The 115,343-nt window shown below is 52.3% G+C and carries 71 protein-coding genes and 1 tRNA gene (1 of these 72 cut by a window edge); 46 read left to right on the forward strand and 26 right to left on the reverse strand.

The annotated features are described in order from the left end of the window. Nucleotides 1-59 precede the first annotated feature (59 nt). Complete coding sequence (locus SH449x_RS25005) at nt 60-1,481, forward strand: GIY-YIG nuclease family protein (RefSeq protein WP_482378803.1); 1,422 nt, start codon at nt 60-62, stop codon at nt 1,479-1,481. Here SH449x_RS25005 and SH449x_RS25010 read toward each other — a convergent pair. Continuing rightward, nucleotides 1,425-2,381, reverse strand: a complete 957-nt coding sequence (locus SH449x_RS25010) for an aminotransferase class IV (protein WP_482378804.1) — start codon at nt 2,379-2,381, stop codon at nt 1,425-1,427. The genes SH449x_RS25005 and SH449x_RS25010 overlap by 57 nt on opposite strands. 4 nt (nt 2,382-2,385) lie before the next feature. Then, nucleotides 2,386-3,546 carry a lipase family protein gene (locus SH449x_RS25015; RefSeq protein WP_482378805.1) on the reverse strand — a complete coding sequence of 387 codons (1,161 nt, stop codon included), beginning with the start codon at nt 3,544-3,546 and terminating at the stop codon, nt 2,386-2,388. A gap of 247 nt (nt 3,547-3,793) precedes the next feature. Between SH449x_RS25015 and SH449x_RS25020 the strand changes: the two genes are divergently transcribed. The 6 genes from SH449x_RS25020 (at nt 3,794) to SH449x_RS25045 (ending at nt 14,123) form a co-directional block, all read left to right on the forward strand. Further along, entirely contained in the window at nt 3,794-4,147 is a 354-nt protein-coding gene (locus SH449x_RS25020) for a hypothetical protein (protein WP_482378806.1), read from the forward strand. 148 nt (nt 4,148-4,295) lie between these two features. Further along, nucleotides 4,296-7,070: a RecQ family ATP-dependent DNA helicase gene (locus SH449x_RS25025; RefSeq protein WP_482378807.1), complete on the forward strand. Its 2,775-nt coding sequence runs from the start codon at nt 4,296-4,298 to the stop codon at nt 7,068-7,070. Between the two features lie 96 nt (nt 7,071-7,166). Beyond that, nucleotides 7,167-9,686, forward strand: a complete 2,520-nt coding sequence (locus SH449x_RS25030) for a hypothetical protein (RefSeq protein ID WP_482378808.1) — start codon at nt 7,167-7,169, stop codon at nt 9,684-9,686. Continuing rightward, nucleotides 9,683-10,654 carry an ABC transporter ATP-binding protein gene (locus SH449x_RS25035; protein WP_482378809.1) on the forward strand — a complete coding sequence of 324 codons (972 nt, stop codon included), beginning with the start codon at nt 9,683-9,685 and terminating at the stop codon, nt 10,652-10,654. The genes SH449x_RS25030 and SH449x_RS25035 overlap by 4 nt, the downstream gene beginning before the upstream one ends. A 13-nt stretch (nt 10,655-10,667) precedes the next feature. Continuing rightward, nucleotides 10,668-12,341, forward strand: coding sequence for an ABC transporter permease (locus SH449x_RS25040; RefSeq protein WP_482378810.1), 1,674 nt, complete (start codon nt 10,668-10,670; stop codon nt 12,339-12,341). A 54-nt stretch (nt 12,342-12,395) separates the two neighbouring features. Next, the gene (locus SH449x_RS25045) at nt 12,396-14,123 is read left to right on the forward strand and encodes a HEAT repeat domain-containing protein (protein WP_482378811.1); all 1,728 of its coding nucleotides are present in this window, start codon (nt 12,396-12,398) and stop codon (nt 14,121-14,123) included. A gap of 43 nt (nt 14,124-14,166) precedes the next feature. On the opposite strand, the gene SH449x_RS25050 is transcribed toward SH449x_RS25045, so the two are convergent. Together SH449x_RS25050 and SH449x_RS25055 are read right to left on the reverse strand one after the other, a co-directional pair. Beyond that, nucleotides 14,167-14,418, reverse strand: coding sequence for an acyl carrier protein (locus SH449x_RS25050; RefSeq protein ID WP_482378812.1), 252 nt, complete (start codon nt 14,416-14,418; stop codon nt 14,167-14,169). A gap of 19 nt (nt 14,419-14,437) precedes the next feature. Continuing rightward, nucleotides 14,438-16,846 (reverse strand): protein-disulfide reductase DsbD family protein, encoded by a 2,409-nt coding sequence (locus SH449x_RS25055; protein ID WP_482378813.1) that lies wholly within the window; start codon nt 16,844-16,846, stop codon nt 14,438-14,440. Between the two features lie 387 nt (nt 16,847-17,233). On the opposite strand from SH449x_RS25055, the gene SH449x_RS25060 reads away from it, so the two are divergent. Further along, the gene (locus SH449x_RS25060) at nt 17,234-18,769 is read left to right on the forward strand and encodes a PP2C family protein-serine/threonine phosphatase (RefSeq protein WP_482378814.1); all 1,536 of its coding nucleotides are present in this window, start codon (nt 17,234-17,236) and stop codon (nt 18,767-18,769) included. Here SH449x_RS25060 and SH449x_RS25065 read toward each other — a convergent pair. Then, nucleotides 18,766-19,644 (reverse strand): NAD(P)H-hydrate dehydratase, encoded by an 879-nt coding sequence (locus tag SH449x_RS25065; RefSeq protein WP_482378815.1) that lies wholly within the window; start codon nt 19,642-19,644, stop codon nt 18,766-18,768. The genes SH449x_RS25060 and SH449x_RS25065 overlap by 4 nt on opposite strands. After that, complete coding sequence (gene tatC, locus SH449x_RS25070) at nt 19,645-20,817, reverse strand: twin-arginine translocase subunit TatC (protein ID WP_482378816.1); 1,173 nt, start codon at nt 20,815-20,817, stop codon at nt 19,645-19,647. A 65-nt stretch (nt 20,818-20,882) separates the two neighbouring features. Here tatC and SH449x_RS25075 point away from each other — a divergent pair, with 65 nt between their 5' ends. The 7 genes from SH449x_RS25075 to SH449x_RS25105 all read left to right on the forward strand — a co-directional run bounded on the left by SH449x_RS25075 (nt 20,883) and on the right by SH449x_RS25105 (nt 54,378). After that, nucleotides 20,883-21,875: a type I phosphomannose isomerase catalytic subunit gene (locus SH449x_RS25075; protein WP_482378817.1), complete on the forward strand. Its 993-nt coding sequence runs from the start codon at nt 20,883-20,885 to the stop codon at nt 21,873-21,875. A gap of 25 nt (nt 21,876-21,900) precedes the next feature. Then, nucleotides 21,901-22,443, forward strand: a complete 543-nt coding sequence (locus tag SH449x_RS25080; RefSeq protein WP_482378818.1) for a hypothetical protein — start codon at nt 21,901-21,903, stop codon at nt 22,441-22,443. A 3-nt stretch (nt 22,444-22,446) separates the two neighbouring features. Continuing rightward, nucleotides 22,447-23,460 (forward strand): NAD-dependent epimerase, encoded by a 1,014-nt coding sequence (locus SH449x_RS25085; RefSeq protein WP_482378819.1) that lies wholly within the window; start codon nt 22,447-22,449, stop codon nt 23,458-23,460. Between the two features lie 419 nt (nt 23,461-23,879). Continuing rightward, entirely contained in the window at nt 23,880-24,791 is a 912-nt protein-coding gene (cysD, locus tag SH449x_RS25090; protein WP_482378820.1) for a sulfate adenylyltransferase subunit CysD, read from the forward strand. Between the two features lie 2 nt (nt 24,792-24,793). After that, on the forward strand, nt 24,794-26,734 hold the full coding sequence (gene cysN, locus SH449x_RS25095; protein ID WP_482378821.1) for a sulfate adenylyltransferase subunit CysN: 1,941 nt from the start codon (nt 24,794-24,796) through the stop codon (nt 26,732-26,734). A 308-nt stretch (nt 26,735-27,042) separates the two neighbouring features. Continuing rightward, complete coding sequence (locus SH449x_RS25100) at nt 27,043-48,342, forward strand: VCBS domain-containing protein (RefSeq protein WP_482378822.1); 21,300 nt, start codon at nt 27,043-27,045, stop codon at nt 48,340-48,342. Between the two features lie 60 nt (nt 48,343-48,402). After that, the gene (locus SH449x_RS25105) at nt 48,403-54,378 is read left to right on the forward strand and encodes a VCBS domain-containing protein (RefSeq protein WP_482378823.1); all 5,976 of its coding nucleotides are present in this window, start codon (nt 48,403-48,405) and stop codon (nt 54,376-54,378) included. A 34-nt stretch (nt 54,379-54,412) separates the two neighbouring features. Here the strand turns inward: SH449x_RS25105 and SH449x_RS25110 are convergent, their stop codons facing one another. Continuing rightward, complete coding sequence (locus tag SH449x_RS25110) at nt 54,413-55,633, reverse strand: tetratricopeptide repeat protein (RefSeq protein WP_482378824.1); 1,221 nt, start codon at nt 55,631-55,633, stop codon at nt 54,413-54,415. 25 nt (nt 55,634-55,658) lie between these two features. Further along, on the reverse strand, nt 55,659-56,432 hold the full coding sequence (gene surE, locus SH449x_RS25115) for a 5'/3'-nucleotidase SurE (RefSeq protein ID WP_482378825.1): 774 nt from the start codon (nt 56,430-56,432) through the stop codon (nt 55,659-55,661). Between the two features lie 440 nt (nt 56,433-56,872). Between surE and SH449x_RS25120 the strand changes: the two genes are divergently transcribed. Next, on the forward strand, nt 56,873-57,547 hold the full coding sequence (locus tag SH449x_RS25120) for a bifunctional 4-hydroxy-2-oxoglutarate aldolase/2-dehydro-3-deoxy-phosphogluconate aldolase (protein ID WP_482378826.1): 675 nt from the start codon (nt 56,873-56,875) through the stop codon (nt 57,545-57,547). Between the two features lie 102 nt (nt 57,548-57,649). Continuing rightward, complete coding sequence (locus SH449x_RS25125) at nt 57,650-60,025, forward strand: phosphocholine-specific phospholipase C (protein WP_482378827.1); 2,376 nt, start codon at nt 57,650-57,652, stop codon at nt 60,023-60,025. Nucleotides 60,026-60,057: 32 nt separating this feature from the next. Here the strand turns inward: SH449x_RS25125 and dctA are convergent, their stop codons facing one another. Further along, nucleotides 60,058-61,410, reverse strand: coding sequence for a C4-dicarboxylate transporter DctA (gene dctA / locus SH449x_RS25130; protein ID WP_482378828.1), 1,353 nt, complete (start codon nt 61,408-61,410; stop codon nt 60,058-60,060). A 92-nt stretch (nt 61,411-61,502) separates the two neighbouring features. Then, on the reverse strand, nt 61,503-62,102 hold the full coding sequence (locus SH449x_RS25135; protein ID WP_482378829.1) for a YqgE/AlgH family protein: 600 nt from the start codon (nt 62,100-62,102) through the stop codon (nt 61,503-61,505). Between the two features lie 277 nt (nt 62,103-62,379). Between SH449x_RS25135 and pdxH the strand changes: the two genes are divergently transcribed. From pdxH to SH449x_RS25150, 3 genes are all read left to right on the forward strand, one after another. Continuing rightward, the gene (gene pdxH / locus SH449x_RS25140; RefSeq protein ID WP_482378830.1) at nt 62,380-63,048 is read left to right on the forward strand and encodes a pyridoxamine 5'-phosphate oxidase; all 669 of its coding nucleotides are present in this window, start codon (nt 62,380-62,382) and stop codon (nt 63,046-63,048) included. A 109-nt stretch (nt 63,049-63,157) separates the two neighbouring features. Continuing rightward, a tRNA-Arg gene (locus SH449x_RS25145) sits at nt 63,158-63,231 on the forward strand. A 153-nt stretch (nt 63,232-63,384) separates the two neighbouring features. Next, entirely contained in the window at nt 63,385-63,579 is a 195-nt protein-coding gene (locus SH449x_RS25150; protein WP_482378831.1) for a hypothetical protein, read from the forward strand. Between the two features lie 209 nt (nt 63,580-63,788). Here the strand turns inward: SH449x_RS25150 and SH449x_RS25155 are convergent, their stop codons facing one another. The 3 genes from SH449x_RS25155 to SH449x_RS25165 are packed head-to-tail and all read right to left on the reverse strand — an operon-like array spanning nt 63,789 to nt 66,468. After that, a complete protein-coding gene (locus SH449x_RS25155) occupies nt 63,789-64,490 on the reverse strand; it encodes a hypothetical protein (RefSeq protein ID WP_482378832.1) in 702 nt (233 codons plus the stop codon). Continuing rightward, the gene (locus SH449x_RS25160; RefSeq protein WP_482378833.1) at nt 64,487-65,593 is read right to left on the reverse strand and encodes an agmatine deiminase family protein; all 1,107 of its coding nucleotides are present in this window, start codon (nt 65,591-65,593) and stop codon (nt 64,487-64,489) included. The genes SH449x_RS25155 and SH449x_RS25160 overlap by 4 nt, the downstream gene beginning before the upstream one ends. After that, entirely contained in the window at nt 65,590-66,468 is an 879-nt protein-coding gene (locus SH449x_RS25165; RefSeq protein WP_482378834.1) for a carbon-nitrogen hydrolase, read from the reverse strand. Before SH449x_RS25165 ends, SH449x_RS25160 begins: the two co-directional genes overlap by 4 nt. Before the next feature lie 195 nt (nt 66,469-66,663). On the opposite strand from SH449x_RS25165, the gene SH449x_RS25170 reads away from it, so the two are divergent. The 5 genes from SH449x_RS25170 (at nt 66,664) to SH449x_RS25190 (ending at nt 74,319) form a co-directional block, all read left to right on the forward strand. After that, nucleotides 66,664-67,983, forward strand: coding sequence for a DUF3592 domain-containing protein (locus tag SH449x_RS25170; RefSeq protein WP_482378835.1), 1,320 nt, complete (start codon nt 66,664-66,666; stop codon nt 67,981-67,983). After that, entirely contained in the window at nt 67,980-68,411 is a 432-nt protein-coding gene (locus SH449x_RS25175) for a hypothetical protein (protein ID WP_482378836.1), read from the forward strand. Before SH449x_RS25170 ends, SH449x_RS25175 begins: the two co-directional genes overlap by 4 nt. Before the next feature lie 102 nt (nt 68,412-68,513). Next, on the forward strand, nt 68,514-69,953 hold the full coding sequence (locus SH449x_RS25180) for an efflux RND transporter periplasmic adaptor subunit (RefSeq protein ID WP_482378837.1): 1,440 nt from the start codon (nt 68,514-68,516) through the stop codon (nt 69,951-69,953). Between the two features lie 56 nt (nt 69,954-70,009). Then, a complete protein-coding gene (locus tag SH449x_RS25185; protein ID WP_482378838.1) occupies nt 70,010-73,138 on the forward strand; it encodes an efflux RND transporter permease subunit in 3,129 nt (1,042 codons plus the stop codon). A gap of 359 nt (nt 73,139-73,497) precedes the next feature. Next, complete coding sequence (locus SH449x_RS25190) at nt 73,498-74,319, forward strand: DUF6733 family protein (RefSeq protein ID WP_482378839.1); 822 nt, start codon at nt 73,498-73,500, stop codon at nt 74,317-74,319. An 80-nt stretch (nt 74,320-74,399) separates the two neighbouring features. On the opposite strand, the gene SH449x_RS25195 is transcribed toward SH449x_RS25190, so the two are convergent. Further along, nucleotides 74,400-75,929 carry an arylsulfatase gene (locus SH449x_RS25195; protein ID WP_482378840.1) on the reverse strand — a complete coding sequence of 510 codons (1,530 nt, stop codon included), beginning with the start codon at nt 75,927-75,929 and terminating at the stop codon, nt 74,400-74,402. 455 nt (nt 75,930-76,384) lie between these two features. Here SH449x_RS25195 and SH449x_RS25200 point away from each other — a divergent pair, with 455 nt between their 5' ends. Further along, complete coding sequence (locus tag SH449x_RS25200) at nt 76,385-77,953, forward strand: DnaA/Hda family protein (protein WP_482378841.1); 1,569 nt, start codon at nt 76,385-76,387, stop codon at nt 77,951-77,953. A gap of 4 nt (nt 77,954-77,957) precedes the next feature. On the opposite strand, the gene SH449x_RS25205 is transcribed toward SH449x_RS25200, so the two are convergent. Both SH449x_RS25205 and SH449x_RS25210 read right to left on the reverse strand, forming a co-directional pair. Further along, on the reverse strand, nt 77,958-78,833 hold the full coding sequence (locus SH449x_RS25205) for a glycosyltransferase family 2 protein (RefSeq protein WP_482378842.1): 876 nt from the start codon (nt 78,831-78,833) through the stop codon (nt 77,958-77,960). Between the two features lie 581 nt (nt 78,834-79,414). Beyond that, nucleotides 79,415-80,455 (reverse strand): Gfo/Idh/MocA family protein, encoded by a 1,041-nt coding sequence (locus SH449x_RS25210; RefSeq protein WP_482378843.1) that lies wholly within the window; start codon nt 80,453-80,455, stop codon nt 79,415-79,417. Between the two features lie 204 nt (nt 80,456-80,659). Here SH449x_RS25210 and SH449x_RS25215 point away from each other — a divergent pair, with 204 nt between their 5' ends. From SH449x_RS25215 to SH449x_RS25225, 3 genes are all read left to right on the forward strand, one after another. Next, nucleotides 80,660-81,478 carry an EF-hand domain-containing protein gene (locus SH449x_RS25215; protein WP_482378844.1) on the forward strand — a complete coding sequence of 273 codons (819 nt, stop codon included), beginning with the start codon at nt 80,660-80,662 and terminating at the stop codon, nt 81,476-81,478. Nucleotides 81,479-81,587: 109 nt separating this feature from the next. After that, on the forward strand, nt 81,588-84,143 hold the full coding sequence (locus tag SH449x_RS25220) for a PSD1 and planctomycete cytochrome C domain-containing protein (RefSeq protein WP_482378845.1): 2,556 nt from the start codon (nt 81,588-81,590) through the stop codon (nt 84,141-84,143). Nucleotides 84,144-84,191: 48 nt separating this feature from the next. Continuing rightward, nucleotides 84,192-85,604 (forward strand): DUF1501 domain-containing protein, encoded by a 1,413-nt coding sequence (locus SH449x_RS25225; protein WP_482378846.1) that lies wholly within the window; start codon nt 84,192-84,194, stop codon nt 85,602-85,604. Nucleotides 85,605-86,076: 472 nt separating this feature from the next. Here the strand turns inward: SH449x_RS25225 and SH449x_RS25230 are convergent, their stop codons facing one another. Continuing rightward, nucleotides 86,077-87,711 carry a hypothetical protein gene (locus SH449x_RS25230; RefSeq protein ID WP_482376664.1) on the reverse strand — a complete coding sequence of 545 codons (1,635 nt, stop codon included), beginning with the start codon at nt 87,709-87,711 and terminating at the stop codon, nt 86,077-86,079. 112 nt (nt 87,712-87,823) lie between these two features. Between SH449x_RS25230 and SH449x_RS25235 the strand changes: the two genes are divergently transcribed. The 4 genes from SH449x_RS25235 (at nt 87,824) to SH449x_RS25250 (ending at nt 91,103) form a co-directional block, all read left to right on the forward strand. After that, nucleotides 87,824-89,038, forward strand: a complete 1,215-nt coding sequence (locus tag SH449x_RS25235; protein WP_482378847.1) for a methyl-accepting chemotaxis protein — start codon at nt 87,824-87,826, stop codon at nt 89,036-89,038. Nucleotides 89,039-89,637: 599 nt separating this feature from the next. Beyond that, complete coding sequence (locus SH449x_RS25240) at nt 89,638-90,009, forward strand: BON domain-containing protein (protein WP_482378848.1); 372 nt, start codon at nt 89,638-89,640, stop codon at nt 90,007-90,009. A gap of 31 nt (nt 90,010-90,040) precedes the next feature. After that, on the forward strand, nt 90,041-90,568 hold the full coding sequence (locus SH449x_RS25245; RefSeq protein ID WP_482378849.1) for a hypothetical protein: 528 nt from the start codon (nt 90,041-90,043) through the stop codon (nt 90,566-90,568). After that, nucleotides 90,552-91,103, forward strand: a complete 552-nt coding sequence (locus tag SH449x_RS25250; protein WP_482378850.1) for a ferritin-like domain-containing protein — start codon at nt 90,552-90,554, stop codon at nt 91,101-91,103. Before SH449x_RS25245 ends, SH449x_RS25250 begins: the two co-directional genes overlap by 17 nt. Before the next feature lie 311 nt (nt 91,104-91,414). Here the strand turns inward: SH449x_RS25250 and SH449x_RS25255 are convergent, their stop codons facing one another. The 4 genes from SH449x_RS25255 to aroC all read right to left on the reverse strand — a co-directional run bounded on the left by SH449x_RS25255 (nt 91,415) and on the right by aroC (nt 96,662). After that, the gene (locus SH449x_RS25255) at nt 91,415-93,694 is read right to left on the reverse strand and encodes a DUF4190 domain-containing protein (RefSeq protein ID WP_482378851.1); all 2,280 of its coding nucleotides are present in this window, start codon (nt 93,692-93,694) and stop codon (nt 91,415-91,417) included. Nucleotides 93,695-93,799: 105 nt separating this feature from the next. Continuing rightward, on the reverse strand, nt 93,800-94,840 hold the full coding sequence (locus SH449x_RS25260) for an FAD:protein FMN transferase (protein WP_482378852.1): 1,041 nt from the start codon (nt 94,838-94,840) through the stop codon (nt 93,800-93,802). Nucleotides 94,841-94,912: 72 nt separating this feature from the next. Next, nucleotides 94,913-95,374 carry a hypothetical protein gene (locus SH449x_RS25265; RefSeq protein WP_482378853.1) on the reverse strand — a complete coding sequence of 154 codons (462 nt, stop codon included), beginning with the start codon at nt 95,372-95,374 and terminating at the stop codon, nt 94,913-94,915. A gap of 139 nt (nt 95,375-95,513) precedes the next feature. Further along, entirely contained in the window at nt 95,514-96,662 is a 1,149-nt protein-coding gene (aroC, locus tag SH449x_RS25270; protein ID WP_482378854.1) for a chorismate synthase, read from the reverse strand. Between the two features lie 166 nt (nt 96,663-96,828). Here aroC and eboE point away from each other — a divergent pair, with 166 nt between their 5' ends. Next, nucleotides 96,829-98,091, forward strand: a complete 1,263-nt coding sequence (gene eboE / locus SH449x_RS25275; protein ID WP_482378855.1) for a metabolite traffic protein EboE — start codon at nt 96,829-96,831, stop codon at nt 98,089-98,091. Here eboE and SH449x_RS25280 read toward each other — a convergent pair. The 3 genes from SH449x_RS25280 to SH449x_RS25290 form a co-directional block, all read right to left on the reverse strand. Next, nucleotides 98,060-100,072, reverse strand: coding sequence for an NAD(+) synthase (locus SH449x_RS25280; protein WP_482378856.1), 2,013 nt, complete (start codon nt 100,070-100,072; stop codon nt 98,060-98,062). The two genes, eboE and SH449x_RS25280, sit on opposite strands and share 32 nt — an antisense overlap. A 39-nt stretch (nt 100,073-100,111) precedes the next feature. Beyond that, nucleotides 100,112-100,501: a DUF4440 domain-containing protein gene (locus tag SH449x_RS25285; RefSeq protein WP_482378857.1), complete on the reverse strand. Its 390-nt coding sequence runs from the start codon at nt 100,499-100,501 to the stop codon at nt 100,112-100,114. 186 nt (nt 100,502-100,687) lie between these two features. Next, nucleotides 100,688-101,464: a 3-keto-disaccharide hydrolase gene (locus SH449x_RS25290; RefSeq protein ID WP_482378858.1), complete on the reverse strand. Its 777-nt coding sequence runs from the start codon at nt 101,462-101,464 to the stop codon at nt 100,688-100,690. A 215-nt stretch (nt 101,465-101,679) separates the two neighbouring features. On the opposite strand from SH449x_RS25290, the gene SH449x_RS25295 reads away from it, so the two are divergent. The 4 genes from SH449x_RS25295 to SH449x_RS25310 all read left to right on the forward strand — a co-directional run bounded on the left by SH449x_RS25295 (nt 101,680) and on the right by SH449x_RS25310 (nt 105,526). Continuing rightward, complete coding sequence (locus SH449x_RS25295; RefSeq protein WP_482378859.1) at nt 101,680-101,904, forward strand: BON domain-containing protein; 225 nt, start codon at nt 101,680-101,682, stop codon at nt 101,902-101,904. 102 nt (nt 101,905-102,006) lie between these two features. Next, entirely contained in the window at nt 102,007-103,407 is a 1,401-nt protein-coding gene (locus SH449x_RS25300; RefSeq protein ID WP_482378860.1) for a vWA domain-containing protein, read from the forward strand. Nucleotides 103,408-103,439: 32 nt separating this feature from the next. Next, nucleotides 103,440-104,435 carry a vWA domain-containing protein gene (locus SH449x_RS25305; RefSeq protein ID WP_482378861.1) on the forward strand — a complete coding sequence of 332 codons (996 nt, stop codon included), beginning with the start codon at nt 103,440-103,442 and terminating at the stop codon, nt 104,433-104,435. Beyond that, nucleotides 104,435-105,526 (forward strand): prenyltransferase/squalene oxidase repeat-containing protein, encoded by a 1,092-nt coding sequence (locus SH449x_RS25310; protein ID WP_482378862.1) that lies wholly within the window; start codon nt 104,435-104,437, stop codon nt 105,524-105,526. Before SH449x_RS25305 ends, SH449x_RS25310 begins: the two co-directional genes overlap by 1 nt. A gap of 24 nt (nt 105,527-105,550) precedes the next feature. Here SH449x_RS25310 and SH449x_RS25315 read toward each other — a convergent pair whose 3' ends face one another. Then, nucleotides 105,551-106,279: a class I SAM-dependent methyltransferase gene (locus SH449x_RS25315; protein WP_482378863.1), complete on the reverse strand. Its 729-nt coding sequence runs from the start codon at nt 106,277-106,279 to the stop codon at nt 105,551-105,553. A 49-nt stretch (nt 106,280-106,328) separates the two neighbouring features. Then, a complete protein-coding gene (locus SH449x_RS25320; protein WP_482378864.1) occupies nt 106,329-107,186 on the reverse strand; it encodes a c-type cytochrome in 858 nt (285 codons plus the stop codon). Nucleotides 107,187-107,542: 356 nt separating this feature from the next. Between SH449x_RS25320 and SH449x_RS25325 the strand changes: the two genes are divergently transcribed. From SH449x_RS25325 to kdsA, 8 genes are all read left to right on the forward strand, one after another. Continuing rightward, the gene (locus tag SH449x_RS25325; RefSeq protein ID WP_482378865.1) at nt 107,543-108,139 is read left to right on the forward strand and encodes a c-type heme family protein; all 597 of its coding nucleotides are present in this window, start codon (nt 107,543-107,545) and stop codon (nt 108,137-108,139) included. 30 nt (nt 108,140-108,169) lie between these two features. Continuing rightward, nucleotides 108,170-109,360, forward strand: a complete 1,191-nt coding sequence (locus tag SH449x_RS25330; RefSeq protein WP_482378866.1) for an NAD(P)/FAD-dependent oxidoreductase — start codon at nt 108,170-108,172, stop codon at nt 109,358-109,360. Nucleotides 109,361-109,779: 419 nt separating this feature from the next. Further along, nucleotides 109,780-110,112 (forward strand): ribosome hibernation-promoting factor, HPF/YfiA family, encoded by a 333-nt coding sequence (hpf, locus tag SH449x_RS25335; RefSeq protein WP_482378867.1) that lies wholly within the window; start codon nt 109,780-109,782, stop codon nt 110,110-110,112. 103 nt (nt 110,113-110,215) lie between these two features. Next, a complete protein-coding gene (locus SH449x_RS25340; RefSeq protein ID WP_482378868.1) occupies nt 110,216-110,692 on the forward strand; it encodes a PTS sugar transporter subunit IIA in 477 nt (158 codons plus the stop codon). Between the two features lie 20 nt (nt 110,693-110,712). Further along, nucleotides 110,713-110,994 carry an HPr family phosphocarrier protein gene (locus SH449x_RS25345; protein WP_482381854.1) on the forward strand — a complete coding sequence of 94 codons (282 nt, stop codon included), beginning with the start codon at nt 110,713-110,715 and terminating at the stop codon, nt 110,992-110,994. A gap of 101 nt (nt 110,995-111,095) precedes the next feature. Continuing rightward, nucleotides 111,096-112,844, forward strand: coding sequence for a phosphoenolpyruvate--protein phosphotransferase (ptsP, locus tag SH449x_RS25350; protein ID WP_482378869.1), 1,749 nt, complete (start codon nt 111,096-111,098; stop codon nt 112,842-112,844). Nucleotides 112,845-113,028: 184 nt separating this feature from the next. Beyond that, entirely contained in the window at nt 113,029-114,684 is a 1,656-nt protein-coding gene (locus SH449x_RS25355; protein ID WP_482378870.1) for an Rne/Rng family ribonuclease, read from the forward strand. Nucleotides 114,685-114,691: 7 nt separating this feature from the next. Continuing rightward, nucleotides 114,692-115,343: the 5' portion of a 3-deoxy-8-phosphooctulonate synthase gene (gene kdsA / locus SH449x_RS25360; RefSeq protein ID WP_482378871.1), read on the forward strand. 176 nt of this gene lie beyond the right edge of the window; only the first 652 of its 828 coding nucleotides appear in the window; it begins with the start codon at nt 114,692-114,694; its stop codon lies off the right edge, out of view.

Genomic DNA, 115,343 nt, shown 5'->3' on the forward strand with positions numbered 1-115,343 from the left:
TTGTTGCTTTCAATGCAGTGGATTGCCATAATGTTCGTCTGTAAACACGGAGGAGCAAGATGGCAATGGTTGGCAAATGGACGGAACAGTTTGAAGAATTCGGAGCAGATCCATACGGTCCACTGGGCCAGGCAAAGCTATTTAGAACCAGTTGTAATGACTCCTTATCCCACTCCGATCGCCTCGCCGCACTAAAAAGTGAAGTGTTGGGAGAGGTAGAGCGGGAACCTGGCGTATACGGAATGCTGGACGATATCGGTCGTCTCATCTATGTCGGTAAGTCCAAGGCTTTGCGAAATCGACTCATTAGCTACTTTCTTCCCAACAATGAAGAGGAAAAGGCCGGTCGTATCATCCAATCGGCAAAGGCAATCGTCTGGGAATATCATCCTAATGAGCTTAACGCGTTGCTGCGAGAACAGTGGTTGATAAGGACTTGGATGCCACGCATGAATGTCGTTGGGATGCCCAATCGGCAGCAGCAAGCATACCTTTGCTTAGGCAAAGGCCCCGGCGAGCAATTTTATGTGAGTCGTTTTCATGATCCCGAAGCTCGCTGTAGCGTTGGGCCTCTGGCAGGTGTCTCGGCCATTTTTCGAGCTGTTGAGATTTTGACCCGTTATTTCAAATTGCGAGACTGTAGCCAAAAGACTCCGATGTTTTTGACCGACCAGCTTTCTTTGTTTGACATGGAAGAACGAGCGGGGTGCATCCGTCACGAGTTGCAAAACTGTTTAGCCCCTTGTATGACCAATTGCAATCGCGCGGTTTACCAAGCTCAAGTGTCCGAGGCGTGTCGTTTCCTCATGGGCGAGGAGTTCGATATCGCAACCGGCATTGAAACAGAAATGTTACGGGCAGCCGAGCGACACCACTTCGAGTACGCGCAACGGCTCAAGGAGGATTTACGCATTATTCGCTGGCTTTCCAAACGTCTTCAGCAATATCGCAAGTCAAGAAGCGATGGTCCCGTTCTCTACTGTCTCGCGAATCGTACCTTAGCCAATCCAGAAAACCGACCTGTGTGGTACCTGTTGCGAAAGGGAGGAATCCTACACGTATGCTACCAACCTAGAACCCAAAAAGAATGGAATGCACTTCAAAAGATCCTTAGTGGTTGGCGTTCCACTGAAGAGACGGTTGGATTAGGGACACTTGATCCAGAGGACACTTTAGGGCTCATGACAGCCTGGCGTCAGAACGGAGCAAAGAAGCTGATCAAATCGGCACCTGACAGTAGCTACCATTGGTCCATCCAAGCGGAAGGCTTGCCTGAGGATTGGCGAGACGTCAAAGTCATCCTAAGCCAATTGGAACACTCGGCAAGCGGCACGGCGACTCCACTGTCGCCATCTCGTTGCGAAGAACACGATGCGTCCATTGAACCAACAATACAACAACGTGATGCCAATGATGCTACGAATTCAAAGGTCGTTAGCAAATACTCCAGACGCATGATTCGCAATAAAATCGAAGCCTAGATAGTTCTTCCATAATGACTGCAACAAGTGGCAATTCGGCCTATTCTGTGGTAGTTCGACTTCGTTCCAGGAATTTGCAGACCAAGCGACTCCGGTCGAACCAACCAGAATGATTTCTCGACATGCACTCGCTTCACAGAGTTTAACCGTGCGAGGTGTCACGGTGATTCTAGAGTTCCGAAGCAATTCGATGGATTGCTTCAATGTTGTGCCGTGGTGCGACCACTCTTCGCTTGGTGTAGACCAATTGTTGTTTTGATCAATTAGCAACAAGTTTGCAACGGAAGAGTCACCGAGTCGTTCCTCTTGATCTATGAGTACTGCGGTGGCGTTGGGATTAACCTCACGGGCTCGCCTGTCAGCTAGCCAATAATGAATGCGACTACGATGCTTGATGGAGGTCGGAAATAATTGGTCAGGGAACATACCAATTGCAGTGGTTCGTAGGTCGCAGCCTTTTTGATACCAACGATTCAAGCGTGATTTGGGCAGCGGAGCCAGATAACCGATGGATTGCCACGAGAGGGAATCTCCTGACTCGAGAGGCGAAAAAAGTACTACCACCGAGACATCTTGCTCACCCAATAGATCACGGTTGACGTCTAAGAGTAGCTGGCAAACATTGCGGTACCAAGCTGTCACGCAACCCATCGCGTCAGGTGCATCGGTGAATCCTATCGTTTGAGCTCCGAGGCGGAGCCGTTCCACATTCCACCGAAGGTCAATGAGCTTACCGCCAAAGGTACGCGCTCTTTCCACAAGAATGGCTCCATGGATTGGACCTGGAGCATCGAGATTCCAGCCTACATTCGTCCAGTCGGAGATGACTGGTTCAGGCTGGCTCTCAAACCTCAAGATCGCTTTGCTCCGAGGCAGTATCGTCTGGCTATTCTGAGACACTGGTTCACTTTACGGTGCAGGAGGAGCAGCCTACTTCGAGTGACGGGCTATTCCAGAGGACGTTGTCGAGAAGGCCACGAAAGTAGGGGCATTTACTGAAATAGCTAACTTCTGAATGCGTAGTGCCAATGATAGCGCCACAATCGTATTGCCTTACGTTTGCCGAATCTCCACTTGCTAGGGGTGTGAGGCTTCGCGGATCAGATAACCCTTCGAATCCGTTCAAGCCGCCTGCGATGGGACGGGATGCGTTATCGACAAATCGGAATCGACGGAGTACGGGGTCTCTAGAATTGTAAAGGTTTACGAAGCCGTCGACCTGGCTCAGAGCGCAGCAGTATCTCCCGTAGGGTGTCAACCAATTCTTATCCACCGCAGGTGCGATGAGCCCCAGCCTATAGGGATTCTCGCGAGGCTCGGCGGGGGAGTAGAGAGTAAGTCCCGGGATCGTGCCCATAGCATCCAGGTGCAGAGCGCCGGTGACTGTTCGTGCCCCGTAGGAGAATCCTAGTAGCGAGACTCTACTCTGAGACCTTAATTGCTTGAGGATCCAGGCTAGATAGAGCGATTCTCGTTCCGCCACTTTGGCATTCTCGGCCGCGTCTCGAAGAACTGGGCGTTGCTTCTCACTAGGCCAAGATAGAAGTATTAATCTGTAGTTCTCATTTGCTTGCCGCTTGAGATAGGAGTCAATAATGCGAACGCGATCCCGAGTGTTGTTACGTTCCATGAAATTGCCGTGGACGTAAATAATCGTAAGCTTGTCTTCACCATTAAGTGCATCTTGAATCGTTGAAGGATTCCAGCGGCAGAACTCCCATTTGCAGACTTGAAAGTTGGGAGCGTTTTCGTCGATCGAGCAAAAGCGATCACTGAGGTGTCGTGTCGAAACCTCAAAAATTTCGGATTCCGCACATCGAGGAAGGCTCTCGGAAGTGGTAAGCTCATCCGATGTGTCAGCTTGATCGTCACCTAAAAAGGCGACTTGATGTTCCAAGACAATCCGGTCCGAGGGGCTTGGTTGGTGCTGGGCGTTGCCGACTAACGCCCAAAGTAATGCGACGCAAACCGGCATTGCGATTTTCAGTGGACGGCCTAGCAGCGACAATCGACCAGCCTTCAAGCTGACCGGGTCGGTAAGATTGTCGCGAGGTTCGCAGTTCATGGCTTCTACTTCGGTGCGAGGGGAGTTCGTCTGGTTGGTTTCGTAATTTGGAATAGAAAAGATTGCGAGCATTTCCGAGGTTTAGAGAATTCCCTGTTTTTCCGTCGCAAGAAGTGAGGTTTGTAGGTTTTGTAAGATTTTTCGAAAAAGGCTAAAGTTGATTTGCAAAGCTCTAACGGTGACGTAGAGTTTCCTGTTAATTTGTGGACCGAACAAGGTCGCAAAATCCAATATGGGGGGAAACAAAATGAAAAAGACAATCAACAACAGGCTTGCGATCTTCTGCGCCACCATGGTGATGGCGTTTTCCGGATGCTCATGCGGTCAAGGATGGAGACCCAACATCCTGCCGAATCTATTTAATAGATTTCATGGTCCATCCAATGTAGGCGCTCCGTGTGATGCACAATGTGTACCACCGCCGGCCTGCGCATCGTGTGGCGATGGTTACACCAGTCAGTACGGTGGAATTGACGGTGAAGTGATCAGCAACTATCCCAGTTCTTACGAGATCGGTGCGCCTGTTAGCTATTCTGCACCACAGACCTATCGAAACGCCCCTGCACCAGAAACCGTGCGATCGGTCCCAGCATCGAGATAAGGGCAAGGCACTCGTGTCCTTGTGTGGAGTCGAGTGATCAGTCGAGTGATCACTCGAGTCCTATTCTTGGTCTCGACTGTCAGTTGCGGAAAAAGTCGGTAAACTGTGGGGAGCTAGTCTCCTCGCAAAGCCGAATAACTTCCTCCGCATGTCAACGACCTCAACTCCAGATCTCAAAAACGCATTAGCGAAGTTCGGACTTTCCGATTTTCGCCGAGGCCAGCGAGAGGTCATTGACCATATTCTAGCAGGCAATGACTGTTTGTGCGTGATGCCGACTGGGGGGGGGAAAAGCCTATGTTATCAACTGCCGAGTGTTGTTCGCAGTGGATTGACGATCGTCGTTTCTCCGTTGATCGCACTGATGAAGGATCAGGTAGACGCTTTGACCCGTCGCGGGATTTCCGCAACTCTCATCAATAGCACATTGTCACCAGCCGAGCAAAACCAGCGACTCGACAGGGTGGCCCGTGGTAAATATTCTCTGCTCTACGTAGCGCCGGAACGTTTGCGGAACCAGAATTTCGTAGACGCGATCCGGTCCACTCCCATTCAGCTCTTGGCCATCGATGAAGCCCACTGCATCAGCGAGTGGGGACATGATTTTCGCCCTGACTATCAACGTGTTGGCCGTTTCCGCGATGCTTTGGGTGGCGTGCAAACGGTTGCGTTAACCGCAACTGCAACCCCACGGGTCCGACAGGACATCGTCGACTCGTTACAGCTCCGAGTTGCGAAGCACTTTATCACCGGATTCGCTCGAGACAATCTCTATTTTGGAGTCGTGCAATGTCGTAGCGATCGCGAACGCGAGCAGAAGCTTGTCGAGTTTCTCCAAACGAAACCTGGTAGCGGCATTATTTACGCGGCAACGCGTAAGCGTTGCGAAGCGTTAGTGGAGTTGCTTGCGAAGGAAGCTCGTCTTTCTGTCGGAGTTTATCACGCGGGCTTAGCACCTGATCAACGCAAATTTATTCAGGAGCAGTTCATGCGTGGCGAACTAGACGCGATCGTCGCTACCAACGCATTCGGCATGGGCATCGATAAATCCGATCTAAGGTACGTTGTTCACTTTAACATGCCAGGAACCATAGAGGCTTACTACCAAGAGGCGGGCCGCGCGGGGCGGGACGGGCTCCCTTCGCAGTGCGTGCTTCTGTATTCTCAACAAGATCGTTACATCCAAGAGTTCTTTATCGAGAACGCTAATCCTTCCAAGGGAATCATCGAGAGCGTTTACAAGTTTCTAGTCAGTTATCCAACCGATCCGATCGAGCTGACCGCTGAAGAAATCAAGGAGCGAATCAATGCGCCGGTATCATCCGAGGCCATTAACTCTTGTTTGCAGCTTTTGGGGCGTACCGAGGTCGTAGAACGATTAGAGGTAGCCGGTGGTTTGGCGATGGTCCGTATCGACTCTAAATTACCAACTCTCGTTGATCTTCTACCCAGGGAAGCAACGGTCAAGCGCGCCGTGTTAAAAACGGTTGAAAAAGCGGTCGGCGATCGAAGGGAAGAGGCCGTTTACGTCAATCCTAGATGGTTGATGCAGCAATTGCAGATGGAACGTGATATTTTATCGAGGCACCTAAGAGAGTTGTGCAATCTGCCCGGTTTTGATTATGTGCCACCGTTTCGGGGGCGCGCGATTCATATTCGCAAGAAAGATGTCCCCTTTGAAAACCTAGGTATAGATCATAAGCATCTCGCCGAGCGTAAAAAAGCAGACTATGAGAAACTAGATCGCATGGCAGCCTACTGCCAGACGCGAACCTGTCGCCAGAAGGATATCCTGGAATACTTTGGGGATGGTTCTGCCAGCGATTGCCGTTTGTGTGACCGTTGTCATGGCAAGACTGGTTGGGTGCCTCTACCTGAATTGCCAGAGTCTGCCAAGCAAAAAATGGCACCCGAAAAAGAGAAACAGCAGTCGAGTCCCGCTATGGACCAAGGCGATGGGGAGGCGACGACTGAGTCTAACGAGGCAACCGGTACAAAGAAAAAATCAGAGAAGATTTCTAAGAGTAAGCAAGCTGCTGAGCGTGGTGCTGCCGAGGTTTTGCTCCCAGCCGAGCAGGAACTCGCCAGAACGATTGCGAATCAGGTTTTAGCCGCAATCGATCGAACTCACGGTTATTTGAGCAAGACCATTCTGTCGCAGTTTTTTGCAGGAACCGATAACAAGGCCATCCAGGGGCTGCGGCTGTCGAGGTTGAGTGAATTCGGTCTACTTCAGAATTGGAAGCGCACCCATGTCTCCGCCTTGCTCGACTTGATGTTAGACACGAGCTTATTGCTTTTGACGGAATTGAGGCAGGGAAAGGTTACGGTATCCGTCGGGCCAACAGGGTTGGCTTGTCTCAACGGTGAGCAAGCGTACCCGGACGAAGTGATCGGATGGATTCATAGATCCAGTGCTTCCGTATTGGAAAAGCCCCAGTCGCAGCCGGTTCCGGTGAAGACTCCTGCCTTGGAGCAGCCTCAGCGAACCAAAGAGGAAGTGAAGTCCGATGCGCCCCCCTCAAAGAGCATGGCAAAGCTTGAGCCAGAGGAATCCCATTGGGCAGAAGTTCGATCGACTACTAATTTGGATCCAACGCATCAGAGCGATGCCAGTGCCGTGCGAGACCCAATGTCACCGACTGTTGAGGATTGGCATTGGACGGCTAGATTGGTTCAGCATGGCTATCGGCTCGGCGAAATCGCGTTGATACGCGGTAAGCAGCCTGATCAGATTCTAGGTGATCTGTGCAAAGCGTTGGATGCCAAGGTGAAGGTGCCGATCGATCAGTTATTTGATCGAAGAACTCAGTTGGCGATGCGGGAATTGCAGAGTTCCGGTAAGTCGAGCGACGACACGCCGGCTGCCTTTGCATCGTTCCCTAGACTTTGGGAATTTGCTCAGCGATGGGCGAACCTCTAGCTGTAAACGTTTTTAAAGACGTTATACTGGCCGTTCCCAGAAACATTACTGTCGTCCCTCCACTCGCCTCACCACGAGTTACACCATCGCGGTCTTATGATACCAGCAACCTCTCTTCAATCCTTTCTCTCGCACGTTATAGCTCTATCAATTGTTTGCATCTCTCTAGAACTAGGAGTCGGAGCCGACCCTCCACTCGAGCTTAGATCGGTGACACGCACGCCGTTGACGAGAGCAGTTTCAGGCGGCTTGGTCACTGTGCGAGCCATGGTCCTGAACCGAGCGGATTCGGCGGCTAAGTTAAGGCTCAGTGGAAAGATCGACGGCTTTCCCAGTCAGGAGCACGCACGCGATGTGGAAATCGCACCTCGTTCTGAGTGCCATTACGATCTTCTCATCAGGGTTCCTGAAGAAACACGAGGTACTGAGAGGATCGAGGTTATCGTCGATGCTATGCAGGAGCGAGGCGGCAGCTTCTATCAGCTGGAGATCGATGGAAAACCGATGAGTCAGAGCTTACCTCTATCGCTAGACAACAGTCCGGTTTTCCCAGCGATGATAATAGATCTCTTTCCGCCCAATCAGCCATTTTGGCATTGGCCTCCGGCGGAATCGTTTTACCCCTACGAACATATCAAGGCGACGTGTGTTGATTCGGGGCTTTCCATTCGCACGGCAAACTTTGATGTTTATCCCTTGCCAACAAGCTATCTCGGGTGGGATGCCATCGACTGGTTGGTAATTGGGGAAGTAGAAACGTTACAGGATGCCTCGACGGTCGAAACGATCAAACGATTTGTCCAGTCGGGAGGTACTTTGTGGATCATGCTCGATCATGTGCCCGTGGAACAAGTTCGCCCGCTGCTGAGTGGACGTCAGTTGGTGGAAGAGGTTGACGAAACCGAGCTGACAGAATTCGTCGTGGAATTGATTTCCCCAACAGCAGTAATCTCGGAGGTTGATCGAACTGTCAGTGTAAAGTCGCCGGTCAAGATGAAGCGGGTTGCCGTCGAAGGGGCCGATGTGACGCACAAAATCGGGGATTGGCCTGCTGCATTTCAAATGCAGTCAGGGTATGGCAAGATGTATTTTACTACTGTGGGAAGTCAAGCATGGATCAAGGGTAGAACCGGTACTCGTCCATACGACTTGGCCATGACCTCGGACTTTCAAAGTCAACTATGGTCGACGAATTGGGTGCGAGAGGTGTCTAACACAAGATCATTTCAACCTTTCTCAAGAATTGAGTCGAACTATGCAGTCGAGTTGATTGGGTCGCCTGTACCATCTCGCACCCTCATGATTGGGCTTCTGTCCAGCTTTTGTTTCGTTATCGTAGCTGTCGGGTTTTGGCGATATTCCGTGGGGGATTTAAGTCAGATAGGATTTTTGGCCCCAGCGATTTCTGTTGTTGTTGCGGTTGGGATTCTGATTGGTTCGGCATGGGTAAGACGGGAGATCAAGCAAACGGATGCCAGGCTGCAAATCGTTGAAGCTAGCGAAGATGGGAACAATGCTTACGTTCGGGAGCATGGAGCCATCTTTCAGAACAGTGCTTCCGACATGAAGCTAGTCGGAAAAATCTCCGGCAGTGCAGCGTCTGACCCTTCGGTTACTTCTGGCATAAAGACTTTAGTCGCTGACGATATGCTCAGCTGGTCGATGCAAAACACGGCGTGGCCTCCTGGGATTTGGCGGTACTCTACCGCAGGCTTGGTTGAGGTGCAGTCCATGCGGGCCTCCGGCAGGCTTACGGACAAGGGGCTTGAGATCGAGCCCCCAACGGGATTGGAGCTCGCCGATGTGGTGATCAATTTTGTTCCAGGCAATCGGATGATTTGTAGCCAGAATGGTGATACGTTTTTCACCGATGGAGCTTTGAAGGCTGCGGGGGATCGATGGTTCGTTGACACATTGGTTTCTAACGAACAAACGCGACGTGCCGAAGTATACAGGGACTATTTTCTAGTTAGAGAGCGGGAGACGCGAATGCCTCGCCGGTTGCTAGGATGGAGTAAACGATGGAAAGAGTTACCGCGATGGAATCGGGACGATCTCGAACTTGCAGGCGCGGCATTGGTAAGCATTCCGATTCAACTGATTCCACCAGCCCCGAACCAGTCGATTTTAGTTCCGCATGGACTTATTTCTATTCGTAATGCCAGGGATTCGATATCGTTGTCGACCGCGTTCGATTCGTTGCGAGGAGAATGGGTTGCGGAATCTACGTATGCGACCGAGATTGATTTGGAGTTCGTGTTGCCCCAAGAAGTATTGCCATTTGTTGCAGACCAAATCGATGTCGAACTCGACATCCGGGCGCCACGCCGAACCGCTACCGTGTTACACATTTTAGGTGATAACGCAAAGGAGCTCGGAAAAGTGGACAGCCCATCTGTACCGTGGCGATTTACGATTAAGGACGAGCAAGTGTTACAGGATTGCTCAGATGGGGTGCTTAGATTGAAGCTGGTGGTTAGCGATAGAAAAGATGCAGGTAGCGATACTGGATCAGTATCGTTAGTGAGTTGGCAAGTCAGTCATTTTCATTTGAGTTTCCGAGGAAGCGTCGGTGCCGATTCGGTTTTATCGTCGGAGATAGTGGGAGCCCCATGAGTCAATCAGAATCGTACGTTGTAGAGACGAGGAATTTAACGAAGCGTTATGGTGACTTTGTTGCCTTGGACGATCTTTCGATCTACGTCAAAAAGGGGCAAATCCTTGGTTTTATTGGGCCAAACGGCGCTGGTAAAACCACGACCATCAAAATTTTGGTTGGACTGTCTCGTCCCACATCAGGTTCCGCCTTTATTGCGGGAGTGAATTGTTCCGAGAATGCGGGGCGGATCAAGCATTTGGTCGGCTACATGCCAGATAAATTCGGTTCGTATGACAACATGCGAGTTCGTGAGTATCTAGATTTCTTCGGTGCAGTGTTTGGCTTAAACGGTGCAGACCGCTCCAAGCGGATTGATGAGGTGCTCGAAGTTACGAATTCCCGCTACATGCAAGATAAGTTCGTCGAAAGCTTAAGTCATGGTATGCAGCAACGCGTTGGCATTGCACGCACTCTGTTGCATAACCCGCAGGTTTTAATATTGGATGAGCCCGCCAACGGTTTGGATCCAAAGGCTCGAATCGAGATGCGGGAAATTTTGTTGCGATTGGCGGCAGAAGGAAAAACGTTGATCGTGACCAGTCACATTCTTCCTGAATTGGCGCGTATATGCGACACCGTTGCGATTATCACGGGAGGCAAGCTTCGAGCTTTCGGAGCATTGGATGACGTCATGCGAGACTTGTGTCCTACGCGGAGCTACGAGGTTCAAGTTCTCTCGGAGTCCGATGTGTCCAAAGCCGATGCAATTGTTCGCGAGCAGCTCGGGCCGAATGTCGATTTGCAGCTTAGCAAACAGGAACGCGTGATTCGTTTTCCGACATCGGAGTCCGAGCAATCACTTTCCGAGTTGTTGAGAAAGCTCTTGCAGCAAGGAGTGATGGTCTCGCAGTTCCGGGAGGTTGTGGGGGATCTCGAGGATGCTTTCTTGTCCGTAGCCGCCAACTCCCCGAGCGAATCCAAGTAGGATCTATCAAACGATGAAAGATGCATTGCTATTTTGGTCCAACCCCATTTTTCGCCGAGAGCTACTGGATCGACTACGATCATGGAAAACGTTGGCTGCTATAGCAAGCGTCGCGATTGTCAGTTCCGGTCTGGTTATGTTGCGTTGGCCGACCGACTCTACCATAGACATTGTGAGTCAAGGCGCGGTTCTCATTTTTCGTCCACTTGCCTTTGCAGTAACACTGGCTGTTATGATGTTGGTTCCTGCTTTCCCTGCAACGTCGCTGGTGAGTGAACGCAAAAGGGGGACGTTGGCTATTTTGTTGAATTCGCCCATGACACCTCTGCAGATTTATCTTGGCAAGCTAGCGAGCAACGTCACTCTCGGTGCTATTCTGATGTCGGCAAGCTTGCCCGCCTTTGCGGCTTGCGTTGCCATGGGCGGGGTGTCGATTCTTGATCACTTAGGTCCGATGATTATCGTTTTTCTTGCCATGTCGTTGCAATACACCGCCGTGGGGTTGTGGATCAGCCAGCGATCGCAATCGACTGATGCGAGTTTGCGCTGGACCTACATTGCAGTCTTGTTTCTGGTTTTGTTTTCGATTGCACCGATGGTTTTTGTCGGCAAGTTAGCGGGGCCGAATGCGTTAATTGCACAAGCATTGACAGCGATTTCTCCAGCATCGGCGCTGCAACAAATCACTAGTTCGCAGGGGGCTGCATCCGTGCTCGGGATTCAAACCGGCTGGGGGGCTTTCTTGGTCGCTAGTGTTATCATCACTGTTATATTAGCCGTAGTAACCTTGCGATCGCTGGATCCGGTCAAGCTGGATAAAGCTCGCCCGACAGGCAGAATCATCGCTCGCGATGCCAATAAAGCGGGGGTTCTGCGGAGCGTGAACTACATTGTCGATCCCAATAAACGCAAGTCGGGAATTCCATGGTGGCTCAATCCGATCATGGTCAAGGAGTTCCGTACACGGAAATTTGGGCGTCTGCACTGGCTCATTCGACTCATCTTTCTTTGCGGGATCGTATCTCTCGGGTTAACAGTGGTGGCAGCTACAGGAACTGTAAGCTGGGGCGTTACGAGAATTGCGAGTTCGATGGTTCTGATGCAGCTCGGGCTTTTGTTATTAGTTGGGCCTAGTTTGGGGGCAAACCTTTTTGCATCTGAGCTCGAAAGTGGTGGTTGGCCCATTTTGAGAACGAGTCCGATTTCCTCTCTGCGTATTGTGTCAGGCAAACTTATGAGCGTCGTTTGGACGTTGCTGCTAGTGTTGATGGCGAGTCTGCCAGGTTATGCGGTGATGAGCTACATTCAGCCCGATATGAGTGGGCAAGTTGGAAATGTCATGATCTCCATGCTCGTAGCCATCGCACTGGTGGTTTGCATTAGTGCATGCGTAAGTACGTTTGCGAAATCGACAGCGGCAGCCACGGCTATGAGTTATGGCGTGCTCTTGTCTTTGTTCGCAGGAACACTTTTAGTTTGGCTTGCGCAGGGTCGACCCTTCGGTGCCCTATTCGTCGAACGAGTTTTGATGTTTAACCCAGCGGCTGCGGCTTTGAGCGAGATGAAGGCTCCAGGGTTCGAAGCGTATCGCCTCGCTCCCATGTGTTGGTGGATTGGGATCGGTATATCGATCGGATGTGCGTTGCTCATGTCGGTTCGCGTTTGGAAGATGACACGGCCAGATTAAATCGATGGAAAAGCTATGAACGGGACAATGGGAAATCGAATACGGAAACATCGAATGTGGAAACTCAGACGTCTAGGTGTGATTGCTCTGACCATGGCAGGCTTAGGGGCAAGTGCATCGCAGGTTTGGGGTCAAAGCAACCACCGCACTACTAACCGGTATGAACTCGATCCGGAACTGAACGGTATGTGGTTTGTTTCTGAACCGGACAATCCCGTCCAAGTCTCATTCAGCAAGCTAGAGGCTGACGATTTAGAGATACAACTGGACGAACTGAAGCGGATCATCAAATTCTCTTCCCTAGTGCCAGTCGGACAGAGAGATAGGTTGGTGACTTGGGTCCTGGACAAATTGGATGCGATGCAAGCTGCATCGGATAGTCAGAAAGCGCCCAGCACTCGTCTTTTGACGCAGGCGCTAGTGACGGCGATTGGCAAGTTAGGTGGGAAAGAACATGGTGATCTACTATGGCGTATCGCTCAAACCTCGCCTGATCTTGCAATGCAGGTCGAATCGGTGCTTATGCAATGGAATCATCCAGCCCCACTTAATGTTTGGCGAGAGCGCATCAAGAATTTAGATGGGGATTGGCAAGCTATTAGTTTAGCTATTCAAGGAATCGAGACCTACGCGGACGAAGGTTCCATTGACAGTCTGCTTGCGTTGTTGAGCAAACCGAATCTACCGTTGCCGATCAAGATTGCGAGTTCGAGAGTCCTCGGACGTTTGAAGAAAAGTGGCTTGGAACCGATGGCGCGCGAGTTTTTCGAATCCACTTTCCCTGCAAAGGAATTGTTCGCCGCCCAATTGATTGCCGAGCATGACAGCCAGGATGCCATGTCGTTGCAACAAGAGTTGGTTCGATCGAGTCAACCGGTAGCGGTAAGCATAGCCTATAGCTCCTTGAGTCAATTTCATGAATCATTAGCCAGTGAACTGGCTCCAGCGTTGTTTTCGCATTCAGAGTTTCTTGTGCGGAAGCTGGCGATTGAAAATTTAAGCAACAATCCAGACGAGGCGAATCTGCGACAATTAGCGAGCGCCTTGAACGATACACATGTCGACCTTCGTGACTTAGCCAGGGAAGCTTTGTTCCAGCACTCTTTTGCACCTGAGTGGCGGTTGATAGTAGATAGAATCGTCGATCAGCAGATAGCCGATGGAAGCGAGCTTGCGGTCGAACAAGCCTTAATACTCGCTGTTCAATTAGATCGAAAAGATCTGTGTCAACGAATGCTGGTTCTGCTAGATCATCCCAAAGAGATTCTGCGTATTCGTGCGGCTTGGGGACTGCAGGAGATAGCTGCTGGGGAGGAAACGATTCTCCAAGTCTTAGGGATTGTCACTCGGTTCACAGAACAGCTTCGGAACGGCCCTGGTATTGATGAGACTGAAAGAGTGCAACTCGCCTATTTGCTCCACGTGTTCGGAACGAATTATTACGGTCCCGCCGAGAGTTTGTTGCGAGAGTACGTCCCAAAAGGTGGGCAAAAGATGACACCTCACGCGAGAGGCCCTGCGATTTGGTCCTTAGGAAAGATTCTGCAGGGCTCTGGGGATAGGCAATTGTCTGCGCAGCTGCAAGAGCGATTCTTTGATCAAGGACCGGATGGAGAAATAGAGAATGTACGCTTCGCTAGTGCGATCTCCTTGGGCAGAATCGGTGGCATGGATGATCCTACGGTTCTCCGATCCGCTGGAGGTACGCCACCTTACATGATGGGGGCCGCAGTTGAATGGGCCATCGAGAATCACGGCAAACTTGAGAAGCCTCAGCCGTAGAATTTGGTGACGATCACAGGCCTGAAGTTGGTAAAGGTCGATTTTATGCAGGCATCCGAGAGATCACATAGTGTGTAAGCTCGCGGATGGTATCGACGTCGAGGACATCGTCGTCGATTTGAATCGAGAACCGCTTTTCCAGTTCGAAGGTCAGCTCCGCCATCGCAACCGAATCGACTCCGATGAGGGCTAGAGAATCGTCGGGAGTGGGAGTGTTTCCGAGCATGTTCGCTAGATACGAGATGATCTGCCCCTCGGTAGCTTCCAGTTTTGCAACCTGGGATGATTTTTCCATGGAACCCTCTAGCAGGTAATTAGTCGATCGATTGGGATGGTTCACTCTGAACCGAAGTTGGAAGAGATGTCTTGTTAACGCTTGGCCCGGCTTGAGTCAATGCTTCAAGAACCTGATACTCTTGCAATACGTCCCGCAGTACTATAGGGTTTTCCGTATCTCCCGGCTTGTAGATTGCCAAAACGGGAATGGAAATACTTTCTAATTTGATCAGTTTTTCTTTGATGTGAGGCGGATAGTCGGTCATATCCGCCTCCATGGCGATAACCTGGTTTTGCTCGACGAGCGATTTCACTTTGCGTGTTTGGATAGCCGTGTTCAAATTCAATTTGCAATTCAGGCACCATTCTGCGGTGAAGTCGATCAATACGGTCTTCCCACTCGCAACAGCCTCCATTAGCTCTTTTTCGTCGTACGGCTTCCAAGCAAGTCGATAAGGATTTGGCTGCATAAAGTAGAACGAGCCCCAGGCCCCTGCAATTGCCACAACGGTCGCGAATGCCCATGTTCGGATCTTTGCCCCAAACTCGGCCCAGATCGGCATTCTGCCAATCAGCCAGCACGCAAACCAAACGAAGATCAGAGCTGCCATCATGGCGATTTTGTCATCACTAGAAAATCCATTCACGAACATAACCACGGCCAACAACATCGGGAACGCAAGAAACTCCTTAAAGGTCACCATCCAATCCCCGGGCTTGGGAATGAAGCTAAGCAATTGTGGTTGGGCTGCAATGATTAAATAAGGTAGTGCCATCCCTAGCCCCACGCCAAAGAAAATCAATAGAACGAGCCATGATGGCTGGCTGAGAGCGACCAAGAAGACGCCACCTAAGAAAGGGGCGCTACATGGTGTCGCGAGAATCGTTGTTATCAACCCTTTGTTGAACGCTCCTACATAGCCTGCTCGGCTGGAGAGTTCCGTGCTCTTCGCGTTCATCGCAAAACCAGGGATAGGAATCTCCCAAACACCCAGGAAGCTCAAAGCTAAAGCAAACATGAACGACGTGATAATGATTCGAAACGTTAAAGAACCAAATTGTTGCCCCCATCCGTAGGCCTCACCCGTTACGCCACGAACGACAACCGAGAGAATCCCGAGCCCCAGGATCAAGGCAATGATTCCGGAGGCATAAACCAGGGTCAATTTGGAGGCGGTACGTCGATCTCCGGCAGCTTCGTTCACGAAACCCAAAATCTTAAGTCCGATCACTGGCAGAACGCATGGCATGAAGTTGAGAATCAAACCACCCAGCATGGCCAAGCAGAATTTCGTCAATATTTCTGCGGCGCTGAGAGTGAGAGCCCTCTCCCGTACGATATCTATCCAACCACTCCGGTTGGAGAGATTCGCGATCGAGCCATAGCTAACCGGCTTGAGAACAGCAATGCTGGGCTCATTGTTGGATTCGGTCTCGCTGATGGTTAGCTCGGCCCGAAACTCAAGTCCACGCGGTTGATCACAAAGGTTTTCGTTGCAAGCTTGGTAACCGACTAGCCCCACAATTGGATAGGTATTCGGAATAACTTCCTGTCCGATCGTCAATGGGATGCGCCACTCGACCTCTCCTTCGTAATAATCGATCTTGTCACCTGCCAGAACCTTTGACCTGAGTTTCTTGTTGGCGACAGGCGAGCCCGCTTTCAAGCCACCTTTTTGACGAAGGACGATAAGGGTTCGATTTAGGGTTTCTGAATCGTTCGGATCGTATTTGTAAAAGTAGAAGGACTCGTTCGGCTTTCCGGTGATCACGATATCGAGCTTGTCGCCAGCCTTTGCGACACTCTTGGACAGCGAGACTTTCCACTCAGATAGTGAATCCACTTCGCGAAGCGTGGTGATCGCTCCTTCTGCGGTCGGGCGAGCCGGTTCGTAGAAGCCCGCAAACTTGGCCTTGATCAACTCACCTTGGACGGGAATGCACTGTCCGGCTTCGTTGGTGCACACCTGCCCATTGAGAGTCACCTCTAAGTCAGCCGGCTCTTCTCCGTGCGGTTCGGCGAGTTCGATTAGGGCTGTCCACGTAACGGGCATCTCGTGCGACTCGACGCGGATCCCTTCAAAGCCTTCTTCGTTTTCAGAAACGTGCGGTTGGCTGTCTGCTTCGAACTCACCGATAATCTTGTAGGCAGTCCCCTTTGCCTTGATGGTGGTTTTGAGGGGGCCACCCTTTGGTTGCGTGATCGAGAAGATGTGATAGCCATCGTCGGGCATGGCAGTGACTCGCAAGGTGCCACGCTGGGAACCTCGTTCGATTTCGTAGTTTGCCGAAAATTGGCACGGCAATTGGCTACCGCCCCCGAGCGACGGAAGTCCGAACTGTGGCAAGCCATCGAGACCGGATCGCTGAGCAAAGCACGCGGGGTGATTTGCGGCGAAGCCTGCTGTTAGGGCCAACAATAACGCGATCAATTTGAGTCGGAACATAGGATCTCCAGTGGTACGGCGTATGCTGGATTTTACCTGCCGAGGCCACTTGAGGTCAACGCGGGGCTAGCAGCGACCCGAATTCGCCGAAATCGAGCCTTTCCCGCATCAAAATCCCGATAATCGGCAATCTCCACGGGATTTGCAAGCATTTCGTAGCCGTCAGACTCTCTGCATCACTTCTCCAGGGAAGTTCTCCGATAGAGGTTTAAGTATTCGCATCGGCTACCGCTCCAACGATTCGGCCCGCGTCTACAGTGTTTTTACTCCCATCCATTTACAGCGACGCTAATCATCGTGAAAAGACGGTACCCCTCACATTTACGGCTCCACTCCGAAGACCGCGAGACCACCGCCGAGCAGTCAAAGCGGAGGAATGTCGGGTTGGTGCAAGACGAAGTCCAAGAGCTGTTAACTTGTTTTGCGGAAGCCACCAGTTGGGGCATTTCCCAGCGGTTGAACTCGGAGAGTGGACTAGGTATTCCACAACCGCACGTCATGACCGGGCTCAAACCACGGCGTTGGCGATTGATCGAAAGCTCTATCCAAGACGGCAATTTGGATGGTGATCTCCTCGATTTGCCTTCCGTTTCCATGGAGAAAGCACAAAAGCTGCTCAATGCATTGGAGCGATTGGTGGACCGGCTGGAAGGGGCCGAGGATACCCTCAGGAGGCAGGAGGCGGAACTGGCAACTGCCGTCGGCTTGTCGAGTCGCAAGGACCGAGATCGCGAGATTGCAGATCGGCTCGAGTCGATATTGGATAGTACGTCGCGGACGATCGGCTCCTGCGCTGCGGCCATCTATCTGCTAGACGAAGAGACCACGAGCTTAAAATTGAGATCTTGCATTGGACTGCCTGCCAGTCGACTTTCGATACCGGCTCGCCCGCTAAAAGGATCGTTGGCAGATCTCGAGGCACTGCTCGGCAACGCGGTCCTTCTCAGCGACATCGAAATGATGCCGGAATGGCCGAGCCCTGAAGACTTTGGTTCTGCGATTGTGGTTCCGATCGGCTCTCCCTCGATGCCCTACGGGACACTTTGGTTTTGGTCGGAAGAAAGTCGCGGGTATTCTGCGACCCAAATCGAAGTAGCCAATCTCGCGGCAGGTCGCGTGATGAACGAAATCGAGCAATCGATTTTGGGAGAGGAGCTAACCGAGTCGAGAGAGATTCGCCAACAGCTCGAGACGGCCAGCATGACCCAAGCTAGTCTGCTCCCCGATTCGCAGCGACTGCATGAATCATTCGACGTGCATGGTTGGACCTATCAGAACGCAGGGCTCGGCGGAGGATTCCACCATTGGGACCTAACTCCGAACAACATGATCAGTCTGCTGGTTGGCAACTCTTCACAAGATGGGCCAGAGGGAGCGTTGGTGGCGACCAGCATCCAATCGATTACTCGGGTGCAGTGGCGTGCTCAAGCGTCCATTGCAAACACGATGAGAGCGATCAACGACATTCATTGGTCCATGCCCGATGCGAACTGGAAAGCTTCAGCCGGGTTAATCCAAATCAATCCGAAAACGAATCATGGTTCTATTTGTTGTGCGGGCAAGATCCAGGCGTTTATCGTATCCGAGCGTGGATTCAGGCCGATCGGTTCGCAGGTACTAGAGGTTGGCAGTGAGCCAGACACGGAGTTTGTTCCTAAGCGGTTTGTGCTACAAAAGGGTGAGATCCTGGTAGCCTATACATCAGACATTCTCGTTCCGAATTTGATGAATCATTCGAATCGGAGAAAGAATGTTCCGTACACCGCACTGGATCAAAATACGTTTCTGAGGGTCATCATGGACATGATCAATCAGAAATGCTCCGACATCGCAGGCTTTCTGGCGAGAACGCTGCCAACCTTTGAACGTGGCATGGGATCGGGGCTCGATCGGTCGTTGGTCCTGATTAAGAACTTGGGCTAAGTCGCCGCAAGACTTTTCATGACTGCTGGCAGAAAGTGGAGTAGATCCGTGGCTAAAGTACTCGGGGTACCTAGTTCTCCATGAGCAAGATCAGCAGCCAATCCGTGTAGATGAACTCCAAGTATGGCAGCGTCCATCGCCGCGAGCCCCTGGCACACGAGCCCCGTTATCATACCGGTCAAGCAGTCTCCGCTGCCTCCGACCGCCAAGCTGGAATTGCCGGTTTGGTTCACATAGTCGGTGCATCCATCGGTTATAAACGTTTTCGCACCTTTCAAAACGATGATGCATTGATGCCGTTTAGCGAAATCTCTTGCAGCAGCGATCTGCGATTCTCGTTGCGAGGCAGGCACGTGACAGACGCGGCTCCACTCGCCAGGATGCGGGGTTAGAATCCGAGCCGCAGCGCGCGCGGGGGCGTCTTTTCGCGATTGCTGGTCGAAAGCGGTCAAATTCTCTGCCAAGACGTTGAGAGCGTCGGCGTCCAGGATCATCGGGTTCTTCCAGTTTTGGAACAGGTCTACCACCAATTCGTCGATGTTGGGTCGCCGCCCCAATCCAGGACCAACCGCCAGAACGCACTTGCGATGCCGACCTTCGAAAAGCTTATGCCTCAGCCGAGATACGTTCTGCTTCCATGGTAGACCGATGGTCATCGCAACCGGACAAGCTGCGGCGGCAATTGGTTGGCATTTCTTGGGAGTCGCGATGGTGACGAGTCCCGCACCGATGCGCAGAGCGGATTGCCCGGCTAGTATGGCAGCCCCTGTCATGCCTCGTCTGCCACCCAGAATCAAGGCATGACCGAAATCACCTTTGTGGCAATCTTCAGTGCGTACGGGCAGTTTCGGAATTAGCAAGGAATTCTGGTCCATTTAGCGTGGGTCTGCTGCACTTCCCGTTTGCATGGTTGAACGAGGAAGGTACTTGCAAAGCAAGATCCCTAAGAAATAAAGAAACGTCAGCGGCACTGCCATGGCAACCATACTGGTCCAGTCAGCCGGGGTGAGCAGCATGGAAATCAGCATGATCACGAAGACCGCACCACGCCATTGCTCGAGGTAGAACTTGTACGTGACAAGCCCCAAACGTTCCACAATGAGCATGACCAATGGCAACTGAAACGAGATACCAAATCCCAGTGGCAGCATCAGAGCGAACGACATATAGTCATTGAGTCGAGGTGTCATGCCTACCCCCATGTAGCTGTTGAATGTAAGCAGGAACCCGATCACCAGCTTGAAAATGATGAAGAATGCGAAGGCGGCCCCCGTCAAAAACAATCCGATACTGGATGGCAAAAAGAGGTAGACGTAGCGTCGTTCATGCGGATACAGACCTGAGGAGACAAATTCCCATATAAAATAAAAGATACCGGGACTGGCGATGATCACCGCGACCAACAGAGCCGCTTTGAACCAGATGAAGATCGGCTCCTGAAGACTCAATGCTTCCGATTGCGCTTGAATACCGCGAAAGATCCGGAAGGCGACCAAGTTTTCCGGGTTCGGCAATCCAGTCGAGTCTGGGTTGACGAACAGATTAACGCGTTCGATGGCTTTGGATTTTTCTATAGCAATTGCTTCTTCGTCCGAAGAAATCTCCGATACGATTTGGCTCTTGTCACGCATGGCACCTGACCCAACGGGCCGAAAACTATCCGAATCCGGAGCGGAGTCATCTGCGAGGCCGGCTATTTGCTTGGCTAGAGACTCTACACGCTTTACGTCGAGAAAAATCACCTCGCTCTGCTTTTTGTTATCGACGATCCACTGCTTAAGTCCGGGGGACAAGGGAGTATTTGCGGACTTGGCCATTTCCGCCATACTCTTTTCTTCGTAGAAAGTCTCCAGAGCCTCCCGCAGCGGAGTTTGGAGGTAATCGACCACGAAGTTCGCGGATGGGACGCCAATTAACAGCCCACCGAGCAAGCACATCGACGCCTTGATAAGCGATTTTCTCAGCTCATCCAGGTGTTCGCCAAAGCTCATGGAGCTCTTCTCGAACAGGTCGTCAGATTTTTTCAAGGCGTTTACGCTCTTCAGCATCGATGGTTTCTCCGTTAGGATGGGCTATTATCTAGCTTTGTTCGCTTGCTCGATTTTGGCAATCCATGTTTACTCCAGATCATCCACTTCGTTTCCAGCCGGTGTTCCGTTCGTACATTTGGGGAGGAACGAGGCTGGCGAGCGAACTGGGAAAAAAAACGCCAGATGGCGGGATTTGGGCGGAGAGCTGGGAAATTGTAGATCATCGCGAGGCGGAATCGGTGGTCGCCGATGGAGAATTTCAAGGGAAAACCATCCGCGAGCTGATTTTTTCCTTTCCCAACGAAATTTTGGGACGGAACACTCCCGACGAGCGTCTCCCGCTCCTCTTAAAGTACCTAGACTGCGAGCGTGTACTCAGCGTTCAAGTGCACCCGGACGACGCTTACGGAGCCAAAATGACCATCCCCGATCGGGGCAAAACCGAAGCTTGGTACGTCATTGACGCTGCCCCCGGGGCTAAGCTCTATGCCGGGCTAAAAAAAGGAGTCGATCGGCAGACACTCGAGCAGGCTATCGCCGACGGAAAAACCGAGGATTGCCTCCACGTTCTTCACCCTCAAGCGGGCGACTGCGTTTTCATTCCTGCGGGCACGGTTCACGCTCTAGGGGCCGGGCTGCTGGTTGCCGAGATTCAGCAAGCGTCCGATTGTACCTTTCGACTCTTCGATTGGAACCGATTCGACAAGGATGGCAAGGCTCGCGAGCTACATATTGAGCAAGCCATGGAGGTCATCGACTTCGCGAGCGGGCCACGAGTGTTTTGTCAGCGAGCCTCAGTGCCCGCTGCAAGCGACTCGTCCGACGATACGGCGAGCGGTTGGCAACGATTGGTCGATTGCGACAAGTTTACTCTCGACGAAGGGATTGGGCCTCAAAGTTTACCCATTGAGTCGAAAGGTTTTGCCATCCTAACTGTCCCCAAAGGCACGGCTCGCTTGATAGTCGGAGAAAAGTCCTGGGAGCTAAAACGCGGTGACAGTTTACTCATTCCAGCAGCTTGCCCATCGGCAACGCTGGACATCGACGTTGATTCAGTGGCTTTGTTGGCAAGGTAACTCTAGAGGTAAGTTGGACCAAACCATGCGAACCAGCCTCGCTCCCTCTCCCACGCAAAAGTGGCGCTGCATCGGTTTGAGCCGCTGGCACCAATCGATCGCCAGACGTGAAGCTGACCGTATCGCGTTATTGACGAGAGACGTTGTCATCCAATGGACGATTAATGAACCCTCAATAGGCGATTTCCAACAGAAATTACCTGCTTTCGCGGACGCAGCCATTTCGAATAACCTCGAGCCAGCTCAGGTGACGCTGGTCGATCGCAGAATCGTCGAACAAGCGATCGAGCAAGCCAGGAATGATGCAAAATCGTCGTTCGCAGCGTCAGACATCTTTTGCCAAAGGGGCCATTCCAATGGTATTTACTTAGTATGGGACTGGGGGGATAAAGGCCAGTCGAGCCTAGAATGGGCCACCGCGCTCGGATTCGCGGGGGTGATCTTTGACTTTTCCACCTTGAGGAGCTGGACTAGGGTTGCAGTCGAGCGATTGCCTACCACACTAAAGGAGCTTCATCCCCTCATTGCTTCGCTTCCTCAAACTGTGCCCTTTCAGCGGCTCAAATAGACTATGGCATTACGAGTGCTTGTAACCGGTGCGGCTGGTTTCATTGGTTTTCATACGTGCAAGGTTCTGCTGGAACGGGGGGACCAGGTGGTCGGCCTTGATAACGTCAACGACTATTACGATGTCACGCTAAAGGAGGCCCGGTTAAAAGAACTCGAACCGTATCCTTCGTTTGTGTTTCATCGGATCGATCTAGCCGATCGAGAGAAAATGGTTGGCTTGTTTGCTAGTCAGTCTTTCGATCGAGTCATTCACCTCGGGGCTCAAGCGGGCGTCCGGTATTCGCTGGAAAATCCGTTCGCTTACATCGATTCCAACATTTCCGGGACTCTGACCATTTTAGAAGGATGCCGGCATCACAAGGTGCCGCACCTCGTTTACGCGAGTAGCTCGAGTGTTTACGGTAACAATGTGAAGCTGCCGTTTGCTGAGCACGATTCCGTCGATCATCCCATCAGCCTGTATGCAGCCACCAAGAAGTCGAATGAGTTGATGGCGCACACTTACTCGCACCTATACGGGTTGCCGACGACTGGACTGCGCTTCTTTACAGTCTATGGTCCATGGGGGCGGCCCGACATGGCGTTGTTCAAGTTCACTAAAGCGATTTTGGAAGGCAAACCGATCGATGTCTACAACCAAGGCATCATGAAACGGGACTTTACCTACGTGGATGATATCGTCAGCGCCATTGTAGCTGTTTCAGATTGTATTCCCGCACCGAATCCAGAATGGGATTCGACAGATCCAGATCCCGCCAGCAGCACCGCACCTTACCGCGTGTTCAATATCGGCAATCACCAATCGGTAGACCTGTTGCACTTCATCGCCGTATTGGAGCAGGCAATCGGCAAGAAAGCCCAAATCAATCTAATGCCCATGCAAGCGGGAGATGTCCCGAATACTTACGCAGACATTGACGCATTGCATCAAGCGGTGAATTACGTCCCAAAGACCTCCATCGAGGTCGGAGTCCCGCGTTTCGTAGAGTGGTATCGCGAGTTCTACCGCGTGTAATCTTGGGGTACCCCCCTCGTTCCCAGGCAGAGCCTGGGAACGAGGAAACCGGGTTGTCGGCGCGTCCTCCAGCCAGCGAGTCATACGCTCCATTGAGGCAAGCTCAATGGGGGCGAAGAACGCGGGAGGCGTTGTCGCAGCACTAGCCGGTTAGTCATCGGTCCACTGACGCTAGGTCAGTGGAGCCGTGAACGGCTACGTCGTGTTTTGACATGCGGGCTGTTTGGTTTTTTCAAAGTATTTGGCGTTTGCTATCGGCAGATTCCTGAAACTTCCGATCGGCACCCTAACTTTTCAATGGAATTTTACTGAATTAAGCTTGCTCATGTTGATCGCTGTCGGCATTCCTGCCTTGACGTGGCATGCAAAATTTCGACACTCCAGCGGAATCGATTTGCCGTAAAAGGATTAAGAATACCATGAATTCATACCAGTTAACCCATTTGAAACAACTGGAGTCGGAAAGCATTCACATCATCCGTGAAGTAGCTGCCGAATTCAAAAAACCGGTCATGCTCTATTCCGTTGGGAAAGACTCGGCCGTGATGACCCATCTGGCTCTCAAAGCATTCTACCCCGACAAGCCTCCCTTTCCCTTCCTGCACGTCGATACGACTTGGAAGTTCAAGGAAATGATCGCATTCCGCGATAGCTATGTGAAGAACGAGTTGGGAATCGAGCTTCTGGTGCACATCAATCACGAAGGGCTGAAGCTGAACATCAGCCCCTTCGAAAACAGCGAAAAGCACACCGAAGTGATGAAGACCGATTCCTTGAAACAAGCCTTGAACAAATACGGTTTCGACGCGGCGTTCGGCGGTGCTAGACGGGACGAGGAAAAATCTCGGGCCAAAGAACGAGTCTTTTCCTTCCGCGATAAATTCCACCGTTGGGACCCGAAAAATCAACGTCCCGAATTGTGGAATCTCTACAACGCCAAGGTCAATCCAGGGGAAAGCATCCGCGTTTTCCCACTCTCCAACTGGACCGAACTCGATGTTTGGCAGTACATCTACCTAGAAAAAATTCCTCTGCCGGATTTGTATTTCGCAGCTCCTCGCAAGTGCGTGAACCGCAACGGGATTTGGATTCAAGTAAACGATGATCGGATGACCTTTGAGCCAGGAGAGGTCGTTGAAGAGCGAATGATTCGGTTCCGAACGCTGGGCTGCTACCCACTGACCGGAGGCGTGGAGTCTACGGCGGCTACCTTGCCCGAAATTATCCAGGAAATGCTGCTCACGAAAACTTCCGAGCGACAAGGCCGCGTGATTGACAAAGATGGCGGCGGTGCAGGTATGGAACTCAAGAAAATCCAAGGGTACTTCTAATCATGTCTCATCAAAGCGAATTAATTGCCCAAGATATCCTTGCCTACCTGGAGCAGCATGAGCGCAAGGAGTTGCTCCGCTTCATCACGTGCGGCAGTGTCGATGATGGCAAGAGTACTCTCATCGGTCGTTTGCTCTACGACAGCAAAATGCTCTACGAAGATCAGTTGTCGCAACTTGAGTCAGAAAGCAAAACGCATGGCACGACCGGCGGCGGGTTCGATCCTGCCCTCGTGACCGACGGCTTGAGAGCCGAGCGGGAGCAGGGGATCACGATCGATGTGGCCTATCGCTATTTTTCGACCGCCAAGCGAAAGTTCATCATCGCCGACACTCCTGGGCACGAGCAGTACACCCGCAATATGGTGACGGGGGCCTCGACCGCCGACCTAGCGATCATTCTCATCGATGCTCGCCAAGGCGTTCTGACTCAGACCAAACGGCATAGTTTTATTGTCTCCTTGCTCGGTATCCGTCACGTGGTCGTCACGATCAACAAGATGGATTTGGTCGGTTTTAGCCAACAGCGATTCGACCAAATCTGCGAGGATTATCGATCATTTGCGTCGCGGCTCGAGCTACCCGATTTGCACTTTATTCCGATCGCTGCTCTTCACGGGGACAATCTTGTCGACCCGAGTCCCAATATGCCTTGGTACAAAGGGAGCACACTCATGAACATGCTCGAAACGGTCTACATCGGCTCCGACCGAAATCTAGTAGACTTCCGATTGCCTATTCAGTACGTCAATCGCCCTAATCTAGACTTCCGAGGCTTCTGCGGAACCCTTTCGTCGGGGGTGATTCGGGCTGGCGAAGAGGTCATGATTCTCCCCTCAAAGCGAACCAGTCGCGTTAAACGCATCGTGACATTCGATGGGGACCAGCAGGAGGCGTACGCGCCGCAATCGGTCACCCTCGTCCTCGAGGATGAGGTCGATTGCTCGCGAGGTGACATGATCGTCAAGCCAGGGAATGTGCCCAAGCTGCAGAACTCGTTCGATGCCACCATCGTTTGGATGAGCGCCGACGCGATGATCCCCGGTAAAACCTACCTGTTCAAGCACACGACTCAAACGGTAGCGGGACAGATCGACTCATTGCGATATCGAGTTGACGTGAACACGCTGCGTAGTTCGCCAGCACCCGATTTGCAGTTGAATGAGATGGGGCGCTGCTCCGTCACGCTGAGTCAGCCGATCTACTTTGACGCGTACGCACGAAATCGATCGACCGGTTCGTTTATCATCATCGATCGGATTACCAATGCGACCGTTGGGGCGGGCATGATCTCCGATCGCGACTCGGCTAAGAGCACGACGGCGGCATGGGAAACGAACGAAAAAGAAACCAGCGAGGGGGGCTCGGGTGTATCATCGGTCACCTCCGAGGAACGTGCAGCTCGATTCGGTCAGCAGCCAGCGACCGTGCTTTTCGCAGGGCTTACCGGCTCTGGCAAAACAACCATCGCCAACGCGGTGGAGCGGCAACTGTTTGACTCGGGGCGAGCTGTCGCAGTTATCGACGGCGAAATAATGCGACGCGGAGTCAACCGCGATCTAGGGTTTACCGTCGAGGAACGAAGCGAGAATCTTCGTCGTTCCGCTCACATTGCCAAGATCATTAACGATAACGGCTTAATCTGTTTGGCGGCGTTCAACGCACCCAACCAGACCGTGCGAGATCGAGTTGCGGACCTAATTGGTCGCGACCGTTTCTTGATCGTCTATTGCACCGCTGACGAAAAGACGCGTCGGGAACGAGATGAAAAGGGGCACTATGCGAAAGCGGAAGCTGGCGAGCTGCCGAACTTCCCTGGTGTTACCGCCATCTACGAAGAGCCTGAGAATCCGGATCTGGTCCTCGACACAAGCAAGAAGTCGATCGCGGAATGTGTCGAAGAAGTAATGGAAATACTTCGGGCTAAGAAGGTCATTAAGTAAAGTCTGCTTCGCATCGCGAAGCCAATAGTAAGCGGTCTTGGCGCTAGCCCTCCGGTGGGGCTCCGGCGCCCTCACGGCCATTATTCTACCTAGTTATCTCACTCTGACGATCGCCTGAGAGATCATCTGCTGCTGGCCTAAACGCTAAGCGCGTGCAAACCTATACATTCGTCATAAGTCTGCAGCTCGACTTCATCGATCTACCTTAGCTAGTTGATAGAGCTTTCGGTGCAATTTACCTGATTAGACAAACGGGTAGTAGCCGTTACGGAACCAGTATGGCTCCGATTCATGGCAGAGGCACAGCGGTGAACAAGATAACGAATCTAACAAAGGACAAGCTTTCTACGTTTGCTCAAAGTATAAGCGATACCTACTGGAAGAAGATAGAAACCTGGATTGACAACTTCCTGCGTCTGGAGCCTATTCCGAACCCGAATGAAGTCGATGCGATTCTTCTAGAGGATCGCATTCTGTACAGTGCCACACCGATGGCTATGCTGGACGGAGCAGAGATCGAACCTGTTGATTCAGGTGTGTCCCCAGAATTGATTGAGGCGGCCCAAGCCTATTTTGATCAATATGTCGAACAAGAGTGTTGTGATGATATCTCGCTCGAAGAATTCCCGAGCGATTCGATTTCTGGCGATGTTGAGGAGTCGACAACCCAGGCGTCCAGCGGTACGTCACGAAGAGAGCTAATCCTGATTCAGGGGGATCTCTTTTCCTCGACTGACATCCTCGCCTCCTTTGAGTCAATAAATAGTGAGATCGAGGTTCAGTTTGATGTTTTTGTCATCGATCGGTTAGAGAGTGGCTTTGCGCAGATCGAAGCCTTGCTTGCAGAATACGAGCAGATCGATGCCATTCATATTTTTTCCCAGAGCGATCAGCACGGTATTGAGTTTGGTAGTGATTGGCTAGATAGTCATGGAATCTCGCAATTTGACATCTATTTCGAAAATTGGCAGGCAAGCCTAAACTCGCAGGCCGACATCATTTTTTACGTCAATACTCTGGGAAGTGTAGACAGTGATTCCCTTGATTTTGATGCGTTAGTTAGTCACATCGCGGCAACAGCCAACGCAGACGCTTTAGTACTGACGAAGTCGATCGATGAGAATTTCACTCACCATACCTGGGCGCATGAGTACCGGTCGGGGCATATCGATTCGAACGTATTGATCATGCCGATCGTTTCGTCTGAGGTTACAAGCACTCGTATCGAAGTGGTGTTCCTCGACGAGGGTATCGAGGATTTTGAAACACTGTTCCTCGACCTCACCAATCGTGAACTAGACGGCATCCAAACCTTCGTCTTCGTGATCAGTGCCGACCAGGACGGTTTGGAGCAGGTCAATGTGCACCTAGCGACACTATCTCAACCGGTCGATGCGATCCATTTTATTAGTCACGGTACGAATCTTGCATTCAAGCTCGGCAGTACATGGTTTGACTATGCTGCGATGGTAGCAAGAGAAGCCGAATTTAACGCTTGGAGCGGAATCCTCGCCGCAGATGCAGATATTCTTTTCTATGCGTGTGAACTAGCCGGCAGCGAAGAAGGCATAACGATTCTGCATCTAATTGCAGAGTGGACCGGAGCCGATATCGCAGCCAGCGAGGACATCACTGGCCATGCCGACCTGGGCGGTAACTGGGTGCTCGAGTTTTCCATCGGGCAGATTGACGCTCAGTTGGTCTTCTCTGCCGATGTAATGGCTAATTGGTATGGAACGTTGGATTTGACGGCAGTGGGTGGGGAGACGCTGGTCAATGGGGCGACGGCCAGCCTTCAGAACGTCACCCCCGAAGTAGGTCAGCATTTGGCCATGGATGCGTCCGGACGATACGTGGTGACGTGGTTTGATGAACGCTCAGGCAACATGGATGTCTATGCCAAGGTATACAATGCCGATGGCTCGGTTCGAGTCAACGAGTTCATGGTTCACTCGACGCAGTCTTCGTTGCAGGACTGGACCAACGTGGCGATGGCCGACAATGGAACCTTCGTGGTCACCTGGAGCGACAACCGCTCGGGAAATTACGAAGTCTATATGCGACTGTTTAATGTAGACGGAACGGCCCTGACGGGCGAAACGATGGTCAGCACGCTTGCTGGCGCGCAGGATTATCACTCCGCCGATTTCGCCGCAGATGGGTCGTTTGTGGTTGCCTTTCAGAGTGCAGCCGACACCGACATCTACTTCCAGAGATACAACTCCAGCGGAGTTGCTGAAGGTGCCAATACAAAAGTCAATAATCTGACGTCCGGCACTCAGATTTCCCGCGATATCGCAGTTCGCGACGATGGTTCCTTCATTGTCACCTGGAGCGATTCGGTCAACGATGGAAACGGTACAGGTGTTTACGCTCGAATGTTTGACAGTTCGGGAACGGCTCTAGCCAACCAGTTCCTGGTCAACACGTTCACGACCGGGAATCAGGGGTATTCTTCCATCTCTTCGGATTCCAACGGAAACTTTGTCATCACCTGGACCAGTGCCAACCAGGATGGTTCGGGTGACGGCATCTACATGAAGCGGTTCGATGCGTCGGGAACAGCCCTGACGGGTGACGTGTTGGTCAATACGCTGACAGCCAATAACCAGCAATTTTCACATATCGACATGAACGCCGCCGGCGATTTTATTGTGACCTGGCAAGACTCGGCGGCCGATGGTTCGGGCACCAGCGTCTGGGCACAACAGTTTGACAGTGCCGGTACCAGAATTGGCGGTCAAGTCCTGGTGAACACCACAACAGCCAATAACCAGAGCACACCCTCCGTAGCGTTTCATGGTAACTCGGCTGTGGTGAGTTGGGGGGGCAGGGGCACCGGTGACAACCAAGGTATCTTCCTGCAGCGATACACAACAACCAACTTTAGTACACTTACTGTCACCACCACCAGCAACACGGCCGACGGCGATACCAGTAGCATCGCAGCGCTGTTGAACAACCGTGGTGCCGATGGACAGATATCCCTGCGTGAAGCGATTCTGGCCGCCAACAATTCGGCCAACGGTACCGGTGGACCCGACCGAATCTATTTTAGTATCAACACGGGTGCCCAGATCATTACAGTGACCGGCAGCGATCTGGCCGCACTGACTCAGGCGGTCATCATTGACGCCTCGACTCAGCCCGGATACATCGGTTCTCCTTTGATCTCATTGGTCGCCGGAGCGGGTCGGCAAATTGGCCTCTCTTTAGAAGGTGGCAGTAGCGGTAGCACGATTCGAGGTTTGAACATTCAAGGATTCGGCTCTGCAGGAATCAACATTACCTCCAACAACAATTTGATTGTTGGCAACTATTTAGGTACCAACGCGGCAGGGACTGCTGCGGCAGGAAATTTTGAAGGGATCAACATTTGGGGTGGAACCGGCAACATCATTGGCGGCACGGGGGCCAACGACCGTAATGTGATCTCGGGTAACACGAATAACGGAATGGTCGTGGGGGGTGGTGCCCACAATACGCAGATCATCGGGAACTACATCGGTGTGAATGCTGCGGGCACAGGAGCTCTTGGGAACTCTGCCTTGGGTATCTGGGCTGGCGGCAGTCAAGGGTTAATCATTGGCGGTACGACCGCCAATCACCGCAACGTGATTTCAGCCAATGGGGCGTTTGGAATCCTCTTTGATAACGTTGACAATAGTTTTGTGTACGGCAACTACGTCGGCACCAACGCAGCCGGCACCGCCGATCTGAACGGGACGACCTACAGTGTGGCTCAAAGCGGACTCGTACTCTCCAACGGATCGTCAGGAAACCAGATTGGCAACGTGAGTGTTTCCGGGGCTCGCAACGTCTTTTCGGGCAACAATCATTTCGGCGTCGAAATATGGGACGCTACATCCATCAATAACACCATTTCCGGGAACTACATCGGCACCAATGCCGCCGGTACTGCCGCTATCGGCAATACCAGCGGTGGATTTTCCTTCTGGGGTGCCGGAACTGGTAATCTTCTGGTTGACAACCTGATCTCAGGCAACTTAGGAATGGGAGTTTATGTTGGTAATGGATCGACGGGTGCCTTGATTCGAGGCAACTACATCGGGCTGGATGTCTCGGGCACCACGGCACTGGCCAACGGCACGGATGGTATTCGGATCTCTGACGCCAGCGGCACGCAGATTGGCAACGGAACAGTTGCCGGCCGCAACGTCATCTCTGGTAATAGTTCCCGAGGAATTGTGATTCAGGGGGCCGGCGCAACGCTCAACGTGGTGCAGGGCAACTATATTGGAACCGATGCGACAGGTATGAACGCGGTCGGAAATGCTGGAGCTGGCATCGCCGTTTGGTTTGGAGCCCAGTACAACACCATTGGAGGTAGCGCTGCCGGCGCGGGCAACGTTATCTCGGGCAATGGCAATGACGGAATCACAATCTCCGATGCGGGAACTTCGAATGTGACCGTGCAGGGGAACTTGATCGGTGTCAACGCGACAGCCACGGCTAAATTAGGAAATGGAGCCCAGGGGATCTGGATCGGCGGCGGAGCGGCATCGATTGTCATCGGTGGTGCGGGCGCGGGAGCTGGAAATGTCATCGGTGGCAGCGCTTTCGCCGGTATCGAAGTCAACGGCGCGACTACAGCCAACGTCTGGATCTATGGCAATTTCGTCGGCACCAACTCCACGGGTTTAGTAGATTTGGGCAACTCGATCGACGGCATCTTCATTACCAATGGAGCCAGCAATGTTTCGATCGGTGGTACTATCCCTGGGGCTGGGAATACCATCGCTTTCAACGGCCGTGATGGCGTGCGCATCGACAGTACCGCTGGAACAGGAAACGCCATCCTGGGGAATCGTATCTACAGCAATACAGGCCTTGGTATCAACTTGGTCGGTGGCTCTCAAAATGGATTTGGAGTAACCGCCAATGATGTAGGCGATGCTGATACCGGTCCGAACGGCCTACAGAATTTCCCTGTAGTTTCTGCGGCACAAAGCTCCGTTCTCGGACTTACAGTTCAAGGAAATCTCAACAGCGTCGCTAGTCGATCGTTCCGAATCGAGGTCTTCGCTAGTACGGCCGCCGATGCCAGTGGTCACGGTGAAGGACAACGTTATCTCGGTACGTTTAACGTCACCACCGATGGCAGCGGGAATGTGACGTTTGATCAAACGCTTAATGGCGTTTCAGTCGCCGACGGCGAATTCATCTCGATGACCGCCACCGACCTGACGACGAATAACACGTCCGAATTCGCGCTGGCCGTTGCAGCCGCATTCGTCAATCTTGCCCCATCCGCTCTACAAGTTACCAATTCCACGACTGGTGGCGTGCAGATCAACCAGGGAGGCGGCACGGACACAATCTTCGTGGCTGATAACGGAGGTGCCATTCTCGGAGGGTTAACGTCGCTGTCGATGGAGTTCCAGTTTTCGTTGTCGGAGGCAAATGTTCAGCACACCTTCCTCAGTTACGCGGTGCCCGGCACGGACAACGAGGTGTACCTCAGCACACTCGCCAATGGCAGTGTTAGGCTGCTTCTTAAGGGAATTGGAGTTACCTCAAGCGCCATCGACTTCAATTCTCTGGTGGGTACCGGCCAACATACGCTTAGCGTGACCTGGACCAACGCCGGCGGAAATTGGGCGATGTACCTCGATGGCGTTCTATTCGCCAGTGGCACGGGCTTCCGCAATGCCGCCACGCTGGCCGGCGGCGGTACCTTGGTGCTGGGTAACGATCAGGATTCCGTGGGTGGTGGCTATGACCCGGCACAAGCTTTCAATGGGACGTTCTATGACGCACGGATCTTTTCTGGAGTCAGAACGGCAGCCCAGATTGCAAACAACTACGACAACACGGTTCCGTACTTTGAGCCTAACCTGCGAGCCAACTGGACCTTCAACGATCTGTCAACAGGTGGAGTCGTCACCGATACGGTCAGCGGCAACAACCTGACCTTGCAAACCATCAATGCGCCTGGCTTTACTGCAAGTTCCACCAACCTCTATTTGGCCGTGCAGGAGAACGCTACCGCTGGTACGGTGGTGGGGACCGTCTACGGTTTTGACGCGGAAAGAGAAGCTCGCATTCAACAACTCCTGGCCGCTGATCCGTCGCTACGATACAGCGCTGAAACGGGCAGCTTCTATAAACTGGTTAGCACGAACGTTTCTTGGACCACTGCGCTTAGTGCGGCACAATCAGTCACACTGGGCGGGGTGTCTGGTAATCTTGTTACCATCCAGTCTGCCGCGGAAAATCAGATTGTTTGGTCATTGGCAATATTGCACGGCGGTGAGATTTGGATAGGCGCCACGGATCGAACTGTCGAAGGGGAATGGCGGTGGGTTGTTGACGGAAATGATGATCAATATTTCTGGCAAGGCGGCGTGGGAGGCTATCGCATCGATGGTGCTTACACCAATTGGACCCCTTCGGAGCCGAGTGAGACGGTTCCCGCAGATGACTATATGCGTCTCCGCCCCTCCGATGGTCGTTGGCTCGATTCAACCAATAATGGTTTTTCCCTCGGCTATGTCATCGAATGGAATGCTGATGCAGTACTGGATTCCACCAATGCATTGATCTACTCGATCACCTCGCAAACGGTCGCTGGTGCGTTTACTATCGATGCGAGTACCGGCGTGATTACGGTCGCCAATGGAACACTGCTCGATTATGAAACGCAAACCAGCCATACAATCACTGTACAAGTGACCGATGCACTAGGCGCGAGCTTCAGTCAAATCATGACGATTTCGCTGATCGACGTGGATGACCAGCCTCGCGATCTTTTCGCCGTGCCAACCATAGACAATGGCAACGTCATTGGCTACTACAGCTTCACCGATTCGAACAATCTAGGCCGCGATGACGCTGGGGATGACCAGCCAATCACGCTCTTCAATAATCCGACACAAACGACCGGACCCAGTGGTAGTGAGGCGATCGACTTCAACGGCACCAACCAATACGGTGATATCGCCGGTCTCAGCACCGGTGGCGCGATGACTTTCGCTGGCTGGGTTCGATTCGACACGACTGGTAGCTGGCAACGTGTGTTCGATTTTGGTGGCCCCAATGCAATTGGGATCGATAATATTTACGTCGGTCGTCTCGGCACTAGTAACGACCTGACCTTCACCATCGAGCAAAACGGAGTCTTCACGCATCGCGCCACAGCTGTTGGGGCAATAACCAATGGTACGTGGCTTCACTTTGCCGCGACAATTGATGGCAATGGTAATATGGTACTGTACGTAAACGGTGTGCAGGCTGCGACTCGAGCGGCCGTTGCACTTACTGAGACAGTGCGGGTAAATAACTTCATCGGTCGCTCGAACTGGAGCGACGCCTATCTAGATGGCGCCATTGATAATTTTCTCATCGCTCGAGGTGTGATGTCGGCAGAAGATGTCAGTGCACTCTACCAACAAAACAACCAATTCCGAGTTGTCGAGAACGCCATCGACGGGACGCGGGTGGGAATGGTCTTCACGGCGCATCCGATCTCTGGAACGACCTACACCTACTCGCTGACTGACAATGCCGGCGGGCGTTTTGCGATTGATGCCACCACGGGTGAAATCACCGTCGCCAACGGATCGCTGTTGGACTTTGAAACCGCCACCGCGCACACGATCACCGTCCAGGTCACCGACGCGTTCGGAAACTCCTATGACGAACAGATGACGATCAACGTCAGCAACGTCAACGAAGCCCCCACAGCCAATCCCGACACCGCCATCGCCGTCGAAGCAGGCGGCACCAACAACGGCACCGCCGGGGTGAACCCCACCGGCAACGTCTTGACCAACGACACCGACCCCGACGCGGGCGACACGAAGGAAGTGATCGGAGTCAGCGCTGGTGTCCAGCCTTTAGGCGCCTCCCCAGCATCCTCCCCTGTCTCCGGCCTTTACGGCACCATCACCATCGCCGCAGACGGCACCTACACCTACACGGTCGACAACACCAACCCAACCGTCCAAGCGCTCAATGTCGGCCAGTCACTGACCGACACCTTCACCTATACGATGCAAGACAGCGGCGGCCTGACCAGCACGACGCAGATCACCATCACGATCCAAGGCCTTAACGACGCTCCATACGACATCATAGGAGGACCGCTGAGCGTTGACGAAAACGTAGCCACAGGAACGGTGGTTGGAACCATTGTCGGACTCGATCATGAAAGTACGAATACCGAAAGGTTCTTCGAGGATTTCGAGTCCGGTGCCACGGGTTGGTCGAACAACACGACCACCAATGCGACAGGCTTCACTCGTTTCCTCGGACGTTTCGGCGGAAGCGATGGCACGCAAGCGGTCAGCAAGACATTCAACTTCTCTAACGGATCGAACCCGGCAACGGTCGAGTTTGACCTTTATCGTTTGGATTCCTGGGATGGAGAGAACTTCCTTGTTTTCATCAATGATAATCAAGTAGTCTCGATTTCATTCGTCCAACTTGCTTTCAGTGGAGCCAGTGGTTCGTCCGGTAACGTCACCTGGACGGCAGTGCCTTCGAGTACCTATGTCAACACGGGTTTCGGTCACTGGCCTGATCAGACTATTCGACTATCGCTAACGATTACCGACCCAGGAACAGAGCTGAAAGTCGGCTTCGGCTCTACGCTTGATCAAGATATCAATGATGAGTCATATGGAATCGATAACTTGGCGGTCATGTCGGTAGGCCTGACTTACCAGTTGCTCGACGACGCAGACGGACGCTTTGCCATTAACAGCTTGAACGGAGAAATCACCGTCGCAAACGGCAGCTTACTAAACTTCGAAGCAAGTTCCTCACACACGATCACCGTCCGCGCCATCGACCCAGCCGGATTGACGTTCGATAAAACCGTTACGATCAATCTTAACGATGTCAACGAATCGCCCACTGCCGTCGCCGATACCGCTATCGCCGTAGAGGCGGGCGGAGCGAACAACGGCGTTGCCGGCGTTAACCCAAGCGGAAACGTCTTGACCAACGACACCGATCCCGACGCTGGCGACACCAAGACCGTGGTCGGCGTCAGCGCTGGTGTCCAGCCTTTAGCCGCCGGGTCTGTATCCGCCCCCATCACCGGCACCTACGGCACCATCACCATCGCCGCCGACGGCACCTACACCTACACCCTCGACAACGACAACCCCACCGTCCAAGCACTCAACGTCGGACAGTCACTGCAAGACGTCTTTACCTACACGATGGAAGACTCGGGCGGACTGACCAGCACGACGCAAATCACGATCACCATCGAAGGTGCCAACGACGCTCCGACGCTCGATCTGAACGCTTCGTCAGGTGGACTCGGTTACTTAGCGGTCTTCACCGAAAACGATCCGGCGATCAGCGTTGTCAATAGCGACGCGGTGCTCAGCGATTTGGGCGAAGCGGATTTGACCGAGCTTCGCATCACCGTCACCGGAAACCTTGACGGAGCCAACGAACGCCTGACGATCGCGGGCCAAGACTTTCCGCTGAACGCCAACCAATCGTTCACGAATATCACAGTTGGTGGAACCTCGTTCGATATCAACTACACCGCATCCACGGGATTGGTAACCATCACGCAAACCGGCGGCGGTATTGTTTCGACCGCCGATCTGCAAACGCTGATCCGCGGTATCACCTATGAAGACCTTGGCGAAATCCCAACCGCTGGCGCGCGAGCATTCACGTTTAGCGTTATCGACTCAGGTGGTCTCGCATCGCTGGCGGCAAAATCGACGATCATCGTATTGAGCGTCCAAGACGCGCTCGTCGCAAACAACATCAGCGTAACCACCGACGAAGATATCGTCTTCAACGGAACGTATGTTGCCACCGACGCCGACGCGACATCGATCGAATATGCCCTTGGCACCAATGCAACGCTTGGAAATGTCGTCGTCAATCCCGATGGAACTTATACTTATACACCCAATAGTAACGCCAACGGCAGCGACAGTTTCACGATCGACGTTACCTCTCGCAACACGCAACAAATTGCGGGTCTGTTCAATACCGGTGTGAACCAAGACTGGACGCTGATCGCGGGCAACGTCATCGATGCAAACTACACGCTCGCGTTAGCACCCGTTGCAGGAGATAATGCCGTTGTTTATGCGGGTCAACCGCATACCTACGTAGCCAACGATTCGAACTCGCAGTGGCTGCGTCCACAGTTGTCGCCATCCAACAATACCTACCACTACCAAACGTCATTTAGCATCAGTGCGGATGCTGACCTTGCCAGCATCCTGCTTAGCCTTTCCGTCGGTACCGACAATTATCTTGACAACATCCTGATCAATGGCCAATCCACTGGCTTGACGTATGACACCTTTATGACGCTTGGAGACTTCAATCTCAACGCCGCTAACTTCAACTTCTATCAAGCAGGTCTCAACACGCTGACTTTTGTGGTTCGCGATACCGGCGGGCCAACCGGCTTCCGAGTCGACAACATCACCGGTTTTGAAACGATTATCCAAACCGAAACCGCAACCGTTTCGATGACAATCAATGCCGTCAACGACGCGCCTGTCGCCGTCGCCGATACTGCGATCGCCGTCGAAGCCGGCGGCGTTGCCAACGGCACCGCGGGCACCAACCCAACCGGCAACGTCCTGGACAACGACACCGACGTCGACGCGGGTGATACGAAAGAAGTTGTCGGTGTCAGCGCTGGTGTCCAGCCTTTAGGCGACTCCCCTGTATCCACCCCCGTCACCGGCACCTACGGCACCATCACCATCGCTGCCGACGGCACCTACACCTACACCCTCGACAACGACAACCCCACCGTCCAAGCACTCAACGTCGGCCAGTCACTGCAAGACGTTTTCACCTACACAATGGAAGATTCGGGCGGGCTGACCAGCACCACCCAAATCACGATCACCATCGAAGGTCGAAACGACGAACAAGTAATCGCGACCAACACCGGCACCACCGTCGATGAAGGTTCAACCGCCAACGTCATCACCTCCGCGATGCTGCAAACGACCGACGTTGACAACACCGACAGCCAACTCGTCTACGCCGTCACGGCGCTGCCGACCAACGGTGCGTTGCGATTGAGCGGCACGGCGCTCACCGCCGGCAACACCTTCACCCAAGCCGACATCGACGCTGGTCTCGTCACCTACGATCACGACGACTCGGAAAGTCCGACCGACTCATTCTCGTTCACCGTCGACGACGGAAGTGGCACGGCATCTTCAGGCACCTTCAACTTCACCATCACAAACGTCAACGACGCGCCAGTTCTAACCCCATTCGCACCAACATTGCCACTGGTCGAAGACGGCTCGCCGTTCACCGCGACAATCGCATCGCTATTGGGCTCAAGTGTCACCGATTCCGATCCCGGTGCGGTCGAAGGGATCGCGATCACGGGACTTTCGCTCGATGGCGGAACGCTGCAGTACAGCATCAACGGCACCGACTGGATCACGGTCAGCGGCGTATCGCCAACGAGCGCACTGCTGTTGCGGGCGACCGACCAGATGCGGTTCACGCCCAGCACCACCAACGGCGGCACCACCCTGATTTCCTATCACGCTTGGGACCAAACGTCCGGCACCGCAGGCGGACTGGCGGACGTGTCGACAACCGGTGGCACGACTGCCTTCAGCATCGCCACCGACACGATCACCGTGAATGTCACCAGCGTCAACGATGCCCCGGTGCTCGAAAACAGCGGTGACATGACGCTGACCTCGATCACCGAAGACAACACCAACAACGCGGGCCAGTCCGTCGCTTCGATCATCAACTCCGCCGGTGGCGATCGCATTACGGATGTTGATAACGGTTCCGTGGAAGGGATCGCCATCACGTCGCTCACCAGCGGCAATGGCACTTGGGAATACTCGATCGACGGCGGCACCAATTGGCTCGCCGTCGGCACCGTCGCCGATGACTCCGCGTTACTCCTGCGCAGCACCGACCTGATCCGCTTCGTACCCAATGCCGAAAATGGCACCACGGCCGAGTTTACCTTCCGGGCGTGGGATCAAACCAGCGGATCGGCTGGGCAGAAGGTCGATGCGTCAGTCAACGGCGGCACCACGGCGTTCAGTACCGATACCGATGTGGCTTCCATCTTGGTCACCGATATCAACGATGCGCCTATAGTTATCTCCACTCCGTTCTCGATCGGAACGACCGACGAAAACACGGCATCGATTCCAGTAACGGTCAGTAGCTTCCTCGCAGGTGCTGGCTATTCCGATGTGGATGATGGGGCACTATCGGGACTGGCTATCACAGCCATCTCAGGCGATGGCACTTGGCAGTATTCGACCGATGGCACCACCTGGAACGAAATCACTTCGGTCAGCAGCACCAATGCCCTATTGCTCACCTCGACCAGCCAGATTCGCTACATCCCCAACGGCATCAACGGCGAGACAGCCACGTTTGAGTTCCGAGCTTGGGATCAAACCAGCGGCACCGCATCGACCAACGGATCGCCAGCCTATGCAGACCCCGGAGTTGGCGGTGGCACGACGGCCTATAGCACTGCCACCGCAACGGCTCAGTTGACCGTTACCGATGTGAATGATGCTCCCGTGATCACGGTCGAACCAGGCGATTTGGATGCGGTTACCCTTGTCGAAACCAACCCTTCGCTTCAAACACAAGGCACGTTGACGGTAACCGATGTCGACATTGCCGACACCGTGACTGCCAGTGTCACGAGCGCTATTGCCTCAGGAACCACCAGCGGATTGCTATCCGATAACGCCGCCCTATTGGCGATGCTGGCGATCAATACGGATATCATCGATGGCGCTTCGACTTCAGGTCAGATCGCTTGGATTTTCGATTCCGGCAGCGAAGCGTTTGACTTCTTGGCGGTAGGTGAATCACTGGTGTTAACCTACACGATCGAGGTGGTAGACTCCCCAGGTTTGACCGATGCAAAACAAGTTACGATTGTCGTAACGGGAACCAACGACGCACCGATTTCTCAGGCGGGAGTCAACGCAGCCATCGAGGACGGCCCAGCAGTCACCGGGCAACTGATCGCCACCGATGTTGACACCAGCGATACGCATACTTTCACGCTGGTGACCGGCCCCAGCGAAGGTTCGGTCGTGGTCAACGCCGATGGTTCGTACACGTTCAATCCAGGCAGCGACTTCCAAGACTTGGCAGTGGGTGAAACCCGCGACGTGACATTCGTTTACGAAGTAGAAGACAACCACGGCGCGACTTCGCAGAACACAGTCACAATAACGGTCACCGGTACCAACGACGCACCGAACATTGAAAATCCCCTGCAATCGCAGTGGGCCGTCGAAGATCGACCGTTCAGTTTCACGATTCCAGCCAATACGTTTGCTGACGTCGATGCTGGTGATACGCTGACGTACACAGCTACGCTGGCCAATGGTGATCCGTTACCAAGCTGGCTGTTGTTCGATCCTGCCACCGGAACCTTTAGTGGAACACCGCTGAACGAAGATGTTGGAACGATCAACGTTCGCGTTACGGCGACGGACAGTGGTGGGCTGGACGTATCGAGTGATTTCGGTATCTCGATCGCCAATACGGCCGATGCACCGACACTGCTCACCGTCGATGCCAGCGGCGGTTTGAACACGGCTATACCACTGGATATCGCGGTCAGCAGCACGTCGCTGGCCGGTGACGAAACGATCTATTTGACGATCAGCGGTGTGCCTGCTGGCGCGACGCTGTCGGCTGGAAACGATCTGGGAGGGGGCGTTTGGTATTTGACCGAAGCCGACTTGGTTGGTTTGACGATCACTCCGCCGCTCAATGACGGATCTGAAATCGTGCTCAGCGTCACAGCTCGGGCCAATACCCCCTTCGCCAGTGGCGCCTTGGCCGCTTATGAGTTCGATGGAATCAATCCACTGGCTGATAGCTCCGGGAACAATCGCGATTTAACGGAAGTAGGCCCGGTTCCATTCACCGACGGTATCGCCGAGTTGGCCGGAACAGAAAATTATCTCAATAGTGACTCGGTTGCACCGCTTAGTTTAATAAGTGACTATTCGATTTCGTTCTGGGCACGTCCCGATTCGATTCATCGAGGGGCCGTGGTGACTTTGTACAATGGGACTGGTCAGGGATCGTTGATCGAGTTCCAACTCGATGGCAATCTGAGGTTCCTCAATCGTCCCAATGGTGGAACGGTGGGAGGTGACAATATCATTGTCAATCTGCCCGATTACGCCAATGGAGACTGGATGCAGGTGACGGCGGTGCGAGCGGGCACTGAGATGTTCTTGTACGTCAACGGAGAAATGGTTGGCAGCGCAGCGACCACCTCGGGGATGTGGGCCGACCTGGATTACAACATTGGTCGCTTGCAGGACACCAATCCGATTCGCGCCTTTAATGGAGGTATCGATCGGGTAGCGATTTTTGATCGAGCTTTGACGGCAGAAGAGATTGCTCAAGAAGCGACCGTGCGCGTAGGGACCGCAACCACACAAATGTTGACCGTAACTGTCAACAACAACGCCCCCGTTGCCAATCCCGATTCAGCCATCGCAGTGGAGGCTGGTGGCATCGCCAACGGAACCGGAGGCACGAACCCAACGGGCAACGTCCTGACCAACGATACCGATCCCGACGCAGGCGACACCAAGACCGTGATCGGTGTCAGCGCTGGTGTCCAGCCTTTAGGCGCCGGGCCTGTCGATACCCCGATCTCCGGTTCCTTCGGCAGCATCACCATCGCAGAAGACGGTTCCTACACCTACACCCTCAACAACGACCATGCCGATGTGCAAGCCCTCCGTACTGCGGACGACACGCTAACCGATGTCTTTACCTACACGATTACCGACAGTGGAGGTCTGACCAGCACCACGCAAATAACGATCACGATCCAAGGGGCCAACGACGCACCGCATGAGATCACTACGACCGGTTTGTCGGTTGCCGAAAACGGTACGGACGGCATGCTTGTTGGAACGGTGGTCGGTTTAGATTTTGATTCTGGCGATGTGCTGACTTATACCCTGGAAGATGATGCCGAGGGACGGTTCACAATCCAAGCGGCGACTGGCCAGATTTTCGTTGCGAACGCCAGCTTGATCGATTACGAAATCGCCAGCTCCCATCAGATCACCGTGCGGGCAACCGACTTGGAAGGTACCTGGTTCGAGAAGATCAAGACGGTCACTATCATCGACACCAACGATGCACCGGTCATCGATCCAGTGGCCACATTTACGCTCCATTCAATTACCGAAGACCAACTCAATAATACCGGACAAACGGTCGCTTCGATCATCGCCTCGGGTGGGATTGGCGGAATCACCGACCAGGACGCTGGGGCTGTGCAAGGCTTGGCGATCACCGCCCTGAACAGCGGCAATGGCAGTTGGCAATATTCGATCAATGGAGGCAGCACTTGGATCAATGTCGGTGCCGTGTCGGACTCTAACGCGTTGCTGTTGCGAGAAAGCGACCTAATTCGATTCGTTCCCAACGGACAAACCGGCACCATCGCCCATTTTACTTTCCGCGGCTGGGATCAAACCAGCGGGACAGCAGGAACCAAGGTGGACTCCTCCGTAAATGGCGGGACAACGGCGTTCAGTACGAGTGACGCGTTGGCTGAGATTGTGGTGACGGATGTCAACGACGCACCGACTTTGAATAACAGTCAACCGTTTTCAATGACGACGATCACAGAAGATGATCTGAGTAATCCCGGACAATCAGTGGCCGCAATCTTGGCCTCGAACGGTGGCAACCCGATCAATGATGTCGATGGCCCCGATTCGTTGCGGGGGATTGCCATTCGAACGACGACCGGCAACGGTACTTGGCAATACTCACTGGACGACGGATCGACTTGGCAGAACGTAGGCAATGTCTTGAACGGCAATGCCCTGTTGCTGCGAGACAGCGACTTGGTCCGTTTTGTTCCCGATGGGGAAAATGGAACAAACGCAAGCTTCACCTTTCGAGCCTGGGACCAAACCGCTGGTACTGCCGGGACCAAAGTCGATACCAGTTCGACTAACAATGGGGGCACAACCTCCCTCAGCAACGCGATCGGGACCGTTAATTTAACGGTGACTGACGTGAATGATGCGCCAGTCGTGAATCTAGGTGGCAACTTCACTTTCACCCCGATTGCCGAAGACACCCATTCTGCGGCCAACTCGGGAACAACGATCGCCGATTTGATTGCTAGTGCTGGTTCTGGTGTCTTTACCGATGTGGATAACGGTGCGGTCCAAGGAATTGCGATCACCGGAATTGATAACAATAACGGTATCTGGTTCTACTCGCTGGACGGGGATACCTGGGTTTCGATAGCCGACGCTGGTGTCTCAATTGCCGGAGCCAACGATAGCTCGGCTCTGTTGTTGGACACAACTGCTCTGGTGCGATTCGAACCACGCTTAGACTACTTTGGAGAGGCAAGCATCACATTCCGAGGCTGGGACCAAACCGATGGAAGCAACGGCCAGTCGGGAGTTGATGTTTCCGCTAATGGCGGAACGACCGCGTTTAGTGCAAGTATCGCAACTGCGATCAAGCAGATCACCCCGGTCAATGATGCTCCCGAGTTCTTGGGAGCTAACCAGGTCGACAACGGCACTTTCGATGCGGAACTCGACGGTTGGGTCGCATCGGGCAATGTCGGTTATAGTGCTGGTCTCGTCCGGTTTGGTGGCTTCGGCGGAGGAATCAACGGTCAGATTTCGCAAACACTAAACACGGTTCCCGGCCAAGTCTATTACATCACGTTTCAATACGGGGACTTCAGTTCAACGCAGAGCCAATCCTTGCGACTCCAGATCCAAGGTTCAGAATCCCCTCTCAACACCGTCATTACTTCCGGAGTAGAAGCCGACACGCTGCAGCCATATACCTTCCGATTTGTGGCGACTGATACGACAACCACGATAGTCTTCTCTGACGAGTCAACGAGTCACTCCGGGGTGCGGGGCTATTTGGATAATGTCTCGGTCAAGGCTGTTGTCGAAAACGTCACCCCCATCAGTTACACCGAAAAAGATCCCCCCATTACGATCCACAATCAACTGAATCTCGGGGATATTGATAGCACACATTTGTTATCAGCAGTGATTCGAATTCAAGACAACTTTGTTGCTGGACAAGACGTGTTGAGTTTCACCAATCAACTGGGAATCACCGGCAGTTGGGATGCAGTCAACGGCACGCTGACCTTGACAGGGGCCGCCACAATCGAGCAATACCAATCCGCCCTGAGAAGTGTCACTTATCACAACACCAGCAACTTTCCATCCGAGGCAATTCGTACCGTCTCCTTCCAAGTCAATGACGGCGAAGCCAACAGTATCGAGTTCACTCGTGATGTTTTTGTGACGAGTGTCAACGATGCGCCTGAGATTACGATCGGTGTGAATGACAGTGCCAACGAGACAATCGCAGAAACGAATTCTGGGATCACGGCGGCAGGATCGTTAACTGTCACCGACCTCGATTTACCCGATACGGTCACCGCGACGGTAACCAGCGTCATTCCTGCCGGCAACAGCAATGGATTGATCAGCGACAACGCCGCTCTTCTAGCGATGTTGACTGTCAATTCAACCCCGATCGATGGAACCACCGAAACCGGTACGATCCATTGGTCGTTCAATTCGGGTAGCGAGGCCTTTGATTACTTGGCCGTGGGTGAATCGTTGACATTGACGTACACCATCCGCGTCGAAGACCCGACAGGCGACTTCGACACACAAGACATCACCGTTACCATCACCGGCACCAACGACGCGCCGGTAATCTCGATTGGTGGTAGTGACAGTGCTGGCGATAGCCTGACAGTCGACGGCGGCACGCTCACCACGGAGGGCACTTTGAGCGTAGCCGACCTCGATCGAAGTGATTCGGTAACTGCTACAGTTACCAACTTCAGCAAGTCCGGAAACACCGCCGGTTTGGCGCTCAGCGATACCGAACTCGAGGCACTTCTTTCGCTCGTCGATACCAGCATCATTTCGAACACTCAGCAATCGGGTACGATCGAGTGGGTGTTTGATTCGGATGGTTACACGTTCGGCTACTTGGGTGCTGGCGAGTCTTTGACGCTGGTCTATACGATCACGGCGACCGATTCCCAGAACGTATCCGCCACGCAAGACATCACCATTGTCATTGACGGCGTCAACACAGCCCCGACGATTACTGTCGAGCCTGGTGACAGAGATAACGACACCCTGGTCGAAACTGATGACACGCTTGCTACCAGCGGGACGCTCACCGTTACCGACATCAACACGACCGACGAAGTCACTGCCACGGTTACAAGTGTGGTCACCTCGGGAACCACCACTGGGCTGATACCCGATAACGCCGCCCTCCTGGACATGCTCACGGTCGATTCGGACGTGATTGATGGTTCAACAGAAACGGGTTCAATCACTTGGACGTTCGATTCGAGAGGCGAACCGTTTGACTTCCTAGCCGTTGGCGAGTCACTCACTTTGACCTACACCATTCGTGCCGAAGATACGCAGGGTGACTTTGGCACCTATCAGGTGACGATCACGATTACCGGCACCAATGATTCGCCACAGTTTATGCCCGATGGTAGCGATACTTGGGAAGCCGAGCTATCGATCACGGGCGGGACATTGATTACCGCAGGTGCGCTACGCGTCATTGATCTTGACTATAGCGATGAAGTCACAGCAACGATCTCTGGCTTTACACGTTGGGGCGAGGACACCGGTCTAACACTCACAGATAGTCAGCTCGAATCGTTGCTGACGATCAACTCAGAAATTATCGACGGATCCAATGTTGAAGGATTTGTCCAATGGACCTTTGATTCCGACGGATACACGTTCGATTACCTCGGCGCGAATGAGTCGATCACGTTGGTTTACACCATTAGAGTGACCGACTCGCAAGGGGCAATCGATACGCAAACCGTTACGATCATCATCAGCGGCAATAACGCAGCCCCCGATATAACGATCCAATCGGGCGACAGCAATTCCGACACCTTGGCCGAGACCGATACAACCCTCACAAGCACCGGTACCCTATCGGTTCTCGATATCAACACCACCGATACGGTGACGGCAGCGGTGACGAGTGTTTCGACTTCCGGTACGACCGCCGGACTGCAATCAGACGAAGCGGCCTTGCTCGCCATGCTTTCTTTGGTTGAATCAAACGTTATCGACGGAACGACCGAAACGGGCCAGATCACGTGGAATTTTAATTCGGGTAGCGAAGCGTTCGATTACTTGGCCGCGGGCGAATCACTCGTTTTGACCTATACCATTACGGCAACCGATTCTCAGAACGACACGGATACCGAAACGGTCACCATCACGATTACCGGTACCAACGATGTGCCGACGATCACTGTCGTGAAGGTGACCGGAGCGGTCACGGAAGACGCATCGACGCCCACGTTGACCGATAGCGGCTCGGTTACGTTTGCGGAAATCGACGAGACCGACGTGATCAGTTCGTCGGTTGCACTGACCAGTACCTCGACCACTGGCCCAGCGATCCCGGCGGACTTAGCAACAGCGCTCACCAGTGCGGTCACCTTGACGCAGACCGGCACCAATGACGGCACGATCGTCTGGGATTTTGCACTGGCCAACAGCCTTACACAATACTTGGCCGATGGTGAAACGGTCACGGCTATCTACACGATCACCGTTAGTGACGATAGCGGAACGGCGAACGACACGGCGACGCAAAATGTCACCGTGGTCATCACCGGTACCAACGATGTGCCAACCATTACCGTGGTGAAGGTTGATGGTGCGGTCACTGAAGACGCTTCCACACCGACACTGACGGACAGCGGCTCGATTACTTTCGCCGAAGTCGACGAAACCGATGTCATCAGTTCCTCGGTAGCTTTAACCAACACCTCAACCACCGGTCCGGCGATTCCAGCAGACTTGGAAACAGCGCTCGCCAGCGCTGTCACCTTAACTCAAACCGGCACCAACGACGGCACGATCGTCTGGGATTTTGCACTGGCTAACAGCCTTACTCAGTACTTGGCCGCTGGCGAATCCGTCACGGCCGTTTACACGATTACCGTGACGGATGACAGTGGAACCGCAAACAACACGGTAACGCAAGATGTGACGGTAGTGATTACCGGCACCAACGACGCGCCGACCATTACCGTCGTCGATGTGAATGGCGCCGTGACTGAAGACGCCTCTACACCGACACTGACCGATAGCGGATCTATTACTTTCGCCGAAGTCGACGAAACCGATGTGATCAGTTCGTCGGTTGCGTTGAGCAGTACCTCGACGACTGGCCCAGCGATTCCTGCGGACTTAGCAACCGCGCTCACCAGTGCCGTGACGTTAACCCAGACAGGCACCAACGACGGCACGATCGTCTGGGACGTTGCCCTGGCCAATAGTCTCACGCAGTACTTGGCCGATGGCGAGACCGTAACGGCTGTTTACACAATTACTGTCAGCGACGACAGCGGAACAGCCAACGATACAGCGACTCAAGACGTGACCGTGGTCATCACCGGCACGAATGACGTGCCAACCATCTCGATCGGTGGCAGCGATAGCGCGGCAGAGACGCTCGGTGTCACGGGAGCAACGTTGACCACGGCTGGGTCGCTATCGGTGGCCGATGTCGATCGCACCGATGTGGTGACGGCGGGCGTTACTAACTTTGCCAAATCAGGTGATCTTACCGGTTTGACGCTAAGCGATGCGCAGCTCGAAGCCATGCTGTCACTCAATGCTGACGTCATTTCGAACACCGACCAATCAGGAGTTGTCCATTGGGCGTTTGATTCCGATGGTTACACGTTCGGTTACCTATCAGCAGGGCAGTCGATCACGTTGACTTACACCATCACCGTGACCGACAGCCAAGGGGCGACCGATACCCAAGATGTGCTCGTCACCATTACGGGGGCCAATACTGCTCCTAACATCACGGTCGAAACCGGCGATAGTAACAGCGACACCTTGGTTGAAACCGATTCAACCCTCACAAGCACCGGTACCCTATCGGTTCTCGATATCAACACCACCGATACGGTGACGGCAGCGGTGACGAGTGTTGCGACTTCCGGTACGACGGCTGGACTGCAATCAGACGAAGCGGCCTTGCTCGCCATGCTTTCCTTGGTTGAATCAAACGTTATCGACGGAACGACCGAGACGGGCCAAATCACCTGGAATTTCCATTCGGGCAGCGAAGCGTTCGATTACTTGGCAGTTGGTGAATCGCTCGTTCTGACCTATACCATTACCGCAACCGATTCTCAGAACGACACGGATACCGAAACGGTCACCATCACCATCACCGGTACCAATGACGCGCCAACCATCACTGTGGTGAAGGTTACCGGAGCGGTCACCGAAGATGCTTCCACACCGACACTGACCGACAGTGGGTCGGTCACCTTCGCCGAAATCGACGAGACCGATGTCATCAGTTCCTCGGTAGCTTTAACCAGCACCTCAACCACCGGTCCGGCGATTCCAACAGACTTGGCAACAGCACTTGCTAGTGCCGTGACGTTGACGCAGACCGGTACCAACGACGGCACGATTGTCTGGGATTTTGCCCTGGCTAATAGCCTCACGCAGTACTTGGCGGACGGCGAAACGGTCACGGCTGTTTAAACCATCACCGTCAGCGACGATAGCGGAACAGCTAACGACACGGCGACTCAAGATGTCACCGTGGTCATTACCGGCACCAACGACGTGCCAACCATTACTGTCGTGAAGGTTGACGGCGCCGTTACCGAAGATGCCTCCACACCGACATTGACAGATAGTGGTTCGGTTATCTTCGCCGAAATCGACGACACCGATGTGATCAGCTCGTCGGTTGCTCTCAGCAGCACGTCGACCACTGGCCCAGCGATCCCAGCCGATCTGGCAACAGCGCTCGCCAGTGCCGTCACGTTGACGCAGACCGGCACCAACGACGGTACGATCGTTTGGGATTTTGCAATAGCCAATAGTCTCACGCAGTACTTGGCGGACGGCGAAACGGTGACCGCCATTTACACGATCACAGTCAGCGACGATAGCGGAACCGCGAATGATACGGCAACACAAGAGGTGACCGTCGTCATCACTGGCACCAACGACGTCCCAACCATCACCGTGGTGAAGGTGACCGGAGCGGTCACTGAAGACGCTTCGACGCCAACATTGAGCGACAGCGGATCGATTACTTTCGCCGAAATCGACGAGACCGATGTCATCAGTTCCTCGGTTGCGCTTAGTAGCACATCTACCACCGGCCCAGCGATCCCAGCCGATCTGGCAACAGCGCTCGCCAGTGCCGTCACCTTAAATCAAACGGGCACCAACGACGGGACGATCGTCTGGGACTTTGCAATAGCCAATAGCCTCACGCAGTACTTGGCCGAAGGCGAAACGGTCACGGCTATTTACACGATCACAGTCAGCGACGATAGCGGAACAGCTAACGACACGGCGACTCAAAATGTCACCGTGGTCATTACCGGCACGAACGACGTGCCAACCATTACTGTCGTGAAGGTTGACGGCGCCGTTACCGAAGATGCCTCCACACCGACATTGACAGATAGTGGTTCGGTTACCTTCGCCGAAACCGACGAGACTGATGTCATCAGTTCCTCGGTCGCTTTAACCAGCACCTCAACCACCGGTCCGACGATTCCAGCCGACTTGGCGACAGCACTAGCCAGCGCCGTCACATTGACACAGACCGGAAACAACGACGGCACGATCGTTTGGGATTTTGCCCTGGCTAACAGCCTCACCCAGTACCTGGCTGACGGCGAAACGGTCACGGCTGTTTACACGATCACGGTTAGCGATGACAGCGGAACGGTGAATGACACGGCAACGCAAGAAGTCACCGTGGTCATCACGGGAACCAACGACGTCCCGACCATCACCGTCGTAAAGGTTGACGGCGCCGTCACGGAAGACGCCTCCACACCGACACTGACAGATAGCGGCTCTGTCACGTTCGCCGAAGTCGATGATACCGACGTGATCAGTTCCTCGGTTGCACTCAGTAGCACCTCCACCACTGGTCCTGCTATACCAACGGATCTGGCAACAGCGCTCACCAGTGCCGTCACGTTGACCCAAACGGGCACCAACGACGGCACGATCGTCTGGGATTTTGCCCTGGCTAACAGCCTCACCCAGTACCTGGCCGAAGGCGAAACGGTCACGGCTGTTTACACCATCACCGTCAGCGACGATAGCGGAACCGCTAACGACACGGCAACGCAAGAGGTGACCGTGGTGATCACCGGCACGAACGACGTGCCAACCATTACTGTGGTAAAGGTTGATGGGGCGGTCACCGAAGACGCTTCGACGCCAACGCTGACCGACAGCGGTTCGATTACTTTCGCCGAAATCGACGAAACCGATGTGATCAGCTCGTCGGTTGCTCTCAGCAGCACGTCGACCACTGGCCCAGCGATCCCGGCGGACTTGGCGACTGCACTCGCCAGTGCCGTCACCTTGACCCAAACCGGTACCAACGACGGGACGATCGTCTGGGACTTTGCAATAGCCAATAGCCTCACGCAGTACTTGGCCGATGGCGAAACCGTTACCGCCATCTACACGATCACCGTCAGCGACGACAGCGGAACGGCCAACGATACAGCAACGCAAGAGGTGACCGTGGTGATCACCGGCACGAACGACGTGCCAACCATCACCGTCGTGAAGGTGACCGGAGCGGTCACCGAAGACGCTTCCTCACCGACACTGACCGACAGTGGGGCGGTCACCTTCGCCGAAATCGACGAGACCGATGTCATCAGTTCCTCGGTAGCTTTAACCAGCACCTCAACCACCGGTCCGGCGATTCCAGCAGACTTGGCAACCGCACTCACCAGTGCCGTCACCTTGACGCAGACCGGTACCAACGACGGCACGATCGTTTGGGATTTTACCTTGGCCAATAGTCTCACGCAGTACCTAGCTGCTGGTGAAACCGTGACCGCCATTTACACGATCACGGTTAGCGATGACAGCGGGACGGCCAACGATACAGCAACGCAAGAGGTGACCGTGGTGATCACCGGCACGAACGACGTGCCAACCATCACCGTGGTGAAGGTGACAGGCGCCGTTACCGAAGATGCTTCCACACCGACACTCACAGATAGTGGTTCGGTTACCTTCGCGGAAGTCGACGAAACCGATGTCATCAGTTCGACGGTTGCTCTCAGCAGCACGTCGACCACTGGCCCAGCGATCCCGGCGGACTTAGCAACAGCGCTCACCAGTGCGGTCACCTTAACGCAAACCGGCACCAATGACGGCACGATCGTCTGGGATTTTGCACTGGCCAACAGCCTTACACAATACTTGGCCGATGGTGAAACGGTCACGGCTATCTACACGATCACGGTTAGCGATGATAGCGGAACGGCCAACGACACGGCAACTCAAAATGTCACCGTGGTTATCACGGGCACCAACGATGTGCCAACCATCACTGTGGTAAAGGTTGATGGGGCGGTCACCGAAGACGCTTCGACGCCAACGCTGACCGACAGCGGTTCGATTACTTTCGCCGAAATCGACGAAACCGATGTGATCAGCTCGTCGGTTGCTCTCAGCAGCACGTCGACCACTGGCCCAGCGATCCCGGCGGACTTGGCGACAGCGCTCACCAGTGCGGTCACCTTGACCCAAACCGGTACCAACGACGGGACGATCGTCTGGGACTTTGCAATAGCCAATAGCCTCACGCAGTACTTGGCCGAAGGCGAAACGGTCACGGCTATTTACACGATCACAGTCAGCGACGATAGCGGAACCGCTAACGACACGGCAACGCAAGAGTTGACCGTGGTGATCACCGGCACGAACGACGTCCCAACCATCACCGTGGTGAAGGTTGGCGGTGCAGTTATTGAAGATGCTTCGACCCCGACATTGACTGACAGCGGTTCAATCACCTTCGCCGAAGTGGACGAGACCGATGTGATCGGTTCGTCGGTAGCACTGGCTAGTACCTCCACCACCGGCCCAGCGATTCCTGTAGACTTGGCAACGGCACTAGCCAGTGCGGTCACGTTGACGCAGACCGGCACCAACGACGGCACCATTGTTTGGGACTTTGCTCTAGACAACAGCCTCACGCAGTACTTGGCCGATGGCGAAACGGTCACCGCTGTTTACACGATTACCGTGTCCGACGATAGCGGAACGGCCAACGATACGGCAACGCAAGAGGTCACCGTGGTGATCACTGGCACGAACGACGTCCCGACCATCACGGTGGTGAAGGTGACCGGAGCGGTCACCGAAGACGATTCGACACCGACACTGGCGGATAGCGGTTCGATTACCTTCGCAGAGGTCGATGACACCGATGTCATCAACTCGTCGGTAGCTCTCAGCAGTACCTCAACAACCGGCCCAGCGATCCCATCCGATCTGGCGACAGCACTCGCCAGTGCGGTCACCTTGACCCAAACCGGCACCAACGACGGCACGATCGTTTGGGATTTTGCCCTCGCCAATAGTCTCACGCAGTACTTGGCCGATGGCGAGACCGTAACGGCTGTTTACACCATCACTGTCAGCGACGATAGCGGAACCTCTAACGACACGGCAACGCAAGACGTCACCGTCGTCATCACCGGTACCAACGATGCTCCGCAGATCATCATTGAATATGATAATAGTGCGGGTGTGCTTTTAGGAGTGACGGGATCTAGCTTAGAAGCCGATGGGACGTTAACCGTCACCGATTTAGATCGGACCGATACAGTGACTGCGACGATTACCAACTTCAGTAAGTTTGGGCAAACGGTAGGGCTAACCCTTTCCGATGCCGAACTCGAAGCGTTTCTGTCGTTGGTCGATACGAACATTATTTCTAACACTCAGCAATCAGGCACGATCGAATGGAGGTTCGATTCCGACGGTTACACGTTCGGTTATCTTGGTGCGGGTCAGTCGCTTACGTTGACTTATACGATCACGGCCACCGACTCGCAGAATTTCTCGGCATTGCAAGATGTTACAATCGTTATCAATGGAGTGAACACGGCCCCAGGGATCACCGTCGAGATTGGGGATAGCGACAATGTAGCTCTCACCGAAACGAACTCTACCTTATCGAGCAGTGGCACCTTATCAGTTGTAGATATCAATACCACCGATACGGTCACCGCAGCAATAACGAGCGTTTTGGTATCGGGAACAACGACCGGTCTACAATCCAACGAAGCCGGCTTGCTCGCCATGCTATCCTTGGTCGAGACAAATATCATTGATGGAACAAGCGAGACCGGCCAGGTCGCTTGGGCTTTCAACTCAGGCAGCGAGGCATTTGATTATCTTGCTGTTGGAGAATCATTGGTTTTGACTTACACGATTACCGTGACTGACTCGGAAAACGACACCGGTACACAAAATGTCACGATCGTCATCAATGGCACCAATGACGCTCCTCAACTGACAGCGGGGTACCTGCATGTGGCGGAGAATTCTCCGATTAGTACAGTTGTTGGGCAATTAACAGGAACAGATTTAGATGCGTCGGACGTACTAACCTACAGCTTACTGAATAATGCAGGAGGTCGATTCGCCATCAACTCTGCGACGGGAGTGATTGTTGTCTCCAACGGCACTTTGCTAGACTACGAAACCAATACAAACCATGCTGTGTTGGCAAGAGTAACGGATAGTGCAGGGGCGTTTGCTGAATTGTGGTTGACGATCATCGTCGACGATGTCAATGAAGCTCCCGTCGCCAGAGATAATCGATACAGTACTAGTTTTATCGATGATCTCGTAGTCAGTGGTTCAGGCATTCTGGCGAATGATTTTGACCCTGATGGTGATCAGTTGACGGCTGTTCTTGTTTCGGGTCCGATTCGCGGAACCTTGCTCAGCTTTTCCCCGACGGGTTCCTTCCGATATCGACCTGAAGCAGGTTTCCAGGGCACTGTCGAACTCGCATATATGGTTACCGATGGCGAACTCTTTTCAAACGTGGCTACCGTTCGAATTGAAGTGGTAATGCCAGCGGTTGCCCAGCCATCGTCGAGCAGTAGCTCGTCCACCTCCAGTTCGAGTTCCAGCACTTCTAGCTCATCGGCTGCTTCAGGCCCAACTGGAAATCCATCGCAAAATATGGGATTCGTCGCTAAGCCAATCAGTCCGACAAATGTTCAAAATCAGAACACTGACAACGATTCCGACGATGCGGCTCGCGCTGCGGCTATGACGGAACGTTTACCAATCGCGATAGAACAAACTCAGGAATCACAATCGAGCGATCTCAAAGTCGGGTTTGCTCGTCAAACGGCATATGCGGCAACGCAATTCGGTACCTTTACATCTAACGCCGTCCGTTTTGAGTACTTTGTTGGCGACAAGGGGCGAGACTTTGTCGAATCGGACTCTTTGGAGATTCGTGACGAAAGACGAAGGTCTTTTGATGACAGGGAAAAGTCAAATGTGCAATTCGCCATGGATTCACTCGTTGTAAAAACCGTCGTGGGGTCAGGGGTTATGCTGATGGTTATGCAGGGGGCACAATTGGCCGCAACGCTCATGGCCGTGAATCCTACTCTGTTGCAATTTGACCCGATGACGGTCATGGCAGGCTCCAGACGCGGGGAACGAGAGGTACTCAGCAAGGGTGAAAAGCTGTTCGACAAATAAGCCTCAGCTAAGAACAGATCAGTCTATACTCACGTCATAGCGTACCGAGTCGATCTATCGCCTCATCCGCCCAGGGGCTTTGCGGAGCCAGTTGCAAGAAACGAAGCCAGTGAGGTGCTGCTCGATCCATTTCCCCTACTTCGTCCAAGCACCGCGCGAGATGATAATGCAAATCAGGATACCGATCGTCACGCGACAAAGCGCCCTCGAAAGCCGCGATGGCTAAATCAACTCGGCCGGTTTCGGCCAACACGCAGCCAAGGTTCGCCCGAGCCTCGATAAACTCTTCATCGAGTTCTATTACGTTGTAGTACCGTTCCCTAGCTGCGGTTACGTCTCCAGTACGATAGAGCAACTCGGCCAACTGGAAACAAATCTCCGGGTGGCTGCCGTACCGAGCTAGTATGACGCGATACCACTCGATCGACTCCTCGAGTTGACCGGAGTCTTCTAATTCCTCGGCGGTACGAAGCAGATCGTCCCGAGTCCAATTGCTTAAATCGACCGGTGGCGGGCCAGATTCCCCCGCGACCTCTTTCTCAGGCAACGAGTCTGGCTGAGCAGCCAATACAATTGGCAGGGAATCATCGGAAACGGGAATCGTGTCGTCGGAATCAAAATCCAGATGCAACTGACCATGAGCCCCGAGCAACTTGCCCCCCTGTCGAAGCAGAAGCCGTCTTCCATCGACGACTAAATCAAGATCAAGTAGGGATCGCTTCTCCACCCAAGGCTTAAAGTGAGAAAGCTGCTTGACAATGTCGGCTGGACGGGCACCTCGCGAAATCCAAGCCGTTATTTGCCGTGCATTTTGAATTTGCTCAAAATCGAAATATGGAAGCCTGCGAACAACCCGCGAACTTTGTAAGAGCCCCATTCGGTGCCAGCGTCGTATATTGCGAACCGGCGTCGAAAGAATCTCGGCCATCATGGCGGGAGTGTATTGTTGCCGCGTAGCTTGATCCGCTACTCCTAGTCGATGCAACAGTTCGTGCTCATGTATGACAACGGTTTTGCCATCGCGCAACCGCCTTCGAATCGTGTTGTCTAAAAACTTAGATATGTCCTCGCTAGGTAGCTCATCTGCTCCGATTACAATACAATCGATATCATCTGTGATTTTGTCCGAGGGTTCCGCGCCATATTCACGAAGCAACTGAAATGCTTCCTTACGCGAAAATGCCCCGAGCTTGCCGAGCAAGGCGACTCGTTTCTTCTCCAAAAACGTTCTATCCGTATCAGATTGGTCTACCATAGTTCTCCCGCCAAGACTCCGATCCTTAGAGCCGAAAATCCCAGGCTTGCATGTTCTCAAGTAACGGATGCTTGGTCATGTCGAATTGCAAAGGAGTGATCGTGACGTAACCAGCGGCCAGACTCGTTAAGTCGGTCTCGTGGGCTGAGGGACGTGGCGGTGGGTCGTTAGTAGACCAATAGTAGTTTCTGCCCTTGGGGTCTTGTCTTTTGATGTAGTGATCGCCGTATCGCTCGACTCCCATCGGCACACAGCGAACCTCTGGCATAACCCCTTGACGAAACTGGGCAGTTGCTGCCGTTGGTATGTTGATATTGAATAGGTTTTGTTCACCTTGCTGATTCGCAAGAATTTGTCGAATCAAATTCAACGCAATTCTAGCCGCTGCCTCAAAGTCAGCATGTGGATCCTCCTCCAGCGATACCGCGATGCTCGGGATGCGAAAAAACGCTCCCTCAATGGCGGCGGCCACCGTTCCGGAATACAGGACATTAATTCCCGCGTTAAGTCCACTATTGATTCCACTCACGATCAAATCGACAGGCCCCTGAGCCAATTCACTGACCCCAAGCTTGACGCAATCGGCCGGGGCACCGTCCACGGCCCAACCGCAGAACGCATCTCCCTCAAAAATCACTTTGCAGGTCAACGGAGTAAGGTAAGTGATGGAATGCCCTACACCACTCTGCTCCGTTGCAGGAGCGACCATGAGAACGTCCCCCAACTCTTCGAGTTCCTTTCGCAGACATCTGAGGCCAGGCGCATAAACGCCATCGTCGTTTGCTAAAAGTATCTTCAAAGTGTTTTGCTCCGAGTGCGAACTGTTGAAAGCGGGCCCCAAAAAGGTGCGCCAACTGACCAAATAGCAGTGTGTAGCAGGTCACGGATTTGGGCAATGGCTTTTCTCTGGCGAGATTGCAAGCAAGACCTAAAATCTGAGAAAATGTAGAACTGCAATACATAAAGCCCACTTTTCGTAGAATGCTCCCCTCGAGATTATTCGGAAAAACGGTTCGACCCATTCATGTCATATACGAGTGGCATCGCTACGCGGAGTATCGAAAGGCAAACATGCAGTCTAGCATCTTCGATTCGCTCGATTCGCTGCATCCTGTGCCGAATAGGAACTTGTTGACAACAGAAAACCATCCTTAATGGGACGTTTCTCGCTAGAATGGGGTGCCCAATATTTTTTCTCTCCCGACCAATCCTTTGCCCACTAGTTTTTGACGACTCCAAATGAACCAATCGACTTCCCAGCCCATACTAGATCTCGCTTTGCACCATCGGTTGGTTGCGATTCTTCGATTGTCAGACCTGACCCACGCCGTCCCACTGGTCGAGGCTCTGCTAGCTGGCGGCGTACGGTTGATTGAATTCACGCTGACCAATCCGGACGCGGCTCGTGCGGTAGCTCAGTGTCGGTCCGAACTAGAGTCGTTCTCCTCCGGGAGTGCTGCGATCGGACTCGGGTCAATACGGACCGTCGACGAAGCGAATCTGGCCATTGATTCTGGCTCGCAATTTGTTGTTACCCCAATTTTCTCACCCAGTGTCATAAGCCTATGCAAGTCACAACGGACCATGATATGCAGTGGTGCGTTCTCGCCAACAGAAATCTACGACGCCTACTCCGAAGGGAGTGACATCGTCAAGGTGTTCCCCGCACGTGCATTAGGACCGGCCTACATCAAAGATGTCTTGGCCCCCATGCCCTTTCTGAGGCTCATGCCGACCGGTGGTATCGATCTGAACAATGTCGATGCTTACTTTGCAGCAGGTGCTGTAGCCGTCGGAGTCGGAGGCCAATTTCTGGATCCCAAGGCGATCGAGAAAAAGGATTGGGCACTCATCGCGGCTAATGCTCGTGCATTCGTTGCGGCTTGTACAGTTAAGGGGGAATGCGATCGCTAATTCTTCATCGTTAGTTCATACAACAACGCAACCTGGATAGTCGACTTTTTGCTATCATGTAATCTCGAATATTATACCTCCTCAACGAAAGCGACCATCGACATGTTCACCCGTCGAAACTTCATCCAGAATATGATCGCACTCGCGGGCTCGAACGTCGTGCTGGGGAATCTTGTTGGGTCGATCCAACGTGCAGTGGCCATTGAACCGGAACGAGATTCCTCTTTCCTCGATGCACAGCACATCGTCGTACTGATGCAGGAAAATCGCTCTTTCGATCATGCTTTCGGTGCCATGCGAGGAGTGCGTGGATTCCATGACCCTCGCGCGATCCCTCTCGAAAACGGAAATCCCGTATGGATCCAAACGAACAAAGATGGCAAGAGCTACGTCCCGTTCCGGCTCGATATGAAACAAACCAAGTCGACATGGATGGGATGTCTGCCTCACAGCTGGACCGATCAAGTGGACGCGGCAAACGGAGGCAAGCATGATCGCTGGCTGGATGCCAAGGCTATCAAGGGCCAATATGCCGGAGTGCCCCTAACGATGGGCTACCATAATCGTGAAGATCTTCCGTTCTACTACACTCTCTCGGATGCCTTTACCGTATGCGACCAAAACTTCTGCTCCACGCTAACCGGCACCACCCCGAATCGACTCCATCTTTGGACCGGAACTGCTCGCCGAGCCCAAGACGCTGCGGCGCAAGTTGTTGTTCGCAATGAAGACTGCAACTATTCCAATTTGGCTGATTGGAAAACGTTTCCAGAACGTCTCGAGGAACACGGCATCTCCTGGAAGATTTATCAAAACGAATTGAGTGTATCCACTGGGTTAGAAGATGAAGCCGAATCGTGGCTCGCAAACTTTACTGATAACCCTCTGGAATGGTTCAAGCAGTATGACGTTTTCTCGCATGATGCCCATCGCCGCTTCCGAGGGCAACCAGTAGGAACCAAGCCAACTGAAAGCAATCCGCTTCATGACAAGGCTTTCTGCACGAATCGGAACGACTCCGCGTATCGACAGCTCGAGGAGTTGACCTACGAACACGAGGGTGTGACGAAACGAATGCAGATTCCCAAAGGGGATATACTGCACCAGTTCCGTACCGATGTTGCAAAGGGGGAACTGCCTAGAATTTCATGGCTTATCCCCCCCGAGCGATATTCCGACCATCCATGTTCTGCTTGGTATGGCCAATGGTATCTGTCCGAGGTTATGAACATCTTGACCGCCAATCCCGAGGTGTGGCGGAAAACGATTTTCATCCTCACCTACGATGAGAACGACGGCTTCTTTGACCATGTTCCTCCGTTTCAAGCGCCTCATGCCGGGACTGGCAAGGCATCTTCTGGCCTCGATTGTTCGCTGGATTATCTGGATGCCGAGCACGACAAACAGTTCAAGCCTAAGGCAGCTCTGCGCAGCAATGCGATTGGTCTCGGCTTTCGAGTCCCGATGGTTATTGCGTCACCATGGAGCCGGGGCGGGGCGGTTTGCTCCCAGGTCTTCGATCATACATCTGTGATCCAACTAATGGAGACGATCCTTACGCACCAAACGGGCAAGCGGATCAGTGAAACCAACATCTCACCGTGGCGACGTGCTATCTGCGGTGATTTAAGTTCGGTTTTTGGCGCAGCGGGCAATCAGTTACAGCGAATTATAAGTGAGGAACCGTCACATGCCGATGATCGACCAATGCCCTTTGTCGATCGCGATGCTTACTTGTCGGACATTCACCGTGCGCAATATAAAGATTTGCCGACTACGTTCGAACCGCTGGACGACAGCCAGATTGGTCGAATCGTTCAAGAACGCAGAAAAATGGGGTTGCCGATGCAGGAACCTGGCTTGCGACCGGCTTGCCCGCTTCCGTACGAACTTGTTTGTGAGGGGGGGATCAACGAAAATCGAACAGCATTCGAAATCACCATCGAAGCCAAAAAAGATCGCTTTGGAGACCGCTCCGCTGGTGCCCCCTTTATCCTCTATGCGGACACGAAAAACGGGATGATCGTCAAGCACTACGCGGTCCAAGCCGGCGGTAAAGTGGACGATTCTCTCGCATTGAACTTGTTCGAAAACGAGATGTACTCAGTTCGTCTCTATGGGCCCAACGGATTTTATCGCCAATGGTCGGGCAGTCAGAGTGACCCGACACTTTCAACTTCTCTCAAGGAGATGTGTCGTCGGGAAAAGCCTCAAGATTGCGAAGTCGCTGTACAGATCAAAAACGCATCTTCAGAAAACCCAATCAAACTACGCGTGGTCGACAATGCTTACGGTTCGCCTGATCAAAAAGGGACTGTGGCACCTGGCGAGACCATAGACTTTGCAATCGATGTCGCCGCGAGCAGCCAGTGGTACGATTTCGCGGTTTCGATCCCAGCTCACCCTCACTTCCAGCGTGTCTACGCCGGACACGTTGAGAGCGGAGCGTGGACTACGAGCGATCCGCAAATGGCGTAACTACGGATTCGCGAACATCTCACGAAACTTGGCTAATCTTTTGGGAACGCGATCGGTTGACCGTCCACTCCGATCTCTTTCTCCCATCGGCTAATGACTAAACATGCAACTCCATTGCCGATAAAGTTGGTCAGAGCTCGGCATTCACTCATGAACCGATCGATTCCTAGCAACAAGAAGGCGGCTGCGGCAGGGATTTGAGGGAATACCTGAAGCGTCGCGATGAGGGTCACGAACCCAGCGCCGGTTACGCCGCTGGCTCCCTTTGACGTCAGCATTGCGACCGCCAGCAACCAGATTTGCTGCGACCATGTCAAATCCACGCCGGTCGCTTGTGCGACGAACAAGGCGGCCATGGCCATGTAGATGTTGGTTCCGTCAAGATTGAAGCTGTATCCGGTTGGCACCACCAATCCGACCGTGGATCTCGAGCAGCCTGCTCGTTCCAGTTTCTTCATCAAACCGGGCAATGCGGTTTCTGAAGAGCTAGTGCCTAGTACCAAAAGGATTTCCTCTTTGATGAAAATCAGAAATTGGAGAAGCGAAAAACCGCACCACTTGGAAATGGCTCCTAGAACAATGGCAATGAACAGAAACGCGGTGAAGTAAAAGAGCAGCATAAAGCGTATCAGCTTCAGTAACCCTTCCCCTTGAAACTCGGCAACCGTAAACGCCATGGCACCGAATGCTCCGATGGGCGCGAAGCGAACGAGTATTTTGAGGATGCCAAAGAACACTTCGGATGCGGTGTCGATCCAACTCAATACAGCGTGCCGCCGTTCGCCAAGCCCCAGAATGGCAATCGATGTCAGCAGAGATACCAGCAAGATTTGGAGGAGATCTCCCGTAACAAATGGGCTGACAATTGTTCTGGGGATGAGATGAAGAAAAAAATCGGCGGTTGAAAGCTGCCCTGCGGCGGCCGCCGTCTGTTCCATACGAGATGCAGAGGAGACGAGAAACTCGGAGATCTGCTCCGGCGTGGCAAAGTTGATGCCCGGTTTGGTTAGATTGACCACCAACAAACCAATGATCAATGCTAAGGTTGAAACGACTTCAAAATAGATCAGGACCTTTAGTCCCAGTCTTCCTACTTGTCTCAGATTGCCGACCGACGCTATGCCGTGAACGATAGTGCAAAAAATGATCGGGCCGATCATCATCTTGATCAAATTAACGAACGCCTCACCAAGAGGTTTGAGCCCCTTGGCAAAATCGCTAAACAGACATCCTACGAGCCCTCCCAGAACCACTCCCAGTATAGTCTGAACGTACAGCTGCGACAAAGAACGCTTTAAAAGAGAGTTATTCCTACGGGGCTCCGCTTGGAGGAGGTTAATCTCTTGATTTGATTTTCGTTTTGGTCTTGGTTTCTCGGCAGCCATCAATGGATTCCTGAGGAGAGAAGCTCGCCTCAGAAGTATATCAAGCTAGCCGCAGCATGAGAGCTCAGCAGCTGAGAGGAATCGCTATCGCCTTAATTCCACTCGCAGGAATAACTCTGAAGGTCAACGCCAGTAGTCTCTGCCAGAATCTGGTTCGTAATCGTTCGCATCGCCTTGACCCACATCATTGATTCGTCGTCAAATACGATTTCGGGGACTGCGGGGAGAACATGCCAGATTCCGTCCAAAACTTGCTGCTCTAGCTGGAGTGGTCCCCAAAGCGAGTTTCCTGCAAAAATTCGGAGCCGGTTTGTGTCGGCCTCCGTGAGTTGCTTCAAGTGAGGAAGCTCCGCCGACAGGTAGACACCAAGCTTGTTACCTCCCTCAGCGAATTCCTCAACATCGTGCACAGCCAGGATGGGACCACTTTCTGGACCACCGAAATGCAACGGTTCCTTGGCTTTCTCTGCCGTAAGGCTGGGCATCGATTGAGCAAAAACAGAAGCCAAGTTAACCGCTAGTGGTTTGTTCAGGACAATCCCAACGGCGCGTTCGAGAGAGTGCTCAAGAATCAAACAAACAGATCTCTCGTATAGCTGGTTACTCTGTCCAGGAGCGGCGACCAACAGGTAGCCGGCGAGCGAAACAGGTGATGTTCCTGCAGTATCAACGGATGAAGGACTACGGTTCATGGTTCCACCCCAAAATTCAAAAGAGTAGTGCCATTATGGCAAAAAACCAACACTCGAAAACTCATAGCGATGCAAACGCAGTGCCAAGCCGAGGGCTCTGCCCCCTGCCGGCAGCAATCTAGACTGATCCCGGGCATTTTCTGCCACGTAACAGTTTTCGATTCCAAGCCTTTCCGGTACTTTACGAGCTTGACTAGCGGGCACCCAGTCATAATCGGCTGCCCGAGCAGGCTGTGGGGTAACGAAACGCCGATAATGGGTGCTTAAGGGGTGCAGGATGAAAGATTTGCGACGAAATTATGAATTTGGATCGTTGATAAGGGAGCAGTTACCTACTGACCCGATGGAGCTGTTCCGCGTTTGGTGGGCGGAGGTAGAAAAAGCCACTCTGCCCGAATGGTACGAGATTAACGCTATGACTCTGTCGACCTTGGCTGAGCGGGGCGATAGCGACTCAGGCGGTGAAATCGGAGTTTCATCGCGAGTCGTATTGCTAAAGGGTTTGGATGAGGGGTTTTGTTTCTTCACCAATTACGACTCGGAGAAAGGCCAGCAATTGGCAAAGCACTGCATGGCTGCGATTCACTTTTTTTGGCCCTTTTTCGAGAGGCAGGTCCGTGTGGAAGGTGTCGTCAGCAAGACATCGGCAGAGCAATCGGATCAATATTTTGGTTCGCGACCAAGAAGCAGCCAGTTAGGGGCGATTTGTTCACCGCAATCCAAGATCATACCGGACGATCACGACCTGGTGGAAAAGGTGGCAGAGCTAGACGCACGGTTTGGCAGCAACTCGATCTCTCGCCCAGCTCACTGGGGCGGCTACAGGCTAATCCCGTTGAGGATCGAGTTTTGGCAAGGTCGTCCGTCCCGCCTGCACGATCGTTTTCGTTACAAGCGTTCTAACCTACAAGAAACCGTCTGGCAGTTGGAGCGACTGGCCCCCTAGAACTGGCGCAGCGAGCCCCGCCGATGCAGCAAGCATGAAAAATCCGAGGCGATGCGTTTTCGGATTGGCAGGAGTGAAAAAGGTTTCTATACTCTCATCCCACGCAAAAGCACCCGTAGCTCAATTGGATAGAGCATCGGTCTACGGAACCGAAGGTTACACGTTCGAGCCGTGTCGGGTGTATTTGTTGGTTTTACCAATGTTTTTCCTAGTCGGACGCGTTTTTGCGTACCGGTCAAAACGACCGAGGGACCCTTCAAAGTTGAAGTTCATACCGGAAAACTGTCCTAACAAGGCAGTACACCGGAATGGGCGAAATCAAGAGGAGTCGCTCAAATGGCTAGACCAAGGTCACTCGTTCCCGCTTTGCGATACCACATCAGCGGGCAGTCTGTTTGTGAGATTAACGGCACCACATACTACCTAGGTGCTGCTGACAGTCCCGAAAGCATCGCACGCTATGCGGTTCTCATTCGCGGTGCCGCAGCAAGTGCCAGCCAACTCCCCGGCATAATTCTTAAAAGTGAATAGTAGCTGGTTATCCAACCATGATCTGTAGTTAGTCAATCCGAGCCTCCGTTTTCCGAGCCGAATTTCGACAGTTCCCAAGCGTGGGGCATTTCTACAAAATGGGCAAGTGGCTACACCGCCTCTGCACAAAAATCATCCCATCCCACTAAGCTTGTTGCTGCCGGTTTTTAGATCAAAGCCCGGCAAAGGATTCGTGAGGTCTGGGTCGATTACGCGGAGCGGACTAGCCACTTTCGCAGCCCCCAGCGAGCGATGCCTGCGAACAGTGCGAGCATACAGATGCCAAGCAACCCAATTAGAAAGTTGGTTGGACCTATCACACGGGCCAGGAGGTCGCTGGAGAAAAGAACTAATAGGGAACCGGACAGGGTGCCGGCCATGGACGAAAGGAATATGCTTGGCCGCTCCAACCCTAAGAGCCTGCCTAGGACACCTCCTGACAGCCCACCTGCGAATGGCATCGCCACCAATAATCCGATCCCGATATATGTCAGCTTGCGCAATCGTGGGTATCGGTACAGCAGCTTGGTCGTAGCCGTGACCAATCGATCAAAAAGCCAGCCCAATAGAGGGAGACGGAGGATTACATCTAAATGATATACAACCAACAGTGTAGTGCAAAAGTCAATGTATATGACCATCGCGAAGAGTTCATTCGGTGAATAAAAATCAATGGTCTCGCTGGCCGACTCTAAATGCCCCGCTGTGATGATCGCCTTGCCCGCAACGAATACGATGATGAAGCAGGTTGCAAAGAAATGGGTAGCTCCCCCGAGGCCTCCTCGCAGCAATAGGGTGACGATGACTCCAAAGGTCATAAGCAACGGCACAACCAGTGATAACCACCATGCGATGGGATGTTCGCGGCGGTAGTTTTCATCCGAATGCCACGCGGGTGATGCCTCTGTCACGTTAACGACTTCACCTGAGGCTGCTGTTGTGTTGCACAATGGAAAGCCCCGAGCCCCCAAATGAATGAGGCCGCATCAATGGGTACAATTTGGTGATTCGGAAAAAGCTCGGCGAGTTTGGCTGTGGCAGCATCATCCGTTTCTCGATACCCGAACGTTGGAACGATGACGATCCCGTTTGCGATATAGAAATTGCAGTAGCTTTCGGGAACCCGTTTTCCTTGTATGTAGCGGGGCGGGGGAGTGACCAGGGGAATGATCTCAAGCTGGCGGCCTCGCGCGTCGACGCATCCTTTTAGCACCTCGAATTGCTTGGCGAGTTTAGGGGCATTGCTGTCGTCAAGGCTATAAGAAACAGCGGCGACCACGACTCCGGGGCGCACAAACCGTACCAGTTGATCGATATGGCTATCGGTGTCATCCCCCGCCAGCTCACCACCATCGATCCATAGGACCTGTTCGATACCCAGAAGCCGTTTCAATTCCGATTCGATTTGCGATTCATTCCAATTCGGATTGCGGGAATACGCTTTTAAGCAAGAACTCGTCGTAAGCAACGTCCCTTGTCCATCCGTTTCTAGCCCACCTCCTTCAGCGACCAGGTCTGAACAAAAGACTTCACCGATGTTACCAGAGTCTTGGAGTTGTTTTACGATCCGGCTTGCGGCTGCGGCATCGTCATCGTGTGGATGGTATTTGTTTCCCCAAGCGTTGAAACGCCAAAGGACAGCTCCCAAGCTAGCCTGGTCGTCGCTTAAGAGAAACGTCGGGCCATAGTCGCGAATCCAGCAATCGTTGGTCGGGATTCGATGCACTGTCACATTCGAGACTTGATCTAGTTGTTTTTGAGCAGCGTCATACGCAAGGTCCGGTCCACCCAGGACGTGAACTGTTTCCACCTCGGCAAGCGTGCGGATGACCCGTTCTGTGACAGGTGGGATAGCTTCAAAAAGCCCTGGCCAAGTTTCCTGATTATGAGGCCAGGAGATCCAGGTCGCTTCGTGCGGTTCCCATTCGGCCACCCAGCGGTATCCATTCCCGCTTGATGGAGATGCTGCGGCGGGGGCTACGTTAGCGTCGAGATTGTGGGAGTCTTGGTTCACTCGTCGATCCATCTCTTGGTAAGGTCGTGATAAGCATCAATGCGGCGATCTCTTAGGAACGGCCAGTGTGTACGCTGCGTATCGATACTGTTTAAATCGCAATTCACGATGACCATTTCCTCGTCGTCGTGAGAAGCCCGGTGCAGGAGGTTACCGGCAGGATCAAAGGCAAACGAAGCCCCCCAGAATTGCAATTCCCCTTCGAGACCGACGCGATTTGCTGCCCCTACGTAAACGCCGTTTGCGATCGCGTGAGATCGCATCATGGTTTCCCAAGCTTCATGCTGGCTTTTACCAAACTCGGCTTTATCGGCCGGTAGCCAGCCGATGGCTGTAGGATATAAGAGAATCTCTGCACCTCGGAGTGCAAACAGTCGAGCTGCCTCCGGATACCATTGGTCCCAGCACACACCGACCCCGATTTTTCCGATAGAGGTTTTTGCGATGGTAAAGCCAGTATCACCGGGAGCGAAGTAAAATTTTTCGTAGTACAGGGGATCGTCGGGAATGTGCATCTTTCGGTAGAAACCGGCCAGTGAACCGTCGCGATCATAGACGACAGCCGTGTTATGATAGAGACCTTGTGCGCGGCGTTCGAAGATAGAGCCCGTTACCACAACTCCGAATTTTTTTGCAGCCTCGCTCATCGCGATACTGGTCGGACCGGGGATTTCTTCTGCCCACTCGAAACGTTGGTGATCTTCGCTTTGGCACGGATAGTGAGCATTGAAGAGTTCTTGCAAGCAGACAAGGTTGGCCCCCGAATGGGCTGCCTTTTCGACTTGGGTGATGGCTTTCTCAATATTTTCGCTTTGATTGTTGGTGCAGGACATCTGAACCAAAGCTAGTCGCACGATGCGTGACTTGCTCTTCATTACAACTCCGTATTACAACTCTGTAAACCTGAAATCTCCCTATGGTAACTCACACCGAGTGCGGCGTGGTATGATAACATAACTCGGCGAGGGGAGAATGTCGCGCAGGCACGAAATGCGATAGATGATCCATTCGACGCATCCCATATCGCGGTAACCTTTACGTACAACGATTTATAGGAGTACAACTTACCTATGGCAGGGCGGATCCGAATCCGGAGCAATTCCAAAAACGGTGGCGGTTGGTTTCTCATTCCATTCTTCACTATTTTTTTGGTAGCTGGGTTAGCGGCTGAATATTTTCTGGCGATTAAGCCGTGGTATGACGTGTCCCGGTCGCAAGCATGGGATGAGGCACCCTGTGTGATTCAATGGACCAACATTACCAGCACGACGTCCAAGGGGAAAAGCTCGTACTCGCCGGAGGTCAGCTATCGTTATTTCGTAGGTGACGAAGAGTACCTAGGCGAAAGGTTTTGGTTCGGTACTGGCAGTTCCAGCAATAGGGTAAATCTGGAAAAAGCTATGCGTCCTTTTAAACCTGGCGGTGAGGCTATCTGTTACGTCAACCCCTCGAATCCTGAAGAAGCGGTCTTGCTCAGGGAAACGGGGCCAGGTGTTTTTATCGGACTTTTTATCGGGGGGATTTTTTCTCTCGTCGGCTTGGGTGGCGTAGTGATGGGGATCGGGATGGTTCGAGCCGAAAGAAAGGCCAAACGACCACCGGTTATTCCTGTACAGGGTGCAGCAACGGACAGTGCTCGGGCTCTACCGGAGCGCTCCTCACTTTTTGGCGATGACACTTATCGAGACGAGAGGGACCGAAGCATTCGATCGATCGCTCCTACTTCAGGAGCTAAGTACACACCCCCAAAGTGCCTGCCGACTGCACGCACAGGTCCCGATGAGCCGTTGGTTTTGGAGCAGACTGTGTCTCGCGGTTTGAAGGCGATTGGCATGGTACTCTTCGCATTATTTTGGAATGGCATCACGGGAACGATTACGTACTTTGCTGTGGCGGATTTCAGTATTATCCCGCTGCTATTCATGTCGATATTTTTGTTGATCGGTGTGTTGATTCTTTTGGCCGCGATTCACAGTGTTCTACAGTTGTTCAATCCTCGAACCGTTGCAGTTTGCAGTCACTCCTATTTGCAACCGGGTTCTGAATTTGAAATTAGCTGGCTTCAAAAAGGGAACCCCAAGAGAATTAGGAAACTTGCCATTACCCTCGAAGGCAAGGAGCTAGTAACCTTTCGACAAGGAACAAAGACACGCACCGAGACTAGTGTCTTCTTTTCTGAGCGAGTCTTGGAAACCACCGATCCCGCAGAGATCGAAAGTGGATTTCGCGATTGTCAGATCCCTGAAAATGCTATGCACACATTTGACGGTGCTAGCAACAAGATTATTTGGACAGTACAAGTCCACGGCGATATTCCGTTCTGGCCCGACATTCTGGACGACTTTACCGTTGTTGTATATCCACCGACAATTCAAGGAGTGCCGGCATGATTCGCATCGAACTTAAATCGGAGAACAATCGCTTTCGCCCGGGTGACGTTCTCGAGGGTGAGGCTGTCTGGGAATTTCCTTCGACTCCGCAAAACATTGCGGTTTCCTTGGAATGGGAAACGGAAGGAAAAGGAGATCCAGACGGAGAGGTATGCGTTGAGCAAGCATGGGCACCGCAGTCTTCTGCTGGCCGAGAACCCTTTCGCTGGACCTTGCCTGCCGGACCGGTCAGCTTGGACGGGCAGTTGATCAAGATTCGCTGGATTCTTCGCATTTGGTCCATCAATCCGTCCTTCGAAGCACAAATGAAGATCACGCTATCGCATTTAACAACCCCGGTTTTGAATCGCCAAGTGGAGAGTTTGAGCATTCCTGTAGCGTTTGTCGCTACGAGTGGTACGACGGGTAGCATTACGAGAAAACGTTAGGCAAATGCGATGGCATCTCAATTGTTTGGAAAACTTGACAGATACTAAGATGAGAGTCAGAATCGAGTTTCACGGTGAGTACTCCTACCGCAAAGCAAATTGATGCCATTTCGTTTTCAGAATCTTCCTACCTTGCCGCTAGTGATTCTCGCGTGTCTCGGCGGGTTGATAGCGGGATATTCGGCGAATGAGTTCCGACGGTCCGCAGATCGCTCCACGAAAGAGCGAGCGGAACCGGTCGATGAGAATAGCGACGATCACGAGCACGTGGAGCATTTCGATGTATCGATTCCCGCTGCAAAGAATCTAGGGTTGATCGTTAGACCGGTTACCTTGGGAGATTACCAAAAGCCACTACTGATTCCGGCCACCGTGATCGAAAAGCCGGGGCAAAGCGGTCTGTCGGTGACCGCTCCTGCTCAAGGAGTTGTGCGGGAGATCTTTCGCTTTCCCGGCCAAGCCCTCAGTCCCGGCGATCGATTGTTTACGATCCAGCTCACTGACGAAGCGTTGGAGAGTGCTCAGTTATCGATTCTGGAAACGCTCACTCGAATTTCTGTTGTTGAGAAAGAGTTAGCCCGGATGGAGCCGCTCACGGAGTCGGGGGCGGTGCTGGGGCGTCGAAAGCTGGAGATGGAGTACGAATTGAAGCAGTTGACCTCCGAACGTTCGGCTCGACTGCAGGAGTTAAGGTTGCGAGGTTTGTCGGCAGCGCAGGTAGATCGTGTTTTGGAAACTCGCGAATTAGTTGGCCAGATCGATGTCTCGTTGGAGGTTCTCTTACCAACGGACGATGGCTTTAGACAAGAGCTAATCTACACCATGGAGCATCTGAACGTCTTTCCTGGGCGTTCCGTTCAGAAAGGGGAAGAGTTGTGTCATGTTGCCAATCACCATGAGTTATTTTTACGTGGCGAAGCTTTTGAGACCGACTTAAAGGCGATTCACGGAGTAGTAGAAAGTCGACGGCCGATCCGATCGGAGTTTGGCGATGTCATGTCATCCAAGCTGCCTCATCATGTTGTTGACGGCCTAGCAGTGACCTACATCGACAATCACGTCGATCCGGCGACACAAACCTTTCCTTTTTATCTAGCGTTGCCGAACCAGGTCGTTTCGGAGACTCGCGATGCGATGGGGAGGGTCTTTCGTTCGTGGAGATTTAAGCCCGGGCAGAGGGCGCATCTGGTCTTGCCGATTGATTCGTGGAGCGAATCGATTGTGATCCCGAGAGACGCCGTCGTTCGGAGCGGGATTGAGCATTACGCCTTTCGATTGATCAATCTAGATGAACTAGAGTCGCCGAATCAAGTTCGAAGTCTTCCCATCGAGGACCTGCAAAATGAACTTGAGAAATTACCCGACTGGGAATTTCAACCTGTCTCGGTTCGTATCCTGTATCAAGATCGCCGAAATGTGGTCATAGATCCATCGGGCGATTTGGCCCCTGGGGACTTTGTTGCCATGAATCAAGCTTATCAGCTATTGTTAGCTTGGAAGATGGAAAGTAGCGGCGGTGGTGGGCATCATCACGACCATTAGCTCTCGAGAGGAAAGAAGGGTTCTTCCGTTCGTTTTGACTTGAAGAGCTGATCCACATGATTTCTGCACTGGTTGAACTATCACTTCGATTTCGCTATCTCGTCATCACGATCTCGTTAGCGTTTTTGACACTGGGGACCTTCGTCGCAAGCCAGTTAACGCTGGATGTCTTGCCAAACCTATCGCGGCCCCGGGTCGTTGTGATCACCGAATGTCCCGGTATGGCCCCCGAAGAGGTGGAACTGCGCGTCACGATTCCACTCGAAAACGCCCTCAATGGTGCGACGGATGTGCTCGATGTAAGGACGACAAGCGATATAGGTTTGTCGGTCATTCAAGTCGAGTTTGATTGGGGACAAGACCTGTATCGAGCGCGACAGATCGTTCAGGAGCGATTAGTATCTGCGCTGGATCGATTGCCCGAACGCGTCCAGCCGCAATTGGCCCCGATGGCTTCGCTGCTTGGGCAGATCATGCTGGTGGGGATGTGGAGTGAGGATGGGACCACGGATCTCATGGAATTGCGGACTCAGGCGGATTGGGTTGTTGGTCAACGGCTCCGATCCATACGCGGTGTGACTCAAGTGATCGCGATGGGTGGTGCACGCAAGCAGTTTCAAATCTTAGTCGATTTTCATAGTATGCATCGCTATGAAGTGACGTTGGCAGATATCGAGCAAGCTTTGCTCAATTCGAATCTCAGTGTCGCCGGAGGATATATTCAAGATGGATCCGAGGAGTTATTGATTCGCGGATTGGGTTTGATTAGCGATGTGGACACGATGAAGAAGATTGTCGTGCGTTCCTCATCGAGGAGACCGGTTCTGCTGGAGCAGGTAGCTGATGTTGTCGAGGGGCCGCAATTCAAGCGTGGGGATTCCTCGGTAAACGGTCGTCCTGCTGTTGTGTTGACCATACAAAAACAGCCCGATGCTGACACGAGAGAGTTGACCGAACAGATACTGGTCGCGCTGGATGAGCTGCGCAGTTCGCTACCTCCTGACGTTGTTTTGCGTCCTACCTACGAGCAACGAGAATTTATAGACCTTGGTGTTGCGAATGTAATTAGTGCGTTACAGAGTGGCTCGGTCTTGGTTGTGATCGTACTCTTCGTTTTTCTGATGAACGTGCGAACAACCTTGATCACGCTATTAGCTATCCCGATGTCTTTGGCGATTACAGCCTTGGTTTTTTGGCGGTGGGGGTTGGGGATCAATGTTATGACCCTCGGCGGGTTAGCAGTTGGGCTAGGGATGCTTGTCGACGATGCCATTGTTGGTGTTGAGAATATCTATCAGAGATTACGATCACGGGCAATGGACAGCACTGCGTCACCTTATGCTATCGTACTACAAGCCACACAGGAGGTTCTGCAAGCTATCGTTGTCAGTACGCTGATTGTGGTTGTCGTGTTTGGGCCCTTGTTTATGCTGTCCGGCATGGAAGGCCGTTTGTTTACCCCTTTGGCAATAGCCTATCTCGTTTCGATAGTGGCATCGACCTTAGTTGCCTTGACATTGACTCCGGCACTTTCTTTAGTTTTGCTTCCTTCGAGTGGTGGCATCAAGAAGATGACTGGTGACGGAATTCTCTTAAAGTATGCCAAGAAGATCGCCGCACCTTGGATTCGTTTTAGCCTTAATCCAGTGGGATTCTTGTGTGTTGCAGTTGTCGGCGTGTTGTCTGTGGTGATCGCCATTCAAACCGTGCAGACCTTGCCACGGGATTTTTTACCTGAATTTGACGAGGGGGCGACGCAGGTCAATCTGTATACAACTCCGGGTACATCATTGGAAACGATGGTTTCGGTCAGTCAGCGAGCAGATGCTCGTTTCAAAGCATTGCAGATGTCACCGGAAAACCCAATGCTTCCGATTGCTGATTTTACCTGCAAGATCGGGCGAGCCGAGATGGATGAGCATATCATGGGAGTCAATGTTGCTGAGTACGTGATCACTCTGAATCCCAATACCAATAAAACGAGACGCGAGGTGATTGATGCGTTGACGGAGGCGGTTGATGATTTTCCTGGGGTCGAGCACGAGATCGAGCAGCCAATTGCACACCTTATTAGCCATATGCTTTCCGGGGTCGCTGCGCAAATTGCGATTAAGATCCATGGTGATGACCTTGAGGTGCTCAAACGCAAGGCGGATGAGATTCGTCGTACTATCGAGACCGTACCAGGAATCGCTGATCCGTTTGTAGAGCAACAGCAATGGGTTCCACAGTTGCGATTCGAGATTGATTACGAGGCTCTTGCTCGCTATGGATTGACGGCGCGTCAATTGACCGACATGATCGAAACGGCCATGCATGGACGAACGGTGACACAGGTTACCGACGGTCAACGGTTCTTTGACGTTGTATTGCGAATGCAGGATGAATACCGTTTGGATATTGATAACTTAGAGCGACTTCATCTCGAGTTAAACGATGGAGCGAGGATTCAGCTCGGTAGCTTGGTTCATATTCAACGGGGAGGTGGGCCTAACACGATCAATCGCGAGAATGCGCGACGCCGTATTGTCGTCCGGGTCAATACAACTGGCGGCGATTTGAGTGGTGTTGTTCAGGAGATTCGGCAACGCATTTCGGAATCGGTCAGCATGCCCGAAGGCTACTATATCACTTATGGTGGGCAGTTTGAGGCACGACAGTCTGCGCAGCGAAACTTGTTCACGTTTTCGATATGCTCCACATTAATAGTGATTGCAATCCTCTACTCAATTTTTCCTGAGGTGCGGGTTGTGTTGCAGGTGCTTGTCGCTGTTCCAGCCGCGTTTGTTGGCGGAGTCATGGCGTTGGCGTGGACGGGGCAATCTTTGTCCGTCGCAGCTCTTGTTGGTTTTGTTTCTCTGGGAGGGATCGCTACACGAAACGGGTTGTTGCTGATTTCCACTTATAGAAACTTAAAAACGAGTTCAGGCATGACTCACGCATTGATTCTGCAAGGTTCGCTCGAGAGGCTCTCACCTGTCCTGATCTCAGCTCTGACAACCGCCCTGGGATTGGTACCGCTGGTTATAGGTGGTACTCAGCCGGGCAAAGAGATCTTATTCCCAGTGGCAACTGTTATTGTTGGCGGTTTGCTGACATCAACATTGTGTGAGCTTTTGGTTCGGCCAGGATTGTACTGGTTTATGCTACCATTCGACGGCAGGCGTTCAGACCATCCTGCCTAGGATTGCTATCTACAATCCCACCAGCCTTCGTAATCGTCATTTTTTAACACGCCCTTAAGGCCAAACGTGCCGTCCCATGGAAATTTGGCTACTAAAACTGTTCGCCAGTAAAGCCTGTCGCCGATAGTTGACGCTGGATGACGCGCAGGCGGCGCGGAGCAATCCAGGTTGATTGGATGACTGAGAAGGATGCAGGGAAGGTCTGCGCTTGTTATGGCGCAGACCCGGGATGCTTCCCAAGTAGCGTAGGTGTGACGCATTTCAACATCACACTGGTCTGCTTGTTATCACCGACCTGCCGAGCATCACGGAGATGTGAGGACGTAGGATACACATTGCTTACGGAGGAGCAAAGAGGAATGGTCAAACAAAGTTTCGAAATAATTACAAGACTCGCCTTTATGACCATGGCGATGCTTGTTTGCACGACTGCTGCGAATGCGCAGTCGGGCTTCCAATCGTGGTGGGAGAGGGATATTTGCCCAGGCACTGGAGCCTTTGGTGGCGACAGTGTGGTTGGTGGACGTTTGTCCTTTAACCAAGATGCCTTCTTCGGCAACTATACACTTGCGAACGCAGGTATTGCAGTTACCGACAAAGTTGACGTCACGTTCTACTCCCTACTCTGGCACACCGATGCGTTCTCCGCAAACGGTGCTAACGCTGGCTTGTGGACGGAATTCGGTGGTGGTTTGAACTTCAAGGGAATGGACGGAGCCTTGAACATCAACCCACAGATGGGTTTTCTTAACGGTTCGCTGCTGTCCGCAGGCAGCGCCGCAGGGGTACCTCCTCGAGCTTTTGAAGGTATCGTGCCCAATATCACAGCAACCTTCAATGGCATTTACACCGAATCAGAATTCTACATGGGTTACTATGTAGGAACTCGAGGCGACAGGGCGAACAACGCCGACTTCTTGCACTGGTGGTACAACACCGGCATCAAGCCTTGGGGTGACTGCGACGACTGGAAGTCCGTGATTTCCACCGGTATCCACTACGAGAACCTTCGTGCGACGCGAGTCGATAACGATTTGTACAAGTGGCTCGGACCTTACATGCAAATCTCGTTGCCAAACAACTTTGCATTGCGATTCACCGGCGGTTGGGACGTTTCCCGAACCCGTGCTGTTGCTGGAAGCAATAACTTCTACAAAGTTAACCTGTCCTACAGCTTCTAAGAAGCCACCGGCAGACGCTAGAATTTAGCTTATCCCATCCGAGTTTTCGCAAATTCGGATGGGATTTTTTTATGCCATCTCTAATCTATTGGGACAACGACGGGGAAGATGGGATTGTCGTCCATCTCGTTCCGTAAGCGTTCGCTTAGTAACTGAACGAAATCTGAATACTTCCAAGCAACGTTCTCCGTCTCGGATTCGTCCTGGCTCAGGTCGTATAGCTCCCATTGGTCTGGGCCACGAAGTGAATTCAGCCTCTGACGTACCAGTTTCCACTGCTCCGATCGAATCGCCACCTGGCCACCGTATTCCGGAAACACCCAAACCATGGGATTCTTACGTTTCCAATTCGGTTGCTCACCGATCAACAAAGGCCAGAAGCTCTCACCATCGATGTCGTAGTCCGAGTGCGGGATTCCAGTCGCCTCCAAAATCGTTGGAAACCAATCGGCAAAGTAAGTTGGCTGATCGGATACGATGGAGGCTTGGATTCGACCGGGCAGGCTTGCGATCATCGGTACTCGGATCCCTCCCTCATAGACGCTTCCTTTGAACCCCCTCAGGTGCCGCGTGCTTTGAAAAAAAGTCATATCGGTGCCACCCACGTTTAGTCGCGAGTTGACGGTTCCTGCATGAGTCGCTCCATTGTCACTCGTAAAGATGACGAGTGTCCGATCGCGAAGGTTCAGTTCCTCCAAGGTATCCAGAATTCGACCGACATATCGATCTATGTCTGTAACGAGCGCTGCATAAGCCGCACGTGGTCTGGTTGTTGGTACGTAACCGTTTTCGCCACGATAAACGTCGGGGTCCCACTCGCGGGGGAAATCATCCAACCGACTCAAGGGCGGATGCAACGCTACATGTGGCTCGATCAGCGGCAGGTAAAGAAAAAATGGTTGATCAGCTGAGTCACGCAAAAACGCAATGGCTTCCTCCATGATGCGGTAAGGTGCATAGTTCTCTCCCACCCATTCTTCCGGTCGAATATCTCCAGAGAGTTGTTTGCCGTGTCCAGGAATGGGACTCGAATTAAGCGGAATCCTAATGGAATTATTCCATAAGTAGGCAGGATAGTAACTGTGCGCAACCGCTTGACAATTGTATCCGAAGAATTCGTCAAAACCCTGTCGATCAGGCGCACCGCTACTCCTGACGGGACCTAAACCCCACTTGCCAAACGCACCGGTCTTGTAACCCTGCTGCTGCAAGACCCTCGCAAACGTGATTGCTTTTTCAGAAAGCGGGACCTGTCCCTCCTCAAAGCTTGGGTCGATTGCAGATGCTTGTTTGTTACCTCTAATTTCAGCATGTCCTAAATGGCGACCGGTCATGAGCACGCAGCGAGCCGGGGCACATACCGGAGCCCCGCTGTAATGCTGAGTGAAACGCATGCCTGAGGCTGCAAGCCTGTCTAGGTTGGGGGTCTCAAACTGAAACTGCCCAAAGCAACCGATGTCTCCCCATCCCAAATCGTCTGCCAGAATGAACACCACATTCAGCGGCCCCGCATTCTCTGAGGTTTCCCGCTCGGCATGATTGCCCTTGGCTATATGCAATCCACACAATACGCAAAATAGGGAGAAAACATACGGTATATTGCGATTCAACGAGGTGTCTCCAGTTACGCGCAAGCGGTCAAATCACGGCCGAATTATCGTACCACACCGAGCGCTTTCTGTCGTCGCCGGACTCTTTGGGGACGTTCGCTCGATACCAACAGCTTTTCCACAACACGGCCCCAGGCACACTTCGGTGCAGCAAAATTTTTGTGAATCCGGAACGATCGATCTTTACCGTATCTTCATCACTCTGTTCGAAACAAAATCCCAAAACCTGTGCCACCTGAATTTGACGGAAATGCTAGCAGTCATAGAATCACCCCCTGAAATGACAGCAAAGGGCGGCGAATTTGCAAGATTGACTCAAGTCTTGCAAAATTGCCACTGGGGAACGATTCCTGCCCTTAAGTCAAATCTCCGGCAGGATGGTTCCTGTACGGATGGAAACCTTTCGAAACGCACGATGGCGTTTCGCTTGGCCTCGCATGGTACAGGAGTAGGCGATGACGGCAGCCCCACAATTAGCAGGCATAACTCAGGATACCCCCCAAAAGGTGGAGTCCTTGGTTCGGCAAAAGTTGGGCTCCCAAAGAATGGATGTTTGGTTCGGGCCTGATGCGAAGTGGAGCCTTTTCGATCATAATGTGATCATCGAGGTGGGGAGCCCGTTCCTGGTCGATTGCGTGACGCGGATGTTTCGAACAGAGTTGCAGCAATCGATCGAAGAGGTCGCCGGAGACGGGTTCGGATACCGAGTTCAGGTTCGGCAATCGCTTACCGAAACGGACTCGCGAACTACTCCGCCTCAGAGCAAAATCAATTCGATCGTTTCATCTCCTGCTAGTAAAAAGGCACTCGTGTCCACAGTTGCTGCTCCCATCCTGGAAGAGACCTCGCCGGCTTCGTCGAGACCTGCCCTGCGATTGCATCGCAGCGATGCCGGACAGGTCGAACGCACGTCCCCGGTGGTAGTACCGCTTCCGTCACAATCGAAGCCTGAGGACAACAGTTTGGAGCGACTCGCTCAGTTGCGGCGTGAGAACGAGCGTCGTTGGGAGGAGTTTATTCCAGGCGAGCATAATCGCTTGGTCTACACCGCCGCAAACATGGTTCTGGAAAAACCGGGACAGATTAGTCCGCTCCTGATTTTTGGCCCGCACGGTTGTGGCAAATCGCATTTGGCGATTGGCCTCGCTCACAGGCTCAAGATGCAACACCGCATGCGTCGCGTTCTCATTTTGACCGGCGAGCAATTCACGATCGAGTTTACGGAAAGCGCGCGAGGGGGAGGCTTCGCTAGTTTCCGACGCAAGTATCGAGATGTCGATGTTCTCGTGATCGATGATTTGCAATTTTGCCTGGGCAAGAATGCGACTTTAGCCGAGCTACGCAACACCATCGATATGCTTTTGCGAGACAAAAAACAGGTGATCCTAGTTGCAGATCGTAGCTTGAACGAATTGACTGGACTTTCATCAGACCTTCATGCACGGTTGTCAGGTGGCATGGCCTGTGGCATGGAACCGCTGGACGTAGAGACACGAACAAAGCTGCTGGGCAAGCTTTGCGAGAAGCACCAAGTTGCGATCGCACCTGCGACCGCTCGTCAGCTCGCCTCTCAAGCATCAGGGGATGCACGAATCTTGCAGGGTGTCGTACACCGTTTGGTTGTCGAGCAAAGAATTCAGGGGCAGCCTCTTCAAGAAGATCAAGCGATCCGGGCGACGCTGGATCTCGTTAGAGCGAGCCAACCGGTGGTGCGACTGAAGGATATAGAACGGGTCGTTTCCGATGTATTTGGACTCGAAGAAAACATTCTCAAGGCCAAAACCAAATGTCAGAGCGTCAGTCAGCCTCGCATGCTCGCGATGTTTCTTGCTCGAAAGTACACCCGATCAGCCCTTTCGGAGATCGGAGAGTATTTCGGTAAAAGACAGCATTCCACCGTTATATCCGCACAGAAAAAAGTAGACTGCTGGCTGAGCGAAGACGAAATCATTCAATGTGGGCGTGGCAAGCTGACTGTGAAGGAAATCTTGAAGACTCTTGAAGCGTCGCTTCGAGTCAGCTGAGGGCTCAAGAAAACAGTCGATATCGGACTATGCACCACAACGTGTTGATCAAGTCTTTGACACCGATCTTCTTGCCTTCGTCCCACGAGCGTGGCTTGTAGCCGATGGGAACCTCGTGGATCAGTACCTTCTTACGTGCTAGCTTTGCCGTTATCTCCGGCTCGAAACCAAATCGGTTTTGTTCAATACGAATGCTTTGGATCAACTCTCGTCTGAAAGCCTTGTAGCAGGTTTCCATGTCCGTTAATTTTTGGCCTGTGGCTAGGTTGCTCAGTCCGGTCAGAACCCTGTTGCCAAAGCGATGCAGCGCGGAACCATCCTGCTTGGGATTCGTTAAATATCGAGAGCCATACACCACGTCCGATTCACCTCGAACGATCGGTTCAATCACTTTCAGGATATCGGTCGGTTCATACTCAAGATCGGCATCTTGAACGATGACGATTTCACCGATCGCTCGTTGTATTCCACTTTGAATTGCAGCTCCCTTGCCGGAGTTGACTTCGTGTAGGCAGACATCCACTCCAGGCAGTTCATGCAATCGCTCGATGTACTGTCGCGTTCCGTCCGTACTTCCGTCGTCCACAACGATAATTTGTTTGCTGACAGGTAAAGATCGAATGGAATTGACGACGGTATCGATCGTACCCATTTCGTTGAATGCCGGAATGATGATGGAAACGGTTGGTACATCATTGCCGAGATAAGCGTCCACCAGTCGCCCCGCTTCATTGATTCTCCCAAATGCCGAATCCGCAATTCCGCTAATCTCGGTCGTGTGTGTGGGATTAGTAGCCTGCTCGGGCGATCCGAGGAATTCGAGATCGGTTTTGCAGCTTGGGCTAAACTGCTCTGTTGTCTCGCGAGAAATTTTTGACACTGCGAATTCCGTAGGGTTAGGGAGCAATGAAGGGGAAGAGTTCGTTGTGAAGCCCGTCCCATGTTTGTGGTCGACTCGTTGAACCGAATGAGAAAAGCTAAAGTAAACGCGAATCTTGGTGATTTGCCGTAGAGCGTCGTCTTGTAACGAAGTTGCAAATTCTCAAGACTTGCAACTTCCCTGTTAAAGCTATCCCCCCCAGATGGGCGATAGAGATGGAGAGCACGGCATCATCCTTCTCTCTATGCCAGTGCAGGCGTTCCAGGTCCCCTTTTGATCCTGGCTCTTCTCACGCAGATGACGTAAAGCAACGAAAAAACCCCTGTGACCTTCATCGAACCGAAAGCGCTGCCCCCAGCATTTTGGATCCGACTGCCCCGAAGGTTTCACAGGGGTCTGCTTGTTATTTCGGAACATAGATCTCAGTGAGACCAGTTTGAAACGCGAAAAACAGGTGCGGTTTTCCACATGGCGACGCCAAAGGTTGACACAAAATCAAAGGCGAGTTGAATTTTTCGCAAACCAGCCAGAATATTAGCGGCGTATTCGTTAAGAATAAAAAAGTCGTTCGCAACCTCATGCTAGCTACGCAGTTTGATTCGCTTGCCCGTTTTCGCTGACTTGTAGATGGCTGTGATAAGCTCGACGCTTCGACGTCCCTCGTGGCCGTCAATCAAGTTCGGAGTCCCCTTCTTGATGGATCGCTGGAAATCCTCAAACAGAGACTGGTGAGCTTTGTGGCCAATGGCAGCAGGATCAAAAGCACCTCCGCCCGTCACGTTGTTAAGCATTTCCTCTTTGATCTTTGCGTCTGACTTCAGCTCTTTAAGAAAATCCCATTTGATGAGCGCTTCTTCTTCCAATGTTGCATAGCCGGTCGAGCCGCAAATATCGATTCGCTTCAGGGTGCCCGGATAGGCGGCCGTCGTTGCCTCGATGCTGCCTATTGCACCCGATGCAAACTCGAGAACCGCAGCCGCTGCGTCTTCGACCTCAATTCTTTCATGCGCTATCAACGCCGTTGTGGCTGAAAGTGCTTTCACATCCCCCATTAACCAAAGCAGCAAGTCGACACTGTGGATGGCTTGGTTCATCAGTGCCCCTCCACCATCGAGCTTCCATGTCCCTCTCCATGCACCGCTGTCGTAGTATTGTTGTGTGCGATACCACTTCACGTAGGCCGATGCCATAGAAATCGCGCCAAAACGTCCGGCCTCAATCGCCTTCTTGAGCAGAATGGCCGAGCGATGGTATCTCGAGGGAAAAATGGTCCCGAGCCGAACACCTTCTTTGTCGCAGACCTCGATGAGTTTATCACACCGAGCGACAGTCACCTCGAGCGGCTTTTCCACCAATACGTGCTTACCCGCCCGAGCTGCCGCGATGGCAGGTTCCAGGTGGGCGCCGCTCGGAGTGCAGATCGTAACGATCTCAACCTTGGGGTCGGCCAGCATTTTGCCCAGATCCGAATAAGCTTGGCCACCGAATTCACCGGCAAACGCGGCACCTTTGGCTGGATCGCGGCTGTAGCAAGCAGCAAGCCGTTCTCCCTTCATATCCTGGATTGCCCTGGCATGAAATTTGGCAATCATCCCGCACCCGATAATCCCCCATCCCGACATGTAACCTCTCCCAAGAATTGTGGTTCAAACGTGACTCTGCATCTTAGTCGTACCAGACAATTGCGATCGTGTCATGTGGGCCTCAAACCTAGCCCCGAGAAACCAATAACGGAATTTTGGAAAATCTTCAGTGGATGTGGAGCAGATCACGTCGGTACCTTTCTTATGACGCCTCTCCCACTACGAAATTTAGGATAAAAAATCATGAAGAAGCGACTTGCATTGCTCACTTTGGCTGCCGCTGTGGTAGCCCCGATCACTTTCGCCCTCGATGTGTCCGCGCAAGACGATGGTGACAGAAGAAATCCTCGACGAGGCGAAGGAGCACGCGGCCAGGGAGGAGCCGGAGGGCAACGTGGCGGCGGCGAAGGTCGCGAAGGCCAACAACGTGGCGGCCCAGGACGAGATGCCTCCGGACAGGGTGGCCCCGGTAGGGGTGGTCCTGGACAGGGTGGCCCTGGACAGGGTGGGCCTGGCTTCGGAGGCTTTGGTCCCGGCGGTTTCGATGGCAGCATGATGTTTGGACAGTTGATGAAGGCTCTTCCATTGATGAAGGCTCTCGATGCGGACGGCGATGGCGAGCTATCTGCTGTGGAAATTGAAAATGCATCCAAGGTCTTGCTCTCACTTGACACCAACGGCGACGGAAAGCTTTCTGTCGATGAATTGCGGCCCAACCCCGCAGACATGAGACCTGGACTTCTCGGAGGCATGGGCCGTGGCGGCGAAGGGGGCGAGGGACGCGGTATGGGAGCTGATATGCTTGCTCGCATGTTCGAGCAACGCGATACGAACAGCGATGGATTTCTCAGCGGCGACGAAATTCCCGAACGCATGCAAGGTATCATGGCTCGAATCGACAAGGATGGCGACGGGAAGATCAGCAAAGACGAGCTTCAGCAGATCCCGCCAGGAATGATGGAGCGACTAAGAGAAGGATTCGGTGCTGGGGCTGGCGGTCGTCGCGGTGGCGGCGGTGGAGAAGGGGATGGCCCAATCCGACCTCGTCGCCCCAACCAATGATTGATCGACCGACTAATCTAGAACAATAGGGCTGCTCGCATCGAATCGCGAGCAGTCCTTTCATCGTTGTATTCAAGACCACATTTTCCTTTGCGATCGAGCAACATTTATGGTCCGCCGTCTTCTACTATTGCTAACCGTCCTTTTATTGGTCACCTCCCTCGGTGCTGCACAGGAAGAGTCACGACCTAGCCCGGAGCAAATCCAATTCTTTGAATCGAAAATTCGACCGGTTCTAGTAGAGCACTGCTACAAATGCCACTCCACAGAGAGTGGTACTGTTCGTGGCGGACTCGGAGTCGATCATCGCGAAGCTCTTTTCAGCGGTGGAGCATCAGGTCCTGCTGTAGTGCCCGGTAATCTGGACGAAAGCGTTTTATGGAACGCCATTAATTACGCTGATTATCAGATGCCCCCCAATCGAAAGCTTCCGACTGCGGTTCTAGCGGACTTCAAAAAATGGATCGAGATGGGAGCTCCCGATCCTCGTGTTAACGAGGGAGTCGTGGTTCATTCCAAGGTGACGTATGAAATCATCGAGGAGGGAAGAGAGCATTGGTCATTTCAACCGCCTATGAGAGTGGCTGTCGACGCGGGCCCCTTTGACGATTGGACCCGAACCGATCTTGATCAATACGTAGCGTCAACTTGGGATGCAGCGGGGCTAACTCCTGCAACGGATACGACACCCTCGGAACTAGTCCGTCGGCTGTTCAACGATCTAATTGGTCTCCCCCCCACTATATCGGAACGGAATCAATTTCTGGCTGCTTATGAGAAGAACGCAGAGCAAGCAATCGCGAAGCTGGCTGATGATTTGCTACAGCGCCCGCAGTTTGGTGAACGCTGGGGCCGGCATTGGCTCGACGTCGCTCGCTACGCGGAGAGCACAGGTCAAGAAAGTGACATGACTTTCCCACAGGCATGGCGATACAGAGATTTTGTGATTGATTCTTTTCAGCAAGATAAGCCGTATGACTTATTTGTACGCCAGCAAATCGCGGGGGACTTGTTAAAGGTGAACTCGGACGAGGAGTGGGCGGAAAACCTGATCGCTACCGGGTTTCTTGCCATCGGTCCCAAAGCACTCATGGAGCAAAACCCTCGGCAGTTCCAAGCTGACTTGGTCGATGAACAAATCGATGTCACCACGCGGGTCATCCTCGGGCTTTCTGTATCTTGCGCTCGATGCCACGATCATAAATTCGACGCGATCGCGCAAGAAGACTACTATGCCATGGCGGGAATCTTCTCAAGTACGGAAACTTGCTACGGAGGTACTCGGACGCAGAGAAATCGACAACCCAGCCGACTGATTCAGTTGCCTATCGAAGACCAAGATAAACGTGTCGCCTGGATCGCTCCGTCAGACCGAACGAAACTAAAAGAGGAACTCAAGACACTTGAAACCCTATACGCAGAAGCCCTCCGAGCCCGTCGCATCGAGTCGAACCAAGGCCGCACGCTACTCAACGTTGGGCTATTGGATCAGCTCATGGGGCAAACCAAGGGGATTCTTAGTCGATTCGATGAACAGGGAAAACCCTATACCCTCTGCATGGGTGTCCAGGATCGTTCCAACGTTCGCAACGCCAGGTTGTTAGTTCGCGGCGAAATCAATCAACCAGCCCAAGAGGTGCAACGCGGTATCGTACGTGTCTTAAGTGATCGAGAGATAAAGATACCCGCGAACAGTTCGGGACGGCTCGAACTGGCGGCATGGCTAACGTCGACCGACAATCCGTTGACAGCCCGAGTGATGGTGAATCGAATCTGGTTGCACATGATAGGCAAAGCTATCGTGCGAGAGACCGACAACTTCGGCGTGTCGGGCCCCCGGCCAACCCATCCTGAGTTGCTCGATTATTTGGCGGTGGAGTTCATGGAGAGCGGGTGGTCGGTGAAGCATGTTGTCAAGCTGATCGCAACCTCTAGAGCTTACCGATTATCCAGTCGGTTTGATGCCCCACAGTTCGAGCTAGATCCTGAGAATCTGTACGTTGCTCGGGGTAACAGCCGAAAGCTGGACGCAGAAGGTATGCGAGATGCGATTCTCGCCGTGAGCGGTCAGATCGACCTTAAGCGTCCGGCCAAGAGTCCCATCGCTAGAATGGGCGAAGTAACGATCGGTCCAAACGGACCTGCCACAGTTCCACCCGGTATCTTTACCACGCTTGTTGGGCAAGGGAACGATTTCTCGGCATTGCAAAAACTCTCAGGGGGCTTGCGAGGAAACTCGCAGGTTCCTAATGCTCCCAGCTATTTTCGTTCCGTTTACTTGCCCATCGCAAGAAACTCGCCACCGAGAGCCTTGGACGTGTTTGACTTCGCTGAACCATCTTTAGTGGTAGGGGAACGAGAAACCTCCAATACTCCCGACCAAGCTCTATTCATGCTGAACAGTACATTTGTTTTGGAACAAAGTGATGCACTGGCGCGTAGTCTCATCAAGAAGGTTAGCAATCGGCGGGGGCAAGCGAACGCTGCATTTCAACAAATCCTGGGGCGCGATCCCACCGATTCGGAACGCCGGGCGCTAGAGAGCTTCTTCCGCAATGCGGAGAAGTCGAATACGAGTAGAAACAAGGATCAAGCAGCCATTCAAATGCTTAGTCAGCTTTGCCAATCACTCATGTGCTCTGCCGAATTTCGTATTGTCGATTAGTTCGATCCTCAAGATCAGTTATCCATTTAAATCCCTGGGCAAAACATTATGTTCCCATCATCCTTCATTAGTCGACGAGAAGTATTGCAGTCAGCATCGGCCGGGTTTGGATACTTGGCTTTCTCAGGCCTGAGTACAATGTGGGCGCAGGAGGCGGCCAAGAACGATAAGAGCGAACCCATTGGAAGCAACCCGCTAGCTCCGAAAGCACCGCATTTCCAGGCCAAGGCCAAGCGAGTGATCTTTCTTTGTATGCAGGGGGGGCCATCGCACGTCGATACTTTTGACTATCGACCGCAGTTGAAGAAGGACGAGGGCAAAAAGATTGGTGGGCGTGGAACATTGCTGGCCTCACCGTGGCAGTTCCAACAGTCGGGTAAGAGCGGGCTTTGGATCTCCGAGCTTCTGCCTGAGATTCAGAAGCAAGCTGACGAATTGTGTTTGATCCGATCGATGCATTGCGATCAACCGGTTCATGCCCGCGCTATGACGCAAATGCATACAGGTACAGCGCAATTCGTGCGGCCATCTCTAGGTGCTTGGACGCTGTACGGATTAGGGACCGAGAACAGCAGTATGCCCGGGTTCATAGCGTTGAATCCACCGGCTGCCTCGTCGCAGTTGTATGGAAGTTCATTCTTGCCAGCGGTCTATTCCGGGACCAAGATCGACAGGCCGCGTGGTCGATTGGTGAATGCAGGTCGAGGCACAAATACCTCAGCATTGCCAGATATTAAGAATCCCAAGTGGTCAGCTCAACAACAGCGAAATCAGATCGACCTTATTCAAAAGCTTAATCGCGAAAAATTGGAGCGAGATATATATCAGCCTGAGGTTGAGGGAGTTATTGAGTCGTATGAGCTCGCGTTTCGGATGCAAAGCGTTGTGCCGGAATTGATGGATCTCGCGAGTGAATCGAGCAAGACAATGGCCATGTATGGTATCGATCAAAACGGTACGAATGATTTTGGCCGTCAATGCTTGATGGCGAGACGGTTTATCGAAGCCGGGGTTCGTTTCGTGGAAATAACGCATGGAAACTGGGATCATCACTTCAGGTTATCGACTCAGTTACCGCAGAAATGCCGCGAGATCGATAAGCCGATCGCTGGGTTGCTGGAGGATTTAAAGCAGCGAGGCTTGTTGGATGAAACCTTGGTCGTTTGGGGAGGTGAATTCGGACGGACTCCCTATGCCCAGAATGGTGATGGAAGAGATCACAATAACAAGGGGTATACAACTTGGATGGCAGGTGGTGGAGTCAAGGGTGGGTTTAGTTACGGAGCGACAGACGACCATGGATCGGCAGCAGTGGAAGACAAGTGCCACATTCATGATTGGCATGCCACGATTTTATCATTGCTAGGATTAGATCATGAACAATTGACATATCGATATGCTGGAAGAAACTTTCGTTTGACGGATGTACATGGAGAGGTAATTGATAGGATTCGAGCGTAGTCATTATGAGCCGTGCCGTTTCGTCACACGTTGCCCAAGTTAAGTGCGTCTTCTTGATAAGTGGTATATTTTGCATCGCCCGCTGAGTAAAAATGGAACGTACCTCTCGAATTTATCGTTGTTCCAATCGCTGCAAAAAGAGCATGTAAAATCAATTAAGTTTCGCGTCATTTCGACCTAGCCCCTACAGCCGGAATGTCAATACCCGTGCCTGGGATTTTTGCACGAAATTGCGTACCCATGGCTTCTTCCTTTAATCATTGTGCTAGGTTTGCGTCTACTACATGCCCTGTCCTATTGTCTTTTCACTAATCCCAATTAAAAAAATCATGCAATTAACATTACCTTGGAGCTCGAAGGTCAGCGAACGACTTGACGAAGTACAACGCCTTTTGGATGAAACAAACAACGCGAGTGAAACCTATCGAGGTAAGCTTGATGCCATTGGGAGGGGGTGCATTCCCAATTTGCGTCACATTTTTCCCTGTGATTTCTTGATTTTTGGATCATCTTGCTTGTTCGCTTCAACTTTTAAATTCATTGGATTTGGTATCCATCGCCAGTCGTGATGGTTGGTTTTCCGATTCATATTTCGCATTGCAGCAACACTCTCATCCCAACGTTCGCTTGTCACTTGGCATCGAAGCTGAAGCATCGTTTCCGCATTGTCGGCTCGCCAGAACATTCCGTTACCCTTCATCCGATTATTGACAACCCGGCGAATACTGCTCTCAATCGAGCCACTGCCTAGGGGAATTCCAATCTTGCGAAAGTAAACATAACTTAATCGGCCCGCTTCGCCATGCTTTCGAAGGTATTCGATCTCCGTCGCGATCGATGATGGCCACTTTTTGTCTTCCGCCAAATCGCTCAGGTCATCGACTACCTGCTGCCATTGCCCATTGCGAAGCATCGTGCGCATCACTCGGTATAGTGGCATGCGTTCCGCTTCATTAAGCCCAAGACAAGCCAGCGCAAGAGAAATGTGGTGAACTCCATGACAACAGTCAAGCACTTGGTGAATCTTCACTTCTGCCGGGATACCTGCTTTGGATACGATCGCATCAATCCGCTCCCAAATCCACGTTGCGCCATCGGAAACGAATGTAATGCTCAGTGCCTGGGCGGCCCCCATGCGATGAAGGTGCATCGCAACAAGCTCAGCTATCGCATCGGGACCCTCAAACGTTCCGTCGATCGTTGCTTGCGAGTGTTTCTCCATACGACCGTTTTCGTCATGGACAAAGATCGTACAAAGCTTCGGTTCTCGCCACTGTGGAGCATAACTTGACTTCGAAACGGGCTTGGATCTGGCTGCTGCGTCTTGCTGCAATAATCCATCAGAGTCGGGGTTATCCTGAATGCGTACCGCATTCTTCAACGCTTCACGCAGACGTGTTCGCCCCCCATCGATTTGAACGCTCACTCGCTTTCCAGCCAAAGAATCCCCCCGAGTCATTTTGCCCATTCGCCAGTCAAGGATTCGTTGCTTTCGCAATTGAAGCAAGTTTTCTCCGCATTGATTGGTAATTCGACGAACCGTTTTGGTATCCAGTTTCAAACCATTTCTAGCAAGTTCGTTGACTGCGAACTTAAAGGAAGGGCTTAAAGCGGCTTGTCGGGCTACGGTGCTCTGAACCGCTGGCGTAACACCTTTACCGAATCCAAACTGTGCCAACTCGATATAAAGACCAGACACTTCTGGGTTAGTCCTTCGGAAGACTCCCTTTTTGGGTTCACAATACAACGAACTGATCCACATGAAGAAACCACCGAGCAGCCGAATTCGAATGTTCCGATTGCGTCCTCGTGCTAAAGGATAGTCGAACCCTCGCCTTGTCTCTTCGCTCTTTCGTTCCAGATCTTTTGATAGGAGGACGACAGCTATTAGACCAGAGGTCACCATGCCAGCGCCGTACAAGAAAGCTTCTTGGATCTCTCGCTCAACAGCTTCCAAGGAGTCAGGGGACTGCATCAACTGGTTCTCCCATCCTCCCAACTTCGAATACAGTTGGCCGGTAAACTTTCCAACCATTTGCCCAACTGACTCAATAAGTTCGCCGTCTTTGCTACCCATTCGCGATGTCCCCATTGCATTCGCCTCCATGCGATCATAAGTTCTAAAACTATGAGGATACCGACAAACTGCTAAGGCAAAAACCACTGTGATTTGCTAGCAAATGCTTACGCAGAATGGGAATGCACCCATTGGGAGGTCAATGGCGATTATTGAATTCGACATCAACGGAACCATACTCTCCGCAAATGAGAATTTTCTAGCAACGGTTGGCTATTCGCTCGATGAAATCGTGGGAAAGCACCATAGGATGTTTTTGCGTTCTGAGGATGCGCGATCCTCCGAGTACGCGACCTTTTGGTCGAAGCTTCGGTCTGGTGAATTCTTTTCCGGTCAGTTTTTGAGAGTGAACAAGCGTGGGGAGCAGGTCTGGATCCAGGCGACCTATAATCCCGTGTTTGGCGAAGATGGTCAAGTAAAAAGCATTGTGAAATTCGCGTCTGATGTCACGGAACAGAAACGCGAATGGGCGAGTTTGACTAGTCAACTGGAAGCTGTGAATCGATGCTTTGCGGTGATCGAGTTTGAAGTGGACGGAACGATCATCCGTGCAAATGACAATTTCCTTGACACTGTCGGATACTCCATGTCGGAGATTCAAGGTAAGCATCACAGCATGTTCGCTGAAGCATCATGGAGGAACTCCCCAGAATACTCAGAGTTTTGGCGTTCGCTCGGTAGAGGTGAACATCATGCTGGCGAGTACAAACGCGTTGGTAAGGGTGGGAAAGAAGTTTACATCCAAGCTTCTTACAACCCCGTATTCGGACTGAATGGGGAAATCACCTCGGTCATCAAGTTCGCGACCAATGTGACTGAAGCAGTCGTCAATCGAAAAACGACTACGTCTGTTGCGCATTCTGTTGCGTCCAGTGTTTCTCAAATGACACAAACGATCCAAGAGATCTCCGGAAATGTATCGTCGACAGCTTCTCTCGCCCAAGATGCTGAGAATTTAGCGTCAACTGCGAAAACAACCGTCGAGCAACTCGATGAGCAGAGCCGATCGATTGGAAAGGTCGTCGAGACGATCCGCGAACTGGCAGAGCAAACCAATCTTCTTGCGTTGAACGCTACGATTGAATCGGCCCGTGCAGGTGAAGCAGGACGCGGTTTTGCGGTCGTGGCTAGCGAAGTCAAAGAGCTTGCGAAACAAACGGCAAAGGCTACTCAAAGCATCGAGCAGACCGTTCAGCTCATCCAAGGCAGTATCAAGGGAGTGGTTGGCTCAGCCGAGCAAATCTCCAATAGCGTCGCCAGCGTCAGTCAAAACATGGTGGTGATCTCCGCCGCAGTGGAAGAGCAATCCGTCACCATGCGATCCTTGGCCGACACGGCCCAAGAATTGCAACGGTAGTTTGCATAAGATACCTCAAAGCAATCGCCGCGTTCAACGTTTAATGTTGACTCGGTAGACGCATCAAGAATCTATGAGAAGCCCTTTGTTGCCCCTTTCGGCAGCACGGGGCTTAATTTTTTTCAGGGCTGCGGCTTGCAACAAACTGTCATGGATTGTCATCGGGAAACGTCACGACAGAGGACGAGGCACTCCTGTCGTAAAATAATTCTTGCTGAACCTCAACGAACAACCTCAACGTCAACCTCCTTAAAAATTGATGCTCGCTCTTGTGGTGTCAGGTTCCGATTTTATCGCCAGCATCGCGCTAGTTAACGCACTAGCAATCTAATTTCGTTTTGTAGTCATCCCAATACAACACTCGTGGTTAAGTCCGCCAGGTTGTTTTGATGTTTCCTCCGATATGTTCTAGCGTCGAATGTTGTAAAACTGACATCACTGGCAAAGTGACATGTACTTTAGACAACACCGATCTAGGTGTGGAAGCAAACGATACTTCTGCCAAAATCGTATAAAGGAAACGGTATGAAGATGAAACGACTCGCCGCAAATGACTCGGCAAACCTTCGAAAGACTCGAAATAAACAGGGAGCTATAAAGTGAAATACACTTCAATACTCTTAGTATTTGGAATGGCTGTTACGGGTTGCGAAAACGTAATGCAGACACCTCCAAATAGCGACAACTCAGCAGTGAACCAACGTGATCGAAGCAGTTCTGCGAAAACTCCGTTGGATCAAAATGAAAACCAGAAGGACATCGACATCACGGCAAACATCCGTAAGCAGGTCGTAGCTACCAAAATGTCCATCAATGCTCAGAACGTCAAGATCATGACTCAGAACGGCCAAGTCACACTTCGCGGTCCAGTCGCAACCCTCGACGAAAAAGCACAAATAGAAACCATCGCTCGCAAGATTGCTGGCGAGACGAAAGTTGATAGTCAGCTCGAAGTCGCGAAATCAAACTAAACTCACTCACTGAAATTTCAAGGAAATTAAGATGGCATATGCAATTTTTTGTACAGTAAAAACCTCGAACGAAGCAATTACCGTTGTCGATCGTCTCAAAGCCGAAGGGTTCACTGCTGAAGATATCTCAGTCCTGATGCCGGACAACCAAGGGACCAAGGACTTCGCCGTCGATAACGAAACGAAGTCGCCTGAAGGAGCAACGATCGGTGCAGGCACTGGCGCGGTCGTAGGTGGTGGACTCGGCTGGCTACTGGGAATCGGGGCTCTTGCAATTCCCGGTGTCGGTCCATTCATCGCCGCCGGTCCGATCATGGCCGCGCTCGCTGGTACCGCGATCGGCGGTGCGGTGGGTGGAATCTCAGGTGCGCTGATAGGCATGGGGATTCCTGAATTCGAAGCCAAGAAGTTTGAGGGTAAACTCAAAGGAGGACGCTGCCTCCTATCGGTTCACTCTGAGAACACAGAGGAAACCGAAAAGATAAAAGAGATTTTTGAGAACGCAGGCGCTGAAGACATCACGTCATCTCGCGAAGCGTCGGTTGCTGGCAAAAGCTAATAGAAAACGCGACCAACGAACACACTTTTTCAAGGAAATTTATATGACAAAACTCGAAACACTTGCAGACGCCTTCTATGCTGAACTACAAGATATTTACAGCGCGGAACAACAACTCGTAAAAGCTTTACCGAAGATGGTGAAAAAGGCGAGTAGTGAAAAGCTTACCCTTGCACTTACCGAACATCTCGAAGCAACGAAAGCACACGTCGACCGTGTGGTAAGCGCATTTGATGAAACGGGCAAAGCCGCTAAGGCCAAAAAGTGCGAAGCGATGGCTGGTTTGATCAAGGAGGTGGAGGAAACGATGGCTCAGGATGCAGATTCCGATGTGGCAGATGCAATTTTGATTGGTCTGGCACAAAAAGTTGAGCACTACGAGATTGCAACCTATGGAACCTTGTGTACATGGGCTGATCAGCTCGGATACTCGAGTGCTAAAAAACTTTTGGGACAGAATATGGACGATGAAGAGAAGGCTGACAAGATGCTGAGCAAGCTCAGCAAAACCGCAAACCTAGCGGCAAACGCATAGTCGATTCTCATGGTAGAGTAGACCACTAGACCAATAGCTTTTTGTGGCGACGCAGAGCAGGCAGTATCCATGCTATGCTTGACCGATACGGCTTAAGAATCGCAATAGTAACAACAGTAACTTGTGTCAGGTACAGTAGCTGTATCAGATGTCGCAATATGGCTGCAACGGGTCTTCATCGTGTTCCGTCCAATTAGTTTGTTCCTATTCCTGAAAAGCCCTGTGCAGCCCAAGCTGGCGGTGCAGGACTTTTTCTCATTTTGGGCGTTCCAGTCCTTTGGTTTGTACCGCAAGGTGAAGTTGCAACCAACTCAAGGGGATGAACCAAGTTCGAAGATGCGAATGGCATCTTGTGCGGTGTTAGACGAAGTTGCGAGGAATTGTCCGTCGGATCTAAAGGCGATGTTCGTTTGATAAAAAATCGACCCTGGATCAAGGTACGCAATAACCTCCGCAGTCTCAAAATCGTACACCGCCACTTTCGCTCGCATTCCAATCATCACCCAATGACCATTCGGATGGAACTCTAGTGCATAAACACTTTCTCCTCGAGGAAGCTTGGTATTGCGAACTGAGCTCCCCTCTTCTTGATCTATGAAATGAAGCGTGTCAGAGGCAGCAACTGCGATTCGGTTGCCATTGTCACTGAAGGTTGCAAAATTTGCGTAACGCAAACCCAAGTCCTGGCTACTAGCAATGGTGCCATCACGAAGTGAGAAGCGAATGATTTTTGATCCATCTGTAGCTTGGGCTTCTATTCCGTCCGACGGCAGCCATATCGCTTGAATGTCTTTACCGAATTCTTGGAGTAATCGGGGCTGTGACTTCGATTCCCCGAATGCTTGCCATGCGATCGTTCCCTTGGCACTGGCACCCATAAAGAAACTATGAATAGGACTGGTCTTTAAAAACCTCAATTCGCCATCAAACCGATACGCTTTACTAGAATTGGATAGAAGTCCAGAGTTGCTCACCTCCCACAGTACGGCTTGACCGGTTGACCCACCGGCTATGATTCGTTCACTGGAACGATCGAACGCAATCGACGATACGCTGCTTAGTTCACTGATCCTTTCCTCATGGTGGACAACTTCACCTGACTGTGCATTGAAAATGATAATAGACTGATCCATCTTGCCAGCCGCTATCCATTTTCCATTGGGACTAAACGCGAGCGAAGTAAATCCCCAGGATTTGTTATCCAATGTCATTACGAGTTTAATAGGAATCTTATTCTCGAACTTGGGCTCTTCCGGTTTCGGTGGCTTGGCAGGGGGACTGGGCTGACGGCGATCGGCAGCAATCTTTCTATCCCTTGTGGTTCTCGGAGAAGTCACTGCGGGACTCTCGGAAATTCCTTTGGAGTCGACATCGGGGACGCTGGGCTTAGACTCCGAAGGTGCGGTCTGTGTGACTTTGCCATCATCAAAGAAGTTGCGTTCCATCGTTGAATCCGTAATTGACCTATCATGCTCCGAATCGGAAGCTTGTTGAAAAGCGGCTGTGTTATCGACTGTAGCTTGATTAGCAAGGCGGCTAGGTTCGAAGAATGCGATCAGATCTGCTTTATCGCCCGCTCGATAGGGTGTAAATCTGGATTCACTGGACTCTACCGTTGTGCCCAGCATAATATCTCCGTACAAAAGTACCCCACGCAGCCCGACTCCTAGTCGCACATTTGGCTTTAGCTTTTCTACAGTAACGACTTGGGCTGTTGCCCAGGCGATATCAGCAAGCGTCTTTTTCGCGCTGCCCGTAAACTTTCGGTACGACGGAACGTGTACCAGGAACAAGCACCGATCCTCTTTTAACTCGCAAAAAGTCAAATACTCATCCTCAGAGAACACTTGGAAGGGACGTTTGTTGGAGGTAAAAGAGATATCACACAACTCTTTGAGCTTCTCAGCAAACTCTTCGGCTAACTCAATCGCTTCTTTCGAATTTCCGCGTCCGACGGGTTGGTCACGTTTAGCAGCGATTTCGTACTCCGCCGATTTGAAGCTGGCGTTTCCTGATTCGGAGACCTGGAAACTGCGATCTCCCTCATCCTTATCTTCGCTTAATGCCCAGTTTGAGGCCCCACCAGGGTCGCGAGGAAACCAACGCGGCGCCATCATTACAATGACTCCTACGGCAATTGAGAACGTCAGCGCTAAATATCCTGTGACTAGACCAGTGACAGCTTGCCAACGCCCTTCCATGTGCGGTTGGTTCTTTTTGATGGAACCCAGCGCAGTATGGCTCAGAATAACGGCAAAGAGCGCAAAGGGGCCAGATACGAAGAAAACGCAACTCATGATCAAGGACACAATCCCCAGCAGCATCCCCACGATAGAAAATGGTGAAATGCTGGTCGAGACGGGCAGTTTGCTTTGAAGATCTGGCAGGGCGTCGGGGCGAAATGAGGTACGACAGGTCATGCAGTTAATAGAATCGTCGGACCCGCTCAGAGGAAATATCGGTACAAAAAAGAGGTTGAACCAACGTCGGCTTTTTATGTGCTGAAATGGGGTCGTGGTTTTGCATAATGGACAATCGAAATGCCCCGAACCACTAACACTTTTACGACTGCCCCATCCAAATATGATCATTTCGATTACCCTGCGGCGATTTCAGAAAATAGAAGAGGGTCTCATTGTAGCCGATAACGAACCAGCGTTGGGGGTTCGTTCTTATGAGTCGATCGTGTTTCCCAACTAGCTATCGAACAGAGTCGAAATCTGGGAGCTTTCTATCGCTTTCCCTGTTTTACACGAAAAGATGGCAGCTATTCGATGCTGTTCTGCTAGCTCGAGGCCTGTCTCTAAACCAGCCACAAACAACGCTGTCGCCCACCCGTCTGCTTGTATGCACCGTCGTTCGATTACCGTTACACTCGACAATTCTCTGACCTGTGCATCACAGGTGACGGCATTAACTAGATGACTAATCATCTTTCCATCCGGCAGGACGTGCCGATGGTGCGAGGGGCCTGACGTCGCTATGGATAAACCACATGCCGCAATGATTACCTCAGGAGATGCGGGGGATTCACGATCTGCTGTCTCCTTATCCTCCGCATGAATAGATTCCAAGCCGACCCACCAAGGGGTGCCGTTGGGTTTGCATCCCTCGCCGCGAAACTCCCCCCCAATCTCGAACAGGAAATGATTCAACCCAATATCCAACAGGCGCTCGCTCACTAAATCTACTGCGAACCCCTTTGCTATCGAAGACAGGTCCAAGTGAATTTGACCAGGCTGAAGCACACGTTTGGCAGAGAAGTCAAGACTGACACTCTTCCAGTCATATCTCTGGTCGTTTTGCCGCAATGAATCTAGGTCGACGCGGTGACTTGCTGGTGGTTCGGGACCAAAACCGAGCATCTGAATAACATGACCGACGGTTGGATCATAGAGCCCTCCCGTTTTCTCTGCTAAGCCAAGAGCCTCGGTAAGGACAATGAAAAACTCGTCGGGAATCGCCACCCAAGTATCAGCCATTGCACGGTTGTATCGCGATAAGCTCGATCTTGGATCCCAGTGACTCATTTGATCGATCACCAGTGCTAGTGTTTGTTCGATCAGCGTTATGATATCGTCAAACCTATGGCCTGGAGATAAAACAAAATGACATCGCCAAGTCGTACCCATCGTCTGGCCGAACGAGAAAGAGACGGGGTATGTGACCTGGTCACCTTGTGGCACCAACAAGGTAGTAATGTCTGGGACGAGTACGCGTTTGTTTCGAGTTGGCATGAGTGAAGTTAAAATTGCCGCAACGGCATGTGCGAGAGATGGAGAACCCGAACTCGCAATTGGCGAGTGTCTCTAGATCGATAATGCCGTTTCGATCAATTTCAGCATTCGCGGCTTGGCGTCTTGGGATGCCGCTTGGAGAGCTGTACGTAGTCCTTCATCGATCGATGGTAATTTTGTGATCGCCCAGCAAATCCTTTCCCGTGCCGAATCGTCCAAGGACTTGTCATTAAGTCTCTGCCCCAAGGCTACTTGCAGAGGTGGCAACGAACCAGCTAACTCCTCGGCTTGTTCTGCAAACAAACGGCCTAGCAAGGTAGCGTCCCAATAAACTCGCAACGAATCGGAATCGCTTAAACACTTTTGCAATAAGCCCAAATGCTCAGCGGTTGGAGCACCGCAATTTTCTAGTGATTCTACAGCATAATTCGAGGTAGTCTCATCTTCATGATTGACTAGCTCGAGCAACGAACCAAGATTCTTCATTGCCAACTCGGGGTCGTTCATACAAGCTTCTAGCTCTGTCGGATTCATGTCTTATTCCTATGTATACGTAAAGCCTCTGGCAACACGCTTACCTATCCGAAAAGGGGGCTGACCCTTTGGAGGCGAGTCGATTTCATTGGTTTTCTGGCCTCGCCGGAGAGGGGCAGACCCCTTTTCGGATAGGCTCTTACCGTTCTCTTGCCATCTTCTGGAACAACTCGTATCGCGCTTTCATCTCAACGAGACTGTCACCGCCAAACTTGTCGACCAACGCCGCTGCCACCTCAAAGGCGACAACATGTTCTACAATAATGGCCGCCGCTGAAATGGCACAAACATCGCTCCGCTCGTAACTGGCCCGATGAGAGCCTTTGTCTTCCATGCGAATGGAATCGAGCGGTTTCCGAAGCGTGCTAATCGGCTTCTTTGCTGCACGAACGATCAAGGATTGTCCATTGGTCATCCCACCTTCGAGACCACCAGCATTGTTGCTAGGACGGACGTAGCCCAAGTTCGGTGTACTCACTTGTTCTGGATCGAAATGAATCGGGTCGTGGACTTGCGATCCCGGCCGCCGAGCGGCTTCAAAGCCCATGCCGATTTCAACTCCCTTGATCGCCTGTACCGCCATCACGGCTTGCGCGATCTTGCCATCCAGCTTGCGATCCCACTGCGCATGGGTTCCTAAACCAAAGGGCAATCCGTCGACTCGAACCTCGATGATACCACCGAGTGTATCGCCGTCGTCGGCAGTTCGATCGATGTAGGCTTCCGCATCCTTGTCCTGGCTCGGCTCGACGGAGTAGATACTGCTGGTATCCCGCAACGCTCGCACGTCACTAATCTTCTTGCTTAACGAGTCGCCACGCCCGATCGGCATCGCGCCCAACTCGAGAACATAGCCGATCGTCTCAATTCCGAATTGGCTTAACAATTGCCGAGCGAGTGCCCCAGCCGCAACCCGCACTGCTGTTTCACGAGCACTTGATCGCTCCAGCACACCTCGGATGGAACCCAGATATTTGATCGAGCCGGTCAAATCGGCGTGCCCCGGACGAGGCCGCTCGAGTTCCTTGAGCCGCTCCAATTTGTAATCGTTATTAACAACTTGCAAGGTGAGGGGAGAACCGAGGGTGGTTCCTTGCCATACACCGGTCAGGAACTCCACGCGGTCTTGTTCCAGTTTCTGGCGACCGCCGCGTCCGTATCCACCTTGTCGCAACTGGAGCTCCCGATCGATGTGGTCGGTATCGATCGTCAATCCAGCCGGAAAACCATCGATAAGGGCGAGGAGGGCTTTTCCGTGAGATTCTCCGGCGGTCCAATAACGTAACATGAAGAACAGACTGAGTGGTTAGCGATTTTTGGCTATGGCAGAGCGGCTAAATGTCAATTTGGCCACTCGGTTAATGTACTCAACAGTTTAGTATCGTTTAGCCCTAAGCCAAGCCGCGTTGGCCTTTCCTCGCACGCTTCGTTGCATTCTCGAGAAAGAAACATCGATGGATTCAGCACAATTAAACGGAAAAACCGGGTACTGCATGAACGTTCATGCGGGACGGACTTTTCCGGAAGTATTAGCAAATCTTGAAAATTACAGTGCCCGAGTCCAAACACTCGTCGGTTCCCCAATCGGGATCGGACTCTGGTTCTCTGAAACCTCAGCATGCGAAGCTCTGGAAATTGCCAATCTAGAGTTGCTCCGGGCAACATTGGCTCGACGTTCGCTCACGCCTTTTACTCTGAACGGCTTTCCGCAGGGGGACTTTCACCAGACCATCGTTAAGCAGGCAGTCTATTTGCCGACTTGGTGGGATACCGCTCGCTTAGAGTACACTCGCAAACTGGTTCGCATCTTGGACGCGATACTGCCGGATGATCAGCACGGTAGCATTTCCACGCTTCCGATTGCGTGGGGCTCACCGGGCCCCTCTAGTGAACAGTTGCAGGTCGCTTGCAAGAATCTTATCTTTCTAGCACAGGAGCTTGCTGCATTGCGGGAGAACACGGGTCGACTTATCGTGATCGCGATCGAGCCGGAACCTGGCTGCTATCTCACCTCAACCCAGACCTTTCTCGAGTTTTATCGGGAGCACCTGCTTGCGACGTGTCCGAATCAGCAGGCCGAGACCGACGTTCTGGAGCACATCACACTATGTCACGACGTTTGCCATGCTGCGGTCATGTTTGAGGACCAAGCCACAGAGTTGTCCGCATTGTTCGAGTATGGAATCAAGGTTGGCAAAGTCCAAGTTTCTTCGGCCATAGCGGTTCCCTGGTGGAAGATGAACTCCGAACAAAAGACGGATGCATTGAGCCAGCTATCACAATTCGCAGAGGATCGCTATTTGCATCAAACAACTTTGGGGCGTTTACCGGGAGGCGAGCATGAGGCGAAATTACCAATCCTGCAACGTTTAGTTGAAGATTTGCCAATCGCTCTTGCTGGTCGAACGATAGGCGCGCCGAATGCAAACACACAGACCATCGATCTTCCATTGCAAGACGAATGGCGAGTCCACTTTCATGTGCCAATCTATCTAGAGCGATTCGGCCAACTTCTCACAACGCAGCCTGAGATCGAGAAAACAATTTCTTTGCTTGCACCACTTGCGGGGACAGATCGATTCCCGACTGGGCACTTCGAGATAGAGACCTACGCTTGGACGGTCCTACCCGAAGATTTGAAAACAGCCGACCTTGCAGCAGGGATTGCCGAAGAAATCAAATGGTTCATAGCCAAAGCCCTGGGTCAGCATCCGTAGGCATTCGCCAATCGCCACGGGGTGACAACGAAACTGTCCCGACCTTCGGACCATCTGGAACGCAAGTCCGTTTGAACTGGGCTTGGAAGAATCGTTTGAAGAAGACATTCAGCCATTTCCGGATCGTCAGCTCTGAGTATTCGACGCTGAACTCTGCATTCGATGCCAGCTCCAGGATCTTTTCCTGCGATGCACCGCTTCTAACAAAATGGTACAAGTAGAAATCGTGCAGCTCATAAGGTCCAACGGTTTCCTCGGTCGCTTGGCTGACACTCTTGTCCTTTGTCAACGGTAACAATTCTGGGGATATGGGGGTCGCAGCAATATCAAGCAGAATTTCCCGAACTCGGCTACCGTGCGCCTCGCTGCTTGCAAATTCGTGATTGGCCACAAACTCGACTAAGAAGCGAACAAGCGTTTTTGGAACCGAGCAATTTACATTGTACATAGACATGTGGTCGGCATTGTACGTACTCCATCCGAGCGCACTCTCGGATAAGTCGCCAGTCCCAATCACGAAACCGCGGCTCATGAGCAAGAGTGTTCTCATGCGAGCTTGTACGTTTTCGAATACTAGATCGTTCCGATGTGAATCGGGGAGGTGCTCTAGTTGCTCTTGCAACGAATCAATCGTCAGCCCTGTGCAATCGATACCGAACGGTTTATGCCCCAAATTGCGGAAGATTTCCAAGCAGCTAGCTCGGATATCAATCACCTCAGACCGGACTCCTAAGCACTTCATTAGCTCTATGGCGTTACTTTTTGTTTGTGACGAAGTTCCGAATCCAGGCATCGTCAGGCCAACTAATCGGGACTTGTCGAACCGCGTTAAGTCGAACATTTTGGCCGCAACCAGCAACGCTAAAGTGCTGTCGAGTCCACCAGAAACGCCGATCGTTAGCGGAGTGCTATCCGGCAGGCTGCTGATACGCTTCGTGAGAGCAGCGACTTGGATCTCAAAAACTTCGGCGCAGCGTTCTGCAAGCTGGCTAGTATTGCTGGGCACGAAGGGGCGAGGATCAACGAAGCGTTTAAGCTTTCTAGTACCGATGGGTAGAGAAACTGGGATTCTGCGAAAGCTAGGCAAGCTCAGATTGGTCTGGTGCATCGTCCCGGTCATTCGGCGGTCGTGTTCAATCCGTCCGAGATCGATATCTGCGGTCGCTATGGAGGAATGGCTAGGTTCCAAATCATTTGGATGAAGCTGCAAGCCGGTTCCGACTCTTTGTGATTCGGCGAGCAAGCTACCATTCTCGGCAATCAGACAGTGTGCTCCGAAGACCAAGTCGGTAGTCGATTCGGTGGGGCCAACACTGGCGTAGGCATAAGCTGCATTGCAACGACCGGATTGGGCAGCGACTAAGCGTTGTCGGTATGCAGCTTTTCCGACCGTCTCGTTGCTAGCAGACAGATTTAAACAAACAGTTGCACCGGCGAGCGTTTGAACGGAGCTCGGAGGTATCGGAACCCATAGGTCTTCGCATATCTCAACTCCAATGATTGCTGAGCCAGCTTCGACGAGCAGATCAGGCCCAAACGGCACGGTCATCGTTTGCTCTGCGAGCTGCAACTGCTCACTAACGCCACTGCCCGATTGAAACCAGCGTCCCTCGTAGAACTCTTGGTAGGTGGGCAGATGTTGTTTGGGAACCAACCCAATCAATGAGTGGTTCCATAGAAGGGCTGCGCAATTGTAGAGTTTGCTGTTATGGACCCAAGGGATCCCCACGACAACCAATTGCCGGTCGCTTACCGATTTGCACAATTGGAATAACTCATGGCGGCAGCTTGCGAGAAGTGTCGATTGCAGAAAGAGTTCTCCGCAGGTGTAGCCACTTAAGGTTAGCTCGCCGAACAATAGTATGTCCGAGTCGGCTTCGCGATGAATCGCAGCTTCGATTGCCTCTCGATTTCGCTGGGGATTTGCAATCCAGGTCGGAACACAGATCGCAGAAATTCTTAGAAAGCCGGTTGGGGTCATGTCGAGCCTTATTTTGTCCGACGGCGTTAGAGTTTACGTCTATGCGGGGGAACGATGGAAGTGCACATGCTTCCATTTTCCGCTTTGCCGGTGCCAAACGCGAGTTTCCTCCATGGCCGATGTGGTCGGTTTTCCGTCCGCGATCTTCTGGACCAGCCGAACATAAGCGATGATGCCGACATCACCAATGATGCGAATATGGGGTCCGATCATGGTCGCTTGCACAGGCGAGGGATTCGGGTTGGGCAAATTGAAATAGTATTTGTGGAAATCGAGACCGTCGACGAGGTTGCCGAGGGCTTCTGGTTCGAAGCATGTCAGAGACGGGTCGCAAAGCTCGGCGTAAGTGTTCCAATCACCGGCGGCGATGGCGACGAGCAGTTGCTGGGTTTTGGCAAGGATCGCATCGCGATCGGCTTCTAACGACATAATTTAAGATCCGTGGAAAAAAAGATTGGTGTGGTGCGATGGGCCACCTGAACATTACATGCTGCGCGTCAAGCCAAGCGATATGGTAAGTTCAGCCACGGTTTTCCGCCAGTCCGCTCAAATAGTGCGGATTCTGGCGATTATGCGGGAAGTCTGAAAGATGAAGACTGGAGGCCAACAGACGGCCTACTCTTTGATGAAGATGTCTTTGAACTGGACCTTCATCGGTGGTCCCGCGTGGACTTGAAAAGCGATAATCCCGTCGCTCGCCCTCTTGCCGGTTTCCGAATCGCGAACTTCGGACATGAGAGCCCCGTTGATGAAATGCTGGACGACCGTTCCCTTGGCAACGATCCGATAGTCATTCCAATCCTCCATGTTGATCTTAGCTAGAAGCTCGTCGGGATCTCCGGAAGACTCAACCTTTGCACGTTTACCTTGCTCATCGATAGCGATGACTTCACCTCTTTCCGCGATGATTCCGCGACCACGTTCTTCGTAGTTGATACCCATGTATCGTCCGTTGGCATCGATGTCCGCTTGATAGCCGCCGACGATGAATTTTTCCGTGTCTACGAGCTTACTTCGGTACTGGATGCCTGAGTTGCCCCCTTGGATACGGAACTTGAGGTTCAGTTCAAAGTCGGCAAAGGGCTTTTCGTAGACGAGGAATGTGTTGTTCTTGATTGGGTTTTCAGACGTATTCACACCTGTGATGGCACCATCCTCAACGCTCCAGTTCTCAGCCAAGCCTTTCCAGCCATCTAGCGTTTTCCCATCAAACAGACTTTTTCCTGCTGAGTCATCAGCGACGATTGCTTCGATGCGAGGAGATTCTGCATGAGAAATATTGTTGGTAGCGGCGTTGCCTAGGCAAGCTAACCCGATAAGAGACAATAGTCCGAGCTTTGAAGCTATTCTTCGGGAGTCGGTTCGTGCAGAAGGTTTTGGTAGGGTTTTCATCAGGATGTTCGTACCGTAGTCAAGCGGAAAGGAAGGATGGTATGGTCCAATCGATACAAACGCGATCGACGGACGGAGGTCTTGATTATAACAATCATTTTGCGGAAGGTTTGTAAACTGCTGTCAGAATTGGGTGCAAAGATTCGGCAGTTTCTCTCCCCCCTTCCATGCAATAGATTTGCTTGGACGCTGTTATGTTAGTCGGAGTTCACGAGATGGCATCTGGTCCGCTGTTACATCGAATTGATCGAGCGATTCGATGCAATCCCCACGCGATTCGCTCGCGAGTCTTTCTGGAGAGCACGAACGGGAAAATCACCCTTAGGGGCAAGGTAGACAGTTTCTACCAAAAGCAAATGATCCAGGAGTCGTTGCGGCAAATTGAGGGGATCGAGGGGATAGCTAATCTCATCGAGGTTGAGGAGCCTTGCGTCGTTTAGTTGGGAAATCTTCACGGACTGCTGCTTGACGGGCGGTGTCGATAGACGGAAAATCAGGGTTTTACGCTGATAGACTGATCTTTAACCGGCTCACCTTTGCCCATGAAATTTCAAATCCCGTCCGAAGAACAGGGAGCAGTGCTGGATCGGGCACAGAAGGCGCTGACCGCATTGCGGTATCGTGAACAGGCTGCCCTGTACCATGCGGCGGCGGCATCGCTCGAGATCGCTATTAAAAATGCGGAAATGGGCCAAACAGCGGATCTGGATTTGTGGCTCGCAAAGAATAGTCCGCTCATCGAAGGGGCAGAGATAACCCCGCAGGGATTGGGACGAATAGATCAGTCAGATCTGTCAGATCAGTCAGATCAGTCAGATCAGTCAGATCTGTCCGGTCAGTCAGATCAGTCAGATCAGTCAGGTCAATCAGGTCCGTCCGATCAGCCTGAGCCGGATGGCTCATTCTGGACCCCCATGGCTGCCGCTGCCGAAAAACGTTTGGCTGCCCAACCGGCGGTGCAAATCACTCCACCCTCAGAAAACTCGAAGAGCACAAAGAAATTCTTCGCGAGGCTGGATGTAATTGGCAGCGTTATCATTCACGTCGCGATCGTTCTCGTGCTCGCCTTTATCGTTATACGCCAAGCAGCCCCGCCTGAGAAAGTTGCCATCGTTTCCGCCCCGCTTGAGTCGGAAATCGCATTGACCGAGACGCCGCTCGAGGAAGAGATTGAGCCCCTCGAGGAATCGACCACTCCCGCGTCGATGGAATCCCCCGACCTCAGCAGTGTCACCGATGTGAGTCTGCCCTCGGTAGATGTTGCCGTCAATGTCGATGGTTTAGTCGGTAGCGAAGCCAGCTCCAGTCTGGCAAACCAAATGAAAAGTGCCATGGCTGGCATGTCCGAGTCCAAGTCGATGCAAGGGGCAGCTTTCTTTGGACTGCAGGCGACCGGAAACAGTTTTATCTATCTAGTCGACAATTCACCCAGCATGAGACGTGACGGTGCGTTTGACAACGCTCGCAACGAGATGATTCGCTCACTTATGAGCATGAAGCCGAAGCAAAAGTTTCATCTGATCATGTTTGGCAAGGAACTACAGCAGCTCTCCTTTCCAGGTGAAGGGGAAATCAAATCGCTGGTCTATGCTACGCCCGAAAATGTCAAGAAAGCGATCGACTGGCTGCAAACAACGACGGTTCAAAAGGATGGTTGGCCTCCCAACGAAGCTCTTAAGGTAGCCATTGCGATGGATCCCGATGCGATTTTCATGTTGTTCGATGGTGACACGAGGGCGGATGTCCCTAAGTTTTTGCGAGACGTAAATCGCACGAATGACATCATTTCGGATGATGTACCCAAGGTGCCTATCCACGTTATCCATTTTTTCGAGGAATCCTTTGCAAAAGACATGCAAAAGGTCGCTGCGGAAAATTTGGGAACCTACCGTTTTGTTCCTCGTCCCCCCAAGCCTACCGGCAAAGGTCAGCAAAAGAACTAACCCCGTCTGACGTGAATCTCGCCTAACCAACTATGCCATACGGAAGTCATGCGATGGAACCAGTCGAGAAACCGAACCGCAAAACACCGATTCTTTTCGGTGAACACATTGCTTTCTGGTCCAGCTGCGCGGTGCACCTAGGATGCTGTCTGATCCTGGCATGCTTGTACGCTGGCGGCGGTGGCGGTCAGCGGTCGGGATCTTTTGAACTATTCATGGACGACCTTAGCGAATCGGAATCCCTCACCGACCTAACGCTAGAAACGCCAAGCCTAGAGATCGAATCGCCAATACCTGACGAGCCCGTTACCGAATCGGCCGTTCCGGCCAAACTAACCAGTTACGAAACCGTTCTCTTCGACGAGTCGTTATTAAGTGAGATCGCGACGGAATCCATTTCTGAGGGGCTTAAATCAGCGTTGACGGAATCCAATAGCTCAGCAGCGAATTCCAGTGCTGAGGGGAAGACGGTTGCCAAGTTCTATGGAACGGAACTGAGCGGCAGCAGATTCGTATTTGTGATCGATTCCTCGAGTTCTATGACGGGGCCTCGCTGGCAGTCTCTCAAAGAGGAGCTCGTTGGCTGTATTAGGAACCTTTCCCTAGACCAGCATTTTTTCGTCATAAGTTTTGATTCAGAATGCAAGCCCATGTTTGGCCAGCCACCCCCAAAAGGTAAGTTTTTGCACCCAACCTCATCGAATGTTCAAAAGCTACAAACCTGGCTAAACGGTATTCGACTCGGCAACTCTACATTACCCGCTTCTAGCCTCGCGCTTGCGTTGTCACTTCAACCTGACGCGATCATGCTGTTGTCTGATGGCGAAATTGCGGATGACTCTATTGCTAAGTTGAGACGACTGAACCGCAACTGGACCGATGAAGACAATTACTCCATCAAAGTTCCAATCCACACGTATTTGCTCGACAGCTTGGTGGGATATCGTGCCCTGCAAATCATCGCAGAGGAGAACGACGGCGTATTCACTCCCATCAATTTAAATGCTAGACGAAAGCAAAGACGCTAATGGCTGTTCGTTGCAAGTATTCGGTTTTTGTGCTTAGCATCGTTCGAGCTATTGGAATTATTGCCGTTCTCCCTGTTTTAGCTCCCGGCCTCATCGCTCAGGATCATTCTGCACAAGCATCAACCGACCGGGGCGTAGCATATTTACTCTCACAACAAAAGAGCGATGGCTCTATTTTGGATCGTGGGCATCCCAGTGCCATGACATCGCTAGCGATTATGGCATTGGCGTCGGTCGGTCATCAAGTGACCGATCCGACTCCCGAGGGTAAAGCAATCAAGGAGGCACTCGAATTCATCCTTGCAAAAGAGCGACAGGATAGCAATGGGTACTTCGGTGCAAGTGATGGTTCACGCATGTACGGCCACGGGATTGTGTCACTCATGCTGACGGAAATGATCGGCATGGGAGTTGATGAGGCAATGGACCAACTCATTCACGAGCGATGTCAGAAAGGAATCGACCTGATCGTGAAAAGCCAAAAGATCCGGAAAAACAATTCAGCCCAAGGGGGCTGGCGGTACACTCCTGTTTCCGAGGATAGCGACTTATCGGTTTCCGTTTGGCAACTGATGGCCTTGCGGAGCGCAAAGAATGATGGCTTGGATGTACCTGGTGAAACCATTGAGGATGCGATCGCTTATCTCAAACGCTCCTTTGCATCTCCGCTGGGAACCAATCGGCAACCACTAGAACGGAAAAATGGCTTCACCTACGAACCCAATCAACGTAATCCGACGTTTACTATGACCGCAGCGGGATTGTTGGCCATGCAGGTGTGCGGGGACTACGATTCAGATTTCGTGCAAGGTGCCACGGAATGGCTTTTGGATCGCCCACCCAAACGAGACGATCGTTTTCTGATGTACGGCCTGTACTATTACGCACAAGCCATGCATCAACGCGGTGGCGACGCAGCGCGAACCGCCGAAGAGAACGTTCGCTCGTATCTAATAGAAAATCAATTAAACAGCGGAGCTTGGAGCAGCCCCGCTAACGAGGAACAAGGGATCGGGGAAGTCTACTGTACTTCCCTCGCCATCCTTAGCTTGTCCGTCAAGCACCACTTCTTGCCAATCTATCAGAGATAGTACCGCGACGATACTTGACGATACTTACTGTGCCTCAGCCTTTTTGAACTCTACGAAGTAGTTCTCTTTGAGCAGGTCCTTGTGCTCGTGAATCTTTTGGAATCCGGCTTCGATAATCTCCGCCTCAAAGACTTCTTGGCCGGCGCGGACGTGATTCATGGTCCACTCCGAACTCACTCCTTTAATACGTTTGAAGTCGATGAGTACGACGCGTCCATCAGGTTTGAGTGCCTCATACAGAGACTTGAGAGTCTTTTGAGGAAACTCAAAGTGGTGGTAAGTGTCGCAAATGTACGCCAAGTCAACCGAGTTAGGGGGCAGCATTGTGGACTCCGGAGTGCAAAGTACCGTCTCGATGTTCTTGATTCCGAGCGATCGGCTGGTGACATTGATATGCTCTAAGAAGTTCTCGGCGATATCAACAGCCAACACCTTTCCTTCTGGGCCGACCTCCTTAGCGAACAGTCGGGTGAACAATCCCGTACCTGCACCGATGTCGGCTAAGGTCATTCCTTTCTCAATTTTGCAAGCCTTGACGATGGCTTCTCGCTGTGCGAAGACCTCACGGCTTTCGATCTCGAATCGCTCGACGTATTCGTCCGGATTCGGCTTGATGAAGGAGTCGTTGATGCCTGGCTTCACGCTTTTTTCTTGGGAAAACAAAACGGATGGAGAAAGACCACCAATCACAACGAATCCCGTTGTGGCGGCGATCAAAACATGCTTTAGTGACTTCGAGGTTCTACTCTTCAAGTGTCTACTCCTAGAGGGGATTTCGTTGAGGGCGTTGCGTTATGGTGGCTCAACGAGGGGAATCGGGAATCACGCCATTATATCTTCCAAGGTCTTGGACGGGAGGAAGGTGATCTTTTAGTTCAAAACTTGGACGCTCTTTGGAATTCACATACGCTGCGATGTCAACCGCTTCTTGTTCAGTCAGTGTTTCATCGTCCAGCGGCATTGCCACTTTTAACCAGGCTGCTAGGTGGTCTGTGTTGGATAGTCCAGCACCGTGGTTATAGGATCCGGGGCCCCAAACGGGAGGGTTGTCAGAGTCGCCGAGCCCATCGGAACCGTGGCAGTCCGCGCACTTCTGAGCATAGAGTCCCTCTCCACGCTTGAGATCGGCTGCGGCTGCTTTGATGTCTAGTGCGGGAATCGCGTTGGGGCCGAGGGGGCGTTTCGCGTTCTGTTGAATCGTTTGGCCACGAGATAACCAGGAAATGTAAGTCGTAACCGCGACAGAAACCTCGCTTCCTAGCGGCGGACGCACTCCATTGCAGCTTCGCATAAAGCAGTTCAGTACCCGATCCTCAAGTGTGATCACACGTTGTTCGCGAGGTGCCCAGGCAGGGTAAGCGGTCGCGGTCCCCATAAAAGTCCCTGCCTTCGGGTGCTTGCCATTCTTCAAATGACAACTCGTACAGTTTAATTTGTTACCTACATAGTCCTTCGACAGAGGATGCTCGACCGTGTTCTGCACGATTGCTTCCCCTAGACGAATGACCTTTCCCAATTCGCCAAGATCATCGAGTGTACTGTCATCAGCGTTGGGGGCTTGTGCAAATAAACAACCGTGCGATACAAGACATGCCGCGAATAAAGCCATCACACGCGTCGCTGCGTCCAGACACCTTGGTAACCCGTTTCGTCGTTTCACGTCGTCTTCCAAGTCTAGTGGGATGTTGCGAGGGCTGGGAGGTTAGTGGTTAATTTACCATGCGTTAGGCAATCCCCCCTCCTCTTCATAAGTTTAGATCCGCGACCCGGCAAAAGGTTACAAAAAAAGATTCGGCGAAATCCTTAGGAACACATGTTGCCAGGCGCTCTTGAAAAAGTCCTGCCAAAATAGGTTCGTTTTGCCAAAATATTTTCATGGGCTTCGCAAATCTTGTAACCTTGTGTGTCTTCGCGGCTCAGTTTTCCTAGGGAACTTCTCACTGACACAGGTCCGAGCAAGCTCTCCGAAAACGTTCTCTCGGCATTCCCCGCCTCCCATAAAGCAACAGGATGTAAATGAAATTGCAACAACCGATCCAGTTTTTTGGTCTGATCGCGATAGGCACTTCGGTTTTATTGGGATGCAGTACGCAACCACAATCGGCAGCAACGGTACTTGAACCGACCACGATTGCTGAGGGAATTGAACCCACTGAAGAATCAAAGAAGGTTTTACTGGCTGCCAAAGAGGATTTGTTCAAGCAACTATCGGGTCGGTTGATGGCTGCCATGAATACTGGTGGCCCTGCTGAAGCCGTCGAAGTGTGCTATGCGCAAGCTCCCAAGATTGCCAAAGAAGTTGGAGAGACGCACAATATTCGTATCGGGCGAACTGGGGTGCGATTGCGAAATACCAGCAACGAAGCCCCCGGTTGGGCCAAAGAGCTGGTTGAGTCGCAGATCGATACTCCCACGTTTGCCGTGTTGAGTAACGATAAAGCTGTTGCGTTGCTTCCCATCAAGCTGCAACCGCAATGCCTGATGTGCCATGGGCCGGTTGAGCAGATCTCAGAGGAAGTAAAGCGAGTCCTGGCCAACAGGTATCCGAACGATCAAGCGACCGGATTCCGTGACGGCGATTTGCGAGGTTGGTTTTGGGTTGAAGAAATCTAACGTTGACGAAATCTAACAAGGAATACACCGATGACCAAAGACCACTATTCGATCCTGATTGTTGGCGGTGGCACCGCTGGCATCACGGTCGCTGCTCAACTAAGACGAAAAAACAAGGGGAGTGACATCGCGATCGTCGAGCCCTCGACGAAGCATTACTATCAACCTCTTTGGACTCTCGTGGGTGGAGGCGTATTTCCCAAGGAGAAAAGTGAGAGGGATGAGAAAACCCTTATTCCGCCTGGGGTAGCTTGGATTCAGGATAGCATCCAGAGTTTCGATCCAGACAACAATTCCATCGTTACTACGGCAGGCAAGACCGTTCGATATGATTACTTGGTGGTCGCACTAGGGATTCAAGTTGATTGGAACAAGATCCCAGGACTAACCGAGGGCATTGGACGGCAGCAGATTTGTAGCAACTATTCCTACAAGCATGTTGACTATACCTGGGAATGCATCAGGCAATTCCGTGGCGGTACAGCGTTGTTTACGATGCCAAACACAGCGGTCAAATGTGGCGGCGCTCCGCAGAAGATCATGTATCTAGCTGATGATACGTTTCGAAAATCAGGAGTCAGGGATAAGTCTCAGGTCATCTTTGCATCCGGTCAGGCTTCGTTGTTTGCCGTCGAAAAATATCGCCGGACACTGGAAAAGGTAGCAGCTCGCAAGGAAATTGATTTACGATTCCAACGCAACTTGGTCGCTCTAAGCCCAGACACCAAAGAAGCGGTGTTCGAGAATCTTGCAACCAAGGAACAGGAGTCGATTCGCTTTGACATGATCCACGTGACACCTCCGATGGGGCCTCCGGACATAGTCAAGAACAGCGTGCTCGCCAACGCGGCTGGTTGGGTCGATGTTGACAAGCACACCCTGCAGCATCCCAAGTACCAAAACGTTTTTCCCATCGGTGATTGCAGCGGGCTGCCAACATCCAAAACCGGAGCAGCGATACGTAAGCAGGCCCCCGTGTTGGTCGCGAATCTTATATCCGCAATGAGGGGGCAGCCGCTATCGGCTCGGTACAATGGGTATACTTCTTGTCCGCTGGTAACTGGTTATGGCAAGCTGGTTCTAGCCGAGTTCGACTACGACGGCAAACCAGCAGAGACTTTTCCGATCGATCAGTCCAAGGAAAGGTATTCGATGTATTTGCTGAAAGCTTACGGGCTGCCAGCTCTCTATTGGAATGGCATGTTAAAAGGGTTGGGTTAGTTTTCAGATACAGAATCTAGGGAGCGATACCCAAAAAACGTTCGCTAGGTCGATCGGCAGGATAAAAAAAACTTTTGCAAGGATTCTCGGTCGGTCCTCAAAGTCAGCCGCTCAGGTTCTATCGAACGAAGCCGATTGGCTATTTTCGCGAATTTATCGAAAATAGTCCCCTCTTTAGGCTCCAATAGCCCAGACTCTCATTTGGGCAGGGAGCTCGGTGCGAGCTACTTTCAAAGCATGTTTCCGTCTGTCGTTGAAGAATTTTACGATTGCGAGGGGGATTTGTTTACCGTGTGCAAAAGATGTACAATTCCCTTATCGCCTCCCGGCCTTTGTCGAATTCGACGCAAGCGAGATGATCGCCGCGTCCCATTTTTTCGAACGAGGAATCGGACAACTAGAAAGATTGGAGTTTTCCTGTGCAAGTGAATGTATCTGCCCGTCATGGCCATTTAAAGCAAGAAGATCAAGCCATAATCGTAGAGAAGGTAGAACGTGTCCGCAGGCTTTTTGATCGGATCAATTCGATCGATGTCACGGTCGACCTGGGACACACGGAGCGTCCGAGTGTCGAAATCAATGTCTCGGCGGAACATGCGCATGACTTCGTCGCTTCGACAGATTCCCAGACAATACTAGCGGCTTTGGACTTGACGATTGCCAAGGTAGAACAGCAAATTCGCAAACACAAAGAGAAGGTAACGGACCACAAGGCAGCAAGTGTGAAGTACACTGGCGGCGAGTCCGTCTAACAACAACGTATTTATCCCTCGCCAGACTAACAGATGGCGAGGATTGAGTTCATAAGATTGCCTAAATCGGGCCACATGATTCCTTGGAAGGATTTTTTAGTCCATGAAGTTTTCTGCATTTATTTCTCCTAAGGCGATTCGGTCTAGCTTGACAGCCAACTCGAAAGAGGGAGTCATCGCCGAGTTGGTTGATGCCTTGGTTGACGCTGGAGAAATCAAAGATTCCGACAAAGCTGACATCATCAAAGCGATTATGAAGCGAGAAGAGCTCGGCAGCACCGGGATCGGACGCGGAGTCGCTGTTCCCCACACCAAGCATGCGAGCGTAGAAAAGCTGGTTGGGACGGTGGGAGTAAGCCAAGAAGGTTTGGATTTCGAGTCGCTAGACGGTCAAGACGCGTCATTGTTTTTCTTGTTGGTATCGCCACCGGATCGCCCTGGGGATCACCTGAGAGCGCTCGAGAACATTTCGCGACAACTGCGAGACGATACCTTTTGTCGGTTCTTGCGACAGTCGAAGACGCCTGAGGACATTCTTCATTTGTTGGACGAGGCTGATAGCAATCAGTTTGGTTCATAATAGGACTAATGGCTCCGTCAATGCAGCACTGCGTCGTCACTGTCAAAAATCCAGAGGGTTTGCATATGCGACCAGCGGATAGGCTGGTTCGTGCAGCCTCTTCGTTTCAGTCGCAGATTGAGCTGGAGCGGGCGGGACAGATAGCTGACTGCCGAAGCATTCTGAGTTTGCTAACCTTGGGGGCGACCCAGGGGTGCGAGCTGGTGCTTCGCGCTCAGGGCCCAGATGCAGAGGCTGCAATTCAGGCGATAAGTTTGTTGTTCGAGTCACAGTTCGACGAATTGAATGCGTCAACTGCGTAGCTTGCAACAAAGAGCCAATACTCATCACAATTTAATCATCAAAGGTTGGAACGGATTCATGGTTTTGAACCCGCACCTTAATCTCAGGAACCGAGCCGAGAATGCTTGAGCTGCAAGGAATCGCGGTATCACCTGGCGTCGCTATCGGCCGAGCGATGGTGTTCGACCGAGAGGGGTATCGCATTACGCGGTGCTTGGTCCGTCCGGGTGACGATGTTGTCGAATGGCAGCGGCTTATCGACGCGATTGGTGACGCACGTCAAGCCTTAGAGTCGACACAGAAAACCACTTCTGAGTCGATGGGCGAACGCATGGGGAGTATTTTTTCCGCCCATCAGCAAGTCCTGACCGATCCGCATCTCAAATCGGAGCTGGAGCATCTGATCCGCACAAAGCAGTATTCTGCGGAGTATGCGGTCAGCGAAGTCTTCAGTCGTTATGCAGCGGCATTTCGCAAGTCCTCTAGCTCGTTTCTCGTCGACCGGGTCAACGATGTTCGAGATGTCGAACGGTTGCTGCTCGAGCGTTTGACCGGGCAGCCGTTAGCGACTCTGAATCAGCTCGCACCGGAGACCATTGTCGTAAGCCACGACTTGACCCCGGGTGAGACGGCTTCGTTTGACCGAACGCGAGTGCTCGGTATTTGCACGGAAGCGGGAGGTCCCGGCGGTCACACAGCCATCGTAGCTCGTGGCATGGAGATTCCCGCAGTAGTCGGCGTTGGCAATTTCTTACACAACATCCGTACTGGTGACGAGGTCATCGTCGACGGCCATTTGGGGCGAATTATCGTTTCGCCTGACGAAGCAACAAAGCAACATTATCTCGAACGTCGTCAGTATCGACAGTCGATCATCCTCCAGTTGGATGAGCTACGCGATCTGCCTGCTTCCACGAGCGATGGCGTTCGGATTCAGTTGATGGCGAATGTCGAGTTCCCCTCCGAGGCCCCGGCATGTATCGCACGGGGTGCTGATGGGGTGGGATTGTATCGAACAGAGTTTCTCTACTTAGGGCACAACAAAGAGCCCACGGAGGAGGAACACTATCAAGCATACGCGCAGGTTGTGCGTGATATGCAAGGAAGACCTGTCGTGATTCGCACCTTGGATTTAGGCGCGGACAAGATGGGTATGTCACGTCCAGCGGAGCCAGAGAACAACCCGTTCCTGGGCCTCCGCAGTATACGGCTCAGTCTGAGGAATCCTCCCCTGTTCCGTATCCAGTTACGCGCGCTGCTAAGAGCGGCTTGTCTCGGTGATGTAAGGGTCATGTTCCCAATGATCACAACGCTCGACGAGCTGCGTAGCGCGAGATTCCTTCTGCGATCCGTCGCAGAAGATTTGGCTTCCGAGAATGTACAAGTCCCCCAGAATGTCCCTGTTGGCATGATGGTGGAGGTACCTGCTGCCGTGTTGATGTTGGATCGTTTTATTGAAGAGATCGATTTCGTCAGCATTGGAACCAACGATTTGACCCAGTACACGCTGGCCGTCGATCGGAGCAACGATTCCGTTGCCGATCTTTACCAAGCGTGTGACCCATCGGTGTTGCGGCTGATCCAGCGTACGGAACAGATCGCATCCCAACATCAAAAGTCGACCAGCGTGTGCGGCGAGATGAGCAACAATCCTGCTTACTCGTTGCTGCTGGTCGGCATGGGAGTTCGGACGCTAAGTACAGCGCCCGCCGCAATTCCCATCCTCAAGAAAGCGATTCGATCCGTGACGGTCGGACAGTGCGAGGCCATGGCTTGGCGAGCACTTCGATTGTCCACGGCGCGAGAAGTTGATGCATTCTTGATGAATCAATTAGCCGGGCTTGTGCCCGAAATCGTCTTGCAGGCTTGAGGCAACGTTGTCGCATGATTCATGCCAACGACCTCGGGTCCGACGATCCTTAACAAAACAAATAGCAAGAAGAAATTGACCGCGACCAACTAGCAAGGGACGAGCTTCATGCCTCTCCAAAGCTTATTCCACAGGGTAGGTGCTAGCCACATCGACTTGAGCGTTGTCCAAGCGGTTAGAAGGAATGAACGGATTAATGAAAAAGGAAATGCTGATCAATATCTCCCAATCGGAGGAGTGCCGCATTGCATTGCTCGAGGACGGAGTTCTAGAGGAACTGTACACGGAACGAACCAGTCAAGACAATTGGGTGGGGAACATCTATAAAGGCAAGATCGTTAACATCGAGCCTAGCATTCAAGCCGCTTTTGTGGACTTCGGAGTTGGAAGAAACGGGTTCTTGCATATTAGTGATGTGGAACCTCAGTACTTCCGCCAAGCAGGATATGATCCTGCCGAAATCATGGACGAACACTACGACGGCTACGACTCGGGAGACGATGAGGGCGAGGAAGAAGACGACAAGCAAAAGCAACACAAGGGGCATCGGAAAGGTGGAAAGCTGCGAAGCGGACGCCCTCGATTCAAGCCACCAATTCAAGAGATTTTTAAGCGAGGCGACGAAGTACTCGTGCAAGTTATCAAGGAAGGGATCGGAACCAAAGGCCCGACTCTATCCACTTACATAAGCATACCCGGTCGCTACCTCGTTTTAATGCCTGCACTAGGCCGTGTCGGTGTTAGTCGCAAGATTGAGGATGAAGACGAACGGCGAAAGCTGCGGGGCATGATGCTCGATATGCAGTTGCCAAAAGGCGTTGGTTTCATTGTTCGAACGGCGGGTCAGGATCGAACACGTAAAGAGCTTTCCCGCGATGTGGCTTACCTGCTAAGGCTTTGGAAGCTCATCGTCAAGCGAGTCAAATCGACCCCGGGACCGTGTGATATCTACGAAGAGAACGATATCATGATCCGCACGATTCGAGATACCTTCACGGAGGACATCGATACGATCGTCGTTGACGAGGATGCTGCTTATCAGAGAGCCCTCGACTTTCTCGAGTTGGTTATGCCTCGCTTTGTGGATCGTTTGCAAAAATTCGACGAAAAAGTGCCATTGTTCCATCATTACAAATTGGAACAAGAAATCGCACGCATCCACCAAAGAGTTGTGCCCCTCAAGGGAGGTGGTTCGATCGTCATTGACCAAACGGAAGCTTTGGTTGCGATCGACGTCAATAGCGGCAATTTCCGGGGTCATGAGGACAACGCGGAAGAGAACGCTTTCCATCTCAACATGGCGGCAGCCAAAGAGATCTCCAGGCAATTGCGACTGCGAGATTTAGGTGGCGTTATCGTCAACGACTTTATCGATATGCGCAAGGAAAGTCATCGTCGCAAAGTGGAGAAGACTTTGCGAGATGCCATGAGGCGAGACCGCGCTCGGACGAAGATCCTGCGAACGAGCCCATTCGGCTTGATCGAAATGACGAGGCAAAGAATTCGTCCAAGCTTTAAGAAGAGCGTGTACGAAGATTGCCCATGCTGCAAGGGTCGAGCTGTTGTGAAGACTGCCGAGAGCATGTCGATCGAGGTAACTCGGCTTCTGATCATGGCGTGCCAGCTGCCGAACGCATCGCGTGTTGTCGTCAAGGTTCATGAGAATGTCGCCGCCTATCTGAATAACAAGAAGCGTCGAGATCTGATCAAGCTGGAGGAATTGACTGGCGTGAGCGTTTTGATCCATGGAACGGATAGTTTGTTCCCTGAGCATCTAGAAATGGAATGCCGAGACAAAACTGGAGCTTTGATTACATTGCCATTTATGAGCAACGGGTAATCGATTTATGTTCCCCGTAACCATAGGAAATCAAGTCGTAGACGGCCACGGACCGATGGTACTAATCGCCGGTCCGTGCGTGATCGAATCGCTTGACGGATGTTTGGAGATCGGTAGTCAGGTTGCAGCTGAGTGCGAGCGGCTTGGTATCCAGTACGTGTTCAAGGGGTCGTTCGACAAAGCGAATCGAACCAGCGGTGGAGCTTTTCGTGGGCCGGGTATCGACGAGGGGCTCGAAATCCTGTCCCAAGTGAAAGCCAGGTTGGGGTGTCCCGTTACAACTGATGTTCACATTCCAGAACAAGCGAAAACGGTTGCGGAGGTTTGCGATTTGTTGCAGATTCCAGCTTTCCTCGCTAGGCAAACGGATCTCATCGTGGCTTGTGCGATGACGCACAAGCCTTTGAACATCAAGAAGGGGCAATTCATGGCACCTGCGGATATGAAGTACGTCTTGGACAAGGCCCGAGATTGCTCCAATGCCGGTGTGATGCTTTGCGAGCGAGGAACGTTCTTCGGATACGGTCGTTTGGTAAACGACATGACGGGACTGCCAGTCATGAGGGGCTTCGGTGCACCGGTAATCTTCGATGCGACCCATTCGGTCCAGCAACCGGGTGGGCTGGGTGGCGCGACAGGAGGAAATCGGTCGATGGTAG

It is taken from the genome of Brakhagea baltica (assembly GCF_052161605.1).
GTDB lineage: Bacteria > Planctomycetota > Planctomycetia > Pirellulales > Pirellulaceae > JBKCUI01.

Coding starts and splice junctions, on each gene's coding strand:
- SH449x_RS25005 (WP_482378803.1), top strand. CDS start 60: ATGGCAATGGTTGGCAAATGGACGGAACAGTTTGAAGAATTCGGAGCA.
- SH449x_RS25015 (WP_482378805.1), bottom strand. CDS start 3,546: ATGAACTGCGAACCTCGCGACAATCTTACCGACCCGGTCAGCTTGAAG.
- SH449x_RS25020 (WP_482378806.1), top strand. CDS start 3,794: ATGAAAAAGACAATCAACAACAGGCTTGCGATCTTCTGCGCCACCATG.
- SH449x_RS25025 (WP_482378807.1), top strand. CDS start 4,296: ATGTCAACGACCTCAACTCCAGATCTCAAAAACGCATTAGCGAAGTTC.
- SH449x_RS25030 (WP_482378808.1), top strand. CDS start 7,167: ATGATACCAGCAACCTCTCTTCAATCCTTTCTCTCGCACGTTATAGCT.
- SH449x_RS25035 (WP_482378809.1), top strand. CDS start 9,683: ATGAGTCAATCAGAATCGTACGTTGTAGAGACGAGGAATTTAACGAAG.
- SH449x_RS25040 (WP_482378810.1), top strand. CDS start 10,668: ATGAAAGATGCATTGCTATTTTGGTCCAACCCCATTTTTCGCCGAGAG.
- SH449x_RS25045 (WP_482378811.1), top strand. CDS start 12,396: ATGTGGAAACTCAGACGTCTAGGTGTGATTGCTCTGACCATGGCAGGC.
- SH449x_RS25050 (WP_482378812.1), bottom strand. CDS start 14,418: ATGGAAAAATCATCCCAGGTTGCAAAACTGGAAGCTACCGAGGGGCAG.
- SH449x_RS25055 (WP_482378813.1), bottom strand. CDS start 16,846: ATGTTCCGACTCAAATTGATCGCGTTATTGTTGGCCCTAACAGCAGGC.
- SH449x_RS25065 (WP_482378815.1), bottom strand. CDS start 19,644: ATGGACCAGAATTCCTTGCTAATTCCGAAACTGCCCGTACGCACTGAA.
- tatC (WP_482378816.1), bottom strand. CDS start 20,817: ATGCTGAAGAGCGTAAACGCCTTGAAAAAATCTGACGACCTGTTCGAG.
- SH449x_RS25075 (WP_482378817.1), top strand. CDS start 20,883: ATGTTTACTCCAGATCATCCACTTCGTTTCCAGCCGGTGTTCCGTTCG.
- SH449x_RS25080 (WP_482378818.1), top strand. CDS start 21,901: ATGCGAACCAGCCTCGCTCCCTCTCCCACGCAAAAGTGGCGCTGCATC.
- SH449x_RS25085 (WP_482378819.1), top strand. CDS start 22,447: ATGGCATTACGAGTGCTTGTAACCGGTGCGGCTGGTTTCATTGGTTTT.
- cysD (WP_482378820.1), top strand. CDS start 23,880: ATGAATTCATACCAGTTAACCCATTTGAAACAACTGGAGTCGGAAAGC.
- cysN (WP_482378821.1), top strand. CDS start 24,794: ATGTCTCATCAAAGCGAATTAATTGCCCAAGATATCCTTGCCTACCTG.
- SH449x_RS25110 (WP_482378824.1), bottom strand. CDS start 55,633: ATGGTAGACCAATCTGATACGGATAGAACGTTTTTGGAGAAGAAACGA.
- SH449x_RS25120 (WP_482378826.1), top strand. CDS start 56,873: ATGAACCAATCGACTTCCCAGCCCATACTAGATCTCGCTTTGCACCAT.
- SH449x_RS25125 (WP_482378827.1), top strand. CDS start 57,650: ATGTTCACCCGTCGAAACTTCATCCAGAATATGATCGCACTCGCGGGC.
- dctA (WP_482378828.1), bottom strand. CDS start 61,410: ATGGCTGCCGAGAAACCAAGACCAAAACGAAAATCAAATCAAGAGATT.
- SH449x_RS25135 (WP_482378829.1), bottom strand. CDS start 62,102: ATGAACCGTAGTCCTTCATCCGTTGATACTGCAGGAACATCACCTGTT.
- pdxH (WP_482378830.1), top strand. CDS start 62,380: ATGAAAGATTTGCGACGAAATTATGAATTTGGATCGTTGATAAGGGAG.
- SH449x_RS25150 (WP_482378831.1), top strand. CDS start 63,385: ATGGCTAGACCAAGGTCACTCGTTCCCGCTTTGCGATACCACATCAGC.
- SH449x_RS25165 (WP_482378834.1), bottom strand. CDS start 66,468: ATGAAGAGCAAGTCACGCATCGTGCGACTAGCTTTGGTTCAGATGTCC.
- SH449x_RS25170 (WP_482378835.1), top strand. CDS start 66,664: ATGGCAGGGCGGATCCGAATCCGGAGCAATTCCAAAAACGGTGGCGGT.
- SH449x_RS25175 (WP_482378836.1), top strand. CDS start 67,980: ATGATTCGCATCGAACTTAAATCGGAGAACAATCGCTTTCGCCCGGGT.
- SH449x_RS25180 (WP_482378837.1), top strand. CDS start 68,514: ATGCCATTTCGTTTTCAGAATCTTCCTACCTTGCCGCTAGTGATTCTC.
- SH449x_RS25185 (WP_482378838.1), top strand. CDS start 70,010: ATGATTTCTGCACTGGTTGAACTATCACTTCGATTTCGCTATCTCGTC.
- SH449x_RS25190 (WP_482378839.1), top strand. CDS start 73,498: ATGGTCAAACAAAGTTTCGAAATAATTACAAGACTCGCCTTTATGACC.
- SH449x_RS25200 (WP_482378841.1), top strand. CDS start 76,385: ATGACGGCAGCCCCACAATTAGCAGGCATAACTCAGGATACCCCCCAA.
- SH449x_RS25210 (WP_482378843.1), bottom strand. CDS start 80,455: ATGTCGGGATGGGGGATTATCGGGTGCGGGATGATTGCCAAATTTCAT.
- SH449x_RS25215 (WP_482378844.1), top strand. CDS start 80,660: ATGAAGAAGCGACTTGCATTGCTCACTTTGGCTGCCGCTGTGGTAGCC.
- SH449x_RS25220 (WP_482378845.1), top strand. CDS start 81,588: ATGGTCCGCCGTCTTCTACTATTGCTAACCGTCCTTTTATTGGTCACC.
- SH449x_RS25225 (WP_482378846.1), top strand. CDS start 84,192: ATGTTCCCATCATCCTTCATTAGTCGACGAGAAGTATTGCAGTCAGCA.
- SH449x_RS25230 (WP_482376664.1), bottom strand. CDS start 87,711: ATGGAGGCGAATGCAATGGGGACATCGCGAATGGGTAGCAAAGACGGC.
- SH449x_RS25235 (WP_482378847.1), top strand. CDS start 87,824: ATGGCGATTATTGAATTCGACATCAACGGAACCATACTCTCCGCAAAT.
- SH449x_RS25245 (WP_482378849.1), top strand. CDS start 90,041: ATGGCATATGCAATTTTTTGTACAGTAAAAACCTCGAACGAAGCAATT.
- SH449x_RS25255 (WP_482378851.1), bottom strand. CDS start 93,694: ATGATCATATTTGGATGGGGCAGTCGTAAAAGTGTTAGTGGTTCGGGG.
- SH449x_RS25260 (WP_482378852.1), bottom strand. CDS start 94,840: ATGCCAACTCGAAACAAACGCGTACTCGTCCCAGACATTACTACCTTG.
- SH449x_RS25265 (WP_482378853.1), bottom strand. CDS start 95,374: ATGAATCCGACAGAGCTAGAAGCTTGTATGAACGACCCCGAGTTGGCA.
- aroC (WP_482378854.1), bottom strand. CDS start 96,662: ATGTTACGTTATTGGACCGCCGGAGAATCTCACGGAAAAGCCCTCCTC.
- eboE (WP_482378855.1), top strand. CDS start 96,829: ATGGATTCAGCACAATTAAACGGAAAAACCGGGTACTGCATGAACGTT.
- SH449x_RS25280 (WP_482378856.1), bottom strand. CDS start 100,072: ATGACCCCAACCGGCTTTCTAAGAATTTCTGCGATCTGTGTTCCGACC.
- SH449x_RS25285 (WP_482378857.1), bottom strand. CDS start 100,501: ATGTCGTTAGAAGCCGATCGCGATGCGATCCTTGCCAAAACCCAGCAA.
- SH449x_RS25290 (WP_482378858.1), bottom strand. CDS start 101,464: ATGAAAACCCTACCAAAACCTTCTGCACGAACCGACTCCCGAAGAATA.
- SH449x_RS25295 (WP_482378859.1), top strand. CDS start 101,680: ATGGCATCTGGTCCGCTGTTACATCGAATTGATCGAGCGATTCGATGC.
- SH449x_RS25300 (WP_482378860.1), top strand. CDS start 102,007: ATGAAATTTCAAATCCCGTCCGAAGAACAGGGAGCAGTGCTGGATCGG.
- SH449x_RS25305 (WP_482378861.1), top strand. CDS start 103,440: ATGCCATACGGAAGTCATGCGATGGAACCAGTCGAGAAACCGAACCGC.
- SH449x_RS25310 (WP_482378862.1), top strand. CDS start 104,435: ATGGCTGTTCGTTGCAAGTATTCGGTTTTTGTGCTTAGCATCGTTCGA.
- SH449x_RS25325 (WP_482378865.1), top strand. CDS start 107,543: ATGAAATTGCAACAACCGATCCAGTTTTTTGGTCTGATCGCGATAGGC.
- SH449x_RS25330 (WP_482378866.1), top strand. CDS start 108,170: ATGACCAAAGACCACTATTCGATCCTGATTGTTGGCGGTGGCACCGCT.
- SH449x_RS25340 (WP_482378868.1), top strand. CDS start 110,216: ATGAAGTTTTCTGCATTTATTTCTCCTAAGGCGATTCGGTCTAGCTTG.
- SH449x_RS25345 (WP_482381854.1), top strand. CDS start 110,713: ATGCAGCACTGCGTCGTCACTGTCAAAAATCCAGAGGGTTTGCATATG.
- ptsP (WP_482378869.1), top strand. CDS start 111,096: ATGCTTGAGCTGCAAGGAATCGCGGTATCACCTGGCGTCGCTATCGGC.
- SH449x_RS25355 (WP_482378870.1), top strand. CDS start 113,029: ATGAACGGATTAATGAAAAAGGAAATGCTGATCAATATCTCCCAATCG.